The sequence below is a fragment of the Azonexus fungiphilus genome (assembly GCF_003634965.1).
In the GTDB taxonomy this organism is placed as follows: Bacteria; Pseudomonadota; Gammaproteobacteria; order Burkholderiales; family Rhodocyclaceae; genus Azonexus; species Azonexus fungiphilus.
Map to the genome: position 1 here is coordinate 1 of NZ_RBXP01000002.1, position 112,349 is coordinate 112,349.

At 65.4% G+C, this 112,349-nt stretch carries 91 protein-coding genes, 3 tRNA genes and 3 pseudogenes; 38 read left to right on the top strand and 59 right to left on the bottom strand.

The window, feature by feature from the left end; all coding sequences use genetic code 11:
- Positions 1 to 262: 262 nt before the first annotated feature.
- From DFR40_RS00920 to DFR40_RS00930, 3 genes are read left to right on the top strand one after another with little or no spacing between them, the layout of a single operon-like run.
- Positions 263 to 2,320, top strand: a complete 2,058-nt coding sequence (locus DFR40_RS00920; RefSeq protein ID WP_170160122.1) for a site-specific recombinase — start codon at positions 263 to 265, stop codon at positions 2,318 to 2,320.
- The gene (locus DFR40_RS00925; protein WP_121456622.1) at positions 2,320 to 3,990 is read left to right on the top strand and encodes an autotransporter assembly complex protein TamA; all 1,671 of its coding nucleotides are present in this window, start codon (positions 2,320 to 2,322) and stop codon (positions 3,988 to 3,990) included. Before DFR40_RS00920 ends, DFR40_RS00925 begins: the two co-directional genes overlap by 1 nt.
- A gap of 1 nt (position 3,991) precedes the next feature.
- Positions 3,992 to 7,618 carry a translocation/assembly module TamB domain-containing protein gene (locus DFR40_RS00930; protein WP_121456623.1) on the top strand — a complete coding sequence of 1,209 codons (3,627 nt, stop codon included), beginning with the start codon at positions 3,992 to 3,994 and terminating at the stop codon, positions 7,616 to 7,618.
- Here DFR40_RS00930 and DFR40_RS00935 read toward each other — a convergent pair whose 3' ends face one another.
- The 6 genes and pseudogenes from DFR40_RS00935 to DFR40_RS00960 form a co-directional block, all read right to left on the bottom strand.
- A complete protein-coding gene (locus DFR40_RS00935; protein WP_121456624.1) occupies positions 7,619 to 10,687 on the bottom strand; it encodes an efflux RND transporter permease subunit in 3,069 nt (1,022 codons plus the stop codon).
- Entirely contained in the window at positions 10,684 to 11,769 is a 1,086-nt protein-coding gene (locus tag DFR40_RS00940) for an efflux RND transporter periplasmic adaptor subunit (RefSeq protein ID WP_245985562.1), read from the bottom strand. The genes DFR40_RS00935 and DFR40_RS00940 overlap by 4 nt, the downstream gene beginning before the upstream one ends.
- Before the next feature lie 81 nt (positions 11,770 to 11,850).
- Positions 11,851 to 13,452: pseudogene (locus DFR40_RS00945) on the bottom strand (acyl CoA:acetate/3-ketoacid CoA transferase); the annotation flags it as partial.
- Between the two features lie 25 nt (positions 13,453 to 13,477).
- A complete protein-coding gene (locus DFR40_RS00950; protein ID WP_121456627.1) occupies positions 13,478 to 14,875 on the bottom strand; it encodes a GntP family permease in 1,398 nt (465 codons plus the stop codon).
- A gap of 160 nt (positions 14,876 to 15,035) precedes the next feature.
- Positions 15,036 to 16,442, bottom strand: a complete 1,407-nt coding sequence (locus DFR40_RS00955) for a sigma-54 interaction domain-containing protein (protein WP_121456628.1) — start codon at positions 16,440 to 16,442, stop codon at positions 15,036 to 15,038.
- A 12-nt stretch (positions 16,443 to 16,454) separates the two neighbouring features.
- Positions 16,455 to 17,039: a CBS domain-containing protein gene (locus DFR40_RS00960; RefSeq protein ID WP_121456629.1), complete on the bottom strand. Its 585-nt coding sequence runs from the start codon at positions 17,037 to 17,039 to the stop codon at positions 16,455 to 16,457.
- Between the two features lie 213 nt (positions 17,040 to 17,252).
- Between DFR40_RS00960 and DFR40_RS00965 the strand changes: the two genes are divergently transcribed.
- On the top strand, positions 17,253 to 17,813 hold the full coding sequence (locus DFR40_RS00965) for a DUF2062 domain-containing protein (RefSeq protein WP_121456630.1): 561 nt from the start codon (positions 17,253 to 17,255) through the stop codon (positions 17,811 to 17,813).
- Here DFR40_RS00965 and DFR40_RS00970 read toward each other — a convergent pair.
- From DFR40_RS00970 to DFR40_RS01005, 8 genes are all read right to left on the bottom strand, one after another.
- Positions 17,810 to 20,407 carry a hybrid sensor histidine kinase/response regulator gene (locus DFR40_RS00970; protein ID WP_121456631.1) on the bottom strand — a complete coding sequence of 866 codons (2,598 nt, stop codon included), beginning with the start codon at positions 20,405 to 20,407 and terminating at the stop codon, positions 17,810 to 17,812. The genes DFR40_RS00965 and DFR40_RS00970 overlap by 4 nt on opposite strands.
- A 157-nt stretch (positions 20,408 to 20,564) precedes the next feature.
- A tRNA-Ala gene (locus DFR40_RS00975) sits at positions 20,565 to 20,640 on the bottom strand.
- A gap of 70 nt (positions 20,641 to 20,710) precedes the next feature.
- The gene (locus tag DFR40_RS00980; protein WP_121456632.1) at positions 20,711 to 21,706 is read right to left on the bottom strand and encodes an L-threonylcarbamoyladenylate synthase; all 996 of its coding nucleotides are present in this window, start codon (positions 21,704 to 21,706) and stop codon (positions 20,711 to 20,713) included.
- A complete protein-coding gene (locus DFR40_RS00985) occupies positions 21,706 to 22,854 on the bottom strand; it encodes a 5-(carboxyamino)imidazole ribonucleotide synthase (protein WP_121456633.1) in 1,149 nt (382 codons plus the stop codon). Before DFR40_RS00985 ends, DFR40_RS00980 begins: the two co-directional genes overlap by 1 nt.
- Entirely contained in the window at positions 22,851 to 23,348 is a 498-nt protein-coding gene (gene purE, locus DFR40_RS00990) for a 5-(carboxyamino)imidazole ribonucleotide mutase (RefSeq protein ID WP_121456634.1), read from the bottom strand. Before purE ends, DFR40_RS00985 begins: the two co-directional genes overlap by 4 nt.
- Complete coding sequence (gene folD, locus DFR40_RS00995) at positions 23,348 to 24,205, bottom strand: bifunctional methylenetetrahydrofolate dehydrogenase/methenyltetrahydrofolate cyclohydrolase FolD (RefSeq protein ID WP_121456635.1); 858 nt, start codon at positions 24,203 to 24,205, stop codon at positions 23,348 to 23,350. Before folD ends, purE begins: the two co-directional genes overlap by 1 nt.
- 71 nt (positions 24,206 to 24,276) lie before the next feature.
- Positions 24,277 to 24,888, bottom strand: coding sequence for an indolepyruvate oxidoreductase subunit beta (locus tag DFR40_RS01000; protein ID WP_121456636.1), 612 nt, complete (start codon positions 24,886 to 24,888; stop codon positions 24,277 to 24,279).
- Positions 24,885 to 26,774 (bottom strand): thiamine pyrophosphate-dependent enzyme, encoded by a 1,890-nt coding sequence (locus DFR40_RS01005; protein ID WP_121456637.1) that lies wholly within the window; start codon positions 26,772 to 26,774, stop codon positions 24,885 to 24,887. The genes DFR40_RS01000 and DFR40_RS01005 overlap by 4 nt, the downstream gene beginning before the upstream one ends.
- Positions 26,775 to 27,067: 293 nt before the next feature.
- Here DFR40_RS01005 and aceE point away from each other — a divergent pair, with 293 nt between their 5' ends.
- From aceE to DFR40_RS01025, 4 genes are all read left to right on the top strand, one after another.
- On the top strand, positions 27,068 to 29,740 hold the full coding sequence (gene aceE, locus DFR40_RS01010; protein ID WP_121456638.1) for a pyruvate dehydrogenase (acetyl-transferring), homodimeric type: 2,673 nt from the start codon (positions 27,068 to 27,070) through the stop codon (positions 29,738 to 29,740).
- Positions 29,741 to 29,755: 15 nt separating this feature from the next.
- Positions 29,756 to 31,348 carry a dihydrolipoyllysine-residue acetyltransferase gene (gene aceF, locus DFR40_RS01015; RefSeq protein WP_121456639.1) on the top strand — a complete coding sequence of 531 codons (1,593 nt, stop codon included), beginning with the start codon at positions 29,756 to 29,758 and terminating at the stop codon, positions 31,346 to 31,348.
- A 12-nt stretch (positions 31,349 to 31,360) separates the two neighbouring features.
- Complete coding sequence (gene lpdA, locus DFR40_RS01020) at positions 31,361 to 33,136, top strand: dihydrolipoyl dehydrogenase (protein ID WP_121456712.1); 1,776 nt, start codon at positions 31,361 to 31,363, stop codon at positions 33,134 to 33,136.
- Between the two features lie 85 nt (positions 33,137 to 33,221).
- The gene (locus DFR40_RS01025) at positions 33,222 to 33,713 is read left to right on the top strand and encodes a thioesterase family protein (RefSeq protein WP_121456640.1); all 492 of its coding nucleotides are present in this window, start codon (positions 33,222 to 33,224) and stop codon (positions 33,711 to 33,713) included.
- Here the strand turns inward: DFR40_RS01025 and ppk2 are convergent.
- The 16 genes from ppk2 to mltA all read right to left on the bottom strand — a co-directional run bounded on the left by ppk2 (position 33,710) and on the right by mltA (position 50,824).
- Positions 33,710 to 34,822, bottom strand: a complete 1,113-nt coding sequence (gene ppk2, locus DFR40_RS01030) for a polyphosphate kinase 2 (protein WP_121456641.1) — start codon at positions 34,820 to 34,822, stop codon at positions 33,710 to 33,712. The two genes, DFR40_RS01025 and ppk2, sit on opposite strands and share 4 nt — an antisense overlap.
- Positions 34,823 to 34,885: 63 nt before the next feature.
- A complete protein-coding gene (locus DFR40_RS01035; RefSeq protein WP_121456642.1) occupies positions 34,886 to 35,341 on the bottom strand; it encodes a SixA phosphatase family protein in 456 nt (151 codons plus the stop codon).
- A 63-nt stretch (positions 35,342 to 35,404) separates the two neighbouring features.
- Positions 35,405 to 35,605 (bottom strand): KH domain-containing protein, encoded by a 201-nt coding sequence (locus DFR40_RS01040; RefSeq protein ID WP_121456643.1) that lies wholly within the window; start codon positions 35,603 to 35,605, stop codon positions 35,405 to 35,407.
- A gap of 40 nt (positions 35,606 to 35,645) precedes the next feature.
- The gene (locus tag DFR40_RS01045; RefSeq protein ID WP_121456644.1) at positions 35,646 to 36,917 is read right to left on the bottom strand and encodes an HD-GYP domain-containing protein; all 1,272 of its coding nucleotides are present in this window, start codon (positions 36,915 to 36,917) and stop codon (positions 35,646 to 35,648) included.
- 130 nt (positions 36,918 to 37,047) lie between these two features.
- Positions 37,048 to 38,253, bottom strand: a complete 1,206-nt coding sequence (locus DFR40_RS01050; protein WP_121456645.1) for a threonine ammonia-lyase — start codon at positions 38,251 to 38,253, stop codon at positions 37,048 to 37,050.
- 44 nt (positions 38,254 to 38,297) lie between these two features.
- The gene (locus tag DFR40_RS01055) at positions 38,298 to 39,089 is read right to left on the bottom strand and encodes a class I SAM-dependent methyltransferase (RefSeq protein ID WP_245985563.1); all 792 of its coding nucleotides are present in this window, start codon (positions 39,087 to 39,089) and stop codon (positions 38,298 to 38,300) included.
- Between the two features lie 85 nt (positions 39,090 to 39,174).
- Positions 39,175 to 39,250 (bottom strand) — tRNA-Phe (locus DFR40_RS01060).
- A gap of 72 nt (positions 39,251 to 39,322) precedes the next feature.
- Positions 39,323 to 40,795 carry a sensor histidine kinase gene (locus DFR40_RS01065; protein WP_211329705.1) on the bottom strand — a complete coding sequence of 491 codons (1,473 nt, stop codon included), beginning with the start codon at positions 40,793 to 40,795 and terminating at the stop codon, positions 39,323 to 39,325.
- 19 nt (positions 40,796 to 40,814) lie between these two features.
- Positions 40,815 to 41,486 carry a response regulator transcription factor gene (locus DFR40_RS01070; protein ID WP_121456647.1) on the bottom strand — a complete coding sequence of 224 codons (672 nt, stop codon included), beginning with the start codon at positions 41,484 to 41,486 and terminating at the stop codon, positions 40,815 to 40,817.
- Positions 41,487 to 41,722: 236 nt separating this feature from the next.
- Complete coding sequence (locus DFR40_RS01075) at positions 41,723 to 43,402, bottom strand: cation acetate symporter (protein ID WP_121456648.1); 1,680 nt, start codon at positions 43,400 to 43,402, stop codon at positions 41,723 to 41,725.
- Entirely contained in the window at positions 43,399 to 43,716 is a 318-nt protein-coding gene (locus DFR40_RS01080) for a DUF485 domain-containing protein (protein ID WP_211329704.1), read from the bottom strand. Before DFR40_RS01080 ends, DFR40_RS01075 begins: the two co-directional genes overlap by 4 nt.
- A 146-nt stretch (positions 43,717 to 43,862) precedes the next feature.
- Positions 43,863 to 45,515 (bottom strand): chaperonin GroEL, encoded by a 1,653-nt coding sequence (gene groL / locus DFR40_RS01085; RefSeq protein WP_121456650.1) that lies wholly within the window; start codon positions 45,513 to 45,515, stop codon positions 43,863 to 43,865.
- Between the two features lie 47 nt (positions 45,516 to 45,562).
- Positions 45,563 to 45,853, bottom strand: a complete 291-nt coding sequence (locus DFR40_RS01090) for a co-chaperone GroES (RefSeq protein WP_028994852.1) — start codon at positions 45,851 to 45,853, stop codon at positions 45,563 to 45,565.
- Positions 45,854 to 45,987: 134 nt separating this feature from the next.
- Positions 45,988 to 48,078 (bottom strand): EAL domain-containing protein, encoded by a 2,091-nt coding sequence (locus DFR40_RS01095; RefSeq protein WP_121456651.1) that lies wholly within the window; start codon positions 48,076 to 48,078, stop codon positions 45,988 to 45,990.
- A gap of 149 nt (positions 48,079 to 48,227) precedes the next feature.
- Positions 48,228 to 49,430 carry an ammonium transporter gene (locus tag DFR40_RS01100; protein ID WP_121456652.1) on the bottom strand — a complete coding sequence of 401 codons (1,203 nt, stop codon included), beginning with the start codon at positions 49,428 to 49,430 and terminating at the stop codon, positions 48,228 to 48,230.
- Positions 49,431 to 49,588: 158 nt separating this feature from the next.
- Complete coding sequence (gene mltA / locus DFR40_RS01105) at positions 49,589 to 50,824, bottom strand: murein transglycosylase A (RefSeq protein ID WP_121456653.1); 1,236 nt, start codon at positions 50,822 to 50,824, stop codon at positions 49,589 to 49,591.
- Positions 50,825 to 50,871: 47 nt separating this feature from the next.
- Between mltA and DFR40_RS01110 the strand changes: the two genes are divergently transcribed.
- Positions 50,872 to 51,744, top strand: a complete 873-nt coding sequence (locus tag DFR40_RS01110) for an ATP-binding protein (RefSeq protein ID WP_121456654.1) — start codon at positions 50,872 to 50,874, stop codon at positions 51,742 to 51,744.
- Positions 51,741 to 52,688 carry a Nudix family hydrolase gene (locus DFR40_RS01115; RefSeq protein ID WP_121456655.1) on the top strand — a complete coding sequence of 316 codons (948 nt, stop codon included), beginning with the start codon at positions 51,741 to 51,743 and terminating at the stop codon, positions 52,686 to 52,688. Before DFR40_RS01110 ends, DFR40_RS01115 begins: the two co-directional genes overlap by 4 nt.
- Position 52,689: 1 nt before the next feature.
- Here DFR40_RS01115 and DFR40_RS01120 read toward each other — a convergent pair whose 3' ends face one another.
- From DFR40_RS01120 to DFR40_RS01140, 5 genes are read right to left on the bottom strand one after another with little or no spacing between them, the layout of a single operon-like run.
- A complete protein-coding gene (locus DFR40_RS01120; protein WP_121456656.1) occupies positions 52,690 to 52,896 on the bottom strand; it encodes a DNA gyrase inhibitor YacG in 207 nt (68 codons plus the stop codon).
- A gap of 10 nt (positions 52,897 to 52,906) precedes the next feature.
- Positions 52,907 to 53,665: a cell division protein ZapD gene (gene zapD / locus DFR40_RS01125; RefSeq protein WP_121456657.1), complete on the bottom strand. Its 759-nt coding sequence runs from the start codon at positions 53,663 to 53,665 to the stop codon at positions 52,907 to 52,909.
- A gap of 60 nt (positions 53,666 to 53,725) precedes the next feature.
- Positions 53,726 to 54,349: a dephospho-CoA kinase gene (coaE, locus tag DFR40_RS01130; protein ID WP_121456658.1), complete on the bottom strand. Its 624-nt coding sequence runs from the start codon at positions 54,347 to 54,349 to the stop codon at positions 53,726 to 53,728.
- Positions 54,346 to 55,038 (bottom strand): SPOR domain-containing protein, encoded by a 693-nt coding sequence (locus DFR40_RS01135; RefSeq protein ID WP_121456659.1) that lies wholly within the window; start codon positions 55,036 to 55,038, stop codon positions 54,346 to 54,348. The genes coaE and DFR40_RS01135 overlap by 4 nt, the downstream gene beginning before the upstream one ends.
- A 4-nt stretch (positions 55,039 to 55,042) precedes the next feature.
- Positions 55,043 to 56,407, bottom strand: a complete 1,365-nt coding sequence (locus DFR40_RS01140; protein WP_121456660.1) for a TrpB-like pyridoxal phosphate-dependent enzyme — start codon at positions 56,405 to 56,407, stop codon at positions 55,043 to 55,045.
- 125 nt (positions 56,408 to 56,532) lie between these two features.
- Here DFR40_RS01140 and DFR40_RS01145 point away from each other — a divergent pair, with 125 nt between their 5' ends.
- From DFR40_RS01145 to DFR40_RS01155, 3 genes are read left to right on the top strand one after another with little or no spacing between them, the layout of a single operon-like run.
- Positions 56,533 to 57,069 (top strand): DOMON-like domain-containing protein, encoded by a 537-nt coding sequence (locus tag DFR40_RS01145; RefSeq protein ID WP_121456661.1) that lies wholly within the window; start codon positions 56,533 to 56,535, stop codon positions 57,067 to 57,069.
- Positions 57,066 to 58,286, top strand: coding sequence for an exo-beta-N-acetylmuramidase NamZ family protein (locus DFR40_RS01150; RefSeq protein ID WP_121456662.1), 1,221 nt, complete (start codon positions 57,066 to 57,068; stop codon positions 58,284 to 58,286). The genes DFR40_RS01145 and DFR40_RS01150 overlap by 4 nt, the downstream gene beginning before the upstream one ends.
- Positions 58,283 to 59,545: an anion transporter gene (locus tag DFR40_RS01155; RefSeq protein WP_121456663.1), complete on the top strand. Its 1,263-nt coding sequence runs from the start codon at positions 58,283 to 58,285 to the stop codon at positions 59,543 to 59,545. Before DFR40_RS01150 ends, DFR40_RS01155 begins: the two co-directional genes overlap by 4 nt.
- 9 nt (positions 59,546 to 59,554) lie before the next feature.
- On the opposite strand, the gene ftsX is transcribed toward DFR40_RS01155, so the two are convergent.
- The 3 genes from ftsX to ftsY are packed head-to-tail and all read right to left on the bottom strand — an operon-like array spanning position 59,555 to position 62,069.
- Entirely contained in the window at positions 59,555 to 60,454 is a 900-nt protein-coding gene (gene ftsX, locus DFR40_RS01160) for a permease-like cell division protein FtsX (protein WP_121456664.1), read from the bottom strand.
- The gene (locus tag DFR40_RS01165) at positions 60,451 to 61,101 is read right to left on the bottom strand and encodes a cell division ATP-binding protein FtsE (RefSeq protein ID WP_121456665.1); all 651 of its coding nucleotides are present in this window, start codon (positions 61,099 to 61,101) and stop codon (positions 60,451 to 60,453) included. Before DFR40_RS01165 ends, ftsX begins: the two co-directional genes overlap by 4 nt.
- The gene (ftsY, locus tag DFR40_RS01170; RefSeq protein WP_121456666.1) at positions 61,098 to 62,069 is read right to left on the bottom strand and encodes a signal recognition particle-docking protein FtsY; all 972 of its coding nucleotides are present in this window, start codon (positions 62,067 to 62,069) and stop codon (positions 61,098 to 61,100) included. The genes DFR40_RS01165 and ftsY overlap by 4 nt, the downstream gene beginning before the upstream one ends.
- Positions 62,070 to 62,178: 109 nt before the next feature.
- Here ftsY and DFR40_RS01175 point away from each other — a divergent pair, with 109 nt between their 5' ends.
- The 5 genes from DFR40_RS01175 to DFR40_RS01195 are packed head-to-tail and all read left to right on the top strand — an operon-like array spanning position 62,179 to position 66,146.
- The gene (locus tag DFR40_RS01175; protein WP_121456667.1) at positions 62,179 to 63,537 is read left to right on the top strand and encodes a M16 family metallopeptidase; all 1,359 of its coding nucleotides are present in this window, start codon (positions 62,179 to 62,181) and stop codon (positions 63,535 to 63,537) included.
- Between the two features lie 11 nt (positions 63,538 to 63,548).
- A complete protein-coding gene (locus DFR40_RS01180; protein WP_245985565.1) occupies positions 63,549 to 64,838 on the top strand; it encodes a M16 family metallopeptidase in 1,290 nt (429 codons plus the stop codon).
- Positions 64,835 to 65,377 (top strand): 16S rRNA (guanine(966)-N(2))-methyltransferase RsmD, encoded by a 543-nt coding sequence (gene rsmD, locus DFR40_RS01185; protein ID WP_121456669.1) that lies wholly within the window; start codon positions 64,835 to 64,837, stop codon positions 65,375 to 65,377. Before DFR40_RS01180 ends, rsmD begins: the two co-directional genes overlap by 4 nt.
- Before the next feature lie 5 nt (positions 65,378 to 65,382).
- Positions 65,383 to 65,868, top strand: a complete 486-nt coding sequence (gene coaD, locus DFR40_RS01190; protein ID WP_121456714.1) for a pantetheine-phosphate adenylyltransferase — start codon at positions 65,383 to 65,385, stop codon at positions 65,866 to 65,868.
- A gap of 20 nt (positions 65,869 to 65,888) precedes the next feature.
- Positions 65,889 to 66,146 (top strand): YfhL family 4Fe-4S dicluster ferredoxin, encoded by a 258-nt coding sequence (locus DFR40_RS01195; protein ID WP_121456670.1) that lies wholly within the window; start codon positions 65,889 to 65,891, stop codon positions 66,144 to 66,146.
- A 65-nt stretch (positions 66,147 to 66,211) separates the two neighbouring features.
- On the opposite strand, the gene DFR40_RS01200 is transcribed toward DFR40_RS01195, so the two are convergent.
- Both DFR40_RS01200 and mutM read right to left on the bottom strand, forming a co-directional pair.
- Entirely contained in the window at positions 66,212 to 68,161 is a 1,950-nt protein-coding gene (locus DFR40_RS01200; RefSeq protein ID WP_121456671.1) for a dynamin family protein, read from the bottom strand.
- A 62-nt stretch (positions 68,162 to 68,223) separates the two neighbouring features.
- Complete coding sequence (gene mutM / locus DFR40_RS01205) at positions 68,224 to 69,057, bottom strand: bifunctional DNA-formamidopyrimidine glycosylase/DNA-(apurinic or apyrimidinic site) lyase (protein WP_121456672.1); 834 nt, start codon at positions 69,055 to 69,057, stop codon at positions 68,224 to 68,226.
- A gap of 87 nt (positions 69,058 to 69,144) precedes the next feature.
- On the opposite strand from mutM, the gene DFR40_RS01210 reads away from it, so the two are divergent.
- From DFR40_RS01210 to DFR40_RS01280, 15 genes are all read left to right on the top strand, one after another.
- Positions 69,145 to 70,818, top strand: a complete 1,674-nt coding sequence (locus DFR40_RS01210) for a tetratricopeptide repeat protein (protein ID WP_147431271.1) — start codon at positions 69,145 to 69,147, stop codon at positions 70,816 to 70,818.
- Positions 70,815 to 71,390 carry a lipoprotein insertase outer membrane protein LolB gene (gene lolB, locus DFR40_RS01215; RefSeq protein ID WP_170160123.1) on the top strand — a complete coding sequence of 192 codons (576 nt, stop codon included), beginning with the start codon at positions 70,815 to 70,817 and terminating at the stop codon, positions 71,388 to 71,390. Before DFR40_RS01210 ends, lolB begins: the two co-directional genes overlap by 4 nt.
- A gap of 1 nt (position 71,391) precedes the next feature.
- Complete coding sequence (gene ispE / locus DFR40_RS01220) at positions 71,392 to 72,231, top strand: 4-(cytidine 5'-diphospho)-2-C-methyl-D-erythritol kinase (protein WP_121456675.1); 840 nt, start codon at positions 71,392 to 71,394, stop codon at positions 72,229 to 72,231.
- Positions 72,232 to 72,306: 75 nt separating this feature from the next.
- Positions 72,307 to 72,383: transfer RNA gene (locus tag DFR40_RS01225), tRNA-Gln, on the top strand.
- Between the two features lie 90 nt (positions 72,384 to 72,473).
- On the top strand, positions 72,474 to 73,424 hold the full coding sequence (locus tag DFR40_RS01230; protein ID WP_121456676.1) for a ribose-phosphate pyrophosphokinase: 951 nt from the start codon (positions 72,474 to 72,476) through the stop codon (positions 73,422 to 73,424).
- 58 nt (positions 73,425 to 73,482) lie between these two features.
- Positions 73,483 to 74,085 (top strand): 50S ribosomal protein L25/general stress protein Ctc, encoded by a 603-nt coding sequence (locus DFR40_RS01235; RefSeq protein ID WP_121456677.1) that lies wholly within the window; start codon positions 73,483 to 73,485, stop codon positions 74,083 to 74,085.
- A gap of 69 nt (positions 74,086 to 74,154) precedes the next feature.
- Positions 74,155 to 74,733, top strand: a complete 579-nt coding sequence (pth, locus tag DFR40_RS01240) for an aminoacyl-tRNA hydrolase (RefSeq protein WP_121456678.1) — start codon at positions 74,155 to 74,157, stop codon at positions 74,731 to 74,733.
- 22 nt (positions 74,734 to 74,755) lie between these two features.
- Entirely contained in the window at positions 74,756 to 75,847 is a 1,092-nt protein-coding gene (ychF, locus tag DFR40_RS01245) for a redox-regulated ATPase YchF (RefSeq protein ID WP_121456679.1), read from the top strand.
- A 13-nt stretch (positions 75,848 to 75,860) separates the two neighbouring features.
- Positions 75,861 to 77,594, top strand: coding sequence for a putative bifunctional diguanylate cyclase/phosphodiesterase (locus tag DFR40_RS01250; RefSeq protein WP_121456680.1), 1,734 nt, complete (start codon positions 75,861 to 75,863; stop codon positions 77,592 to 77,594).
- 95 nt (positions 77,595 to 77,689) lie between these two features.
- On the top strand, positions 77,690 to 78,805 hold the full coding sequence (ribBA, locus tag DFR40_RS01255; RefSeq protein ID WP_121456681.1) for a bifunctional 3,4-dihydroxy-2-butanone-4-phosphate synthase/GTP cyclohydrolase II: 1,116 nt from the start codon (positions 77,690 to 77,692) through the stop codon (positions 78,803 to 78,805).
- A gap of 3 nt (positions 78,806 to 78,808) precedes the next feature.
- Positions 78,809 to 79,285: a 6,7-dimethyl-8-ribityllumazine synthase gene (gene ribH, locus DFR40_RS01260; RefSeq protein ID WP_121456682.1), complete on the top strand. Its 477-nt coding sequence runs from the start codon at positions 78,809 to 78,811 to the stop codon at positions 79,283 to 79,285.
- Entirely contained in the window at positions 79,278 to 79,748 is a 471-nt protein-coding gene (nusB, locus tag DFR40_RS01265; protein ID WP_121456683.1) for a transcription antitermination factor NusB, read from the top strand. The genes ribH and nusB overlap by 8 nt, the downstream gene beginning before the upstream one ends.
- A 4-nt stretch (positions 79,749 to 79,752) precedes the next feature.
- Entirely contained in the window at positions 79,753 to 80,733 is a 981-nt protein-coding gene (gene thiL / locus DFR40_RS01270; RefSeq protein WP_121456684.1) for a thiamine-phosphate kinase, read from the top strand.
- Positions 80,723 to 81,211 carry a phosphatidylglycerophosphatase A family protein gene (locus DFR40_RS01275; RefSeq protein ID WP_245985566.1) on the top strand — a complete coding sequence of 163 codons (489 nt, stop codon included), beginning with the start codon at positions 80,723 to 80,725 and terminating at the stop codon, positions 81,209 to 81,211. The genes thiL and DFR40_RS01275 overlap by 11 nt, the downstream gene beginning before the upstream one ends.
- A 54-nt stretch (positions 81,212 to 81,265) precedes the next feature.
- Complete coding sequence (locus DFR40_RS01280) at positions 81,266 to 81,544, top strand: type II toxin-antitoxin system HicA family toxin (RefSeq protein ID WP_121456685.1); 279 nt, start codon at positions 81,266 to 81,268, stop codon at positions 81,542 to 81,544.
- Here the strand turns inward: DFR40_RS01280 and DFR40_RS01285 are convergent.
- From DFR40_RS01285 to DFR40_RS01330, 10 genes are all read right to left on the bottom strand, one after another.
- Positions 81,523 to 82,620: a protein-glutamate methylesterase/protein-glutamine glutaminase gene (locus DFR40_RS01285; RefSeq protein WP_121456686.1), complete on the bottom strand. Its 1,098-nt coding sequence runs from the start codon at positions 82,618 to 82,620 to the stop codon at positions 81,523 to 81,525. The genes DFR40_RS01280 and DFR40_RS01285 overlap by 22 nt on opposite strands.
- Before the next feature lie 3 nt (positions 82,621 to 82,623).
- Positions 82,624 to 83,433 (bottom strand): CheR family methyltransferase, encoded by an 810-nt coding sequence (locus DFR40_RS01290; protein WP_121456687.1) that lies wholly within the window; start codon positions 83,431 to 83,433, stop codon positions 82,624 to 82,626.
- A complete protein-coding gene (locus tag DFR40_RS01295; protein ID WP_121456688.1) occupies positions 83,433 to 84,035 on the bottom strand; it encodes a chemotaxis protein CheD in 603 nt (200 codons plus the stop codon). The genes DFR40_RS01290 and DFR40_RS01295 overlap by 1 nt, the downstream gene beginning before the upstream one ends.
- Before the next feature lie 13 nt (positions 84,036 to 84,048).
- On the bottom strand, positions 84,049 to 84,597 hold the full coding sequence (locus tag DFR40_RS01300) for a chemotaxis protein CheW (RefSeq protein ID WP_121456689.1): 549 nt from the start codon (positions 84,595 to 84,597) through the stop codon (positions 84,049 to 84,051).
- Positions 84,598 to 84,611: 14 nt separating this feature from the next.
- Positions 84,612 to 87,047, bottom strand: a complete 2,436-nt coding sequence (locus tag DFR40_RS01305; protein WP_121456690.1) for a methyl-accepting chemotaxis protein — start codon at positions 87,045 to 87,047, stop codon at positions 84,612 to 84,614.
- A 35-nt stretch (positions 87,048 to 87,082) separates the two neighbouring features.
- Complete coding sequence (locus DFR40_RS01310) at positions 87,083 to 89,275, bottom strand: chemotaxis protein CheA (RefSeq protein ID WP_121456716.1); 2,193 nt, start codon at positions 89,273 to 89,275, stop codon at positions 87,083 to 87,085.
- A gap of 8 nt (positions 89,276 to 89,283) precedes the next feature.
- Positions 89,284 to 89,589 carry an STAS domain-containing protein gene (locus DFR40_RS01315; protein WP_121456691.1) on the bottom strand — a complete coding sequence of 102 codons (306 nt, stop codon included), beginning with the start codon at positions 89,587 to 89,589 and terminating at the stop codon, positions 89,284 to 89,286.
- Positions 89,590 to 89,598: 9 nt separating this feature from the next.
- Positions 89,599 to 90,873, bottom strand: coding sequence for a methyl-accepting chemotaxis protein (locus DFR40_RS01320; RefSeq protein ID WP_147431272.1), 1,275 nt, complete (start codon positions 90,871 to 90,873; stop codon positions 89,599 to 89,601).
- A gap of 10 nt (positions 90,874 to 90,883) precedes the next feature.
- On the bottom strand, positions 90,884 to 91,249 hold the full coding sequence (locus tag DFR40_RS01325; RefSeq protein WP_121456692.1) for a response regulator: 366 nt from the start codon (positions 91,247 to 91,249) through the stop codon (positions 90,884 to 90,886).
- 164 nt (positions 91,250 to 91,413) lie between these two features.
- Complete coding sequence (locus DFR40_RS01330) at positions 91,414 to 92,253, bottom strand: HDOD domain-containing protein (RefSeq protein ID WP_121456693.1); 840 nt, start codon at positions 92,251 to 92,253, stop codon at positions 91,414 to 91,416.
- Between the two features lie 366 nt (positions 92,254 to 92,619).
- Between DFR40_RS01330 and DFR40_RS01335 the strand changes: the two genes are divergently transcribed.
- The 3 genes from DFR40_RS01335 to DFR40_RS01345 are packed head-to-tail and all read left to right on the top strand — an operon-like array spanning position 92,620 to position 98,829.
- On the top strand, positions 92,620 to 93,111 hold the full coding sequence (locus DFR40_RS01335; protein WP_121456694.1) for a hypothetical protein: 492 nt from the start codon (positions 92,620 to 92,622) through the stop codon (positions 93,109 to 93,111).
- Positions 93,108 to 95,813, top strand: coding sequence for a hypothetical protein (locus DFR40_RS01340; protein ID WP_121456695.1), 2,706 nt, complete (start codon positions 93,108 to 93,110; stop codon positions 95,811 to 95,813). Before DFR40_RS01335 ends, DFR40_RS01340 begins: the two co-directional genes overlap by 4 nt.
- The gene (locus DFR40_RS01345; RefSeq protein ID WP_121456696.1) at positions 95,806 to 98,829 is read left to right on the top strand and encodes a tyrosine-type recombinase/integrase; all 3,024 of its coding nucleotides are present in this window, start codon (positions 95,806 to 95,808) and stop codon (positions 98,827 to 98,829) included. The genes DFR40_RS01340 and DFR40_RS01345 overlap by 8 nt, the downstream gene beginning before the upstream one ends.
- Before the next feature lie 257 nt (positions 98,830 to 99,086).
- Here the strand turns inward: DFR40_RS01345 and DFR40_RS01350 are convergent, their stop codons facing one another.
- Complete coding sequence (locus DFR40_RS01350; RefSeq protein WP_121456697.1) at positions 99,087 to 101,240, bottom strand: methyl-accepting chemotaxis protein; 2,154 nt, start codon at positions 101,238 to 101,240, stop codon at positions 99,087 to 99,089.
- Between the two features lie 350 nt (positions 101,241 to 101,590).
- Between DFR40_RS01350 and DFR40_RS01355 the strand changes: the two genes are divergently transcribed.
- Positions 101,591 to 102,376: a transglutaminase-like cysteine peptidase gene (locus DFR40_RS01355; RefSeq protein ID WP_121456698.1), complete on the top strand. Its 786-nt coding sequence runs from the start codon at positions 101,591 to 101,593 to the stop codon at positions 102,374 to 102,376.
- 358 nt (positions 102,377 to 102,734) lie between these two features.
- Here DFR40_RS01355 and DFR40_RS01360 read toward each other — a convergent pair whose 3' ends face one another.
- From DFR40_RS01360 to DFR40_RS01380, 5 genes and pseudogenes are all read right to left on the bottom strand, one after another.
- Complete coding sequence (locus tag DFR40_RS01360) at positions 102,735 to 103,943, bottom strand: HD-GYP domain-containing protein (protein WP_121456699.1); 1,209 nt, start codon at positions 103,941 to 103,943, stop codon at positions 102,735 to 102,737.
- 956 nt (positions 103,944 to 104,899) lie between these two features.
- Positions 104,900 to 105,271, bottom strand: a pseudogene (locus DFR40_RS01365) (integrase core domain-containing protein); the annotation flags it as partial.
- Between the two features lie 16 nt (positions 105,272 to 105,287).
- Positions 105,288 to 106,408, bottom strand: a protein-coding gene (locus DFR40_RS01370) for an IS3 family transposase (RefSeq protein ID WP_121456700.1) whose coding sequence is annotated in 2 segments (ribosomal slippage) — positions 105,288 to 106,156 and positions 106,156 to 106,408 — 1,122 coding nt in all. Because the reading frame shifts where the segments join, the coding sequence is not laid out codon by codon here.
- A gap of 134 nt (positions 106,409 to 106,542) precedes the next feature.
- The gene (locus DFR40_RS01375; protein WP_170160124.1) at positions 106,543 to 108,549 is read right to left on the bottom strand and encodes an ATP-binding protein; all 2,007 of its coding nucleotides are present in this window, start codon (positions 108,547 to 108,549) and stop codon (positions 106,543 to 106,545) included.
- A gap of 109 nt (positions 108,550 to 108,658) precedes the next feature.
- Positions 108,659 to 109,741, bottom strand: coding sequence for a sensor histidine kinase (locus DFR40_RS01380; protein ID WP_170160125.1), 1,083 nt, complete (start codon positions 109,739 to 109,741; stop codon positions 108,659 to 108,661).
- Positions 109,742 to 110,043: 302 nt separating this feature from the next.
- Between DFR40_RS01380 and DFR40_RS01385 the strand changes: the two genes are divergently transcribed.
- The gene (locus DFR40_RS01385; protein WP_170160126.1) at positions 110,044 to 110,799 is read left to right on the top strand and encodes a response regulator transcription factor; all 756 of its coding nucleotides are present in this window, start codon (positions 110,044 to 110,046) and stop codon (positions 110,797 to 110,799) included.
- A 17-nt stretch (positions 110,800 to 110,816) separates the two neighbouring features.
- On the opposite strand, the gene DFR40_RS17090 is transcribed toward DFR40_RS01385, so the two are convergent.
- The 3 genes and pseudogenes from DFR40_RS17090 to DFR40_RS17520 all read right to left on the bottom strand — a co-directional run.
- Entirely contained in the window at positions 110,817 to 111,044 is a 228-nt protein-coding gene (locus tag DFR40_RS17090; RefSeq protein ID WP_170160127.1) for a hypothetical protein, read from the bottom strand.
- A 115-nt stretch (positions 111,045 to 111,159) separates the two neighbouring features.
- On the bottom strand, positions 111,160 to 112,203 hold the full coding sequence (locus DFR40_RS01395; protein WP_342767593.1) for an IS3 family transposase: 1,044 nt from the start codon (positions 112,201 to 112,203) through the stop codon (positions 111,160 to 111,162).
- Positions 112,131 to 112,280, bottom strand: a pseudogene (locus DFR40_RS17520) (transposase); the annotation flags it as partial. The pseudogene DFR40_RS17520 and the gene DFR40_RS01395, both read right to left, overlap by 73 nt.
- Between the last annotated feature and the right edge of the window lie 69 nt (positions 112,281 to 112,349).

A 112,349-nucleotide genomic window follows, 5' to 3' on the forward strand; every position in this document is an offset into this window, starting at 1 on the left:
AAACCGCTGGTGGCGACGGCGTCGCGCTGGTCGATCACGTAAACACGCTCCTGGGCGACGGCGGCGAAACCGATACCGGCGAGCAGGGCAACAGCAATGGATTTCTTGACGAGATTCATGATTGGTCCTGTTGAAAGGTTGTTATTAGACGGTGCCGCACATTCTATTACGAATCGTCACCGAGCCGCCAAGCGCAACATGACGGACAGGCAAGGCGATCGCGATATCATGGCATTCCTGCAACTCGACCCGGTGCATGCTTTTGAAAACAGCCCTCGTTCGATGGATCCGCCGTTTCGCCGGCCACCAGGCCAGCGGCGAACAACGCCTGCTTGCCGCCCTGGACGATTTCCGCAATCCCGAAGCCGACGAACTGCAGCTGCTGCGCCAGCTGATCGCGGCGCTGCGCCCGGCCGACGCCGGCGACGAAGCGAGCAACGCGCGCTACGCGCTGATGCTCGAACGCCTCGAAAGCGACGCCGGGCTGCGCGCCGGTTTCCGCCACCACCTGATCCATTTCGTCGGCAGCCGCCGCCTGCTGACCTTCTTCACCGACAGCGGCATCCTTCCCGGCACCGGCTTCTTTTCCGAATGGTGGCGCATCCTCGGCAACCGCATCCTGCCGGAAGCGCCCGACGAGCGCCGGGTCAAGGACTGCCTGCACCTGATCTTCGACCGCCGCGACGACTGGCGCTGGCTGGAGGCGGTGCCGGCCGAGCTGTCGCACCGTTTCTGGGAAATCCTGGCGCCACCGGAAACCTTCCGCGAGATGGACCGGCGCGGCGTCCAGGAGCAGATGCTCGACGCCGTCCTGCTGCTCGCCCACCGGGTCAGCGGCCTCGGCGTCGACGGCGAGCTGATGCGCGCGTCGCCCAACCTCGACGACGACGCGCCGCGCTTCATCGCCCTCTCCGAGGAAGCCCTCGAATTCGTCCGCGCCTTCCGCGCCGGCCTCGATGGCGACGACAGCCGCTTCGACCGCGGCGACCAGCTGCTGGTCATCGTCGACCAGTGCCAGGAAACCCTGAAGCGGATCCGCAAGCGGGCGCTCACCATCGGTACCAGCCTGCACCTGTCCTACCTGCTCACGCGCAGCGAACAGAGCCTGACGCGCATCGCCGAGCTGACCCGGATCCTCACCGCCGGCCTGCGCGCGACGCCGCACGAGCAGGCGATCCGCGACTGGGCCAGCTTCGCCCGCGCCGTCTTCCTCGCCGAAAACCGGCGCCACAGCCTGCGCCACTACATGCAGCAGCTGTCCGGCGTGCTCGCCGTGCGCGTCACCGAGAACGCCGCCCGCTCCGGCGAACACTACATCTGCGAAAGCCGGGCCGACTACGGCCGGATGTGGCGCTCGGCGGCCGGCGCCGGCGTCCTCATCGCGCTGATGGCGCTGCTCAAGATCAAGGCGGCGGCGCTGCACGCCCCCCTCTTCGTCGAGGCCTTCATGTTCAGCATGATCTACGGACTCGGCTTCGTCGCCATCTTCCTGCTCGGCTTCACCGTCGCCACCAAGCAGCCGGCGATGACCGCGCAGACGCTGGCCAGCCTGCTCGGCGAGCTCAAGCCGACGCGCCAGGCCGAACTCGAGCGCATCGCCGACGTCGCCGCCGCGGTCAGCCGCAGCCAGCTGGCAGCGATCGCCGGCAACGTCATGGTCGCGCTGCCGGTGGCCATCGCCGTCGGCTTCGGCCTGTCGCTGCTGGCCGGACAGCCGGCTGTCGACATGGAGAAGGCGGTACACCTGCTGGCCGACATCGACCCGCTGTCCTGGGCGATCCCGCACGCCGCGATCGCCGGCTTCTACCTCTTCCTCTCCGGCCTGATCAGCGGCTACTTCGACAACCGCGCCGCCTACGCCAGCATCGGCCCGCGCATCGGCCGCCTGCGCTGGCTCCAGCGGCTCGCCGGCAAGGCCCGGGCCGAGCGCGTCGGCAGCTACATCGAGGAACGCCTCGGCGGCATCATGGGGAATTTCCTGTTCGGCTGCATGCTCGGCTCGACCGGCATGATCGGCACGCTGCTCGGCCTGCCGCTGGACATCCGCCACATCGCCTTCGCCTCGGCCAACCTCGGCTACGCGGTGACCGGCTTCGACTTCGCGATCGCCTGGCAGGCGGTGCTCTGGGGCGCGCTCGGCGTCGCCCTGATCGGCCTGACCAACCTCGGCGTCAGCTTCGCGCTGGCCTTGCGCACCGCGCTCGGCGCCCGGCGCATCGCCTTCAGCCACTGGGGCACGCTGCTCGGTGCGCTGTGGCGGCGCTTCCGCCAGCAGCCGCGCAGCTTCCTGCTGCCGCCGCCGGAGAACGGGGCCGCCTGATGCGCTGCCGACTGGCGCTGCTGCTCGCCTGCACGGCGCTGCCGGCAAGCGCGCAACTGCAACTCGAGGCACCGCCGGCGATCGCCGGCCTGCTCGCCCCCTTCCTGCCCGAGCAGGCGGGTGAGGCGCGCCTGCGCAGCGAAGCCGGCGAAATCCTGGCGACCGAGGGCTATTTCTCGCCGACGCTGGAATTCTCGCGCGACGACGCCGGCGAATTGCGCCTGCGCATCGACCCCGGCGAACGCACGCTGATCGCCAGCGTCGATCTGACGGTCGACGGCCCAGTAGCGGCAAAAACCCGCGACGCCCTGATCGCCGGCTGGCGCCTGCCGGTTGGCCAGCCGTTCCGCCAGGCCGACTGGAACACCGCCAAGCAGCAGCTGCTCGGCGAACTGCTGGCCGTCGAGCACGCCGACGCCCGCCTCGTCGACAGCCGCGCCGAGATCGACAGCGAAGCCCGCCAGGCGGCGCTGCAGGCCCGCTACGAGGCCGGCCCGCGCTACCGTTTCGGCGCGCTGGCGATCAGCGGCCTGCACCGCTACACGCCGGCGCTGATCGACCGCTACAACCGCAACGTGCGTCCCGGCGAGCCTTACCGGGCCGACGCCCTGCAGGCGCTCACCGGCGTCCTCCAGTCGACACCGTATTTCAGCAGCGTCCAGGCCGAGCTCGATACCGCCGCCGCCGAGATCGACGCCGATGGCAACGCCGTCGCCCCGGTCCGCCTCAGCGTGCGCGAGCGCCCCGGCCACCGCGCCGGCTTCGGCGCCGGCCTCAGTTCGAACACCGGCGCCCGCGTCGAGGCCAACTACAACACCCCCAACCTGTTCAACCAGGCCTGGGAATTCGACAGCGGCCTGCGCCTCGAACAGAAGCGCCAGACCGCCTACGCCGACGTGCTGCTGCCACCGGACGGCGGCCAGCGACGGCACAGCCTCGGCGTCGTTTACGAAACCAGCAATATCGAGAAGCTGGAAACCGAGCGCCACGCGCTCGGCATCCAGAGCGTGCAGCAGCGCGGCAGCGTCGAGCAGCGGCTGTCGCTCAACTGGCAGCGCGAACGGCGCACGCCCGAGGGCGCCGAGCGGGTGACCAGCCGGGCGCTGGTGCCGAACGTGATGTGGACCTGGCGCCAGCTCGACAATCCGCTCGACCCGCGCCGCGGCGTCGTCGTCCAGCTCAATGTCGGCGGCGGCGCCAAGGCGGTGCTGTCCGACCAGAACTTCCTGCGCCTGCACCTGCGCGGCAACCTCTACCTGCCGCTCGGCACGCGCGACACGCTGGCGCTGCGCGGCGAACTCGGGCGCACCTTCGCCGACGCCCGCCTGCGCATCCCGCAGGATTACCTGTTCCGCACCGGCGGTACCGGCTCGGTCCGCGGCTACGCCTACCAGAGCCTCGGCGTGCGCGAGGGCGAAGCCACCGTCGGCGGCCGCTACCTCGCCGTCGCCAGCGCCGAGTACACGCACTGGCTGACGCCGGACTGGGGGATCGCCGCCTTCGTCGATGCCGGCGACGCCGTGGACAGCCTCGCCGACGCCCGCCTCGCCGTCGGCTACGGCCTCGGTGCGCGCTGGCGCAGCCCGGCCGGACCGATCGGCGCCGACCTCGCCTACGGCCAGCGCGAGCGCCAGCTGCACCTGCATTTCTCGCTGGCCATCCCGTTCTGACATGCGCCGCCTCCGCCTGCCCCTGCTCCTTCTCGCCGCCGCGCTCGCCCTCGCCGCCGGCCTGCTCTTCAGCAACGCCGGCCTGCAGGCGCTGGTCCGCCTGGCCGTCGCCGGCAGCGGCGGCGCCCTCGCCGTCAGCGGCATCGACGGCCGCCTGGCCGGCCCGCTGCGCCTCGGCGAAGTGCGCTGGCAGCAGCCGGCGCGCCAGCTCGTGCTGCGCGACCTGGCGCTCGACTGGACGCCGGCGGCGCTGTTCGCCGGCCGCCTCGAGATCGCCCGGCTCGAACTCGGCGAACTGCACATCGACGGCGCCGGCGACGACAGCCCGGCGACGCTCCCCGACGATCTCGAACTGGCGCTGACGGTCGACCTGCAAAAACTGCGGATTTCCACGATCCACTACGGAACCACGCTGATCGCCAGCGAAGCGAGCGCTCGCCTGCGCAGCGATGGCCGGATGCACCGCATCGACGAGCTCGCCCTGCGCGCCGGCGACGTCGTCGTGCACGGCAGCGCCAGCCTCGACGGCCGCGCCCCCTTTGCCGTCGCCGGCGGCCTCGACCTGCGCGGCGACGTCGCCGGCCGGCCGCTGGCGCTCGGCGTCCATGCCGGCGGCCGGCTCGCCGACTTGCGCGTGGACATCCTGCCGCGCGCCGGCCTCAGCGGCGAAGCCCGATTGCAGCTGGCGCCCTTCGCGGCGCAGCCGCTGAGCGCCGCCAGCGTGCGCCTGCGCCAGCTCGACCCGGCCGCCTGGCAGGCCGGCTGGCCGGCCGCGGCGCTGGCGCTCGACGCCGATCTGGTGCCGTCCGCGGCCGAGGTGAGCGCCCGCTTCACCATCACCAACGAGCGCCCCGGCCCGCTCGACCGGCCGGCGCTGCCGTTTGCCGAAATCGCCGGCGAGCTGCGCTGGCAGGACGGCCGCTTCGACCTGCCCGAACTGCGCGCCACCTTCCCCGGCGCCGGCGAGATCGCCGGCAACGGCCGCTGGCAGGGCGATGGCGCACGCGGCGCCGTGCACCTGGCGCTGCGCGCCCGCCAGCTCGACGCCGCCCGCCTGCTCGGCGCGCTGCGGCCGACCCGGCTGGCCGGGCGCATCGATGCCGAGATCGGCGCCGCCGCGCAGCAAGCGACGATCGATCTGGCCGACGCCCGTTTCGCGCTGCGCGGCGAGGTCCGCCACGCGGCGTCCACGGTCGACCTCGAAAACATCGAGATTTCCGCCGATGGCGCCAGCCTGCGTGGGCGCGGCCAGCTGGCCCTGGCCGACCTCGGCTTCGCGCTGCAGGCGACGCTGCAACGCTTCGACCCGAGCCGCTTCGCGGCCTTGCCGCCGGCGCGCATCAACGCCGAGCTGGCGGCCAGCGGCCGGCTGCGCCCGACGCTCCAGGCCGACGCCCGCTTCACGCTGGGCGACAGCGAACTGCGCGGCCGGCCGCTGCGTGGGCACGGCAGCCTGGCGCTGGCCTGGCCGCGGATTTCCGCCGTCGATGTCGACCTCGCCGTCGGCAGCAACCGGCTGCAGGCACGCGGCGGCTTCGGCGCACCGGCGGCACGCCTGCGCATCGACGTCGATGCCCCGCACCTGGCCGAGATCGGCGGCGAAGGCGGGATCGCCGGCCGCATCGAGGTCGGCGGCAGCCTGGCCGCGCCGACCGTGGACGGCGAGCTGCGCGCCGCCAGCCTCGGCCTGCCCGGCAGCTTCCAGCTACGCGGCCTGCACCTGGCGGCGGCGGTCGGCGCCGGTGCCGACGCACCGCTGCGCCTCGCGCTGGCGATCGACCGGCTGCACGCCGGCGGCCAGCAGCTTGACGCGCTGCGCCTCGAGCTCGACGGCCAGCGGCAGCGTCACCGGCTGCAGCTGGCGGCAAGCCTCGACCAAGGCGAACGCCTGCGCCTGGCGCTCGCCGGCGGCTATGGCGACGGCCGCTGGCAAGGCCAGGTGGACGAACTTCGCCTGGATTCGCCGCTGGCCGCGCGCCAGTTCCGCCTGCTCGGCGCGGCGCCGCTGCAGGCCGCCGCCGATGGCTGGCAGCTCGGGCCGCTGACGCTGGCCGGGGCGCCGCTCGACTGGCAGGCGACGCTCACCGCCGGCGCCCGCGGCGAGCGCCTGAACCTCGACCTGAGTGCCGGCGGCAGCCGGGTCGGCCGCGTCGACGGCCGGCTCGAGGCGGCGCTGGCGAGCCCCTGGCAGCTGGCGACGACGCGTCCCTGGCAGGGCAGCCTGACGGCGGCGATCGGCGACCTCGGCTGGCTCGGCGAACTGATCGGCGACGACTGGCACACCGCCGGCCGCCTCGACGCCCGCCTGGCGCTCTCCGGCACGCCGGCGCGGCCGCGCCTCGACGGCAAGCTGGCCGGGCGCGAGCTGGCGCTGCGCAACGCCGAGTCAGGGATGACGCTGAACGACGGCGAACTCGCCGCCGACATCGGCGACAACCTGCTCGCCGTGCGCCGGCTGCGTTTCGCCAATCCGCACACGGCGCTGCCGCGGGCGCTGCGCCTGGCGCTCGGCGACGGCGCCGCGGCCCTGGCGCAGCCGGGGCGTCTGGAAATTTCGGGCGAAATGCGGGTCGACCGTGAACATCCCGACGGCAGCGCCGCCCTCGACATCCGCCTCGAACGCCTCGGCGTCCGCCAGCGCCCGGACCAGTGGCTGGCGCTGTCCGGCAGCGGCCGCCTGGGCTGGACGCAGGCGGCGCTGGCGATCGACGGCAAGCTGGCGATCGACGGCGCCTGGTGGCAGCTGGCACCGGCCGGCGCGCCGCGCCTCTCCGACGACGTCGTCGTCCGCCGTCCGGGCGCCGCCAAGGCCGCGCCGCCGCGGCCGAAGCTGGCGCTCGACCTGGGCATCGACCTCGGCCGCCATTTCCTGTTCGACGGCGCCGGCCTGAGCACCCGGCTCGCCGGCGAAGTCCGCCTGAGCGCGGCCGGCCGCGACCTGCCGCGTGCCAGCGGCAGCATCCGCACCCGCGACGGCCGCTTCGAGGCCTACGGCCAGCAGCTCGAGATCAGCCGCGGCATCCTCACCTTCCAGGGCCTGCCCGACAATCCGGCACTCGACGTGCGCGCGGTGCGCAAGGGGCTGGCCGTCGAACCCGGCGTGCAGCTCTCGGGCACGGCCAGGAAACCGGTCGTCAAGCTGATATCCGACCCGGATCTGCCGGACGCCGAAAAGCTCGCCTGGCTGATTCTCGGCCACGGCCCGGAAAGCGTCGGCGCCGGCGATGCCAGCGTGCTCCTGGCGGCCGCCGGCGGCCTGCTCGGCAACGAGGCCGGCGGCCTCGTCCAGCAGCTGAAACGGACGTTCGCGCTCGACGAATTCGGCGTCCGCCAGGGCAATCTCGACGGCAGCGAGGCGCGCCAGCCGGGCAGCCGGGTGGTTGCCGCCAGCGTCGACACCGGCGCCAGCACCGGCAACCAGATCCTGACGGTGGGCAAGCGCCTGTCGAACAACGCGACGCTCAGCTACGAGCAGTCGCTGGGCACCGCCGAAAGCATCGTCAAGCTGTCGATCGCGCTGACCCGGCGGCTGACGCTGGTCGGCCGGGCCGGCAGCAACAACGCCGTCGACCTGTTCTACACGCTGACCTGGGGCCAGCCGCCACGCCGCGGCGAAACCCCGCCCTGATCAGGCGGGACGGCGGCGGCGCGCGGCCAGCCAGACGAGCAGGTCGTCGACGTAGGTGAACACCACCGGGATCACCAGCAGGCTGAGGAAGGTCGAGGTGATCAGGCCGCCGATGACGACGATCGCCATCGGCGCGCGGAAGCTCGGATCGGCGCCGATGCCCAGCGCGATCGGCAGCATCCCGGCGCCCATCGCGATGGTCGTCATGATGATCGGCCGCGCCCGCTTGCGGCAGGCGTCGAGCAGCGCGTGCCAGCGGTCGAGGCCGGGCTGGCCGTCGACGCCGCGGCGGGCGAGGATGACGTAGTCGATGAGCAGGATCGAGTTCTTGGTGGCGATGCCCATCAGCATGATCAGGCCGATCATCGACGGCATCGACAGCGCCTTGTGGGCGACGAACAGCGCCAGGAAGGCGCCCGGCACCGAGAGCACCAGCGCCGCCAGGATGGTCACCGGCTGGACGAAGTCCTTGAACAGCAGGACCAGCACGATGTAGATGCAAAGCACGCCGGTGGCCATCGCCAGGCCGAAGCTGGCGAACAGTTCGCCCATCGCCTCGGCGTCGCCGACCGTGGTCTGGATCACGCCCGGCGGCAGCTGCTGCAGGCTCGGCTTGGCCAGCGCCTGCTTCTCGATCTCGCCGAGCGCCTGACCGTTCAGCTCGATCTCGAAGTTGATGTTGCGCAACCGGTCGTAGCGGTCGATCTCGGCCGGGCCGCCGGCGATCGTGATCTCGGCGACGTTGGCCAGCAGCACCGGGCCGTTGCGGCCGGGCACGGTCAACTGCCGCAGCAGCGCAAAATCGGTGCGCGCCGCCGGCGGCAGCTTGACCACGATCGGTACCTGGCGCTGCTGCAGGTTGAGCTTGGCCAGGCCCTGGTCGTAGTCGCCGGCGGTGGCGATGCGCAGGGTGTCGGCGATCGCCGCCGAGGTCACGCCGAGGTCGGCCATGCGCGCGAAATCGGGGCGGATGACCAGTTCCGGGCGGACCAGGCTGGCCGTGCTGGTGATGTTGCCGACGCCGGGAATCGAGCGCAGGTCGCGTTCGACCAGGCGCGCATGCTCGGCCAGGCGGGCGCCATCCTCGCTGGCCAGCACGAGCACGTACTTTTCGTTGGCCGAGCCGAGGCCGACCTTGATCTGGGCGCCGGGGATCACGGTCAACGCCTCGCGCAGGGCATTTTCGATGTCCTGCTTGCTGGTCCCGGAACGCTCGCCGCGCGGCGTCAGGTTGATCGTCAGCGTCGCCTTGCGCACCTCGGCGGCGCCGGCCGGGGCGAACGGATCGCTGCCCGAGGCGCCGCCGCCGAGCGCGGTATACACCAGGCGGACATGCGGGTTGGCGGCGACGATGCGGCGCGCCTGCTCGGCCGTCGCCAGCGTCTGCTCGAAGCGGGTGCCGGGCGGCAGCGCCAGGTGCACCTGCGTCTGCGACAGGTCGTCGGGCGGCAGGAAACCGGTCGGCAGCAGCGGCACCAGCGCGAACGAGCCGAAGAAGAAGGCGGCGGCGGCACCCAGCGTGACCAGCCGGTGCTTCAGGCACCACCCGGCCCAGCCCTCGTAGATGCCGAGCCAGCGCGGCTGCGCCTGGTCGGCGACGGGCTTGAGCAGGTAGGCGGCCATCATCGGCGTCAGCATGCGGGCGACGACCAGCGAGAAGAAGACGGCGATCGCCGCGGTCCACCCGAACTGGACGAAGAACTTGCCGGCAACGCCGCTCATGAAGGCGGTCGGCAGGAACACCGCGATCAGCGTGAAGGTCGTCGCGATGACCGCCAGACCGATCTCGTCGGCGGCCTCCATGGCCGCCTGGAAGGGCGTCTTGCCCATGCGCAGGTGACGCATGATGTTCTCGATCTCGACGATCGCGTCGTCGACCAGGATGCCGACCACCAGCGACATCGAGAGCAGGGTGACGACGTTGAGCGTGAAGCCCATCAGGTACATCGCGGCGAAGGTCGGGATCACCGACAGCGGCAGCGCGGTGGCGGCGACGAAGGTGGCGCGGCCGTCGCGCAGGAACAGCCAGACGACGATGACGGCGAGGATGGCGCCCTCGATCAGGAGCCACATCGAGCCTTCGTAGTTCTCGATCACCGGATCGACGAAGTTGAAGGCCTCGGTGATCTCGATGTCCGGATGCTCGGCGCGCAGGCGCTCGAGGACGACGGCGACGGCAGCAGCGACCTCGACCTCGCCGGCACCGCGGCTGCGCGTGATCTCGAAGCCGACCACCGGCTTGCCGTTGAGCAGCGCGGCACTGCGCCGCTCGCCGACGGTGTCGACGACCTCGGCGATCTGGTCGAGACGGACGCGGCGGCCGTCGGAAAGGACGATGTCCATGGCCGCCAGCTCAGCCGCCGAGTGCACGGTGCCGATGGTGCGCACCGACTGCTCGACGCCGCCGATGTCGGCGCGACCGCCCGAGGCTTCCTGCTGGATCCGCCGCAGCTGGCGCGAGATGTCGGCGGCGGTGGCGCCGAGCGCCAGCATGCGGGCCGGGTCGAGCTCGACGCGGACTTCGCGGGCGACCCCGCCGACCCGGGCGACGGCGCCGACGCCGCGGGCGCTGAGAACGGCCTTGGCGATGCTGTTATCGACGAACCACGACAGCGCCTCCTCGTCCATCCGGCTGGAGGCGACGGTGTAGGTGAGGATCGGCGAACCGGCCACCGAGACCTTGCTGACCACCGGGTCGCGCAGGTCGCCGGGCAGGTCGGAGCGGATCCGCGAAACGGCGTCGCGGACGTCGTCGACGGCTTCCTGGGTCGGTTTCTCGAGGCGGAACTCGACGGTCACCGTGACCGTGCCGTCCTGGACCTTGGTGTAGATGTGCTTGATCCCCTGCAGCGTCGCCACCGAGTTCTCGATCTTGCGCGCCACCTCGGTTTCCAGCTGGCCCGGCGCGGCGCCGGGCAGGCTGGCGACGACGGTGACCATCGGCAGGTCGATGTCCATGAACTGCTGCACCTTCATCGCCTTGAAGGCGACCAGGCCGGCCAGCGTCAGCAGGATGAAGAGCAGGATCGCCGGAATCGGGTTGCGGATCGACCAGGCGGAGACGTTCATTGGGCTGCTTCCGGCGTCGTCACGCGGACGCGGTCGCCGTCGGCGAGGAAGCCGGCGCCGCTGACCACGATGCGGGCGTCGGCGGGCAGGCCGGCGGTGATCTCGACCAGCTCGCCCTGGCGGCGGCCGGTGTCGACCTTGAGCTGGACGACGCGGTCGGCGCCGTCGAGGCGGAACAGGTAGGCGAAGCCCTCGCGCAGGACCAGTGCCGACTGCGGCACGGCGAGCGCCGGCGCACGGCCGAGCTCGAATTCGCCGCGGGCGAACATGCCGGCCTTGACGCTGACGGTCGACGCCGGCAAATCGACATAAACCAGGCCGTTGCGCGTCGCCGGGTCGACCGCCGGGGCGACGCTGCGCACCTTGCCCTCGACCGTCTCGCCGGCCGGCCCGACCAGCCGGGCGGTGGCGCCGGGCGCGATGCGGGCGAGGTCGGCCGACGGCACTTCGGCACGCCATTCGAGGCGTCCGCCGCGGATCAGCCGGAACAGTTCCTCGCCGCCCTGGGTCAGCGAACCGACCGTCGCCGTCCGCGCCGAGACGATGCCGTCGTCGGGCGCCAGCACCTGGGTCCGGTCGCTGCGCAGCTGCGCCGACTGCAGGCGGGCGCGTGCCGCCGCCAGACGGGCGCCGGCCGACTGCTCGGCGGTCTGGTACTGGGTGTTCATCTGCTGGCTGTAGAAGCCCTTGGCCTGCAGTTCCTTGGCCCGCGCCGCATTGGCCTGGGCCTCGCTGAGCGCCGCCTCGAGCTCGGCCGCTGCCGCCTTCGCCTCGGCCAGTTCGCTGGCCGCCGTCGCCGCGTCGAGACGGGCCAGGACCTGGCCCTTGCGCACACGGTCGCCGACCTGGGCAGCCACCTCGACGATGCGCAGGTTGGCGAGTTCGGCGCCGATCACCGCTTCCTGCCAGGCGACGACGTTGCCGTTGGCGCTCAGCGCCTGCGGCCAGTCGACCTGCTGCGGCGCTGCCAGCGTCACCGTCAGCGCCGGCCGCACCTCGGCCGCCGCCGGCGGCGGCGCCTCGCCGCAGCCGGCCGGCAGGAAGAAGACTGCCGCCAGAGCGGCGGCAGCGGGCAATGACATTCCGGTTTTCATCGGCGATCCAGGACTAATTCGCAACCCGGAATGATAGCCGTTGTCAGCTGGAAAAACTCAGCCGCCGGCGACAATATCGGGACGCAGGTGCATCGGCACATCGGCGAAGATGCGCGCATCCATCAGCCGCGGCGAGGTCGGCATCAGCGGCGCGAAGTCCATGCGCGCGAGGATGTCCCGCTGCAGGTCCACGCCGGGCGCGATCTCGGTCAGCGCCAGCCCGTCGGCGGTCAGCTCGAAGACGCAGCGCTCGGTGATGTAGAGCACCGGCGTGCCGCGCTTGACCGCCTGCGGTCCGGAGAAGGTGCGGTGCTCGACCTGGTCGACGAACTTGACCGCCGAGCCGTCCTGCAAAATCTTCAGTTTTCCGCCGTCGACCGTGACATTCAGGCTGCCGGCGGTGAAGGTGCCGACGAAGACGACCTTGCGCGCCGATTGCGAGATGTTGATGAAGCCGCCGGCGCCAGCCAGCCGCGGACCGAACTTGGAGACGTTGAGGTTGCCCTCGCGGTCGGCCTGGGCCAGCCCGAGGAAGGCGATGTCGAGGCCGCCGCCGTCGTAGAAGTCGAACTGGCTGGGCTGGTCGATGATCGCCTGGGTGTTGGTGGCGGCGCCGAAGTTGAGGCCGCCGGCCGGGACGCCGCCGATGACGCCGGGTTCGGCGGTGAGCGTCATCAGGTCGACGATGCCTTCCTCGGCGGCGACATCGGCGACGCCTTCGGGCATGCCGATGCCGAGATTGACGATGGCGCCGGGGGTCAGCTCCATTGCCGCGCGGCGGGCGATGATCTTGCGCTCGCTCATCGGCATCGGCTTCAAGGCCGACATCGGCACGCGGATTTCGCCGGCGAAGGCCGGGCTGTACTGCTCGGCGAAGGTCTGCGCGTGGTACTCCGGCTTCTCGGCGACCACCACGCAATCGACCAGGATGCCGGGAATCTTGACCTGGCGCGGGTTGAGCGTGCCGCGCTCGGCAATCCGCTCGACCTGGACGATGACGATGCCGCCGGAATTCTTCGCCGCCATCGCGATCGCCTGCGCTTCCAGCGTCAGCGCTTCCTTTTCCATGGTCACGTTGCCGTCCGGGTCGGCGGTGGTGCCGCGGATGATGCCGACGTCGATCGGGAAGGCCTTGTAGAACAGATACTCCTCGCCGTCGATCTCCATCAGCCGGACCAGGTCGATGACCGTCCGCTCGTTCAGCTTGCCGCCGCCGAAGCGCGGATCGACGAAGGTGCCGAGGCCGATGCGCGAGATCGTTCCCGGCTTGCCGGCGGCAATGTCGCGGAACAGGTGGGTGATCACGCCCTGCGGCAGGTTGTAGGCCTCGATCCGGTTCGACACGGCCAGTTCCTGCAGGCGCGGCACCAGCCCCCAGTGGCCGCCGACGACGCGCGAAACCAGGCCGTCGTGGCCGAAATGGTTGAGCCCGCGCTCCTTGCCGTCGCCCTGGCCGGCGGCGTAGACCAGCGTCAGGTCGCGTGGCGAGCCGAGGCCGTGCGGGTCCTGGGCGCGCTGGTCGAGGAAGTGCTGCTCGAGCGCGACGGCGATGTTCTCGGGAAAGCCGATGCCGACGAAGCCGCCGGTGGCGACGGTGCTGCCCGGGCGCACCCGGGCGACCGCCTGGCGCGCCGACACGACCTTGCCGGCGCCCTGTTGTGCTGCATTCATGGAAGTCTCCTCGTTATTGTCGTGGTCAAACGATACCGGTGGCGTAGTAGACCGCAATCACCACGAACACCGCCAGCGTCTTGATGCAGGTGATCGCGAAGATGTCCTTGTACGACTGCCGGTGGGTCAGCCCGGTCACCGCCAGCAGCGTGATCACGGCGCCGTTGTGGGGCAGCGTGTCCATGCCGCCGGAGGCCATCGAGGCGACGCGGTGCAGCACTTCGAGCGGAATGCCGGCAGCCTGCGCGTTGGCGATGAAGGTATCGGCCATTGCCGCCAGTGCGATGCCCATGCCGCCGGACGCCGAGCCGGTGATGCCGGCGAGCGCGGTGACGGTGATCGCCTCGTTGACCAGCGGATTGGGGATCGCCGAGAGTGCGTTGGCAACGACCAGGAAGCCCGGCAGGGCGGCGATGACGGCGCCGAAGCCGTACTCGGAGGCGGTGTTCATGGTCGCCAGCAGGGCGCCGCCGACGGCATTCTTGCTGCCCTCGGCGAACTTGGCGACGACGGTGCGCCAGGCAAAGACGAAGACCGTCGCGATACCGATCAGCAGCGCCCCCTCGACCGCCCAGATGGCGGCGACGGCCTTGGTCTGCTGGACCACCGGCGCGGCGTTGCCGATCACCGCCGGGACGAAGGACACCTTGTCGCCGTAGAAGGCCGGGATCATCACCGTGAACACCTTGTTCATGACGCCGACCATGACCAGCGGCAGGATGGCGATCAGCGGATGGGCCAGCTTCTCGTTGGCGAACGGCTCCGGTTCGTTGCTGTGGCCTTCGCCGTAGCCTTCGCCGGCGGCAGCGGCGCGACGACGGCACCATTCGAGGTAGGAGAGGCCGCAGACCAGGATGAACAGGCCGCCGATGATGCCGAGCCAGGGCGCGGCGTAGATGTCGGTCTTGAAGAAGGTGGTCGGGATGATGTTCTGGATCTGCGGCGTACCCGGCAGCGAATCCATCGTGAAGGTGAACGCGCCGAGGGCAATGGTGCCCGGGATCAGCCGCTTGGGAATGCCGCCCTGGCGGAACATCTCGGCGGCGAACGGATAGACGGCGAAGACCACGACGAAGAGCGAGACGCCGCCGTAGGTGAGCAGCGCGCAGACGACGACGATCGCCAGCATCGCCCGCTCGCGGCCGATCAGCTTGATCACCGCGGCGACGATCGCCTTGGAGAAGCCGGACAGTTCGATCACCTTGCCGAAGATGGCGCCGAGCAGGAAGACCGGGAAGAAGTTCTTGACGAAGCCGACCATCTTGTCCATGAACAAGCCGGTGAACATCGGGGCGACCAGGGCCGGGTCGATCAGCAGCACGGCGCCGAGGGCGGCGATCGGGGCGAAGAGGATGACGCTGTAGCCGCGATAGGCCACGAACATCAGGAATGCCAGCGAGGCCAGCACGATCAGAAAGTCCACGTTTGTCTCCTTGGAAGGCTATTCGAACCGCAAGCCTTTCGCACGCACCGTGCCAGGACGACAAACGCCTGAATTTAATGAAAAACCGCAGTCGACCGTGAACGTCGGCAAGCGCTGACTGTCCGGCTTTCCGGACAGTGCTGTCCGACCATCCGGACAGTCAGCAGACGGCGGTCTCGATGCCCAGCCCGGAAATCTTCTCGTACAGCGCCGCCCGCGAGATGCCCAGGCGCCGCGCCGCTTCCGCCTTGTTGCCGCGGCACTGGTGCAGCGCCGAACGGATCGCCTCGCGCTCGGCGCGGGCCACCACCTCGGCGATGGCGAGCGGGGCGCCGGCGGCCGGCTCGGCGGCAGCGCTGCTGGCCGGCTGGATCACGGCGGCGATGTCGTCGGCTTCCAGTGTCTCGCTGTCCGACATCAGCAGCGCCCGTTCGAGCACGTTGCGCAGTTCGCGCACGTTGCCCGGCCAGTCGTGGCGACACAGCCGGTTGACCGCGCTGGTGCTGATCCCGCGCGGCGGCATGCTGCGCAGCCGGCAGATCTGGTCGACCAGGTAGTCGGCGAGCAGCGCGAAATCCTCGAGCCGCTCGCGCAGCGGCGGCGTGCGCAGGGTGATGACGTTGAGCCGGTAATAGAGGTCGGCGCGGAAGCTGCCCTCGGCGACCATCCGTTCGAGATCGCGGCTGGTCGCGGCAATCACCCGCAGGTCCACGGTCGCCAGCCGGTTCGAGCCGACCGGTTCGTACTCGCCCTCCTGCAGCGTGCGCAGCAGCTTGGCCTGGAGCGCCGGCGACATGTCGCCGATCTCGTCGAGGAACAAGGTGCCGCCGTCGGCCAGCTTGAACTTGCCGTCGCGCCCGCCGCGCTCGGCGCCGGTATAGGCACCCGGCGCGACGCCGAAGAACTCCGCTTCGAGCAGGGTTTCCGGCACCGCGGCGATGTTGACCGCGACGAAGGGCGCCTCGCTGCGCGCCCCGGCGGCGTGGATGGCCTGCGCCAGCAGTTCCTTGCCGGTCCCGGTTTCGCCGAGGATCAGCACCGGCGCGGTGGTCCGCGCCGCGCGCCGGGCGGCCTGCTTGAGCGCGCTGCTGGCGGCGCCGGCGCCGACGAAATCGGCAAAGGTGTACTTGGTCCGGCGGGCTTCGGCGAGCTTGCGCCGGGCTTCCGCCAGATCGGAGCGCAGCCGCTGGTAGCGCGCCATCAGCGGCGCCAGCCGGCTCGGATCGTCGTAGAGCATGAAACCGACCGCGCCGACCACCTCGCCACCGGCGTCGCGCAGCGGCAGGCGGGTGACGACGAAGGCGCGGTCGCCGTATTCCATGATGTCGAGCATGATCGCCTGGCCGCTGTGCACGACCTGGCGCATCATGCTGTTGGGAATCACCTGCTCGATCGGCTGGCCGATCACGCAGGACGACAGCGCGATCCCGAGACGCTCGGGATAGCTGTCGTTCATCCAGACGATGCGGGCGTCACGATCGACGATCACCGCGCCTTCGCAGTAATCGGCGAAATGCGAAAGCAGCGTGTCCGACGCCAGCCGCCGCAAATCCTCGCTCAAGGTCACGCCCGCCCTCCCTTAGTTGACCAGGGCCGCCTCGATCTCGGCGAAGGTCCGCGGCAGGTCGAAGCCGAGCACCGGCACGCCGAGCGCGCGACCGATCTGGGTCGCCGAGAAGAGGCCGCGCACGCGCGGCTGGCCGCTGAGCGGGTCGCTGTCCTCGACCAGGATGTGCTGGCGGCCGAGTTGCTTGAGCGCATCGAGGATGTCGGAAACGCGGGCCCGCAGCACGTCGTCGAGGGCCAGGGTATCGATCCCGCCGATCGGCGTCATCAGGTCGGCGACGCTCAGTTCGCCGCGCTTGCCGCCGCGCGCCTGGGCCACCTGCAGCGGCTTCTCGCCGAGGATGTCGCGGGCGGTGATCAGGCCGACGACCTCGTCGTCCTTGCCGACCACCATGAGCAGCCGGACGCCGCGCGAGATCATGCGGGCATTGGCTTCGTCGACCGTCGCCGTCGGGCCGATGCTGACCACGTTGACGCGGAAAAAGTCGGTCATCGCCTCGATCGCCGGCGAATCGGGAGCGATCAGGTTGAAACCGGAAACGCACAGCGCGGCATTGGCAGAGAGCTTGTGCGCGCGCAGGGGAACGGGCTGGGTCATGGTGTCTTCCTCCAGAATTATTATTGGCCCGGCTGTCGCCGGCCGGCGGGGAAGACCGTTCGACGACAGCTTCCCTGCGCACAGTATTCCGGGAAGCCGGAGCCGATGCAAGCGCCGGCGGGACGGCGGCAGCGGCGCCCCACGAAGCCGGGCCGAAACGGTATGATGCTGCGGTTTGTCCGCCCCCTTCAACGCTTTTCCACGACCCGCCCGATGAACCGACTCGCCAGCCGCCTGCGCGCCCTCATCCCGACCCGCGAGCAGATCATGGCCAACCGCTGGCTGCGCTGGCTCAGCCCCTTCCTCGCCCACCCCCGGCTGTGGCACTGGTCGCGCCGCGGCGTCGCGCTCGGGGTCGCCATCGGCGTCTTCTTCGGACTGCTCATCCCGATTGCCCAGATTCCGGTATCGGCCGCCGCCGCCGTGCTGCTGCGCGCCAACGTGCCGGCAGCGGCAGCGAGCACGCTGGTCACCAATCCGATCACCTTCGGCCCGGTCTATTACGCCGCCTACCGCCTCGGCGCCTGGATTCACGGCGACACCGCGGCACCGCCGACCGATGCCGCCGCCGCATCCGACGACAGCGGCATCTGGGAGCGCATCGCCGGCCTCGGCCTGCCACTGGTCACCGGGCTGGCGATCATGGCGGTGATCTTCGGCCTGGCCAGCTACCTGATCATCAGCGCCGTCTGGTACTGGCGGGTCAAGCTCAGACGGCGCCGCCAGCTGCAGTTCTACCAGACGCGCAGCGGCGGCATCAAGGGACCGGGCTAGCCGCGCCGGCAGTGGCGGGCGATCAACGCGAACAGTTCCGGCGGATCGAAAGGCTTGCTGACGTAGTCGGTCATGCCGGCGGCCAGGCATTTCTCGCGGTCGCTGGTCAGCGCATGCGCGGTCATCGCGACCACCGGCAGGTCGACGGAAATTTCCGCACGAATGCGGCGGGTCGCCTCGTAGCCGTCCATCACCGGCATCTGGCAATCCATCAGGACCAGGTCGTAGGTCCCGTCGCGCAGCCGCGCCAGCGCTTCGGCACCATCGGCGACGGCGTCGACATCGGCACCGGCGACGCCGGCGAGCAGGTCGCAGGCGACCAGGCGGTTGATCTCGTTGTCCTCGGCCAGGAGGATGCGCAGGCCGCGCAGCGAACCGGCCCCGGGACTGCCGCTGGCGCCCGCCGGCGGTGGCGTCGGGCGGCGAGCGAAGACCGTGGCGAAGGTATCGAGCAGCGACGAGGCACTGACCGGCTTGGTCAGGCAGGCATCGAGCGCTTCCTGGCGCATCCGGGCAAGGGCTTCGTCGTTACCGTAGGCGGTGACCATGACGATGCGCGGCTGGACCGTCAGTCCTGACATCGCGCGAATCCGCGCGGCCGCCTCGAAGCCGTCAACACCGGGCATCTTCCAGTCCATCAGCACCACATCGTAGGGAGTCGTTGCCGCTGCCAGCGCCTGCAGGCCGGCTTCGGCGGAATCGACCAGGGTCGGCCGGTAGCCCAGGCTGTTCAACAGGGTCGAGAATATCTCGCGGGCATTGGCGCTGTCATCGACGACCAGGATGCGCAGGTTGCGGATGTCCGGCGCCGGCAGCGGCGTCGCGACACTGCCGGTACCGGCACCGAAGACCGCGGTGAAACTGAACTCGCTGCCCTTGCCCGGCTCGCTGCTGACCTCCATCTCGCCGCCCATCATCTGCACCAGCTGCCGGCTGATCGCCAGCCCGAGGCCAGTGCCGCCGTATTTGCGGGTGACCGAGGCGTCGGCCTGGGAGAAGGGCCGGAACAGGTTGGCCAGTTGCGCCGCATCCATGCCGATGCCGGTATCGCGAACCGCGAAACGCAGACAGACCCGCCCCTCGGCGCAATGCAGCTGATGCACGGTGACGACGACGATTTCGCCACGCTCGGTGAACTTGACCGCGTTGCCGCACAGGTTGACCAGCACCTGCCCGAGGCGCAGCGGGTCGCCGACCAGCGAAGGGTTGATGCCAGGGGCGGTGTCGATCAGGAATTCCAGCCCCTTTTCCTGAGCCCGCGGCGCGATCAGCGTGGTCACCTGCTCGAGCACGTCGTCGAGGGAGAACTCGAGCGTTTCCATGCTCAGCTTGCCGGCCTCGATCTTCGAGAAGTCGAGGATGTCGTTGATGATCGTCAGCAGCGCCGTCGCCGCCGTCCTCGCCTTGCTCAGGTAATTGCGCTGCTGCGGGCTGAGCTCGGTGCGCAAGGCCAGTTCGGTCATGCCGATGATGCCGTTCATCGGCGTCCGGATTTCGTGGCTCATGTTGGCCAGGAATTCGCTCTTCGCCCGTGTCGCCGACTCGGCCTGCAGGCGCGCCGCCTGCAACTCGGCGGTGCGGGCATCGACCAGCTGCTCGAGGTGGGCCTGGTAGTCGAGCAATTCGGCCTCGGCCCGCAGCTGACGGCCAAGCGCCAGACGTGCGACCAGCACCAGGAACAGCGAGACCAGGGAAATCACCACCGCGGCGCCGCCATACCAATAGACATGCTGCCACCACTCGGCCAGATAATCCTTTTCGGCGATCGCGGCCAGCACGTAGAGTGGGCGCTCGCCCACCTGCCGGTAACTGTAGATGCGCCGGATGCCGTCGGCCGGACTGATCTCGCTGTAGGTACCGTAACGCTTGCCTTCGGCGATCAAGCGCGCCACGGGATGCCCGGGCATCGGCTGCCCCATGTTGTCCGGCAAGGGCGGCTGGCGCACCATCAGGCGCATCCCGCCATCGCGCATCAGCACCGCGCCGTTCGGGCCCATGTCGATCCCGGCGTAAAAGCGCTGCAGTTGGTCGAGTTGCACGGCGACGCTAACGATTCCGGCAAAACTGCCGTCCGCCGCGCGCACCGCACGGCTCAGCGCGATCGCCCAGGTGCCGAGGCCGCGCGACAGCAGGGGCGGCGAAATATGGAGACCGACGTCTTCCGCCCCCCGATGCACCCGGAAATACTCACGGTCGGCCACCGAGAAGGCGACGACATCGGCCGGCGAACTGTGCACCATCGCCCCCTCGCGGTCGAAGATGCGCACTGCAACCGCCTCGGGCAGGCTCAGCCGCTTGCCGGTCAGCAAGGCATTCATGTCGCCGCCACCGGCAACCTGGATGCGGCCGCCGGCATCGACCGCCAGATGACCGAGCATGTCGCGCAGCAGCAGATCGAGCTTGTCCACCATCGACTGCGCATGCTGCTCGAGCACGAGCGCGGTGTTTTCGGTTTCGCGGACGGCCTGCGCCTCGCGCCCCAGACGTTCCTGATGCAGGCTGAGGCTGATCAGGATCGTGAAGCCGAGCGCACTGACCAGCCCGGCCAGGATGACCAGGCGGAATACGGACGATTTGGTCGCGGGGTGAACCATCTTCGTTTGTACCCGCTCGCCGCTCTCGCGGTGCGGGCGTCTCCTCTGTCGTTATGCCCGAAGAATATCAGGTCCGAACGAGTATAGAAGTGCGCTCCGCAAATGGCAAAAGGCCAACCCGAAGGTTGGCCTTTGCACGGGCTTGCGCCCTGATTCCTGGTGGACCGAATGAGGATCGAACTCACGACCTCCGCATTGCGAACGCGGCGCTCTCCCAGCTGAGCTATCGGCCCGTAAGGCGCGCATTATAGCCCAGCGCCCGGCGGTTTTTGCAAGTTTCCTGCGGTTGACCGTCAGATCCCCTCAAGCCTGCCCGGCACCCGCCGCGGCGCGGCGCAGGCGGTCGGCGACGGCGGTCCACTCGGTGCCAGACGGCAGGGCTTCGACGACGATCAGGTCGACGCCGGCGTGGTCCATGTCGCGCAGCGCGGCGTAGAGGTCGTGGGCGTAGCCGACCGGGTCGGCCGGCAGCAGCCGCCAGGCGTGCGGCATGCCGGCCTGCGGCGGCTGGTTGGGGCTGATCACGCCGCAGGTGCCGCCGCGATGGCGCTGGGCGTTGAGGAAGTCGAGCAGGCGCTCGCCGGTGACCACGCGCAGCGGCGTGGTCGGCGCATAGTGCGCCTCCAGCGAACCGGAGACGCGCGGCGCGCCGTGGCTGGTTTCGATGGCCGGGACGCGGCCGAGCACCGCTTCGAGATGCAGCGGCGAGATGTGGCCGGGGCGCAGCACCACCGGTTCGCCGCGCGAGCAGTCGATGATCGTCGATTCGATGCCGACGGCGCAGGGACCGCCGTCGAGGATCAGCGGCACGGCCTCGCCCAGTTCCTCGGCGACGTGGGCGGCGGTGGTCGGGCTGATGCGGCCGAAGCGGTTGGCCGACGGCGCGGCAATGCCGGCGTGCGCACCTTTGGCGGCGGCAAAACGGCGCAGCAGTTCGAGCGCCACCGGATGGCCGGGAACGCGCAGGCCGACGGTGTCCTGGCCGCCGGTGACGGCGTCGGGCACCCAGGCCTGCTTCTTCAGGATCAGCGTCAGCGGGCCGGGCCAGAAGGTTTCCATCAGTTCCCAGGCAATGGCCTGCACTTGCTCGGCCCAGGCTTCGACGGCGTCGTGGCCGGCCAGGTGGACGATCAGCGGATGGTCGGCTGGGCGGCCCTTGGCAGCGAAAATTTTCGCCACCGCCGCCGGGTTGGCAGCGTCGGCGCCGAGGCCGTAGACGGTCTCGGTCGGCAGCGCGACCAGTTCGCCGGCCAGCAGCAGGTCGACAGCGCGCTGGTAATCCGCTTCGGAAGGTGTCATCAGTCCTTGATGCCGATGGCGGCGCGGGCGGCCAGGGCGGCCTGCTGCACGGCTTCGGCGTTGTCGCCGATCACCGTGAAGTGGCCCATCTTGCGGCCCGGCCGGGCGTGGTGCTTGCCGTAGAGGTGCAGCTTCAGGTTGGGGATGGCGTGCAGCTTGGCCCAGTCCGGCTCGCGGTAGGTGTCGCCGTCGTACCAGAGGTCGCCGAGCAGGTTGACCATCACCGACGCCGAATGCGCGCGCGGCTCGCCCAGCGGCAGGCCGCACAGCGCGCGCACCTGCTGTTCGAACTGGTCGGTGACGCAGGCATCGATGGTGTAGTGACCGCTGTTGTGCGGGCGCGGCGCCATTTCGTTGACCAGCAACTGGCCGCGGCTGACGAAGAATTCGACGCCCATGGTGCCGATGTAGCCGAGCTTCTCGGCGATGCGCGCGGCGATGTCCTCGGCGTCGCTCTGCATGCAGCCGGAAGTGCGCGCCGGCACGATGGAGACATCGAGGATGCCGCGCGTATGCTGGTTCTCACCGGTCGGGAAGCAGGCGACCTTGCCCTGCTCGTCGCGCGCCAGCACGACCGAGACTTCGTAGTCGAGCGGCAGGCGCTGTTCGAGCACGCATTGCTCGCCCTTGAACTGGGCGAAGGCGAGCAGCGCCTCCGCGACGTTGCTGACCGTCGCCTGGCCCTTGCCGTCGTAGCCGAAGCGGGCGACCTTGAGGATGGCCGGGAAGAGGCTGGCCGGCGCAGTTTTCAGGTCATTTTCGCAGTTGACCGTGATGAACGGGCCGTGCGGGAAACCGTTGTCGCGCAGGAAGGACTTTTCGCTGACGCGGTGCTGGCAGATCGCCACCGCCGCCGCGTGCGGGCGCACCGGCACGAACTTGGCGAGATAGTCGAGCGTCGCGGCCGGCACGTTCTCGAATTCGGTGGTGATCGCGGCGCAGCCGGCGGCGAATTCGTCGAGCGCGGCGTAGTCGTCGTAGGCGACGCAGAAGTGGCGTTCGGCGATCTGCGCCGCCGGGCTGTTCCTGTCCGGATCGAGCACCCAGACCTGGTAGCCCAGTTCGTGGGCGGCGGCAACGAAGAAGCGGCCGAGTTGGCCGCCACCGAGCATGCCCAGCGTGGCGGGCGGCAGGATCGTCGTCTTCATACTTCGGGCAGCTTCATCGCCAGGACCTTTTCCGTCTGCATCGTGCGGAAGGCTTGCAGACGACCGGCCAGCGCCGGATCCTGGTTGGCCAGCATGGCCACCGCGAAGAGCGCGGCGTTGGCGGCACCAGCCTCGCCGATGGCGAAGGTGGCAACCGGGATGCCCTTGGGCATCTGCACGATGCTGTGCAGCGAATCGACGCCGGACAGCGCGCGCGACTGCACCGGCACGCCGAGCACCGGCACCGTCGTCTTGGCGGCGAGCATGCCCGGCAGGTGGGCGGCACCGCCAGCACCGGCGATGATCGCCTGCAGGCCGCGCGGACCGGCGGTCTCGGCGTATTCGAAGAGCAGGTCGGGCGTGCGGTGGGCGGAAACGACGCGGGCTTCGAAGGCGACGCCGAAGTCCTTGAGGATGACGGCGGCGGCCTGCATGGTCGGCCAGTCGGAGTCGGACCCCATGACGATGCCGACGGAAATCTTCTTTTCAGACATTAGCGAATCCCCGCTTTGCGTTCGGCGGCCTCGATGGTATTGGCCAGCAGCATGGTGATGGTCATCGGCCCGACGCCGCCCGGCACCGGGGTGATCTGGCCGGCGACGGCGAGGCAGTCATCGAAGTCGACGTCGCCGCACAGCTTGCCGTCCGGGAGGCGGTTGATGCCGACGTCGATGACGACGGCGCCCGGCTTGATCATGTCGCCGGTGACGAACTTCGGCTTGCCGACGGCGGCGACGACGATGTCGGCGCGGCGGGTGTGGAACTTCAGGTCGCGCGTCTTCGAGTGGCAGACGGTGACGGTGGCGCCGGCGTTGATCAGCAGCATTGCCATCGGCTTGCCGACGATGTTGGAGCGGCCGATGACGACGGCTTCCTGGCCGCTCAGATCGACATTGCCCTTCTCGAACATCTTCATCACACCATACGGGGTGCAGGGAATGAAGCGCGGCGAGCCCTGCGACAGCGCGCCGACGTTCTCGGCGTGGAAACCGTCGACGTCCTTCTCGGCGGAGATGGCTTCGAGCACCTTCTCTTCGTCGAAGTGCCTGGGCAGCGGCAGTTGCACCAGGATGCCGTGGATGGACGGATCGGCGTTCAGTTCGGCGATCTTGTCGAGGACTACCTGCTGATCGACGTCCTTGTCGTAGACGATCTTCTCGGAATGCATGCCGATGGCCAGGCAGCCATTGACCTTGTTCTTCACGTAGACCTGGGAAGCCGGGTCTTCGCCGACCAGAATGACCACCAGGCCAGGCTGGTGCCCCTTGGCCGTCAGGGTTTCCACACGCGCCTTGAAGCTCTGGCGGAGCTCTTCGGCCAGGGCCTTGCCGTCAATGATTTGTGCCGTCATCGTCCATCCGTCAAAAAGAAAAGGGGAAAGGCGGCGGCCTTTCCCTTTGATTCGGCGCGGATTTTACCAGATTACGCGAGCGCTGCTTCAGCCGCGCCAACCGCCGCCCTGCCGGCTGCGAAAGCGCGCCGGTTGAGCTCGAGCAGTTTCTCGCCCTTGCGCGCAAAGCGCTTGAGCACACAGTCGAGCAGGATTTCCGCGCCGAACGGCAGGTGATCGGCGATGGCGCCGAGCATCACGGTGTTGCCGAGACGGATGTCGCCGAGTTCCTCGGCGATCGTCGTCGCGTCGAAGGCGACCACCTTGTTGCCGGTCTTGCGGATTTCGCCGAGCGGATCGGCGGGATATTCGAAGAGGCCGAGCTCGACCACCGGCGGCACCAGCCGCGCGGTGTTCATCAGCGTAATGCCGCCTTTTCTCAGCATGTGCTGCCAGCGCATCGCCTCGGCCGATTCGAAGCCGAGCAGCACGTCGGCGCTGCCCGGCGTGATCTGCGGCGAGAGCACGCGGTCGCCGAAGCGCAGGTGCGAGGAGACGACGCCGCCGCGCTGCGCCATGCCGGCGACTTCGGTTTTCTTGGCGTCGTGCCCGAGGGCGATCGCGGCTTCGGCGAGGATCTCGGTGGCGGTCATGACGCCTTGCCCACCGATGCCGACGACGAGGATGTTGGTCGTAGCGCTCATGCCTGGCAGCCTCCACGGGAAGCGAACTGGATCGGGGCGCTCGGCACGTAGTGCTCGATCGCCTTCGGCGCGCAGGGCTGCAGGCAGAGGCCGCAACCGGTGCACACCGAGGAGTCGATGCGGACAAAGGCGAGGTCGACTTCGCGGCCGCTGGCCTTGACCTCCTTGCCGCGCCGCGTGACATGGATGGCCGGGCAGCCGACATCGACGCAGTTGCCGCAACCGGTGCACTTGTCGTCGCTGACGGCATAGGGCTTGAGCTTGTGGTAATCCTTGATCAGCACGCAGGGCTGGTCGGTGATGATCACCGAAACCTCCGGCACCTTGACCTCCTCACGGATGGTCTTGAAGAGCACCGGCAACTCGTACGGATTGACCACGTGGATGCGCTCGTCCCTGACCCCCAGCGCCGAAACCAGCTTGGCGAAATCGATGCGCGGCGCGTCGTCGCCATGGATGTCGCGGCCGTTGCCCGGGTTGTCCTGGCCGCCGGTCATGCCGACGGCGCGGTTGTCGAGCAGCAGGACGGTGACGTTGCCCTTGTTGTACACCATGTCGAGCAGGCCCTGCATGCCCATGTGCAGGAAGGTCGAATCGCCGATCACGGCGACCACGCGCTTGTCCTTGTCGGCCTCGCCGCGCCCCTTGTCCATGCCCAGCGCGATGCCCATCGACGCGCCCATCGAGACGCAGGTATCGAGGGCATTCCACGGATGGCCGGCGCCCAGCGTGTAGCAGCCGATATCGCCGGAGATGTTGAGGTTGCGCACCTGCGACAGCGTGTAATAGACGCCGAGGTGCGGACAGGCGACGCACATCGTCGGCGGTCGCGGGAAAACCGGCAATGCCACGGTCGACGCCCCGGAAACGGCATTTTCCGGCAGCGTCTCGCCGAGCAGCCGGGCGATCGCCGGGCGCAGCACCGCCGGCGACAACTCGCCCTGCAGCGGCAGGATTTCCTTGCCGACGACCGCCAGGCCCTGGGCCTTCAGTTCGGTCTCGAGCAGCGGCTCGACTTCCTCGACGACGACGACCTGGTCGACCAGCGCCGCCAGTTCGCGGCACCTGGCAAACGGCGCCGGATGCGAGAAGCCGAGCTTGAGCACCGGCGCCTCGGGGAAGGCCTCCTTGACGTGCATGTAGGCCGGGCCGGAGGTGATGAAGCCGACGCGGCGGTCGCGCCCCGGCTCGATGACATTGAGCGGCGAGGTCTCGGCCAGCGCGCGCAGGTCGCGGTCGCGCTGGAACATCAGCGGAATGCGCTTGCCGGCATTGCCCGGGACCATGACGAAGCGCGCCGGATCCTTCCTGAAGCCGGGGCCGGCATGGGCCACGCGCTCGCCGACGGTGACCAGCGACTTGACGTGGTTGATGCGCGTCGTCATGCGCAGAATCACCGGCACCTGGAAACGCTCGGACAGTTCGTAGGCGGCCAGCGTCATCGCGTAGGCCTCCTGCGAGTCGGCCGGCTCGAGCACCGGCACATGGGCGAAGCGCCCCCAGTAGCGCGAATCCTGCTCGTTCTGCGACGACGACAGGCCGACGTCGTCGGCAACGGCGATCACCAGGCCGCCGCAGACGCCGGTCAGGGTCAGCGTCATCAGCGCGTCGGCGGCGACATTCATGCCGACATGCTTCATGCAACAGAAAGCCCGCGAACCGGCATAGGCGGCACCGATCGCGACCTCGAGCGAGACCTTCTCGTTGACCGACCACTCGGCATAGAGATCGGGATAGGTCGCGACGACTTCGAGCATCTCGGTCGCCGGCGTCCCCGGATAGGCCGCGGCAACCTTGACGCCGGCCTCCCAGACGGCGCGGGCGACCGCCTCGTTGCCGGACAAAAGCAGCCGGCTGGCGGCCGGTGCGGGCATGACTGCTGCCATGGAAGCTCCTGATAGCAAATGCGGAAGCGTCGATTATAGGAATGCGCCAACAGGCCAATTTGATACAACTCAACAGAGCATCTTTTAATTTTCTGTTTCATATCGACGACAGGGACAAGGCCAGGGCACGAGTCCGTCGATATGACGCGAGATATTGCACAATGCGAATTTTGTTTTTACAATGCGGAACAGAAACTAGGTGTAAACACGGGGTGTGATCGCCCCGTGCAAAGCGTTAAAGTTGTCCTGCTCTAGCGGCAAGACAGAATGAAAACCCACGTAGGAGACAAACCATGGCCGATCAGCCGAACCTGCCCGCGGACATCGATCCGCAGGAAACCAAGGAATGGATCGACGCCCTCGAAGGCGTCATCAGCAACGAAGGCGCCAGCCGCGCCCATTACCTGATCGAGAAGCTGATCGGGCAGGCCCGCGAGGACGGCATCGACATCCCGTACTCGGCCAACACCGAATACATCAACACCATCCCCGCCGACCAGCAGCCCAAGTACCCGGGCAACCCGGACCTGGAGATCAAGATCCACTCCTACATCCGCTGGAACGCCATGGCCATGGTCGTGCGCGCCAACAAGGACACCAACGTCGGCGGCCACATCGCCTCCTTCGCCTCGGCCGCCGCGCTCTACGACGTCGGCTTCTCGCATTTCTGGAAGAGCCTCGACCACGACACCGGCGGCGACCTGATCTTCTTTCAGGGCCACTCGGTCCCCGGCGTCTATTCGCGCGCCTTCATGCTCGGTCGCCTGAGCGAGGAACAGATGGACAACTTCCGTCAGGAAACCGACGGCAAGGGCATCTCCTCCTACCCGCACCCGTGGCTGATGCCCGACTTCTGGCAGTTCCCGACGGTGTCGATGGGCCTCGGCCCGATCCAGGCCATCTACCAGGCCCGCTTCATGAAGTACCTCGCCTCGCGCGGCCTGATCGACGCCGCCAAGGCCGAGCAGCGCAAGGTCTGGGCTTTCCTCGGCGATGGTGAGACCGACGAGGTCGAATCGCTCGGCGCGATCGGCATGGCCGGCCGCGAAAAGCTGGACAACCTGATCTTCGTCATCAACTGCAACCTGCAGCGCCTCGACGGCCCGGTGCGCGGCAACGGCAAGATCATCCAGGAACTCGAAGCCGAATTCCGCGGCGCCGGCTGGAACGTCATCAAGCTGATCTGGGGCACCCACTGGGACGCCCTGTTCAACCGCGACAAGAAGGGCATCCTGAAGAAGCGGATGATGGAACTGTGCGACGGCGAGTACCAGACCTTCAAGGCCAAGAACGGCGCCTACGTGCGCGAGCACTTCTTCAACACGCCGGAACTCAAGGAGCTGGTCGCCGACTGGACCGATGACGACGTCTGGAACCTGAACCGCGGCGGCCACGACATCTTCAAGATATTCGCCGCCTACAACGCAGCCGTCACCCACAAGGGCGCGCCGACGCTGATCCTGGCCAAGACCATCAAGGGCTTCGGCATGGGCCAGGCCGGCGAGGCGATGAACATCTCGCACCAGCAGAAGAAGATGGACAAGGAGCAGATCGCCCGCTTCCGCGACCGCTTCGGCCTGCCGGTGCCGGACGACAAGCTCGAGGAACTGCCCTACCTGAAGTTCGCCGAGGACTCGCCCGAATACCAGTACATGCGCGAACGGCGCATGGCGCTCGGCGGCTTCCTGCCGTCGCGCCGGCGCAAGGCCGAACCGCTGGCGATCCCGGCGCTGGACAAGTTCGAGGCACTGCTCAAGGCCTCCGGCGAAGGCCGCGAACTGTCCACGACGATGGCCATCGTGCGCATCATGAACATGCTGCTCAAGGACAAGCAGGTCGGCCGCAACGTCGTCCCCATCGTGCCCGACGAATCGCGCACCTTCGGCATGGAAGGCATGTTCCGCGCCGTCGGCATCTGGAACCAGCAAGGCCAGAACTACGTCCCGGAAGACCATGACCAGCTGATGTTCTACAAGGAATCGAAGGACGGTCAGGTGCTCCAGGAAGGCATCAACGAGGCCGGCGCGATGAGCGACTGGATCGCCGCCGCCACCGCCTACTCGGTGCATGGCGTGCAGACCATCCCGTTCTACATCTGCTACTCGATGTTCGGCATGCAGCGCGTGCTCGACCTCGTCTGGGCGGCCGGCGACCAGCGCGCCCGCGGCTTCCTGGTCGGCGGCACCGCCGGCCGCACGACGCTGAACGGCGAAGGCCTGCAGCACGAGGACGGCCACAGCCTGATCCTGGCCAACCTGATCCCGAACTGCGTCTCCTACGATCCGACCTTCCAGTACGAAGTCGCCGTCGTCGTCCAGGACGGCCTGCGCCGGATGAACCAGGAGCAGGAAGACGTCTTCTACTACATCACGGTGATGAACGAGAACTACGAGCACCCGGAAATGCCCGCCGGTGCCGAGGCCGACATCATCAAGGGGATGTATTCGTTCAAGAAGGGCGGCGCCGGCGACCTGCGCGTGCAGTTGCTCGGCTCCGGCACCATCTTCCGCGAAGTCATCGCCGCTGCCGACCTGCTCAGGAACGACTGGGGCGTCGAAGCCGACATCTGGGGTTGCCCGAGCTTCAACGAACTGGCCCGCGACGGCCAGGATGTGGCCCGCTGGAACCTGCTGCATCCGCTGGAAGAGCCGAAGCTGTCGCACGTCGAGCAGAAGCTCGCCGGCAGCACCGGCCCGGTGGTTGCCGCGACCGACTACATCAAGCTCTTCGCCGAGCAGATCCGTCCCTTCGTCAAGGGCAGCTACATCACGCTGGGCACCGACGGCTTCGGTCGCTCCGACACCCGCGAGAAGCTGCGCCACCATTTCGAGGTCGATCGCCACTGGGTGACGCTGGCGGCGCTCAAGGCGCTCGCCGACGAAGGCAAGATCGGCCGCGAGAAGGTCGCTGCCGCGCTGGTCAAGTACAACCTGGATCCGGCCAAGCCGAATCCGATGTCGGTTTAAGGGAAGGAGACCACCATGAGCCAACTCATCGAAGTCAAGGTCCCGGACATCGGCGATTTCGACAGCGTTCCGGTGATCGACCTGTTCGTCAAGGTCGGTGACACGATCAAGGTCGACGACGCGATCGCCACCCTCGAATCCGACAAGGCCACCATGGACGTGCCGAGCACGGTCGCCGGCGTGGTCAGGGAAGTGCTGGTCCAGGTCGGTTCCAAGGTCAGCGAAGGTTCGCTGCTGATCAAGGTCGAAGCCGCCGCCGCTGGTGCGGCCGCACCGGCCGCCGCGCCGGCAGCCGGCGGGGCGCTGGTCGACGTCAAGGTCCCGGACATCGGCGATTTCGACAGCGTCCCGGTGATCGATCTGTTCGTCAAGGTCGGCGACACGATCAAGGTCGACGACGCGATCGCCACCCTCGAATCCGACAAGGCCACGATGGACGTGCCGAGCACGGTCGCCGGCGTGGTCAGGGAAGTGCTGGTCCAGGTCGGTTCCAAGGTCAGCGAAGGTTCGCTGCTGATCAAGGTCGAAAGCGGCGCCGCTGCTGCTGCCGCCCCGGCTGCCCCGGCCGCCGCGCCGGCACCGGCGGCGACGGTCAACCCGGAAAACAGCCCGAAAACCGCGTCGACCGTCAGCGTCGCCCCGGCCTCGCTGCCGGCAGCCGTGGCGCAGCCGCTCGCCCTCGGCGCCAAGGTGCATGCCTCGCCGTCGGTGCGCGCCTACGCCCGCGAGCTCGGCGTCGATCTGTCCAAGGTCCCGGCGACCGGCCCCAAGGGGCGCATCGTCAAGGAAGACCTGACCAGGTACGTCAAGGGCGTGATGTCCGGCGCCACCGCCGCACCGGTCGCCGCTGCCGGCGCCAGCCTGGGCGGCGGACTCGACCTGCTGCCCTGGCCGAAGGTCGATTTCAGCAAGTTCGGTGAAATCGAGGTCAAGCCGCTGTCGCGCATCAAGAAGATTTCCGGCCAGAACCTGTCGCGCAACTGGGTGATGATCCCGGCCGTGACCTACCACGAAGACGCCGACATCACCGACCTCGAAGCCTTCCGCGTGCTGCTCAACAAGGAAAACGAAAAGGGTGGCGGCGCCAAGCTGACCATGCTGGCTTTCCTGGTCAAGGCCTGCGTCAAGGCGCTGGAGAAGTTCCCCGAGTTCAACGCCTCGCTCGACGGCGACAATCTGGTGCTGAAGAAGTACTTCAACATCGGCTTCGCTGCCGACACGCCGAACGGTCTGGTCGTGCCGGTGATCAAGAACGCCGACAAGAAATCGGTGTTCGAGATTGCCCAGGAATCCGGCGACCTCGCCAAGCAGGCGCGTGACGGCAAGCTCAAGCCGGCCGACATGCAGGGCGCCTGCTTCACCATTTCCTCGCTCGGCGGCATCGGCGGTACCTACTTCGCGCCGATCGTCAATGCGCCGGAAGTGGCCATCCTCGGCGTCAACAAGTCGACGATGAAGCCGGTCTGGGACGGCAAGCAATTCGTGCCGCGCCTGACCCTGCCGCTTTCGCTGACCGCCGACCACCGCGTCATCGACGGCGCGCTGGCGACCCGCTTCAACGTCTATGTCGCGCAGCTGCTCGCCGACTTCCGTCGCGTCGCGCTGTAAGGGGGAATGACCATGAGCAATCTGGTTGAAGTGAAAGTCCCGGACATCGGCGATTTCGACAGCGTGCCGGTGATCGAGCTGTTCGTGAAGGTCGGCGACACGATCAAGGTCGACGAAGCGATCGTCACCCTGGAATCGGACAAGGCGACCATGGACGTGCCGTCGCCGGTCGCCGGCACGGTCAGGGAAGTGCTGGTCCAGGTCGGCAGCAAGGTTGGCGAAGGCGCCCTGCTGATCAAGGTCGAAGCCGGCAATGCGACGGTCAACCCGGAAAATCCGGCAAAAACCGCCGCCCCGGCCAGCGCTCCGGCCCCGGTCGCGGCACCGACGGCTGCCAGCCACGGCGGCAGCGCCGACATCGAGTGCGAAATGCTCGTCCTCGGCGCCGGCCCGGGCGGCTATTCGGCCGCCTTCCGCGCCGCCGACCTCGGCCTGAAGACGGTCATCGTCGAGCGTTACGCGACGCTCGGCGGCGTCTGCCTGAACGTCGGCTGCATCCCGTCGAAGGCCCTGCTCCATGTCGCCGAGATCATCGACGAGGCGCAGCACGCCAGCGACCTCGGCGTCAGCTTCGCCGCGCCGCAGGTCGATATCGACAAGCTGCGCGCCCACAAGGACAAGGTCGTCGGCAAGCTGACCGGCGGTCTGGCCGGCATGGCCAAGGGCCGCAAGGTCGAGGTCGTGCGCGGCTACGGCCACTTCCTCGACCCGCACCATCTGGAAGTCGAGGAAACCACCGGCAGCAGCCAGGACAAGACCGGCACCAAGAAGGTCATCAAGTTCCAGCAGTGCATCATCGCCGCCGGTTCGGCGGCGGTGCATCTGCCCTTCATCCCGCGCGACCCGCGCATCGTCGACTCGACCGGCGCGCTCGAACTGCGCTTCGTGCCGGAGAAGATGCTGGTCATCGGCGGCGGCATCATCGGCCTGGAAATGGCCACGGTGTACTCGACGCTGGGCGCCAAGGTCGATGTCGTCGAAATGGCCGACGCGCTGATGCAGGGCCCCGACCGCGACGCGGTCAAGGTCTGGGAAAAGCAGAACCTGCACCGCTTCGACAAGATCATGCTGAAGACCAAGACAGTCGCCGTGGACGCCAGGGACGACGGTCTCTACGTCAAGTTCGAAGGCGAAGGCGCGCCGAGCGAAGCGGTCAAGTACGACATGATCCTGCAGGCCGCCGGCCGCGCACCGAACGGCAAGAAGTTCGCCGCCGAGAAGGCCGGCGTGATCGTCGACGAACGCGGCTTCATCCCGGTCGACAAGCAGATGCGCACCAACGTGCCGCACATCTTCGCCATCGGCGACCTGGTCGGCCAGCCGATGCTCGCCCACAAGGCAGTGCATGAAGCCCACGTCGCGGCGGAAGTTGCCGCCGGCCACAAGGCCGCCTTCGACGCCCAGGTCATCCCCGGCGTCGCCTACACCCATCCGGAAGTGGCCTGGGTCGGCTACACCGAAGAGCAGGCGAAGAAGGAAGGGCGCAAGGTCGAGGTCGCCAAGTTCCCGTGGGCGGCCAGCGGTCGCGCCATCGCCAACGGTGCCGACTACGGCTTCACCAAGCTGGTCTTCGATGCCGAGACGCACCGCGTCATCGGTGGCGCCATCGTCGGCCCGTCGGCCGGCGACATGATCGGCGAAGTCTGCCTGGCGATCGAGATGGGCTGCGACGCAGTCGACATCGGCAAGACCATCCACCCGCACCCGACGCTCGGCGAAACGGTCGGCATGGCTGCCGAAGTCGCCCACGGCTCGTGTACCGACGTGCCGCCGCCGCGCAAGAAGTAAGGTCCTCTGCGTTACGCTAGGTTCTTAGCGTTCGTATTTGGCGACGGGCTTAGCCCGTCGCCTTTTTTATGCTAAAACCCGGCGCATGACACACGCCCCCCAACTCCCCCGCCGCTCGCCGCAGGAACAGGCCCGCCTCGAGGCCATGCTGCGCGAGATGTTCGAACACCGGATCAGCTTCAACGAAGTGATCGGGCTCAAGGTCGCCTCCTTCGACCCGGCCGCCGCCCAGCTCAGCTTCGCGATGCGTCCGGAACTGGTCGGCCACTACCTCTACGGCCGCCTGCACGGCGGCGTGATCGCGGCGACCCTCGACACCGTCGGCGGCTTCGCGGCGGTCGTCGGCATCGCCGAGAAATACGCCGGCGAAACCGCCGAGCAGGTGGCGCACCGCTTCGGCCGCATCGGCACCATCGACCTGCGCACCGATTTCCTGCACCAGGGCATCGGCAAGACGTTCACCGCCACCGGCCGGATCACCCGGCTCGGCGGCCGCATCGCCTCGATCCAGATGACGCTGGAGAACGAAGCCGGCCTGCTCATCGCCACCGGCTGCGCCGCCTACGTCGTCAGCTAGAGCAGCGCCACCGACTGTTCGCCGCGTTCGTACACGACGTTGGCGCGACCGACGATCAGCGGATCGAGATTGCCGATGCGGCCGGTATCCTTGTTCGTGTAGGGCAGCTTGTGCAGGACGTAGCGCATGGCGTTGAGCCGCGCGCGCTTCTTGCAGTTCGACTTGATCACCGTCCACGGCGCGTCGGCGGTGTCGGTGTGGAAGAACATCGCTTCCTTGGCCTTGGTGTAGTCGCTCCACTTGTCGAGCGAAGCCATGTCGATCGGCGACAGCTTCCACTGCTTGAGCGGGTGCACCTTGCGCTCGCGGAAGCGGCGCCGCTGCTCTTCCTGGCTGACCGAGAACCAGAACTTGATCAGGTGGATGCCGTTGCGCACCAGCATGCGCTCGAATTCCGGCGCCTGGCGGACGAACTCGCCGTACTCGTGGTCCGAGCAGAAACCCATGACCCGCTCGACACCGGCGCGGTTGTACCAGGAGCGGTCGAAGAGCACGATCTCGCCGTTGGTCGGCAGATGCTGCACGTAGCGCTGGAAGTACCACTGGCCGCGCTCGATCTCCGAGGGCTTTTCCAGCGCGACGACGCGGGCGCCCCGCGGGTTCAGGTGTTCCATGAAGCGCTTGATGGTGCCGCCCTTGCCGGCCGCGTCGCGACCCTCGAACAGGATCACCACCTTCTGCCCGGTTTCCTTGACCCAGGCCTGGAGCTTGAGCAACTCGACCTGCAGCCGGTACTTCTGGCGCTCGTAGTTGCCCCGCTGCATCAGGTTCTTGTACGGATAGCCGCCGTCGCGCCAGTCCTTGGCCAGTTCTTCGTCGGGGTTGGCAATGCCGTCGTTGACCGCGATCCGCTGCTGCTTGAGCAGGCTCTTGAGCAGGACCAGGCCTTCCTCGTTCGGCGAGTTGGCGAGGATGTCGCGCATCGCCGCCATTTTTGCCTCCTGGGCGGCGTCGACCGCTGCATGCACGGTGAATCCTTCGATCCCGGCCGGCGTCTGCACCGGCGGTACATCGCCGCCGGCGGCCGGGCGCGGCCGCGCGACGCGCGGGCGGCGAGCCGGCTTGGTGACGGTCGTCGGCGTATCCGGTTTGTTCTTGGTAGTCGCCATGAAATCCCCTTCCCTTGTCTGCGTTGGCAAAAGGGCTATTTCACGCCGATGACGCGCGCTTGTCTAGTCCAGCAGTTCGACCGGAAGCATCGCCCGCAGCACGGTCTGCGTGTCGCCGCGGCGCAGGCGGTTGCTCAACCACCAGACGGCGCCCTTCTTGATGCTCCAGTCGGCCTCCTGGCCGGCCAGCAGCAGCGAGGCAAGACGGCCGAGCGAAGGCTGGTGGCCGACGATCAGCACCGAGCCGCTGGCATCCGGCCAGCCGCAGGCGGCGATCAGCTCGGAGACACAGGCATCGGGACCGATCTTGCGCTGGGTTTCGAAGGGCAACTTGAGCGCCTCGGCGGTCTGCTGGGTGCGGATCGCCGGACTGACGACAATGCGCGTCTCGCGCGGCATGTGCTCGTGCAACCACAGCGCCATGCGCCGGGCCTGCTTCTCGCCGCGCTCGGTGAGCCGGCGCTTCAGGTCGTCCTCGCCGTCTTCGGCCTCGGCGTGACGCCACAACAACAGATCCATCGTGACCTCCGGAAAAGCCGGCATTATGTCGCTGCGATGTTACGCCCGGATTGCAGCCGGCGCTCAGGCGAAAAGATCGGGCTGCGGCTGGCGCAGGCTGTCACGGCAGACGGTCAGGCGGACGTTGATGCCCTTGCGCCCGATCGCGTCGACGACCATCCGTCCCGCCCGGGCCTCGGCGACGACGATGACGTTGCGCGTCTGCGCCCGCGTGCGACCGACATAGAGGGCGAGATCGCCGGGTTGCGGCATCCATTTGTGCATGCCCCGGATGATAGCGGGGGCATTGGCGGCTGTCAGCCCCTTACTCGGCGCCCTCCGGCGCCGCGTCGAGCAGGTCGATGATGGCACCGACCTGGGCGAGCACCGTCTCGTCCTTGAGCGCATCGACGGCGAGGTAGATGTTGCGGGCCAGGTTGCGCGCCCGCCAGGTCACCTCGCTGACGATCTGGCGCATTTCCTCGAGCAGCCCTTGGTCGGCGATGTCCTCGCCGGACAGCACGGCGGCGTCGAGGATGCCGGTGGCGCGCAGCGACTTGGCAAAGCCCTCGAGCAGATGCGCCGCCTTGTGGCAGACCTCGACGACAAGGCCGACCGGGCTGCCGGCGACCAGCGCGTTGAGCCCGTCGCCGGCGCTCTCGAGCCGCTCGAGCAGGCGCTGGGCCTGCTCGACGCTGGCACTGCCGGTCGCCACCGGCACCGCCTTGCCGCGGGCGCGCAGGCTGCGGATGAGGACGTCGGCGGGCGCCCGTTCGAATTCCTCGGGCACGATGCGCAAGGCCAGCGAGATGCGGTCGCCGCAGGTTTCGCCCCGGGCGATCAGGGCCGCCGCCGCGTCGGCGACGGCGATCCAGCCGGCGAGGAAATGCTGCTCCTCGCGCGCCAGCTGGGCCGGGTAACCGCTGCCGTCGTGGCGTTCGTGATGCTGGCCGACGCAGGCGGCGACGCCGTGCGGCAGCGAGGTCAGGCTGCGGATCAGCAGTTGGCCGACATGCGGATGCGTGGCCACGTGCTTCCATTCGCGCGGCGTCAGTCGGCCCTGGCGTTGCAGGAACTCCGGGTTGATGTAGATCTCGCCGAGGTCGTGCAGCGCCGACGCGACCAGCAGCATCTGCGTTTCACCGGGGCTCGCCTCGAGTTGCGCGGCGATTCCGGCGCAGAGCGCGGTGACGATCTGGGTCCGCCGGTAGCTGGCGGGATCGGCATGCCGGGCGCAGGTCAGCAGCAGCATCAGCGGCGGCGGAATGTGCAGGCTGCGTCCGTCGCGCAGGATTTCACGGGCGGCGCGGGCGCCGGCGACGGCTTCGAGTTCGGGAATCTGGCCGATCAGGTCGAGGGCGCCGCCGACGACATCGGCGACACTGAGGCCGCCTTCGACCGTCAGCGAGGATTCAAGCGGCGCCCGCAGCTTGCGCAGCAGCAGGCGATCCTGCATCTCGCGCGAGATCGCGGCGCCCTTGGCCAGCAGCTTGAAGCCCTGATCGTCGTAGATGTCCTCCGTGGCAACGATGGTATGGCTGTCGGCCAGGCCGAGCAGCTTTTCAACGCAGTGCCGGTTGGAACTGTAGGCAGTCATCGGTTCGGGTCGCCCGTCGCCCGGCCAGTGCCGGCAAGGGTCGGCAGCCGCTGGCGGGAGAAGAAAGACACAATATTACAACAAGGAATGCATCGCATCCGCAGCCGGCACCGCAAATCGCCATCGGCGCTCAGCCGGTCAGCTCGGCCCGATAGCCCATCGCGGCGGCAGCCGCGAGGATTTCGTCGATATGCGCCAGACCGCGCGTATGGGCCACCACCTCGATATGCGCCCGCTCTACCGAGAGCGACGAAAATGCCCGCTGGTGCTGGACCTCGGCGATATTCGCACCGAGCTTGCCGAGCATTGCGGCAACATCGGCCAGGGCGCCGGGCACGTCGCGGACGTCGAAGCGCAGCCGGGCCAGACGCCCGGAGCGGACCATGCCGCGGCGGATGATCTCGGCCAGCAGCAGCGGCTCGATGTTGCCACCAGACAGGATCAGGCCGACCCGGCGCCCGGCGAAACGCTCGCGATGCCGCAACAATGCCGCAAGACCCGCAGCACCGGCGCCCTCGACGACGGTCTTTTCAATTTCGAGCAGCATCACGATCGCCCGCTCGAGATCGTCCTCGCCCACCAGCAGGAGGTCATGCACCCGCTCGCGGATCAGCGGCACGGTCAGCGCGCCCGGCTGGCGGACGCCGATGCCGTCGGCGATGGTCGCCTGCGCGCAGGGCGCGTGCTCGCCGTGGAATGCGTTCCAGGCGGCGGGGAAGCGCTCGGTCTGGACCCCGAAGACCTGCACCGCCGGCGCCAGCGCGCGCGCCGCCGTCGCCACGCCGCTGATCAGGCCGCCGCCGCCGACCGGGACCACCAGCGTGTCGAGGTCGGGGCACTCGGCCAGCATCTCGAGGCCGATCGTCCCCTGGCCGGCCGCCACCGCCAGGTCGTCGTAGGGATGCACCACGGTCAACTCCTGTTTTTCGGCAAAATCCAGGCCGAAGGTCCGCGCATCATCGAAAGTGTCGCCCTCGAGCATCACCGTCGCGCCGAAGCGGCGGGTGTTGTCGACCTTGACCGCCGGTGCGAAGCGCGGCATCACGATGGTCGCCGGGATGCCCAGCCGCTGCGCATGGTAGGCAACCCCCTGGGCATGGTTGCCGGCCGAGACCGCGAGCACGCCACGGGCACGCTCGACCGCCGACAGCTGGGCGAGCTTGTTGAGCGCACCGCGCTCCTTGAAGGACGCAGTGAACTGCAGGTTCTCGAACTTCAGGAAGATTTCGCAGCCGCAGATTTCGGACAATGTCCGCGACGGCACGCAAGGCGTGCGCAGGACGTGATCCGCCAGACGGGCGGCGGCAGCGTGGATGGCTTCGGCAGTCAGTGACATCGGGAGACCGGGACGGATTGGCGAAGCGCCAGTCTAGCACCCGATCAGGCCGGCTTCAGCGAGCGCAGCGGGTAGATGTCGAAGCGGCTGGACTTGCCCTCGAGCGCGTAGCCGGGCGGCCGCCCGGCGACCACCGGTGCCTTGCGCGGCCGCTTGACGACCACCCGGTGGCTCGCCAGCGCCAGGGCGGCAGCGAGCAGCGCGGGCGCATCGTCGTCGTCGCCGACCAGCGGCCGCAGCATGCTCATTTCCTTCTTGACCAGCGAGCTCTTCTCGCGGTGGGGGAACATCGGATCGAGATAGATCACCTGCGGCGGCGCTTCCGTCCACCCCGTGATCTGGGCGATGGCGTCACCCTGGCGCAGTTGCATGCGCGCGACGATCGGCGCCACCTCGGGATCGTCGGCAGCCCGTGCGAGACCGTCGCGCAGCAGCGCGGCGACCAGCGGCTGGCGCTCGATCAGCGTCACCGGACAGCCGAGCTGGGCCAGCACGAAGGCGTCGCGGCCAAGCCCGGCGGTCGCATCGAGGATCACCGGGCGAACGCCGGACTGGATGCCGACCGCCTTGGCGATCATTTGCCCGGAACCGCCGCCCTGCAGGCGGCGATGCGCCTGTGCCCCATGCAGGAAATCGACCAGCAGCGGCCCCGGCGCCTGCGGCCCGAGCTCCTGCAGCGCCAGCCCGGCCGGCCCCAGGCGCAGGACGTAGTCGGCCTCGCCGGTCAGCGCCAGTCCCAGGCTCGCCGCCAGCGCTGCCGCTGCCTCGGCAAAAGCCGGCCCGGCCGCCTCGACCCGGCCGACCGGAAGCGATGCGGGCGCCATAGCTGGATTCATCACGCGACCTCCCCGGGGTTGGCGACTGCCGCCGCACAAACGAAAACGCCAACCGGCGAGGGTTGGCGTTTTGCATTGCGAATTCTGGTGGCCAAGGGCGGAATCGAACCACCGACACGCGGATTTTCAATCCGCTGCTCTACCAACTGAGCTACTTGGCCGTAAAGAGCGCGCATTATAGCGGGGCGAAAGGCGCTTCGCAAGGGCCTTCTCGCATTTTCCGGGATTCCCGCTCAGGGACCGAGCGGCGGCGACTGCCGGTAGAGCTCGGCATAGTCGTCCGGCGGCGGCGGTGGCGGCAGCGGCGGATGCCAGGCAACGAAGACGACCTGGGCGAGTGCGCCCTTGCCGCGCGGATTCGGGCGCAGCCGGGCACGCGCCCCGTGCTGGCTGGCGATCTCCTGGACGATGGCCAGGCCGAGGCCGCTGCCTTCGGTGGTGGCGTCGTCGACACGGTAGAAACGCTCGAAAACCAGCTCGGCCTGTTCTTCGGTGATGCCGATGCCGTCATCCTCGACCTCGAGCAGGATGCTGCTGCCGTCGTCGAGGATGCGGCAGGTGACGTGGCCACCGGCCGGCGTGTAGCGGATCGCGTTGTCGATCAGGTTCTTGAGCAGCTCGCGCAGCAGGAAGGCATTGCCGGAAATCATCGCGGCCCCCTCGGCCTCGTACCCGAGGTCGATGCGCTTCTCGAGCGCGATGATCACCCAGTCCTCGACGACCTCGCGGGCAAGCTGGGCGAGGTCGGTCGGCTCGTGCTTCTGCTGGGCGATTTCGCTGCCCTCGGTACGTGCCAGCGTCAGCAGCTGGTTGACCAGGCGGCCGGCCCGGTCGACGCCGGTGGCGATCTGGCGCAGCGCATGGCGCAAGGCGGCCGGATCGGTTTCACGGACGGCGAACTGCGCCTGCGTCTTCAAACCGGTCAAGGGCGTGCGCATCTGATGGGCAGCGTCGGCGACGAAGCGCTGCTGCGCCTCGACGTTGCGCTTCATGCGTTCGAGCATCTCGTTGAACGCCTCGACCAGCGGCTCGAGCTCTTCCGGCACGCGCCGGGTGGCGATCGGCGAAAGGTCACCCGGGTCGCGATCCTCGATCGTGTTGCGCAGCCGGGTCAGCGGCCGCAGCCCGCGTGACAGGCCGAACCAGACCAGCATCACGGCGAGCGGGATGATGATGAACTGCGGCAGGATGACGCTGGCGACGATGCGGTTGGCGAGCTGGGTACGTTTCTCGGTGGTCTCGGCGACCTCGACCAGCACCCACTGCTCGACCGGCGCCTGCGGCTCGGCGATGTAGGAATAGGCGACGCGGATGTCCTGGCCCTTGTATTCCATGTCGCGGAAATAGACCTCGCCGGGCAGCACCCCGGCGACGCCGGCCAGCGCGGGAATCGGCAGGTCCTGGTCGCCGGCCAGCAGCTTGCGGTCCTGCGTCAGGACATGGAAGTAGACGCTGTCGAGCTCGTCGGCGCGCAGCATTGCCCGGGTCGAGGCGTGCAGCGAGACGACCGGCTTGCCGTCGACCAGCTGGACCTGCCGGCTGAGCGTGCCGACCAGCTCGCGCAACGACTGGTCGTAGGGAAAATTGGCGACGTTGTTGGCGAAATAGTGCGTGAAGGCGATGCTCAGCGGCCAGACGAAGAGCAGCGGCGCCAGCATCCAGTCGAGGATCTCGCCGAACAGCGAGCGCTCGGTTTCCGGCGACATCGGACCGGCATTGCCGGCACTACTCGCTTTGCGGTCGCTCAAGGCAGTAACCCAGGCCGCGCACGGTGGCGATCTTGACGCCGCCCGGCTCGAGCTTCTTGCGCAGGCGATGCACATAGACCTCGATCGCGTTGTGGCTGACCTCCTCGCCCCAGCCGCACAGGTGATCGACCAGCTGGTCCTTGCTCACCAGGCGCCCCATCCGTGCCAGCAGCACTTCGAGCAGGCCGACCTCGCGCGCCGACAGGTCGAGCGGCGCACCGTCGATCTGGGCGACCCGACCGACCTGATCGAAGCTCAGCGCACCGCACTGGATCGTCGGCGCGGTCCCGGCCGAACGCCGGGTCAGCGCCCTTACCCGCGCCTCCAGCTCGGCCAGTTCGAAAGGCTTGACCATGTAGTCGTCGGCACCGAGGTCGAGCCCCTTGACCCGGTCGTGGGTACCGTCGAGCGCGGTCAGGATCAGCACCGGCAGCTGCGAATTGCGCGCCCGCAGGCGCTTGAGCACCTCGAGGCCGGACAGCTTGGGCAGGCCGAGATCGAGGATCAGCAGATCATAGGAAACGGTAAGCAGCGCCGTATCGGCATCGAGACCGTTGGCCGCCCAATCGACGGCATAACCGGCCTGGCGCAACGAGCGGGAGAGACCATCGGCGATGATGGCATCGTCCTCGGCAATCAGAATTCGCATCTTCGAACCACCCTTTGCTGGCGTAAGCGTTTTGTAAGCCTGCCGCAGTAATCTGAGCGGGCTGTTCTCCTTTTATGGTCTAGGAGTTCGAGGCGCAAGCCCCGACTCAGGGGGCCGCCCGATCCTGCACTGGGTTGCCCCCTACCGTTTTTTTTCCCCGTGGCCGACAAGTCTAGCAAATAAAAGCACCGGCCGTTTTCCGGCCTGCCACGGGGTTGACCGTCACATTGCACGACTCAGCGCGAATGCGCGCTCGCCGCACCGATACCGGTTTCCGAACGGATCAGCTGATCCTGGAACAGGGCCCGCTCCTGCGCCGCCCGCGGCGAACGATCGAAGCGGGAGACCAGCCAGATCGCAAGGAAGGCCAGCGGCATCGAGACGATCGCCGGCGAGGCATAAGGGAAGGGCGCGCTGCCGCGCGGGTGAGCAAGCACGCTTTCCCAGACCACCGGCGACAACACCGTCAGCAGCAGCGCCGAGAACAGCCCGAGGTAACCGCCCAGCGTCGCCCCGCGCGTCGTGCAGCCACGCCAGAGGACGGCCATGAAAAGCACCGGGAAGTTGGCCGAACAGGCCACCGAGAAGGCGAGCATGACCATGAAGGCGACGTTCTGGCGCTCGAAGACGATGCCGAGGAGGACGGCGATGACGCCGAGCGCGAAGGTGGTCAGCTTGGACACCCGGCGCTCCTCTTCCGAGGTTGCCTTGCCGCGCCGCAGCACGGTTGCGTAGAGATCGTGGGAAACCGCCGAGGCGCCGGACAGCGTCAGCCCGGCAACGACCGCCAGGATGGTGGTGAAGGCAACGGCGGCAACGAAGCCGAGGAAGAGATCGCCGCCAAGCGCGCTGGCCAGATGGACGGCGGCCATGTTGGCTCCGCCGAGCAGGCCGCCGGCGACCCGGCCGCCGTTGAAGTAAGGCGCCGGATTGCCGATCAGGGCGACGATGGCACCGAAACCGATGATGAAGGTGAGGACGTAGAAGTAGCCGATCCAGAGCGTCGCCCAGGCCACCGACTTGCGCGCCTCGCGGGCATTGGCAACGGTGAAGAAGCGCATCAGGATGTGCGGCAGCCCGGCCGTGCCGAACATCAGCGCGAGCCCGACCGAAATCGCCGAAAGCGGGTCCTTGATCAATCCCCCCGGTGCCATCAGCGCGTCCTTGAGCCGGTGCAGCTCGCTCGCCCGGGCGAACAGCGCGTCCGGATCGAAGCCGACGCGCCAGAGCACGGCCACCGCCAGCAAGGTCGTGCCGGCGAGCAGCAGCACCGCCTTGTTGATCATCACCCAGGTGGTCGAGGTCATGCCGCCGAGCAGCACGTAAAGCATCATCACGATGCCGACCATGATCACCGCCGAGGCATATTCGAGGCCGAAGAGGATCTTGACCAGCTGGCCGGCGCCAACCATCTGGGCGATCAGGTAGAAGAGCACGACGACCAGCGAGCCGATCGCCGCCAGGCTGCGCACCGGCTTCTGCGCGAAGCGGTAGGCGGCGACGTCGGCGAAGGTGAACTTGCCGAGATTGCGCAGACGCTCGGCCATCAGGAAGGTGATCACCGGCCAGCCGACCAGCCAGCCGACCGAGAAGATCAGGCCGTCGAAGCCGCTGACGAAGACCAGTCCCGAGATGCCGAGGAAGGACGCGGCCGACATGTAGTCGCCGGCGATCGCCAAGCCATTCTGGAAACCGGAGATGCCGCCGCCGGGCGCGTAGAAATCGGCCGAGGAACGGCTGCGCGCGGTGGCCAGACGGGTCATCCACAGCGTCGCGCCGACACACGCGAGGAAGGTGACGATCGCCGGCCAGTTGGTCGGCTTGCGCGGCCCCAGGCCGATCGACGGCATCGCCCAGGCCATCCCGGCGAGGAGCAGCAGCGCCAGCCCCGGCAGCCAGCGGCCGAGGGCCTTCATTTGAGCACCTGGCGGCGGATTTCGGCCGCCTCCGGATCGAACTCGCGGTTGGCCCGGCGCACGTAAAGGGCGGTGAGCAGCACGGTGAGCACGATGATGCCGAGGCCGAAGGGAATGCCGAGGTTGATGGTCATGCCGGCAGCCAGCGGCCGGGCCATCCAGTCGGGACGGAAGGCGATCAGCAGGATGTAGGAAAAATAGGCGCAGACGATCAGCGCCGACAGCGCAAAGGCGTAGCGGTTGCGTTTCCCGACCAGCGCCTGAAAGCGCGGGTTCTCCCGGATCTGGGCGTAACTTGCGGCATGCTTCTGCACGTGAACCTCCCCTTGGACCCCCCGGTCCGCCGATGCAAGGGGCGCAAGAATAGCGCATTCCGGCAAATGCTGCGATGCCGCAAAAGCGCCCATGAAAAAGCCCCGCCGGAGCGGGGCTTTCGGTACAGCTAGGATGCCGGGCTGGCTTACATGCCCATGCCGCCCATACCGCCCATACCGCCCATGCCACCCATGTCGGGCATGCCGCCGGCCGGCTTGTCTTCAGCCAGTTCGGCAACCATGCACTCGGTGGTGAGCATCAGGCCAGCCACGGAGGCGGCGTTCTGCAGCGCGGTGCGGGTGACCTTGGTCGGATCCAGCACGCCCATTTCGACCATGTCGCCGTACTCGCCGGAAGCGGCGTTGTAACCGTAGTTACCCTTGCCGCGAACGACCTTGTCGACCACCACGGACGGCTCGTCGCCGGCGTTGGAAACGATTTCGCGCAGCGGGGCTTCGATCGCCTTGAGGATCAGCTTGATGCCGGCGTCCTGGTCGTGGTTCTCGCCCTTCAGGGTCTTGACCGCGGCACGGGCGCGCAGCAGGGCAACACCGCCGCCAGGAACGATGCCTTCTTCAACGGCGGCACGGGTGGCGTGCAGCGCGTCTTCGACACGGGCCTTCTTTTCCTTCATTTCGACTTCGGTGGCGGCACCGACCTTGATCACGGCAACGCCGCCGGCCAGCTTGGCCACGCGTTCCTGCAGTTTCTCGCGGTCGTAATCGGAGGTCGCTTCCTCGATCTGGACGCGGATCTGCTTGACGCGAGCCTGGATGGTGGCTTCGTCGCCGGCACCGTCGATGATCGTGGTGTTTTCCTTGGCGATTTCAACGCGCTTGGCTTGACCCAAATCCTTCAGGGTAGCCTTTTCCAGGGACAGACCGGTCTCTTCGGAGATGACGGTGCCGCCGGTCAGGATGGCGATGTCTTCGAGCATGGCCTTGCGACGGTCACCGAAGCCCGGGGCCTTGACGGCAACGGTCTTGAGGATGCCGCGGATGTTGTTGACGACCAGGGTGGCCAGCGCTTCGCCATCGACGTCTTCGGCGATGATCAGCAGCGGACGCGAGGCCTTGGCGACTTGTTCCAGGACCGGCAGCAGGTCGCGGATGTTCGAGATCTTCTTGTCGAAGAGCAGGACGAACGGGTTGTCGAGCAGGGCGATCTGCTTGTCCGGGTTGTTGATGAAGTACGGCGACAGGTAGCCGCGGTCGAACTGCATGCCTTCGACGACGTCGAGTTCGTTGGCCAGGGACTTGCCGTCTTCAACGGTGATGACGCCTTCCTTGCCGACCTTTTCCATGGCTTCGGCAATGATGTCGCCGATCGAGGAATCGGAGTTGGCGGAGATCGAACCGACCTGGGCGATTTCCTTGGTCGTCGTGCACGGCTTGGAGATCTGCTTCAGCTCTTCGATGGTGGCGGCGACGGCCTTGTCGATGCCGCGCTTGAGGTCCATCGGGTTCATGCCGGCGGCAACGTACTTCATGCCTTCGCGGACGATGGCCTGGGCCAGCACGGTGGCGGTGGTGGTGCCGTCACCGGCGATGTCGGAGGTCTTGGAAGCAACTTCCTTGACCATCTGGGCGCCCATGTTGGCGAACTTGTCCTTCAGTTCGATTTCCTTGGCGACGGAAACGCCGTCCTTGGTCACCGTCGGGCCGCCGAACGAGCGCTCGAGGACGACGTTGCGGCCCTTCGGGCCGAGGGTCACCTTGACCGCGTCGGCCAGGATGTTGATGCCTTCGACCATGCGGGCGCGGGCGGAATCACCGAATTTGACTTCTTTGGCTGCCATTTGAATAGCTCCTGAAATTTATGCTTTGAGAGAGGTCGACCGCAAAATTACTTCTGCAGGACACCCATGATGTCTTCTTCGCGCATGACCAGGACTTCCTGGCCATCGACCTTGACGGCCTGGCCGGCGTACTTGCCGAACAGGACGCGATCGCCGACCTTGACGTCGAGGGCGATCTGCTTGCCGTTGTCGTCGCGCTTGCCCGGACCGACCGCCAGGATTTCGCCCTGGTCCGGCTTCTCGCCGGCGGAATCCGGGATGACGATGCCGGAGGCGGTGGTGCGCTCGGCTTCGACGCGCTTGACGATCACGCGGTCATGCAAAGGACGAATGTTCATTGTGTTCACTCCTCAAATTGTGTTCATAACACGGAAAATTGGCCGGCCGCGTCGAACGCGGCGCCGGGACCGACAGGGGCTTGTTAGCACTCGCCGTCGGTGAGTGCTAATAATAGGGACGCCCCCGACGCATTTCAAGGGCCGTCGGTGATTTTTTTGTCGTCGGCCGGCGCCGCCAGGTAGCGGCCGAAGTAGGCGACACATTCGCTTTCGGCCAGCGGCGGGCTGAACAGATAACCCTGGAAGACATCGCAGCCCATTGCCGCCAGCGCCTCCATTTGCCCGCGCGTCTCGACGAACTCGGCAACGATCTCGACCTGCCGCGCCTTGCCCAGCGCGCAGATCGCCCGGATGATGTCGGCGTTGGCCGGGTTGCCCTGCAGGTCGCGGGTCAGCGAGCCGTCGATCTTGATCGTGTGGATGCCGAAGCGACGCAAGTGCAGCAGCGACGAATAGCCCATGCCGAAATCGTCCATCGACAGGCGCATGCCTTTTTCCGAGAGCGCCTGCAGCGTCGCGTTGGTCGCCAACTCGTCGGGAATCGCCTGCGACTCGGTGATTTCGATCTCGATTTCATGGCTTGCCAGGCCGTGCCGGCGGAGCGCCGCCGCCAGCTGGCGGGCGAAGCCCGGGTCGGCCAGCTGCGACGGCGAGACGTTGACAGCGACGCCGAGCCGGGCGAAACCGAGCGCGTTCCAGCGCGCCTTAGCCGCGCAGGCGGTCTCGATCACCCAGTAGCCGAGTTCGCGGATGCAGCCGCCGTCCTCGGCCAGATTGACCGCCACCTGCGCCGGCACCGGGCCGAACTTGCCGCTGTGCCAGCGCACCAGCGCCTCGACGCCGACCAGGCGGCCATCGCGGTCGTGCTTGGGCTGGTAATGGAGCGCCAGCGCCCCGTGGCGGATATCATCGCGCAACGCCGCCAGCAGGATCCGGCCCATGATCCCGAGTTCGTCGCTGCGCCTGATCACCATCGCCCTGACCGGCGCCTCGTTGCGCACCGCCTCGATCACCTTGCCGAGCAGGCGGGTATGACGCGCCGCGCGCAAGGCTTCGGCGCGGCGCACGAAAGGCAGGTAACACAGGGTCGCCAGGGCGATCTCGAAGACCTGCCACAAGGCGCCCCGCCAGGAATCGCTGAGCAGCCAGCCGGAAACCAGCGGCGGCGTCGTCCAGGGAATACTCACCGCGTGCAGCGCGAACAGCCCGCCATCGACGGCGAGCAGCGTCAGCAAGCCGAGCAGCAGCGGCACCGCGATGAAGGGCAGGAGATAGACCGGCGACAGCACCACCGGCAGGCCGAAGAGGATCACCTCGTTGATGTTGAACAGCGACGGCAGCAAACCCAGCCGGGCAATCCGCCACTGCGCGCCGTCGCCGGCCGCCAGCCGGATCGCGATGACCAGGCCGAGGGTGGCGCCGCTGCCGCCGAGCAGGACGAAGGAATCGATCAGGGGACGCCAGGCCAGCTGACCGTCGGGCGAGGCGCCGGCGGCGACGAAGAAGTCCCCCGCATAGAGATCGAGCAAATGCCCGCCATGCACGCCGACCGCCCAGAAGGCCTGGTTGACCAGGATCGCGACCGCCGTTGCCAGGTAGTCGCCAAGCGGCGACACCGCCAGCCAGGAAGCCAGCCGGGCGAACCAGGCGGCCAGCGGCGAGGCGCCGGAGACGGCGCCAGCCAGCAACAGGACAAGGACGCCACAGAAGATCACCGGCGTGCAGAAACGCAGCGCATGCATCAACGACTTGTCGGCATCGACCGGCACGACGACGAACATCAACCACGACCGCCCGGCCGCCCAGCGCAGCAATTCGGCCGAAGCGACACCGACGACGATGCCGAGCAGCATCGCCTCGTAACCCATCGTGCCGCCGCCAAGCGACAGCCCGAGTGAGCACAGCATGAAATTGACCAGCGCCGCCAGGCCAATCATCATCGGCGGCGGATTGTCATCGGCCTCGGGCAGCGCCGGCAGGCGGGGCAGCAGATGCAGGGCCACGACGACCGCCAGGGCCAGCCCGAAAACCCCATGACTGGCAGCGACGACGCGCTCGAGATAGCCCTCCCAGGCCAGGGCGAAGGCGGCATTCGGATAAAGCCAGCCGAGACCGCCGGGAAAATGCCGGAGCAGCGTTGCGGCAACGCCGAACAGGGTCAACGGCAGGAGCGAGACAAATGCGTCCCTGACCGCCAGCATCCACAGCCCCAGCCGGATTTTCATCGCCCCACCCCTGTCGTCGGGCGGATCATCCGCCCGCTCCCCGAAGGCGACGATTATCAGCCGGCGACGACGCACCGAACAAGTGCCAGGCGAGGCACGGGCAAGAAAAAAGGGCCGACCGGCCCTTTTCCCTCGCTTGCATCCTCAATTCACCAGCTCGGTTCGCGCTCCGGCGTCGCGGTGATCTTGTGGATGCTCAGGTCGGCACCTTCGTACTCCTCTTCCTGATCAAGGCGCAGGCCGAAAATCCGCTTCAGCGAGCCGTAGACCGCAAAACCGCCGGCGACAGCGATGGCCACGGCGAGCAAGGTCATCAGCAATTGCGGCATGAAGGCGACGCCACCGGCACCGCCGAGCGCCTTGCTGCCGAAGATGCCGGCAGCGATCCCGCCCCAGGCACCGCACAGCCCGTGCAGCGGCCAGACGCCGAGGACGTCGTCGATCTTCCAGCGGTTCTGCGTCAGCGTGAACATGACCACGAACAGCGCGCCGGCGATGGCGCCGACCACCAATGCACCCATCGGATGCATCAGGTCGGAGCCGGCACAGACGGCGACCAGGCCGGCAAGCGGACCGTTATGGACGAAGCCGGGGTCATTCTTGCCCAGCACCAGCGCCGCCAGGATGCCGCCGACCATGGCCATCAGCGAGTTGATCGCGACCAGCCCGGAAATGTTCTCGATCGTCTGCGCGCTCATCACGTTGAAGCCGAACCAGCCGACGGTCAGGATCCAGGCGCCGAGGGCGAGGAAGGGAATCGACGAGGGCGGGTGCGCCGACATCCGGCCATCCTTGGTATAGCGACCATGCCGGGCGCCGAGCAGGAGCACCGCCGGCAGCGCGATCCAGCCGCCCATCGCATGCACCACGACGGAGCCGGCAAAATCATGGAAAGGCGCACCAAAAGTGGTCGTCAGCCAGTCCTGGATGCCGAACATCTTGTTCCAGGCAATGCCTTCGAAGAACGGATAGACGAAGCCGACCAGCAGGAAGGTCGCCGCCAGCTGCGGATAGAAGCGGGCCCGCTCGGCGATGCCGCCGGAGATGATGGCCGGGATCGCTGCGGCAAAGGTGAGCAGGAAGAAGAACTTGGTCAGCTCGTAGCCGTTCTTTGCCATCAGCGTATCGACGCCGGAAAAGAAATGGATGCCGTAGGCAATGCCGTAGCCGACGAAGAAATAGGCAATCGTCGACATGCCGAAATCGGTCAGGATCTTGACCAGCGCGTTGACCTGGTTCTTTTTGCGGACCGTGCCGACCTCGAGGAAGGCGAAGCCGGCGTGCATGGCCAGGACCATGATGCCGCCGAGCAGGATGAAGAGCACGTTGGTGCCCGAGTGCAAGTTTTCCATGAAACCCCCAGAACGAAATTCTGGGGGCAGGGAAAGCAAGCACCATTCCAGTGCATCAAACCCTTTTCAAATCAGTGCGTTGAAAAATGCACCAAACCGGAATCCGCACCGCGAGCGTGCATCATCGCCGACGCACGCCCCGGATTCGTGCATTCCCGTCAGTCGAGCGGATAGCCGGGCGGCAGCAGCACCCACATCCGGCCGTTCTGCTTCATCCGGCCGGCCTGGGCACCGGCCTCGCGGCCGAAGCCCCAGAAGAAGTCGGCACGCACCGCACCGCGGATCGCGCCGCCGGTATCCTGGGCCAGCACCAGGCGGTTCATCGGCTGCGCCGAGTTCGGCCGGGTGGTGGCGAGGAAGACCGGCGCACCGAGCGGAATCGAGCGCGGATCGATGGCGATGCTGCGCTCGGCGGTCAGCGGCACGCCGAGGGCGCCGATCGGGCCGTCGTCGCTGGCCGGCATCTCGCGGAAGAAGACGTAGCTCGGATTGCTGTCGAGCAGTTCGTTGAGCCGCGCCGGATTGGCCCGGGCCCAGGCCTGGATGCCCTGCATCGAGGCCTCCTCGAGCTTGAGGTCGCCGCGATCGACAAGAATGCGCCCGATCGAGCGGTAGGGATGGCCGTTCTGGTCGGCGTAATTGACCCGCAGCATGCTGCCGTCGGGCAGGCGGATGCGCCCGGACCCCTGGATCTGCAGGAAGAAGAGCTCGATCGCGTCGTCCACCCAGGCCAGCGTCTTCGCCGGCAAACGGCTCTCCTGGGCGAGGATTTCGCCGCGCGACCAGTAGGGCACGACCTTGTTGCCCTCGACCCGGCCGCGCACGCGCTTGCCCTTGAGTTCGGGAAAGAGGTCGCCGAGCTCGATGGTCAGCAGGTTGTCGGGCACCCCGTGCACCGGGAAGGCATTGCGCCGGTCGGGCTTGCGGCTGCCGTTGAGCAGCGGCTCGTAGTAGCCGGTGACCATGCCGTCGACGGCGGTGGTATCGGCGGTCGACACCGCGTAGGGGCGCAAATTGGCCTCGAAGAACTGGCGGACGGCGACATCGGACTTGCCGTCGACCTGCTCGGCCTGGGCGCAGACGGCACGCCAGGCCTCGCCGCCGGCGCGGCTGCGCAGGCCGCGGCAGCTCTGGCGGAAGGCCGGCCAGGCAGCCGCGTGGGCATCGTCGCTCCAGCCCGGAAGATCGCTCCAGGCAACCGCCGTGAATACACGCGAAAAAGCCGGCGGCTGCGGCTTGTCGGCCGGCTTTTCCGGCGCCGGGCAAGTCGGGCAGGCGGCGCAGGGCGGACAACTGGCGGGTTTCTCCGGGGTCGGCGCCAGCGGGCCGGGGAGGTTGGCGCAGCCGGCAAGGAAGAGCGCGGCGGCGAGGAAGACGGCTTGGCGTTTTGACATGGCTTTCGTTAGAGTGGGCAACTTTGCCGCGCAGTATACCCGCCACGATGATCGACTCCGCCCAACTCGAACGCCTGCTGACCCGCGCCGAACATGTTCTCGGCCGCCTCGAGGCGGCGCTGCCGCCCGCCCCGCCGCTGCCCGACTGGCACGCCGCCGTCGCCTTCCGCTGGCGCAAGAGCGCCGGCCGCGGCTGGCTGCAGGGCGTCGCCAAGCCGCACCCGATCCGCCTCGCCGACATCGAAACGGTCGACGACCAGAAGGCGCGCATCGTCGCCAACACCCGCCAGTTCGTCGCCGGCCACGGCGCCAACAACGTGCTGCTGACCGGCGCCCGCGGCTGCGGCAAATCCTCGCTGGTGAAGGCGGTGCTCAATGAATTTTCCGCCGACGGCCTGCGCCTGATCGAAGTCGACAAGAACGACCTGGTCGATCTGCCGGACATCGTCGACCTGGTTGACGGTCGACCCGAGAAATTCATCATTTTCTGCGACGACCTCTCGTTCGAGGCTGGCGAGACCGCCTACAAGGCGCTCAAGTCGGTGCTCGACGGCTCGGTCGCGGCGCCGCCGGCGAACGTGCTGATCTACGCGACCTCGAACCGCCGCCACCTGATGCCCGAGTACATGTCGGAAAACCTCGAGACCCAGCGCATCGGCGACGAGATCCACCCGGGCGAAGCGGTCGAGGAAAAGGTGTCGCTGTCGGAGCGCTTCGGCTTGTGGATTTCCTTCTACCCGTTCTCGCAGGACGACTACCTCGCCGTCTTCGCGCACTGGGCGCGCCAGCTCGGCGTCGGCGAGGCGGCGATCGCCGCCAGCCAGCGCGAGGCGCTCAACTGGGCCTTGTCGCGCGGCTCGCGCTCGGGCCGCGTGGCCTGGCAATTCGCCCGCGACCTCGCCGGTCGCCAGCCGGCATGAGCAAGATCGTCGAAGTCGCGGCCGCGGTGATGCTGCGCGCCGACGGCCGCGAGTTCCTGCTCGCGCAACGCCCCGAGGGCAAGGTTTACGCCGGCTACTGGGAATTCCCCGGCGGCAAGGTCGAGCCCGGCGAAACGGTCCGCGCGGCGCTGGTCCGCGAACTCCACGAGGAACTGGGGATCGTCGTCAGCGAATGCAGCCCCTGGCTGACCCGCGAATTCACCTATCCGCACGCGACGGTGCGCCTGCATTTCTGGCGGGTCACCGCGTGGACCGGCGAGATCGGCATCAGCGGGCCGCTCGAGCATGCCGCGGTCGACTGGCTGGAACGCGGCAAAACGCCGACGCTGGCACCGATCCTGCCAGCCAACGGGCCGATCCTGAAAGGCCTGGCGCTGCCCGAGACGATGCTCATCTCGATGGCCGAGAACATCGGAGCGGCGGCCTGGCTGGCGCGCCTCGAAGCGCACCTGGCGGCCGGCCACCGGCCGCTCGTCCAGGTCCGCGACAAGACGCTGGCCGCCGGCCAGCGCGCCGACTTCGCCGCCGCCGTGGTCGCCCTTGCCCACCGTCACGGCAGCCGCGTCGTCATCAACGACGATCCCGCCCTGGCCCGCGATTGCGGTGCCGACGGCGTGCATCTCTCGGCCGCAGCGCTGGCCGACTGCGCACAACGCCCGGATTTCGAGTGGGTTGGTGCTTCCTGCCACGCAGCCGGCGAGATCGCCCGGGCCGGCCAGCTCGAGCTCGACTATGCCCTGCTCGGCCCGGTGCTGCCGACGCCGACCCACCCCGAGGCCGCCGGCCTCGGCTGGCCCGGCTTCGCCGCCGGCTGCGCCGGCAACACGCTGCCGGTATTCGCGCTCGGCGGCCTGCGCGAGACAGCGCGCGCCGACGCCATGGCGCATGGCGCCCACGGCATAGCGCTGATGCGCGGCTGGTAGATCAGCGGTTGTGTTCGCGGAAATCGACGCCGTCGGCGGCGGTTTCCTCGTCGCTCGGCTGGCCGGCGATGGTGTAGCTGCCAGCGGCCCAGGCGCCCAGATCGATCTGCTTGCAGCGTTCGGAGCAGAACGGACGCCAGCGGTTTTCCGGCGCCCACAGGGCTTCCTTGCCGCATTGCGGGCAGCGGACGGTACGCGGTTTGGTCACGGGTGGAAAATCAGAGATTGCAGAAGGTCAGGTCGAACTCGACATCGCGCTCGCAGCCGCGCGCCTTCAGTTCGTTCAGCGGCGGCTTGGTGAAGCGGATGTTGAGGAAGTACTTGTTGGCACTGACTTCGGGCACCGCCGCCTCGTCGGCGCCGAGGGCGACGCGCACCATCTGTGCCGAGGTGCCGCCGAGATTCAGCTGAAACTGACCGTTGACCGCGACATGCCGCTTCGGCCGGCCGCTCGAACGGAGCAGGCGGAGCACGATCGCCGAGGCGTCGCGCAGCGCGAACAGCGGTTTGCTCCAGCCGTCGAGCGCGGCACGCCGGGTGTCGACGTCGCGATGCAGCCACCAGTGATAGGACGGCAGGTCGAATTCGCAGACGCCGCCGGGAATCGCCGCCCGGCTCTTGATGCTCATCAGCCAGTCGTTGTCGCGCAGGTACTGGCCGATCTTGCCGTTCATGCCGAGCAGCGCCGCCGACGACTGCTCGATTTCGTAGAGCGCCCCGGAGAGCGCCTCTTCGGAAATGTCGGGGTTGTTGCGGAAGGCAAGCAGCGTCTGGCGCTGCCGCTCGAGTTCCTGGATCAGGTCCATCTTCAGGTCGGCGCGACCCGCCGCCTCGAGGATCTCGAACAGGGTCACCAGCGCCGCATGGTGCTCGTGCTGGCCGTCCGCCCGCGCGAAGTAGGCCGTCTTCTCGAAGAGGTCTTCGAGACGCAGCAGCGTACGGATGCGCTCGTTGAACGGATATTCGTAGGTGATCACTCGGCCGGGTTCCGGAAATCGGAAAAAGTTGCTGAATTCTGAGCCATTTGCAAGCAAATCTCAACAGCCAGCTTTAAGTTTTTGCATGGCCAGCGACTGATACTTTCGATGTAGTTCCTCGAGCCTGCCGGCCAGCGCCGCCAGTTCGCCGTCATTGACCACGACATCGTCGGCGATCGCCAGGCGGGCAGCGCGGCTTGCCTGCGCCGCCAGGATCGCCTGCACCTCGTCGGCGCCCAGGCCGCTGCGCGCCATCACCCGCGCCACCTGCAGCGACTCGGGGCAGTCGACGACCAGGATGCGGTCGCAACGCGCCCGGTAGGCACCGGATTCGACCAGCAGGGGTACGGCGAGCACGACGTAGGGCGACGGCGCGGCCCGGCAGCGGGCGTCGGCCAGTTCGCGGATGCGCGGATGCAGGATCGCTTCCAGCCGCCCACGCGCCGCCGCATCGGCGAAAGCCAGGCGGCGCATCGCGGCACGGTCGAGGGCGCCGTGCGCATCGGCAACCGCCGGACCGAAGGCGGCGACCAGCGCCGGCATCGCGGCGCCGCCCGGGGCAGTCAGTTCGTGGGCGATGGCATCGGTATCGACCAGCGTCGCCCCGAGCGCGACCAGGCGGTCGGCCACCGTCGTCTTGCCGCTGCCGATGCCTCCGGTCAGGCCGACGACGTAAGCGCTCACGGGCAGTCTTGCGGCGGCGTCTTCGGCAGCGCCTCGGCCAGCGCTGCCAGCAGCGCCGCCCGCCGGTCGGCCGGGCCGCGCAGTTCGATCTGCTGGTTGCCGTCCTTGTCCGGGCGGGGCACCAGCTTCGCCGAACGGACGCCCTGCGCCTGCAGTTCGGCCAGGCGCTCCCGGCCGCCCTTCTCGCTGCTGAAGATGCCGAGCGAGATGGCATTGCGGGTGGCGCCTTCCTGGACGACGAAGTAGTCGCTGACGCCGAGCGCCTTCAGTTCCTGCGCCTTCTTGTCGGCTGCCGCCTTGTTCGCCAGCGGCGGGATGTGCACCCACCAGCCGGTGCTTTCGCCGGCCGGCCGCCGTTCCAGCTTGAAATCGGCGAAGCCGCCGCTGACGACGCGGGCGACGCGCTCGGCCGCGACCGGCGCAAGCGCCGCCCAGGCCAGGCAGACCGGGGCCGCCTCCGGGCTCGCCGGCAGCGCTTCCGCCGGCTTCTCGAGCTCCGGTTCCGGCGTCGCCGGGGTCGCGGCGGCCGGCGGCGGCGCTTCGCCGCGGGCGACGATGCGGATGCTCTCGGGGTTGATCTGCTGGCCGACACGGACTTCCTCGCCGCCGCCGGAAGTGCCGATCAGACCGGTCGAGAAGGCATAGAAGAGCAGGTTGCCGAGGACCAGGAGGAAGACGAGGAGTTTCACGATGTCAGCCGACCTTGGGCAGGTGCTTCAGCGATTCGACGATGGCTTCGGCCGGATAGTCGTAATCCTCGAGCTTGCCGGCGAAGTACTTGTCGTAGGACGCCATGTCGAAGTGACCGTGGCCGGTCAGGCAGAAAAGCAGCGTCTTGGCTTCGCCGGTCGCCTTGCAGCGCAGCGCCTCGTCGATGGTGGCGCGGATCGCGTGGCAGGATTCCGGCGCCGGGATGATGCCTTCGGCGCGGGCGAACTGGACGCCAGCCTCGAAGGTGCCGACCTGCGGCACGGCCACGGCTTCCAGCAACTTTTCGTGGAACAGTTGCGAGAGCAGCGGCGAGGCGCCGTGGTAGCGCAGGCCGCCGGCGTGGATGCCGGGCGGCATGAAGTCGTGGCCGAGCGTGTACATCTTCATGATCGGCGTGTAGCCGGAAGCGTCGCCGTAGTCGTAGGTGTAGGCGCCCTTGGTCAGCGTCGGGCAGGAGGTTGGCTCGACCGCGACGCAGCGCAGGTTCCTGGCGCGCGGGTCGCCGGCCGCCTTGTCGGCGAGGAAGGGAAAGGCGATGCCACCGAAGCTGGAACCGCCGCCGCAGGGCCCGAAGACCACATCCGGGTAGAGGCCGATCTTGTCGAACTGCTTCTTGGCTTCCAGGCCGATCACCGTCTGGTGCAGCAGCACGTGGTTGAGCACCGAGCCGAGCGTGTAGCAGGTGTTGGGGTCGGCGGCGGCCTCCTCGACCGCTTCCGAGATCGCCAGGCCGAGCGAGCCCTGGCAATCGGGATCGGCGGCCAGCGCGGCGCGGCCGGCGTTGGTCAGCTTGGTCGGCGAGGCGAAGACCTCGGCGCCCCAGGTCTGCATCATCGAGCGGCGGAAGGGCTTCTGCTGGTAGCTGACATTGACCATGAAGACGCGCACCGGCAGGCCGAACATCTGGCCCGCGTAGGCGATCGACGAGCCCCACTGGCCGGCGCCGGTCTCGGTGGTCAGCTTCTTGGTGCCGGCCAGCTTGTTGTAGTAGGCCTGCGGCACGGCGGAGTTCGGCTTGTGCGAACCGGCCGGCGAGACGCCTTCGTACTTGAAGAAGATCTTCGCCGGCGTGCCCAGCATCTGCTCCAGGCGCAAGGCGCGAACCAGCGGCGCCGGGCGCCATTGGGCGTAGATCTGGCGCACTTCCTCGGGAATCGGGATCCAGCGCTCGGCGGTCATTTCCTGCTCGAGGATGGGATCGGGGAAGATCGCCCCCATCGCTTCCGGCGGCACCGGCTTGCCGTCGGGCCCGAGCGGCGGCGCCGGCGGGTTGGGCATGTCGGCGACGACGTTGTACCAGTGGGTGGGGATTTCTTCTTGTTCGAGGTTGATGCGCAACGGTGTCATGTTTTTTTCTCTCTCCCTGCGGCCTGCACCGCAAAGCCGGTAAATTACTCCAAAACCCCGCCCGGACCAAGGGCGCGGCCGTCCGATCCGGGGTAAAGTAGCGCCTGATTTTTGCCTGAAAATCCGTGTCGACCGCAAACTTCCACCCCCTGTACTGCCATGCCGCCGGCAAGCCGCCGCCGACGCTGGCGATCGCCGTCGCACCCCGTCGCGGCGATGCCGGCGAACTGCAACTCGACTACCGGGTGCACGGCCTTGCCGCCCTCGCGCTGCCGCCGCCGGCCGCCCCCGGTCCGGCCGACGGGCTGTGGCAGCAGACCTGTTGCGAAGCCTTCGTCGCCACGGTCGACGGCCCGGCCTACCGTGAATTCAATTTCGCGCCATCCGGCCAGTGGGCGATCTACGACTTCGCCGGCTACCGCCAGCGCAACGCCGACTGGCAAGCGCCGGCGGCACCGCGGATCGCCTGCCGCATCGACGCCGACACGCTGCACCTGCGCGCGACCATTCCCGCCGCGCTGCTGCCGACCGGTGCCGCCCGCCTCGGCCTGAGCGTCGTCGCCGCCACCCCGGGCGGCGACAAGAGCTACTGGGCGCTGACCCACGCCGCCGCCCAGCCCGACTTCCACCTTGCCGCCAGCTTCACGCTGCCCTTGCCATGACGCCATCCATTCAATTCGGCATCGACCGCCTGATTAAAGACCCCGAACTGCGCCGCCCGCTCGCCGGCCGCCGCCTTGCCCTGCTCGCCCATCCGGCCTCGGTCACCGCCGACCTGACGCACAGCCTCGACGCGCTCGCCGCGCTGCCCGACCTGCAACTGACCGCCGCCTTCGGCCCGCAGCACGGGATCAAGGGCGACAAGCAGGACAACATGGTCGAATCGCCGGATTTCGTCGATCCGCAGCACGGCATCCCGATCTTCAGCCTGTACGGCGAAGTGCGCCGGCCGACGGCGGCGATGCTGGACACTTTCGACGTGCTGCTGGTCGACCTGCAGGACCTCGGCTGCCGCATCTACACCTTCATCACCACGCTGCGCTACGTGCTCGAAGCCGCCGCCGAACACGGCAAGTCGGTCTGGGTGCTCGACCGCCCCAACCCGGCCGGCCGCCCGGTCGAAGGCTTCACGCTGCGCGCCGGCTGGGAAAGCTTCGTCGGCGCCGGCCCGCTGCCGATGCGCCACGGCCTGACGATGGGCGAACTCGGCGCCTGGTTCATCGCCCAGTTGCAGCTCGACGTCGATTACCGCGTCGTCGAAATGACCGGCTGGCAGCCCGACGCCGCGCCCGGTTACGGCTGGCCGCTCGGCGAGCGGACCTGGATCAACCCCAGCCCGAACGCGCCCAACCTGTCGATGGCGCGCGCCTACGCCGGCACGGTGATGCTCGAAGGGACGACCTTGAGCGAAGGCCGCGGCACGACGCGGCCGCTCGAATTCCTGTTCGGCGCGCCGGACATCGACGCCGCCGCCGTGCTCGCCGAGATGCAGGCGCTCGCCCCCGACTGGCTCGTCGGCTACAAATTGCGCGTCTGCTGGTTCGAGCCGACCTTCCACAAGTTTCACGGTCAACTGTGCCAGGCGCTGCAAATCCACAGCGAAGGCCCGTATTACGACCACGCCGCGTTCCGGCCCTGGCGCCTGCAGGCGCTGGCCTTCAAGGCGATCCGCCGGCTTTACCCGGATTACCCGATCTGGCGTGACTTCGGCTACGAGTACGAATTCGAGCGGCTGGCCATCGATCTGATCAACGGCTCGCCGCTGCTGCGCGAGTGGGTCGACGATCCGGCAGCGACGCCGGCCGAGCTCGACGCCGCGGTGCGCGGCGACGAAGCGGCCTGGCTGGCCGAACGCGAGGCTTTCCTGATCTACCGATGAGCCCCGAACTCGCCGCGCCGCTGCTCGTCATCGAGGCGCACCCGCTGCAGACGACGATTGTCGCCATCTTCGCCGTCGTCTACCTCGGCATGTTCCTTGGCGGCCTGCCCAAACTCAAGCTCGACCGCAGCGGCGTCGCGCTGCTCGGCGGCATCGCCGTCGTCGGCATCGGCGCGATGACGACCGAGGAAGCGGCGCGCGCCGTGCATCTGCCGACCATCCTGCTGCTCTTCGCCTTCATGGTGGTCTCGGCGCAGATGCGCCTGGGCGGCTTCTACACCGAAGTCACCCGCCGCGTCGCGGCGCTGCCGCTCGCCGAACCGTGGCTGCTCGGCGCCCTGATCTTCGTTGCCGGCGCGCTGTCGGCGGTGTTTTCCAACGACATCGTCTGCCTAGCGATGACGCCGGTGGTCGCCCGCCTGTGCATCGAGCGCCGGCTCGACCCGGTGGTCTTCCTGGTCGGCCTGGCCTGCGCCGCCAACATCGGCTCGGCGGCAACGCTGATCGGCAACCCGCAGAACATGCTGATCGGCTCGGTGCTGCAGCTGCATTTCGCCGACTACCTGTGGCAGGCGCTGCCGCCGGTCGGGCTCGGCCTGCTGGCGCTGTGGGCCTGGCTGGTTTTTGCCCGGCGCCGGCCGTCGACCGTCAACGTCGAGGCGCTGACGGTCGACCGCGAAAATCCGCCAATTTTCGACCGCCTGCAGACGGCCAAGGGTCTCGCCGTCGCCGCTGCGTTGCTCGTCGTCTTCCTGTTCACCGACTGGCCGCGCGAAGTCGCCGCCCTGGTCGGCGCCGGCGTGCTGCTGCTCTCGCGGCGCTTCCATTCGTCGCATGTGATGGGCTTCGTGGACTGGGAGCTGCTGGTCCTCTTCGTCGGCCTGTTCGTCGTCAACCACGCCTTCGAAAGCACCGGCCTGGCCGCCGCCGCGGTCGCCTGGCTGGCCGCCCACGGCATCCACCTCGGCGACAGCGGGCCGCTGTTCGCGATCGGCGTCGGCCTGTCCAACCTGGTCTCGAACGTGCCGGCGACGATGCTGCTGCTGCCGCACCTGAAAACCCCGGAGGCCGGCGTCGCCCTGGCGCTGGTCAGCACGCTGGCCGGCAACCTGCTGCTGGTCGGCTCGATCGCCAACCTGATCGTCGTCGACCTCGCCCGCAAGCAGGGCATCGCCATCGACTGGCGCCAGCACCTGCGCATCGGCCTGCCGGTGACGGCGCTGACGCTGGCGATCACCGCCCTCTGGCTGGCGCGCTGAGCGCCGCCGTCAGTCGAAGGCGCGCAGCGACAGGCTGACCGAGAGCTGGGCGCCGATCCAGCCGAGCAGCGCGCCGACCGCGGCCAGCGCGGCGACGTCGGTAGCGGCCGGCGCATGCAGCGCGAAACTGCCGCCGTACAGCGCGGCGAGCTCGCCGACCGGGCCGGCGAGCAGGCGCAGCGCGCCATAGACCAGGGCCGCCGCGAGCAGGCCGCCGAGGCCGCCCTGGAGGGCGCCGAAATAGGAGAAGGGCCGGCGGATGAAGCCGTCGGTGGCACCGATCATCCGCGCCACCTCGATCTCCGCCGCCTGGGCCATGACCTGCAGGCGGATGGTGTTGAAGGTGACGGCGACCAGGCCGGCGCCGAAGAGGCCGGCGAGCAGCAGCACGGCCAGCTTGCCGAGCCGGAGGAAGGCGTCGAAACGCTTGACCCAGGCCGAATCGAGCTGGACGTGGGCGACCTTGGGCCAGCTGGCGAGCTCCGCGCGCAGCGCCTCGAGGGCCTCCGGCGCGGTGTCGGCCGGCTCGACGACGAAGGCATCGGGCAGCGGGTTGCGCGGCAGGCTGGCGACGATCTCGGCCATCTCGTCGCTCTTCTGCAGGCGCTTGAGCGCCTCGTCGCGGGGCACGAAGCTGAATCTGACGGTCGACAGCCCGCGCAGCCGGTTTTCGATCTCGACGACGTCCTTGCGGGCCGCGCCGACTTCGACGAAAACGCTGATCTGCTGGGCGCCCGAGGCGTTGCGGCCAAGCTCGCGCAGGTTGTCGAGCGCGAGATAGCCGAAGGCCGGCAGCGTCAGCGCGATGCCGATCACCAGCAGCGACAGCAGCGTATTGAACGGTGCCGCGGCGAGGCGGCGCACGGCCAGCCCGAACGCGGCGCGATGTTGCGACAGCCAGCGCCTCATGCCACCCTCCCGTGGGCGAGGCGCAGCATGTTGCCCCCGCAGTGATCGATCCAGGCCTGGTCGTGCGTGGCGACGACGACGGTGACACCGACCCGGTGAAAATCGGCGAACAGGCGGCGGATGTCGGCAGCCGAATCGGCATCGAGGTTGGCCGTCGGTTCGTCGGCCAGGAGCACGGTCGGCCGGTTGACGACGGCGCGGGCGATCGCCAGCCGCTGCTGCTCGCCGCCGGACAGCGCAATCGGGTTGGCCTTCTCGCGCTTGAGCAGGCCGACCTTGTCGAGCGCCGCCTGCGCCCGGCGCACCGCCTCGCGATGCGGCAGGCCGGCGATCTGCAGCGGCAGCAGCACGTTGTCGAGGGCGCTGCGGTCGAAGAGCAGCTTCTGGTCCTGGAAGATCAGGCCGAAATGCCGGCGCACGTAAGGAATCGCGCTGCGGCGCAGGGCTGAGAGGTTCTGCCCGTTGACCACCAGGCTGCCCGAGGTCGGCCGCTCGATCGAGGCGATCAGCTTGACCAGCGTCGTCTTGCCGGCGCCCGAGTGGCCGGTGATCAGCACCAGTTCGCCGGCGCGGATCTCGAAGCTGACGCCGGCGAGCGCCTCGAAGCCGCCGGGATAGCGCTTGGTCAGGCTGTTGGCGACGATCATTGGTCGAACAGCGCGTCCACGAAGTCGCGCGCCGAGAAGGGACGGAGGTCGTCGATCTGCTCGCCGACGCCGATGAAGCGGATCGGCTTCGGGCACTGGCGGGCGATCGCCGCGACGACACCCCCCTTGGCGGTGCCGTCGAGCTTGGTCACGACCAGGCCGGTGACATTGATCGCCTTGTCGAAGGCCTTGACCTGCTGCAGCGCGTTCTGGCCGATGTTGGCGTCGAGCACGAGCAGGGTTTCGTGCGGGCCGTCCGGCTCGATTTTCTGGATGACGCGACGGACCTTGGCGATTTCGTCCATCAGGTGCAGCTGGGTGGGCAGGCGGCCAGCGGTATCGGCGAGCACGACATCGATGCCGCGCGCCTTGGCGGCGGAGATGGCATCGAAGATGACGGCGGCCGGGTCACCCGATTCCTGGGCGATGACGGTGACGTTGTTGCGTTCGCCCCAGGTCTGCAGCTGCTCGCGGGCGGCGGCGCGGAAGGTGTCGCCGGCGGCGAGCAGCACGCTCTTGCCCTGGCTCTGGAAATACTTGGCCAGCTTGCCGATCGAGGTCGTCTTGCCGGCACCGTTCACCCCCGCGATCATGATCACGTAGGGTTTGTGGGTACTCACATCGAGCGCCTGCTCGAGCGGCGCGAGGATCGCGTAGAGCGCATCGGACAGCGCCTGCTGGATCGCCTCCGGCGTTTCCAGCCGGTCGCGCTTGGCCGCCTTCTTCAGCTCGTCGAGCAGGTGGGTGGTCGCCTCGATGCCGACGTCGGACGTCAGCAGCAGGGTTTCGAGTTCTTCGAGCAGTTCGTCGTCGACCTTGCCGCGCGAGAAGATCGACTTGAGCTTGCCGCCCCACTGCGCGCGGGTCCGGGCCAGCCCCTGGAAGAGCCGCTCGCGCCAGGACGGCGCAGCCGCCGCCGCGGCCTCGGGTTGCGCGTCGGGCGCAGATTTTTTCAGGAAACTGAACATGGGTGTTAAGGTCTCAGGCCTTGCTGACAGGCGGACGGTCAGCCGTTAAGATGCCGTCCGGATCGATGCGAAAACAGCGTTGAATTCTAGCAGAAAGCCCCCACCTCCCATGCCCATGCGACACCTGCTTCCCGTTTTGCTGGCCCCGTGGCTGTTGACCGCAGCCCTCGCCAATCCCTACGAAACCACACTCGACAACGGCCTCAAGGTCATCGTCAAGGAAGACAAACGCGCGCCCACCGCCGTGCACATGGTCTGGTACCGGATCGGCAGCATGGACGAGGTCGACGGCACCTCCGGCGTCGCCCACGTGCTCGAGCACATGATGTTCAAGGGCACGCCCGAGGTCGGCCCAGGCGAGTTCAACAAGCGCGTTGCCGCCGCCGGTGGCCGCGACAACGCCTTCACCAGCCGCGACTACACCGCCTACTTCCAGCAGATCCCGAAGGAAAAGCTGGCCGAGATGATGGCGCTGGAAGCCGACCGCATGCGCCACCTGACCGTCGATCCCAAGGAATTCGCCCAGGAGATCAAGGTGGTCATGGAAGAGCGCCGCATGCGCACCGACGACAACCCGCAGTCCAAGCTGTTCGAGCAGATGAACGCGACCGCCTTCCAGGCGCATCCGTACCGCCGGCCGATCATCGGCTGGATGAGCGACCTCGAGAACATGACCGCGGCCGATGCCAAGGCCTGGTACGACACCTGGTACGTGCCCAACAACGCCTACGTGGTGGTCTCCGGCGACGTCGACCACGAACAGGTCTTCGCCCTCGCCCGCGAGCACTACGGCAAGCTCGAGGGGCGGGCGCTGCCGCCGCGCAAGAGCCAGGTCGAACCGCGCCAGGAAGGGCCGCGCCGGATCACCGTCAAGGCCCCGGCCGAGCTGCCGGTGCTGGTACTGGGCTACAAGGCGCCGATCCTGCGCAACCCGAAGACCGACCGCGATCCCTACGCGCTGGAAATCCTCGCCGCCATCCTCGACGGCCACGATGCCGCCCGCTTCAACAAGAAACTGGTGCGCGAGGATCGCATCGCGCTGTCGGCCGGCGTCGATTACGGCAACACCGCCCGCGGCCCGGGCATGTTCTACCTCTACGGCAGCCCTTCCGAAGGACGCAGCGTCGCCGATCTCGAAGCCGCGCTGCGCGCCGAGATCGCACGCATCCAGAAGGACGGGGTGAGCGAGGCCGAACTGAAGCGGACCAAGGCGCAACTGGTCGCCGGCCAGGTGTACAAGCTCGACTCGATGTTCGGCCAGGCCATGGAAATCGGCCAGATGGAAGCGGTCGGGCATTCCTGGAAGGACGTCGACACGATGCTCGAACGCCTGCAGCAGGTCACCGCCGCCGACGTCCAGGCGGTGGCGAAGAAGTACTTCGACGACGACGCGCTGACCATCGGCGTCCTCGACCCGCAACCGCTCGACGGCCAGCCGCGCCGTCCGCGCATCGCCGTCCGCCACTGATGAAAATCGCCATGAAACGACTGTTGACCGCAATCATCGTCCTCGCCGCCGCGCCGCTGGCACTGGCCGGCGTGACCATCGAACAATGGACCACCGCCAACGGCGCCCGCGTCAATTTCGTCGCCGCGCCGGCCTTGCCGATGCTCGACGTGCAGATCGACTTCGCCGCCGGTTCGATGTTCGACCCCGAGGGCAAGGCTGGCCTCGCCGCACTGACCCGCGGCGTGCTCGACCTCGGCGCCGGCGAGCGCGACGAGACGGCGATCGCCGAGCAGCTTGCCGACCTCGGCGCCGCCCTCGGCGGCAGCGCCGACACCGACCGCGCCAGCGTCACGCTGCGCACGCTGACCGCGCGCGACAAGCTCGAGCCGGCCCTGGCCGTGCTGCGCGACGTGCTGCACCGGCCGCATTTCGCCGCCGCCGTCCTCGAACGCGAGCAGGCGCGCACCGTCACCGGCCTCAAGGAAGCGATGACCCGGCCCGACAGCATCGCCGGCAAGGCCTTCTGGGAAGCGCTCTACCCCGGCCACCCCTACGGCCGCCAGGCAACGCCGGAAAGCGTCGCGGCGCTGACCCGCGCCGATCTCGTCGACTTCCATCAACGCCTGTACACCGCCGGCAACGCCAGCATCTCGCTGGTCGGCCAGCTGACCCGGGTGCAGGCCGAGCGCATCGCCGAACAGCTGAGCAGCGCGCTGCCCGCCGGCACGCCGCCGGCGCTGCCGGCCGCCCCGGCCCCGGCGCGCGCGGCAACGCAGGCGATCGCCCACCCGGCCAGCCAGGCGCACATCTACCTCGGCCTGCCGGCGATCGAGCGCGGCCATCCCGATTTCTACCCGCTGCTGGTCGGCAACTACACGCTCGGCGGCGGCGGCTTCGTCTCCCGCCTGGTCCAGGAAGTCCGCGACAAGCGCGGCTTCGCCTACAGCGTGTACAGCTACTTCGCGCCGATGCGCCAGGCCGGCCCCTTCCAGATCGGCCTGCAGACCCAGCGCAAGCAGGCCCGCGAGGCGATCAAGGTGGTCCGCCAGGTGCTCGGCGATTTCGTTGCCCGGGGACCGAGCGCGGAAGAGCTCGCCGCGGCCAAGGCCAACCTCTCCGGCAGCTTCCCGCTGCGCCTGGACAGCAACGCCAAGCTGCTCGCCAACGTCGCCGTGATCGGCTTCTACGGGCTGCCCGCCGATTACCTCGACCACTACCGGGCAAACATCGAGGCAGTCACGGTCGACGACGTCAAGGCGGCATTTTCGCGCCACGTCCGCCCGGCCGACCTGGTCACCGTGACGGTGGCGGCGGATTGAACTCGGTCCGCATCGTCGGCGGCGAGTTCCGCCGCCGCGTCCTGCGCTTTCCCGACAGCGAAGGCCTGCGGCCGACCCCGGATCGCGTGCGCGAGACGCTGTTCAACTGGCTCGGCCAGGATCTCGACGGCTGGCACTGCCTCGACCTCTTCGCCGGCAGCGGCGCGCTCGGCTTCGAAGCCGCCTCGCGCGGCGCCGCCCGCGTGGTGATGCTGGAAAAGTCGCCGCGCGTGCTCGCGGCGTTGCATGAAAACCACGAATTGCTCCATAAACCCGCCGCCGTGGAGATCAGGAGCGGCGATGCGCTACAATATTTGTCCTCCGCGAAGTCGAAATTCGACCTGATCTTCCTCGATCCGCCGTACCGCAAGGGCTGGCTCAACCGCCTCGAACCCCTGCTGGCCGGCGTTCTCGACGAAGACGGCGCACTCTACGTCGAGGCGGAAAACGAAATCGAATCGCTCGACGCATGGCGGACCGTCCGCCACGGCCGGGCGGGCGAAGTCCACTACCACTTGTTGCGGCGACCGACAGCTTGAACAAACTGAACCATCGCGTAGCGCTCTACCCCGGCACGTTCGACCCGATCACCCGCGGTCACGAGGATCTCGTGCGCCGGGCGGCGACCCTGTTCGACAAGCTGATCCTGGCGATCGCCGAAAGCCCGTCGAAGCAGCCGCGGTTCACGCTGGCCGACCGCGTCGAGATGGCGCGCGAGGTCGTCGGCGACATCCCCAACCTCGAAATCGTCGGCTTCAACACGCTGCTGATGAGCTTCGTGCACGAGAAGGGCGCCAAGGTGATCGTCCGCGGCCTGCGCGCCGTGTCCGATTTCGAATACGAATTCCAGATGGCCGGAATGAACCGCAGCCTCTATCCCGAGGTCGAAACGGTATTCCTGACGCCCGGCGAGCAATACATGTTCATTTCCGCAACGATGGTGCGGGAAATTGCGCGGCTGGGCGGTGATGTAGGAAAATTCGTCCATCCTTCAGTAGAAAAGCGCCTGCGGGCAACCACCACTGCTTAAACGAGAGAGGAACAACAGTCATGTCCCTGATGATTACGGACGAGTGCATCAACTGCGACGTGTGCGAACCGGAATGCCCGAACGAGGCGATTTCGCAGGGCGAGGAGATCTACGTGATCGACCCGGCGAAGTGCACCGAGTGCGTCGGCCACTACGACGAACCGCAATGCGTCCAGGTCTGCCCGGTCGATTGCATCCCCAAGGACCCCGGTCACGAGGAATCGGAAGACCAACTGTGGTCGAAGTACGAGAAGCTGACCGGCAACGCCCGTCCCTGAACCGGCTTCACCCATGAAAAAGCCCGCGACCGAAATCGCGGGCTTTTTCACGTCGACCGTCAGCGTCAGGCGGCGCGCAGTTCGGCCATCTGCTCGGGCGAGAGCAGGTCGCGCACGCGCAGTTCGATCGCGTCGAGCGCCGCCAGCTGCCGGTCGAGCACCTGGCCGACGCTTTCCAGTTCGGCGATGCGGTCTTCCAGCGTGTCGGTCGCCTGGTGGATGCGTTTGATGCTCTCGAGCCGGCGCTTCAACTGGATCTGGTGCTCGCGGACCTGGGTTTCCATCGGCGCCATGATCGCCCGCAGCCAGATCTCGGCATCCCGGTTGGCACGTTCGAAGGCGCGCCGCACCTGGATTGCGACCTCCTCGAAGAACTTCTGGGTGATGTTCTTCTTGTCGTGCGTCAGCAGCGAGACCATCGTGTTCAGGTGGCTGTCGCACCAGGCCTCGAGGCGATCCAGCTCCTTCTCGTAGCGGAGCAGCGAGAAGCTGGTCGGGGCGCCGAGCTTGAGCCCGTGCTCGACCGAGAACTTCTTGTACACCGCTTCCATCATCGCCAGGATCTCGCCGATCTCGCGGCCGGAATTGCCGAGCGCGGCCCGCGACTGGACGAAGAAATCGTGCATCGCCACCGACAGGCTCTTCGAGAACGCGGCCTCGAGCATCGCCTCGCGCGTCTCGCCGGTAAGCTGGCGCAGACGGTCGAGGCCGAGGTGGCCGAACAGGTTGTTGGTCAGCGTCGAGAACACGCTGCGCACCGCGTAATAGCGCTGCAGGCCTTGCTCGAATTCTTCCTTCTCGGCACGTACCTTGCCCATCATGTACTCGACGACACCGCGGTTCTTGCCGCGCAGCTCGGTCAGCTCCGACAGCTGCTCGCGCAGGCCGCCGTGGCGCGAATCGAGCAGCGCGCGGACGCGGCGGACGACATCGCCGAACTCGCTCTCGGTGCTTTCGCAGACGATCTCGCGCTTGGCCGGGATCAGTTCGCCGGACAGCGCCGCCTCGAGTGCCGGCAGGCGGCTGCGGGCGAGCAGGTCGGCGTCGGCGTTGATCTTGGCGACCAGCCCCTTCTGCGCCGAAACCGGGAAGACCTGGCTCGCCGGCAAGTCGAGGATGCTGGCGCAGCTGTCGGCCTGGCGGGCGATCTCGGCGGCGATCTCGGCGTCGCTCTTGAGTTCGTCCCACTGGCCGTCGATCTTGTTGAGCACGACCAGGCGGCCGCGGCGGGTCGAGGCACCGGTACAGATGTGCTCCTTCCAGATCGTCAGGTCGGACTGGGTGACACCGGTGTCGGCGGCCAGGATGAACAGCACCGCGTGGGCGTTCGGCAACTGCGACAGCGTCAGCTCGGGCTCGGCGCCGATCGCGTTGAGCCCCGGCGTATCGAGGATGACCAGTCCCTGCTTGAGCAGGGGGTGCGGGAAATTGATCAGCGCGTGGCGCCAGCGCGGGATCTCGACCAGGCCGTCGTCACCGACCCGATACAGGTCGATCTCGCCGCTACCGACGGCGAAACCGAGGCGGCCGGCCTCCTCGGGCGTCACCCGGGTCGTCTCGCTGACATGGCGCAGGGCTTCCTGCAGGCTTTCCGGCGAATCGACGTCGATCGGCAGCACCGTCCACTCTTCGGGGAAGCGCTTGTATTCACTGACCCCGGTATGCGCGGCACGCGTCTGGATGGGCAACAGCTCGACCCCGGGCAGCTTGTTACCGTCGAACAGCAGTTCGGTCGGGCACATCGTCGTCCGCCCGGCCGACGAAGGCAGCATGCGGTCGCCGTAGTCGGCGAAGAAGATGGCGTTGATCAGCTCCGACTTGCCGCGCGAGAACTCGGCGACGAAAGCGACGTTGAGGCGGTCCTCGCGCAGGCGCTCCTGCAACTGGCCGAGGCGCAGGTCGATCTGGCCGTCGGACAGCTCGTTGTCGGACAGCCAGGCCTGGAACTCGGCGACATCGTTGGAGAGCAGCGTGCGCCAGGCGGTATAGGCGGCGAATTGGTTGGCGAGCGACATGGATACGACCCCGGCGACAAACTGGACTTCAATTTAGCATAAATACGCCATCCTGCCGCCGCTCAGCGCTGGCAGGACGGACAGTAATAGGTGCTGCGACCGGCCTGGCGGATCTGGCGGACGACATCGCCGCAGCGCACGCAGGGCTGGCCGGCGCGGTCGTAGACGCCGGCCTGGATCTGGAACCAGCCGCTGCTGCCGTCGCTCTGGACATAGTCGCGAATGCTGCTGCCACCGGCGGCGATCGCCGCCGACAGGGTCTCGCGCACGGCATCGACCAGGACCGCGCAGCGCAGCCGGCTGATCCGGCTGGCCGCGCGCAGCGGCGAGATGCCGGCGCGAAACAGGCTTTCCGAGGCATAGATGTTGCCGATGCCGACCACCAGATGACTATCCATCAGCACCGGCTTGACCGGCGCGTTGCGCCGGGAAAATGCCGCGTGCAGCCAGTCGACAGTGAACGCGTCGGAAAGCGGCTCGATACCCTGCACCGCCAGCAGTGGATGCTGCTCGGCGGCGACCGGCGGCCCGGCCTGCCAGAGGATCACGCCGAAACGGCGCGGATCGGTGAAGCGCAGGATCTGGCGGGCGAGCCGCAGGTCGAAGTGATCGTGCCGGGCCGGCGCCAGATCGAGCGGCGCAAAGCGCAGCTTGCCCGACATCCCGAGATGGACGATCAGCGTGCCTTCGACACCGTCGCGCCGGCAGTCGATCAGCAGATACTTGCCGCGCCGGCGCACGGCTACGATCAGGCAGCCCGGCAGCAGTTCGCCGAGCGCCGGCGGGATCTCGTGGCGCAGCTTCGGCGCCCGGATCGTCACGCCCAGGATGCGCTCGCCCTCGAGTTCGGGCGCGATGCCCAGACGACAGACCTCGACCTCCGGCAATTCCGGCATTGCTTGTTCCTCCGCAGTTTCCCAAATACCATCGCAAACTTGTTCGATATTATGCGTTCAAACACGCATGCCATCCGGAAAGCCATCATGTCCCCGAAGCAACTCCTCGCCGCCCCGACCCTGGCCCTCTGCCTGGTCCTGAGCCAGCCTGCCCGGGCCGCCGCGCCGCCCGAGGAGGACCTGCTCGGGCGCACCGTCTTCCAGGTGCTGCTCGGCGAGCTGGCGCTGCGCCAGGGCGCCGTCGACCTGAGCATGCAGGCCTGGGCCGACCTCGCCGAACGCACCCGCGACCCGAAGGTGCTCGCCCGCGCCGTCGAGATCGCCGGTTACGCCGGCGACAACGAACGGGCATTGCGCCTGGTTGGCCTCTGGCTGGAAATCGAACCCGATTCGCAGGCCGCCCGCCAGGCCCAGGTCGCACTGCTCGTCCAGTCGCGCCAGCTCGACCGGCTGGCACCGGAACTCGGCCCGCTGCTCGAGTCGGACAAGGAAAACCTGGCCAGCAACCTGCTCCACCTGAACCGCATGCTCGCCCGGATCACCGACAAAGGTGCCGTCCTCAGCCTGCTCGACCGCGTCCTCAAGCCCTATCTCGGCCTGCCCGAGGCGCACTTCGCACTGGCCCAGGCGGCGCTCGCCGCCGGTGACGAGCCGCGCGCGCTGGCCGAAACCGAAGCCGCGCTGAAACTGCGCCCGTCCTGGGAAATCGCCGCGATCGCCCAGGCCAAGCTGCTTGGCCGCCAGGATGCCGGGCGCGGCGTCGATCTGCTGGCGCGCTTCGTCGAGCGCCACCCGGACGCCCGCGACGCCCGTCTGGCGCTGGCCCAGATGCTGATCGGCGAGAAGCGCCTCGACGCCGCCCGGCAGCATTACCAGCGCCTGCTCAAGGATTTTCCGGACGAACCCAACGTGCTCTACCCGGCGGCCATCCTGGCGCTTCAGGACGGCGACCGCGAGACCGGCAAGCGCCAGCTCGAACGCCTGCTCGAGACGCCCTACCCGGATCGCAGCGGCGTCCACTATCTGCTCGGCCAGATCGCCCAGGAAGCCGGCCAGCCGGAACAGGCCCTCGGCCATTTCCGCCAGGTCACCGCCGGCGAGCGCTACGTCGCAGCACGCGCGCGCAGCGCCGTCATCCTGCTCGGCCTCAACCGCAACGACGAGGCCCTGGCCCTGCTCCACGACACGCGCGGCGCGACGCCGGCCGAACGCAGCCAGCTGGCGCTGGCCGAAGCCCAGATGCAGCGCGACGGCGGTCGCGAGGACGCCGCTTACGCAGCGCTCGAGAAGGCCCTGGCGAGCAGCCCGGACGACCCCGACCTGCTCTACGACGCCGCCCTGACCGCCGAGCGCCTCGGCCGCCACCAGCCGATGGAGAACCACCTGCGCCGCCTGCTGCGCAACCAGCCCGACCATCCGCACGCGCTCAACGCGCTCGGCTACTCCTTCGCCGAACGCGGCATCCGCCTCGACGAAGCCGAGCAGTTGCTGACCCGGGCCATCGCGCTGGCCCCGGACGACGCCTTCATCATGGACAGCGTCGGCTGGCTGCAGTACCGCCAGGGCAAGCTGGCGCAGGCGCTGCAGACGCTGCAGGCGGCCTATCGGCTGAAGGCCGACCCGGAAATCGCCGCCCACCTCGGCGAGGTGCTGTGGCAGGCCGGGCGGCGCGACGAAGCCCGCCGGCTGTGGCAGGAAGCGGCCAGCCGCCATCCCGACAACAAGGTCCTGCAGGCGGCAATGCAGAAGTTCCAGCCTTGAAAAACCGCCTCGCCGGCGGGTTGACCGCAATCCTGCTGCTCGCCGGCTGCGCCCAGCTGCCGGCGCCACCGCCGACGACGGCCCGCGATGCGATCGGCGATTTCACGGTCGACGGCCGTTTTGCCCTGAAAATCACCGCCATCGACGGCCGCGCCGAAAACTCCGGCGGACGCCTCAGCTGGACCCACGCCAACGGCGGCGACCGCGTCCTGCTCGCCAATCCGCTCGGCATCGGCATTGCCGAGATCGACGCCGGACCGGGTCGGGCCAGCCTGCGCACCAGCGACGGCAAGACCTGGGTCGGCGACGACGCCGACCGCCTGCTCGCCGAGGTCACCGGCCAGCCGCTGCCAGTCAGCCGCCTGCCGGCCTGGCTGCTCGGCCGCCCGGCGGCCGGCGGCCAGCTAGGCCGCGATGCGCAAGGACGGCCGGCGCACCTCAGCGAAGCCGGCTGGCAGATCGACTACGCCTACGCCGACGACAACCCGGACGCCCTGCCGACGCGCCTGACCGCCCAAGGCGAGCGGATCGAACTGCGGCTGCGCCTGGAAACCTGGAAAACCCTGCCCTGACATGAACTGGCACGATGCCTGGCCAGCCCCGGCCAAACTCAACCTCTTCCTGCACGTCACCGGCCGCCGCGCCGACGGCTACCACCTGCTGCAAACGGTGTTCCGTTTCATCGACCGCTGCGACACGCTGCGCTTCGCGCCGCGTGTCGATGGCGCCATCGAGCTGGCGACGCCGCTCCCCGGCGTGCCGCCGGAAAGCGACCTGACGGTACGCGCCGCCCGCCTGCTGCAAGCCCATAGCGGCTGCCGGCAGGGCGCCACGATCCACCTCGACAAGCGCCTGCCGATGGGCGGTGGCCTCGGTGGGGGCTCATCGGACGCAGCCACCGTGCTGCTCGCACTCAACCACCTGTGGGGCACCGGGCTGACCCGCGCCGAACTCGAGCACCTCGGCCTGAACCTCGGCGCCGATGTCCCGGTCTTCGTGCATGGCCGCAACACCTTCGCCGAAGGTGTCGGCGAACGCTTCACCGACGTCGCCCTGCCGGCGGCCACCTATCTCGTGCTGGAGCCACCGGTCCACGTCCCGACCGCGGCCATTTTCGGCGCCCCCGAGCTGCCCCGCGAGAGCACGCCGATCGCTGCCGCGCAATGGCGCCCCGGCATCGGCCGCAACGACCTGGAAGGCGTCGCCTGCGCCCGTTTCCCGGCCATCGCCGAACATCTTGCCTGGCTGCGCGAGCAGGCGGCGACGGCGATGATGACCGGCTCCGGCGCCTGCGTCTTCGCTGCCTTCAGCGACCCGGCCGCCGCCGCCGCGGCCCTTGCCGCGCTGCCTGCCGGCTTTTCCGGCTGGCTTGCCGAGGGCCTTGAACAACACCCTTTGGCAGAAATTCGCTAAAAGGGCTGGATTTCCAAAAAAGCCTCCTGTATCATTCGCGCCTCGTTCGAACGACACCCCGTCCGAACGAACCGCAGGGGAGTCGCCAAGTTGGTCAAGGCACCGGATTTTGATTCCGGCATTCGAAGGTTCGAATCCTTCCTCCTCTGCCAGTTTCCCTTCGGGCAGGTCTTCGGCCTGCCCGATTTTCATTGTATCGGGCGAATTCGCAGCGCGCGCGAGTCCCCCTGAGGAATGCGGAAATGGCCTACAACAGCCTGATGGTCTTCACCGGCAACGCCAACCCCAAGCTGGCCGCCAACGTCGCCAAGCAACTCAACGTCGATCTCGGGCGAGCCAATGTCGGCCGCTTTTCCGACGGCGAGGTCTCGGTCGAACTGCAGGAACATGTCCGCGGTCGCGACATCTTCGTGCTCCAGTCGACCTGCGCCCCGACCAACGACAACCTGATGGAACTGCTGGTCGTCGTCGACGCGCTCAAGCGCGCCTCGGCCGGCCGCATCACCGCCGCCATTCCCTACTTCGGCTACGCCCGCCAGGATCGCCGCTCGCGTTCGTCGCGCGTGCCGATCGCCGCCAAGCTGGTGGCCAACATGCTGGTCGCCTCCGGCGTCGACCGCGTGCTGACGATGGACCTGCACGCCGAACAGATTCAGGGTTTCTTCGACATCCCGGTGGACAACATCTACGCGCTGCCGATCCTGCTCGACGACATCCGCAAGCAGAACTACGAAAACCCGCTGGTCGTCTCGCCCGACCACGGCGGCGTCGTCCGCGCCCGCTCGCTGGCCAAGCGCCTCGAATGCGACCTGGCGATCATCGACAAGCGCCGCCCGAAGGCCAACGTTTCCGAGGTGATGAACATCATCGGTGAAGTCGACGGCCGTACCTGCATCATCATGGACGACATGGTCGACACCGCCGGCACGCTGTGCAAGGCTGCCACTGCGCTCAAGCAGCACGGCGCCAAGAAGGTCGTCGCTTACTGCACGCACCCGGTGCTTTCCGGCCCGGCCGTCGAGCGGGTCAACAGCTCCGACCTCGACGCCCTGGTCGTCACCGACACCATTCCGCTGCGCGACGATGCCGCCGCCTCGCCGCGCATCCGCCAGCTGTCGGTCGCCGACATCATGGCCGAAACGATCCGCCGGATCAGCAACGACGACTCCGTATCGTCGCTGTTCATCGATTGAGTTTTTTCAACCCTCCCGGTCTGGTCGCGGATCGGGAACCCATCGTGGAGTAGTAACCATGCAATTTGAAGTCATCGCCAGCAAGCGCGAACTGCAGGGATCGAGTGCGAGCCGCCGCCTGCGTCGCGCCGGCACCGTTCCGGGCATCGTCTATGGCGGCAACGCCGCCCCGACGGTCATCGAAACCAACCACAACGACCTGCTGCTGAAGCTGAAGAAGGAAGCCTTCCATTCTTCGATCATCAACCTGGTCATCGACGGCAAGAAGGAACAAGTCCTGCTGCGCGACTACCAGACGCACGCCTACAAGCCGCTGGTCCTGCACATCGACTTCCAGCGCGTCGACGCGACGCACGAGCTGCACATCAAGGTGCCGCTGCACTTCGTCAATGAAGAAGCCGGCCCGGGCGTCAAGCTCAACGGCGGCCTCGTCAACCACGTCATCACCGAACTGGAAATCCACTGCCTGGCCAAGGACCTGCCGGAGTTCGTCGAAGTCGACCTCGGCGCCCTCAACGTCGGCGACAACATCCATGCTTCCCAGGTCAAGCTGCCGAAGGGCGTCAAGCTGGTCCAGCACGGTTCGGAAGACCCGATCGTCGTCAGCATCGTCGGCAAGGGCGGCGCCCAGGCTGCCGAAGGCGCAGCTGCCGCCGAGTAAGCCCAGGCTTCACGCCATCATGGCCGCCGCTGGCATCTTGCCGCCGGCGGCCTTTTCGCACTTATCGCCATGACCCTTCCGCGCCTCATCGTCGGCCTCGGCAATCCGGGGCAGGAATACGAAACCACCCGGCACAACGTCGGCTTCTGGTTCGTGGACCGGCTCGCCGACCAACTCAAGGTCAACCTCGCACCGCAGGCCAAGTTCTTCGGCAAGGCGGCGCGGTCCGGCGAACTGTGGCTGCTGCAGCCGGGCACCTACATGAACCGCTCCGGCCAGTCGGTGGCGGCGCTGGCCAATTTCTACAAGATTTCCCCGGCCGAGATCCTCGTTGTCCACGACGAACTCGACCTGCCGCCGGGCGGCATCCGCCTCAAGCAGGGCGGCGGCAACGGCGGTCACAACGGCCTCAAGGACATCCAGGCCAAACTCGGGACCCCCGATTTCTGGCGCCTGCGCCTGGGCATCGGTCACCCGCGCACCCTCAACCTGGCCCAGCAGGTGGCCGATTTCGTCCTCCACCCGCCGCGTCGGGAAGAGGCCCCGGACATCGAACAGGCGCTGGCGCGCAGCCTGCTCGCCTGGCCCCGCATCGCAGCCGGCGATTTCGCCGGCGCCCAGCAACAATTGCACGGCAAAGCCGTCTGACCCCGAAAGCCAAGGAAAAACCATGTCTCTGAAATGCGGTATCGTCGGCCTGCCCAACGTCGGCAAATCCACCCTCTTCAACGCCCTGACCAAGGCCGGCATCGAAGCGGCCAACTATCCGTTCTGCACCATCGAGCCGAACGTCGGCATCGTCGAGGTGCCGGATCCGCGTCTCAAGGCACTGTCCGAGATCGTCAAGCCACAGAAGATCCAGCCGGCGATCGTCGAGTTCGTCGACATCGCCGGCCTCGTCGCCGGTGCCTCCAAGGGCGAAGGCCTGGGCAACCAGTTCCTGGCCAACATCCGCGAAACCGACGCCATCGTGCACGTGGTCCGCTGCTTCGACGACCCGAACGTGGTGCACGTCTCCGGCAGCGTGGACCCGATCCGCGACATCGAAGTCATCGATACGGAATTGGCGCTCGCCGACATGTCGACCGTCGAAAAGGCGCTCAACCGCTACAAGCGCCCGGCCAGCGCCGGCGACAAGGAAGCCAAGATCCTGGTCGCGGTGCTCGAGAAATGCTTCGCCCAGCTCGACCAGGGCAAGGCGGTGCGCGCGCTCGACCTGTCCAAGGAAGAATGGGCCAGCCTCAAGCCCTTCTGCCTGATCACCGCCAAGCCGGTGCTCTATGCCGCCAACGTCGCCGAAGACGGCTTCACCGACAACGCGCTGCTGGCCAAGGTCGAGGCTCATGCTGCCGCCGAAGGCTCGCAGGTGGTCGCCCTGTGCGCCTCGATCGAGGCCGAGATCGCCGACCTCGACGATGGCGACAAGGCCGAATTCCTCGAATCGATGGGCCTGCACGAACCCGGCCTCGACCGCCTGATCCGTGCCGGCTACAAGCTGCTCGGCCTGCAGACCTACTTCACCGCCGGGGTCAAGGAAGTGCGCGCGTGGACCATCCACGCCGGCGACACCGCGCCGCAGGCGGCCGGCGTCATCCACACCGACTTCGAGCGCGGCTTCATCCGCGCCCAGACCATCGCCTTCGACGACTTCATCCAGTTCAAGGGCGAAGCCGGCGCCAAGGAAGCCGGCAAGATGCGCGCCGAAGGCAAGGACTACGTGGTCAAGGACGGCGACGTCCTCAACTTCCTGTTCAACGTCTGAGCGCAGCCGCGCCATGACCGGGGACGAGGCCCAGGCCGTCGCCAGATCGCTGGCCGGGCTCAGCCCGGCGGTGCTGCAGCGGATCGTGCTGCAGTCGGGCGAGGCCGTCCTGGTCACCGACGCCGCCAACCGCATCGTCGCCGCCAACGCGGCTTTCCTGCACCTGAGCGGCTATCCGCTCGAGGAACTGCTCGGTGCCGGACCACAACTGCTCGCCTCCGGGCGCAACCCGCCCGAATTCTACGCGGCGATGTGGCAAAGCCTGCGCGAGAGCGGGCTGTGGAGCGGCGAAATCTGGGACCGGCGCAAGGACGGCAACGTCTATCCCGCCTGGCTGACGATTTCCGAGGTCCGTGACGGCGAGGGCCGGCTGACCCATCACGTCGCCAGCTTTGCCGACATCGGCGAGCGCGTCGAGGCGACGCAGAAGCTGCTCCACCTGGCCTACCACGATCCGCTGACCGGGCTGCCCAACCGGCTCGCCTTCGAATCGCAGATCGACCTGGCAATCCGCAGCTGCGAACGCGACCACAAGCAGGTCGCGCTGATGCTGATCGACCTCGATCATTTCAAGGCGGTGAACGACACGCTCGGCCACGCCATCGGCGACGAACTGCTCAAGCGCGTCGCCGTCAGCCTGCGCGAATGCGTGCGCGCCAGCGACATCGTCGTCCGCCTCGGCGGCGACGAGTTCGTCGTCGTCCTCCCCGACATCGACAACGCGATGACCGTCGCCACGCTGGCCGGCAAGGTCCAGCGCCGGCTGGCCGGCGACTGCCACCTGATCGGCCCGCACACGCTGTACGCGACGCCGAGCATCGGCATCAGCCTCTATCCGGGCGACGGCACCGACCGCGAAAGCCTGCTGCGCAACGCCGATGTCGCGATGTATCACGCCAAGGATGCCGGCCGCAACAACTACCAGTTCTACGCCCGGCGGATGAACGAGGCGGCCGGCGAGCGCCTGCAGCTGGAGAATGCGCTGCGCCAGGCGCTGGCCTCGATCACACCGGAAGACTCGCCGTTCTCGCTGCATTTCCAGCCGCAGATCGACGCCCTGAGCGGCGCCGTGATCGGCCTCGAGGCACTGGCCCGCTGGCACGACCCGGTGCTCGGCGAGATCCCGCCGACGCGCTTCATCCGCATCGCCGAGGACAGCGGCCTGATCCAGCCGCTCGGCGACTGGATCCTCTGGGAAACCTGCCGCAACATCCGGCATTTCCGCGATGCCGGGCTGCACGGCCTGCGCGTCGCGGTGAACATCTCGGCCCAGCAACTGCGCCATGAGAACCTGCCGCGCCTGGTCCGCGGCATCCTCGACTGTTACGACCTGACGCCGCTCGACCTCGAGCTCGAAATCACCGAGAGCACGGCGATGCAGAACCCCGAGCTGACGCTGTCGGTGCTGCGCCAGTTCGCCGACATGGGGATCATGCTGGCGATCGACGACTTCGGCACCGGCTATTCCTCGCTCGCCTACCTCAAGCACCTGCCGATCCACCGCCTCAAGCTCGACCGCTCCTTCGTCAAGGACATCGAGAGCGACCCCAACGACGCGGCGATCTGTTCGGCGACCGTCGCCCTCGGCCACAACCTCGGCCTGGAGCTGGTCGCCGAGGGCGTCGAGACCGAGGCCCAGCGCCACTTCCTCGCCGAACTCGGCTGCGACGCGCTGCAGGGTTTCTACTACAGCAAGCCGCTGCCGGCCTGGCAGGTCGCCGCCTTCGTTGCCGCGCACCGCCCCTGAACGCAGCGCAAGTCCCTGCCGCGACTAGCAAACTTTCCCTGCGCCCGCCGCTTTCTGCGAAAATAGCAGCCCTTTTTGGACACCCCGGATTCCCCATGCCACCGCATCCCGCCATTGCCTCCACCGAAGAAATCGTCGCCGAACTGAAGGCCGGCCGCATGGTCGTGCTGGTCGACGAGGAAGATCGCGAGAACGAAGGCGACCTGGTCATGGCCGCCGAGCACGTGACGCCGGAAGCGATCAACTTCATGGCCAAGTACGGGCGCGGCCTGATCTGCCTGACGCTGACCGGGGAACGCTGCAAGAAGCTCGGCCTGACCCAGATGGCACGCAGCAACGGCACCCAGTTCGGGACCGCATTCACCGTCTCGATCGAAGCCGCCGAGGGCGTCACCACCGGCATTTCCGCCGCCGACCGGGCGCACACCATCCGCACCGCGGTGGCCCGCGGCGCCGTCGCCGACGACATCGTCCAGCCCGGCCACGTCTTTCCGATCACCGCCCGCGAAGGCGGCGTGCTCGTCCGCGCCGGCCACACCGAAGCCGGCTGCGACCTGGCCGGCATGGCCGGCCTGGAACCGGCGTCGGTGATCTGCGAGATCATGAACGACGACGGCACCATGGCCCGCCTGCCGGAACTGATCGAATTCTCGAAACAGCACGGCCTGAAGATCGGCACCATCGCCGACCTGATCCACTACCGCGCCGCCTCGGAAACGCTGGTCGAGCGCGTCACCAGCAAGACCATCGCCACCGCCCACGGCGAATTTTGGCTGCACGCCTACGTCGACCGTGCCAGTGCCGCCACGCACCTGGCGCTGGTCAAGGGCACGATCCCGGCCGACGGCGAAACCCTGGTCCGCGTCCATGAACCGCTGTCGGTGCTCGACTTCCTCGACCCGGCGAGCAAGCGCCAGTCGTTCTCGATCGACGAGGCACAGGCGGCGCTGGCCCGCAACGGCCACGGCGTCATCGTCCTGATGCACCGCCCGGAAGACGGCGAGGCCCTGCTCGCCCGCCTGACCGGCCCGGCCGAGGCGCCGCGCCCGCAACAGAAATGGGACCCGCGCACCTACGGCATCGGTGCGCAGATCCTGCGCGATCTCGGCGTCAGCCGCATGCGCCTGCTTTCCAGCCCGCGCAAGATGCCCTCCATGACCGGTTTCGGCCTCGAAGTCGCCGGTTTCGTCACCTCTCCCGCGGAGCTTTGATTCATGTCCCGTTTTGAAAACGTCTTCGAATACGACAGCAACCTCGACGGCAACGGCATCACTGTCGGCATCGTCATGAGCCGCTTCAACCAGCCGGTCTGCGAAGGCCTGCTTTCGGCCTGCGTCGCCGAACTCAAGCGCCTCGGCGTCAGCGACGAGGACATGGCGATCGCCACCTGCCCCGGCGCCCTGGAAATCCCGCTGATCCTGCAGACGATGGCGCAAAGCGGTCAGTTCGACGCGCTGATCGCCCTCGGCGCGGTGATCCGCGGCGACACCTACCACTTCGAGGTGGTCTCCAACGACGCCTGCCGCGCGATCATGGAACTGCAACTGCACACCGGCGTGCCGATCGCCAACGGCATCCTCACCTGCGACACCGACGAACAGGCCGAAGTCCGCATGCAGCCGAAGGGCACCGACTGTGCCCAGGCCGCCATCGAAATGGCCAACCTGCAAAGGGCCCTCATCAATGAGTGATCAAGAACAAACCCCCAAGGCGCCGCCCAAGTCGGCCCGTCGCCGCGCCCGCGAATTCGTCCTGCAAGGCCTCTACCAGTGGCGCGTCGGCGGCGCCGACGAAGCCGCGATCGAAGCCTACGCCCCCGAGATGGAAGGCTTCGCCAAGGCTGACCGCGAATTCTTCGTTGGCACCCTGCGCGGCGTCATCGGCCAGCAGGCAGCGCTCAGCGAACGCATCGGCGCCCATATCGACCGCCCCTTCTCCGACCTCTCGCCGGTCGAGGCGAGCGTTCTGCTGATGGGCACCTTCGAGATGATCAATCACCCGGAGACTCCGTACCGCGTGATCATCAACGAAGCGATCGAACTGACCAAGGCCTTTGGCGGCACCGACGGCCACAAGTACGTCAACGGCGTGCTCGACAAGATCGCCGGCGGCGTCCGCGCCGACGAGGTTGCCGCCCGGCGCAAGGGGCGCTGAGCCGATGCCCGGCGAGTTCGGCCTGATCGCGAAGTACTTCGCGCGGCCGACCCCGTCCGCCGTCCTCGGCCCCGGTGACGACTGCGCGCTGCTGCAGCCCTCGCCCGGCTGCCAGCTGGCGGTGACCACCGACATGCTGGTCGCCGGCGTCCATTTCCTGCCCGATACCGATCCCGGCCGCCTCGGCTGGAAGACGCTGGCGGTGAATCTCTCCGACCTCGCCGCGATGGGCGCCAGGGCGCGCTGGGTCACGCTGGCCGGCGCCTTGCCGACGGTCGACGAGGCCTGGCTGGCAAAATTCGCCGACGGCCTGTTCGCCTGCGCCCGCGAGTTCGGCGTCGATGTCGTCGGCGGCGACACCACGCGCGGACCGCTCAACCTGTGCCTGACCGCGATCGGCGAAGTCGAACCGGGCCGCGCCCTGCGCCGCGACGGCGCCCGACCCGGCGACGAGATCTGGGTTTCCGGCCGCCCCGGCCTGGCCGCCCTCGGCCTCGCCCATCTCCAGGGCCGGGTCAGCCTGCCCGAACCCTGGCCGCGCCTGTGCGTCGCTGCGCTCGAGAAACCGCGCCCGCGGCTCGCCCTCGGCCAGGCCCTGGTCGGCGTCGCCAGTGCCGCCATCGACATCTCCGACGGCCTGCTCGGCGATCTCGGCCACCTGTGCCGGCGCTCCGGCGTCGGTGCCGCGCTGCGCCTGGTCCAGCTGCCGCAGCTGCGCGACCTGGCAGGCAGCGGAGACAGCTACGACGCCGACCTGCGACGCCTGGCACTCGAGTGCCAGCTGGCCGGCGGCGACGACTACGAGCTGTTGTTCACCGTGCCGGCGGCGCAGCACACCCGGCTGGGCGCCATCGCCGCCGAACTCGAGCTGCCGCTGTGGTGCATCGGCGAGATCGTCGCCGGCGAACCGACGGTCACCGTCTTCGACCCGGACGGCCAGGCGGTCGAATTCGCACGCAAGGGGTACGATCACTTTGGCCAGTAAGCCACCCAGCCTGCGCTTCCTGCTCGCGCATCCGGCCCACTTCTTCGCCTGCGGCTGCGGCAGCGGCCTCGCCCGCTGGGCGCCGGGCACCTTCGGCACGCTCTTCGCATGGGCCAGCTTCGCGCTGTTCCGCCCGTATTTCGACGACGGCCAGCTGCTCTTCCTGTTCGCCGTCGCCTACCTCGCCGGCATCTGGTTCATCGACGTCGCCGGGCGCGCCCTCGGCGACCCCGACCACGGCAGCATCGTCTGGGACGAGATCGTCCCCTTCTGGCTGGTCCTGCTGATGACGCCGGCCGGCTGGCTGTGGCAGCTGACCGCCTTCGCGCTGTTCCGCTTCTTCGACATCACCAAGCCGCAGCCGGCGCGCTGGTTCGACGAATACGTCAAGAACGGCTTCGGCGTCATGGCCGACGACCTGATCGCCGCCGGCTACACGCTGCTGATGCTGGCGCTGCTGAAAATCGTCGTTTCCTGACCGTCGACCGTAAAAGGCATAGAATGGCCGCATCCTGACCCCCAGGAGACCGCCATGAGCCACAAGCACGCCCACCTGATGCGCAGCATCTTCCAGGACCCGCCGCCGGCCAACATTCACTGGCGCGAGATCGAGTCGCTGCTCGGCCACCTCGGTGCCGAAATCCAGCCGGCGCACGGCGCCCGCTTCCGCATCCTGCTCAACGGCCGCGAGGCCTTCCTGCACCATCCGCACAACAGCAACACCTGCAGTCGCCAGGAAATCAAGGCGGTGCGCGAGGCCCTGGCGCAGGCCGGCGTGACGCTGGCTGCCTACGAGGCCGAACGGGTATAGGCCATCATCGCCTCGGGAATCCGCTCGAGGCCCATCACCTCGTCGGCGGCACCGAGCTTGATCGCTTCGCGCGGCATGCCGAAGACGACGCAGCTGGCTTCGTCCTGGGCGATGGTGCGGGCGCCGGCGGCGTGCATTTCCTGCAGGCCGCGGGCACCGTCGTCGCCCATCCCGGTCATGATGATGCCGAGGGCGTTGCTGCCGGCGAATTTGGCAACCGAGCGGAAGAGGACATCGACCGAGGGCTTGTGGCGATTGACCAGCGGCCCGTCGACGACTTCGACCAGGTACTGGGCGCCGCTGCGCTTGAGCATCATGTGCCGGCCGCCCGGGGCGATCAGCGCCCGCCCGGGCATCACCCGGTCGCCGTCGCGGGCCTCGCGGACCTCAATGTCGCAGAGGCCGTTGAGGCGTTCGGCGAACATCGCGGTGAATTTTTCCGGCATGTGCTGGACGATGACGATGCCCAGGCAGGTCGCCGGCAGGCGGGTGAGCACCGCTTCCAGCGCCTGGGTGCCGCCGGTCGAGGTACCGATCGCGATCAGCTGCTCGGTCGTCTTCGCCATCGCGGTCGGCGCCCCCGGGGCGATCACCGCGTCGGCGCTCAATTTTGGCCGGTGGAAGGGGTTGACCGTCAGATTGCCGGTACCCGGCCGCGGCAGCGCCCGCAGGTTGGCGCGAGCGGCAGTGCGCACGGCCTGGACGATGTCGTTGGAGGCGTCCTCGAGAAAGGATTTGAGCGCCGCCTTCGGCTTGGTGATGATCGTCACTGCCCCCGCCGCCATCGCGTCGAAAGTCGCCTGGGCACCGTTCTCGGCCAGCGAGGAGCAGATGATCACCGGTGTCGGCCGCTCGGTCATCACCTTGCGCAGGAAGGAGATGCCGTCCATCCGCGGCATCTCGATATCGACGATGAAGACGTCCGGCCAGGCCTGGCGCAGCTTGTCGATGGCGAACACCGGATCGGACGCGGTGGCGATCACCTCGATGCCGGGATCGCGCGACAGCGCCTGGGAGACGACCTGGCGCACCAGTGCCGAGTCGTCGATGATCATCACCTTGATCTTGCCTGCCATGCCTCAATCCTTGCGGTAAATGGTCGGACGCACCTGACGCAGGCCGCTGTCGATGCCGTTCAGGGTTTCCGAATGACCGATGATGAAATACCCGCCGGGCAGCAACTGCGGCAGCAGGTGGCCGACCACCTGACGCTTGGTTTCCGGATTGAAGTAGATCATCACGTTGCGCAGGAAGATAACATCGAAACGCCCGATCTCGGGATCGATCGGCCGGGTCAGGTTGATCTGGCGGAAGCTGACCCGCTCGCGCAGTTCGCTGGCGATCAGGAAGGTTCCGGCCTGGCTGCGCACGCCCTTGCGGCAGTACTTGACGAGCAGGTGACGGGGAATGCCCTCGTTGCGCTCGATCGGATAATGGCCGCGCCGGGCCTTCTCGAGGACCTGGGTGCTGATGTCGGAGCCGACGATCTCCCACGGCTGGCCGGGCAGGCACTCGGCGAGCAGCATGGCCAGCGTGTAGGCCTCCTCGCCGGTCGAGCTGGCCGCGCTCCAGACGCGGAACGGCGCCCCCGGGCGACGGCCGGGCAGGACCTCGTCACGGAGGAAATCGAAATGCTTGGGCTCGCGGAAGAAATAGGTTTCGTTGGTGGTCAGCAGATCGACCATCGTCTGCAGCTCTTCCGGGTGCTCGCCGTCGGCGAGCAGGCGGTAGTAACGGCCGAAGCTGTCGAGTCCGTAGTGGCGCAGGCGTTTCTGCAGGCGGCCGACGAGCAGCACCTTCTTGCTGTCGGCCAGGTTGATCCCGGCGATCCGGTGGATCAGCCGCTGGAAGAGGGCGAATTCCTGGTCGCTGATTGCGGTTTCGGCCATCAGAACAACTCGATCTTCTTGATGCCGGGCTGGGCCGGCCGGTTGAGCAGCGAGTCGGCGTAGGCCTGCTCTTCGCGGCGCAGCGACTCGCGGCTGATCAGGTTCGAAGTCACCCGCTTGCAGTAGGCGTCGCCGGTCCGGGGCACGCAGAGGACCTTGCGCGACCATGGCCCGAGGAAGTCGGAAGCGATGATCGGGATCCCCTCGCGCTCCAGCCACTGGTGCGCGAAATCGGCATTGCGCTTGCCGACGTTGAGGCTGCCGGGCACCGCCGTGTCGATCACGGCACCGCCACCGAAGGCCTTGGCGCGCATCCGGTGCTTGGCCGCGCCACGCTGCAGCATGGCGTTGAGCAGGGCTTCCATGCAGGCGTCGCCGGCGAGCAGCACGTCCTCGTCGGCGTGCGCGCCCTGCTTCATCTGCGGCAGCATGAAATGGTTCATCCCGGCCAGGCCGAGGGCCAGGTCGTAGAGGCAGACGGCGACGCAGGAGCCGAGCAGCGTCGAGATCGGCCGCTCGGCTTCGACCGCCCATTCGCCGGGGCGGATGTTGCGCGACAGGCGCTCGATGTCGCGCGTCGGCAACGTCGCATAGTCGATCATCCGCGAACGGACATCAGGCGACCTCGGTACCGCCGGCATCGGCGGCCTGGGTGAGCATGGCGATCTCCTCGATCGAGAGCACGCGGGCGACGTCGAGGATGATCACGAAACGCCCGCCGACCTTGCCCATGCCGGAGATGAAGTCGGTCCGGATCTTGGCGCCGAAGGACGGCGGCGGCTCGATCTCGCTGCGCGCGATCTCGAGCACTTCCGACACGGCATCGACCATGACGCCGATGTCGTGCTTGTGCTCATCCTGCTCGAGCTCGATGATGATGATGCAGGTCCGCCGCGCGACCTCGGTCGGCTTGCCGCCGAAGCGGCAGGAGAGGTCGATCACCGGCACCACGGCACCGCGCAGGTTGATCACTCCGCGGATGAACGACGGCATCATCGGGATCTCGGTGACCGTGCCGAACTCGATGATTTCCTTGACGTTGAGGATGGCGACGGCAAACATCTCGCCGCCCAGCGTGAAGGTCAAATATTGCTGCGGCGCGCTGTCGACCGTGACCGCCGTCGCCCCCCGGGGGCTGCCCGGGGATTGCACAATCTGGCTCATCGTCGGCTCTCCGCTCAGAACTTCTCGAAATCGGATTCGTCGATCAGCGCCGCCACCGAGCGTGCCGCCGGCCGGGCCGGCCGCGCACTGACCCGCGCCGCCGGCGCGCTGAAGCCGCGCACTGCACCGCGCCCGCCCTCGACCGAGAAGAACTCCATCAGCTGCTGCAACTGGCCGGCCTGGCCGCCGAGTTCCTCGGCGGTCGCCGCCAGTTCCTCGGAAGCCGAGGCATTCTGCTGCGTCGCCTTGTTCAGCTGGCCCATCGCGTTGTTGATCTGGGCGACGCCGGTCGATTGTTCCTGGCTGGCCGAGGCGATTTCCTGGACCAGGTCGGAGGTCTTCTGGATGCTCGGCACCATCTCGTCGAGCAGGTGGCCGGCGCGTTCGGCGGCCTTGACGCTGGAACCGGCCAGTTCGCCGATTTCCTGCGCCGCCACCTGGCTGCGTTCGGCCAGCTTGCGCACCTCGGCGGCAACGACCGCGAAGCCCTTGCCGTGCTCGCCGGCGCGCGCTGCCTCGATCGCCGCGTTGAGCGCGAGCAGGTTGGTCTGGTAGGCGATGTCGTCGATGATGCCGATCTTGTCGGCGATCGACTTCATCGCCTCGACCGTCCGGCCGACGGCCTCGCCGCCTTCGCCGGCTTCCTTGGCCGACTTCGTCGCCATGTTGTCGGTGACCTTGGCGTTCTCGGTGTTCTGGGTCACCGAGGCCGTCATCTGCTCCAGGCTGGCGGTCGTTTCCTCGACGCTGGCGGCCTGCTCCGACGACGCCTGGCTGAGCGACTGGGCCGTCGCCGAGACCTGGCCGGCGGCATTCGACAGTGCGTCGGCGGCGGTGATGATCTGGGCGATCGTTTCCGAGAGCTTGGCGATGGTGTTGTTGATCGCTTCCTTGAGCACCGCGAAATCGCCCTGGTAAGCCTGGGTGATCGTCTGCGTCATGTCGCCCTGGGCCATTGCCCCCATCACGCGCTGGACGTCCTGGATCGGCGAGACGACGGCATCGAGCGTGTCGTTGACGCCTTCGACGATGCGCCGGAAGTCGCCGTGATGCTGGGTCGCGTCGGCCCGCGTCTCGAGCTTGCCGGCAACGGCCGCCGCGCTCAGCAGGTTGGCATCGGCAACCAGCTTGTTGACCGCCTCGATGCAGGTGTTGAGGTTGTCCTTGATGGTATTGAAATCACCGCTGTAGCTGTCGGTGATCCTGGCCGGGATGTCGCCCTTGGAAATCCGGTCGACATAGTTGGCGGCCACGTTCAACGGCCCGATCACCGCGTCCAGCGTCGCATTGACGCCCTCGACGATCTTCCGGAAATCGCCCTGGTGCTGGCCGGCATCGGCACGCGTCGACAGGCGGCCGGCAACCGCCGCCGCGCTCAGCATGTTGGCGTCGGCAACCAGGCGGCCGACGGCGTCGATGCAGGTGTTGAGGTTGTTCTTGATGGTGTTGAAATCGCCGTTGTAGCTGTCGGTGATCCGGGCCGGGATGTCGCCCTTGGAAATCCGGTCGACGTAGCTGGCAGCCACGTTCAGCGGTCCGATCACCGCGTCGAGCGTGCCATTGACGCCCTCGACGATCTTCCGGTAATCGCCCTGATGTTTGCCGGCATCGGCGCGCGTCGCCAGACGGCCGGCGACGGCGGCCTCGCTCAGCGCGTTGGCGTCGGCGATCAGCGCGACCACCGAGGACTGCACGGCGGCGACCGAACGCACGACCTCGCCGACTTCGTCCTTGGCATCGCTGGTCAGCGTGAAGTTCATGTCACCGGCAGCCATCTTGCGCGCGGCATCGACGACCTGGCCGACCGGGCGGGTGATGCTGCGGGTGATCACGAAGGCGGCGAGGACGGTCAGGATGAAGGCCAGCACGGCCAGCCCGATCATCAGCGTGCGCGCCGCCGCCGCCGCCTCGAGTGCGTTCTTGCCCTCGTTGGCGGTGATGTCGTTGACCAGCTTGATCAGGGAACGCACCTCGCCGAAGTAGGCATTCTGCTGCTTGCGGAAATCGCCCAGCATGTAGGCGACGGCCTGCTCCTGCTGGCCGGCCTTCACCAGTTCGAGAAAATGCTCGAGCATCGGTATGTAGGCCTCGCGGGCCTCCAGCGTCCCCTTCAGCGCCGCCTTGCCGCGCTCGGTGTTGAAGGTCGCCTGCATCTTCTCGTAGCGGTCAGCAATGACCTTGCGCTCGGCGGTGATCCGTTCGATTTCCTTGTCGATCTCGGCCGACGACTTGAGCAACAGGGTATTGCGCATCGCCCGCGCGATCACGTTCAGCGACTCGATGACGTCGTTGGCCCAGACCGCCTTCGGGTTGCGGTCATTGACGATCAGTTCGAGATCGTTGCTCAACGACTGCAGGCGTATCGTGCCGACGGTGGCGATGGCGACCAGCAGGACCAGGGTGATGGCGAAGCCGACCCCGAGTTTGGTTCCGATTTTCAGGTTATTCAACACTTAAGCCTCCTCTGCTTCCGCTTGGAAAATTGTCAATTCTGGGATGTCGACCGCAACATTGCGGGGGTATTCATGTCGCGCTCCTCGCGCCGCGCATTGCGCTGGACCAGCGTCTGAACGTCGAGGATCAGGGCCACCTCGCCGGAGCCGAGAATCGTCGAACCGCCGATCCCGCGCAGGTGGCGGAAGATGCTCGAGAGCGGCTTGATCACCGTCTGGAACTCGCCGAGCAGCTGGTCCACGACGATCCCGGCCTTCTGCCCGGCGTACTGGACAACGACGACGTTCTCGCGCGCCGGCCGTTCGCCGTCGACTTCGAACATCTCGCGCAACCTGACGAAAGGCAGCACCTCACCGCGCAGGTTGAGGAAATCGCGCTCGGCCGAGTTGCCCTTGAGCTCGATGCACTCGATGACCATGTCGAGCGGGATGACATAGGCGGCGCGCCCGACACCGACCAGGAATCCGTCGATGATGGCCAGCGTCAGCGGCAGGCGGATGGTGAAGGTGGTACCGCTGCCCTCGACCGACGCCACTTCGCAGCTGCCGCGCAGGCCCTGGATGTTGCGGCGGACGACGTCCATGCCGACGCCGCGCCCGGACAGGTTGGTCACCTGTTCGGCAGTGGAGAAGCCGGGCTCCCAGATCAGGTTGATGATTTCCTGGTCGCTCAGCGTCTGGTTCGGCTGCACCAGTCCCTTGTCGATCGCCTTGCGCAGGATCTTCTCGCGCGGCAGGCCGGCGCCGTCATCAACCACTTCGATGACGATGCTGCCGGAGTCATGGTAGGCGTTGAGCTCGACCCGCCCCCGGCGCGGCTTGCCGCGGGCTTCGCGCACATCGCCCGGCTCGATGCCGTGGTCCATGCTGTTGCGCACCAGGTGCATCAGCGGATCGCCGATCTTCTCGACCACCGACTTGTCGAGTTCGGTTTCGGCACCGCTGATCACCAGATCGATTTCCTTGCCCAGTTCCTTGGCGACGTCGCGGACGACGCGGTTGAAGCGGGTGAAGGTCTCGCCGATCTGGACCATGCGCAACTGCAGTGCCGAATCGCGGATGTTCTCGACGAGCCGGGACAGGATCGAGGTCGACTCAACCAGTTCCCCCTGACCGCTGCGCTGCGCCAGCAGGTTGGCCGAAGCACCGGCGATCACCAGTTCGCCGACCAGGTCGATCAACTGGTCGAGCTTGTCGGCCTGCACCCGGATCAGCCGGGCCTCGACCGCCTTCTTCTCGTGCACCTGCGCCTGCCGGCTGACCGCCGCATCAACGACTTCCTTCTGCACCACCTTGTGCTCGACCAGGATTTCACCGAGCGGCTGTGGCGGCGCCACAGCGTCCGCGGGCAGCCGGACCTGTTGCTGCGAGAGCAGGCCCTCGTCGAGTTCGCTCTGGGTCAGCGCACCGCAGCGCACCAGCATCTCGCCCAGGCGCATGTCGTCTTCCGGCAGCTCGCGGATCAGCTTGACGTACTCGGCCAGCTTGCTGTTCGGCGGCAGGATGCGCAGTTCGCAATCGTCGCGGCAGAAATCGAAGACACGCTCGATGTCGGCCTTCGACGAGCGCGTCTGCAGGCGGATCTCGAAACCGAGATAGCAGGACTCGGGATCCATCTCGGCGGCCGCGGGCATCGCGTCGGGAATCGTCTCCATCGCCAGGACCTCGCCGAGCGAGGCGAGGAAACGCAGGAAGGAGAGCGGGTCCATGCCGCCGCGCAGCATGTGCGGACCGAAGCGGACCGAGATATGCCAGCTGTCGGTATTGACGACACCGCCGCCGGACGCCTCGACATCGGCTTCGGCCTCGACGACGCTGCCGCCGGCGGTAGCCGTCGCGTCGCTGGTATGCGCTGCCAGTTCGCCCTGCAATGCGTCGCCGGCCAGGCTCACTTCGGCAGCCGGCTCGGCAATGCCGGCTGCCAGCACGTCCATCAGGATGCCAAGGTGATCGCAACAGCGCAGCAAGAGGCCGGCCAGCTCGCCGGAGACCTGGATCTCGCCGTTGCGCAGGCGGTCGAGTACGTTCTCGACCTTGTGCATGAAGCTTTCGATGAAATGGCACTCGATGACGCCGGAAGCGCCCTTGATCGTGTGCGCGGCACGGAAGATGCCGTTGATGTTGTCGTGGTCGTCGGGGCGCTGCTCGAGCTCGAGCAGGCCGGCCTCCATCGCCTGCAGCTGCTCCCGACCTTCCTGGATGAAGACGCTGGTCAACTCGTCCATGGCCATCCTCAACGCTGCTCGTGAGCAGTGATCACTACCGGATCACCGAAGAAGGCCGCCAGATTGCAGAAATCGAGCGTCTGGCGCACCGCCGGGCTGTGGGCGACGATGGCCAGCGCCTTGTCGCGCCGGGCCGCCTCGCGCTTGGCCAGGATCAGCAACTGCAGCCCGGCGGTATCGATTTCCCCGACCTGCGACAGGTCGAGCTCGAGACCGTCGCCGGCGTCGAGCGCGGCGATCAGGCGTTCCTTGTGTTCGAGCGCGTGATAGATGGTCAGGTCTTCACTGATGCTCAGGCGGTTTTGCGTCCCCATCGTTCCTCCTCAGAACAGCTCGATCTTCGGCGACGCCGCCACGCCGGCACTTGCCGAGGGCTGGTGCAGGGCCTGCTGGTGGCTGAGCCGCTGGGCGTCCATGACGTATTTGCCGTAGAGCTCGTCGAGATGCTCGGCCAGCGGCGTGTAGCGGAAATCGGGGTTTTCGGCCTCCTTGATCCGCTGCGCCAGGTTGGCGGCGTGCTCGTCGAGCTTGGTCAGCGCGTTGGCGACGATCTCGATCTGCTGGCGGGTGATGTCCTGGAACTGCACCGTCGCCAGCACGTCCATGAACATCTTGGCCAGATCCGAACTGGCCTCGCGCACCGTGCGCAGCACGTTGAGATCGTGGTCGAGCAGCTGCTGGTAGCCGGCGCCCAGGCTGCCCAGCTGGCTCGAGAATTCGGTCAGCGCCGCCCGCTCGGCCTCGACGTTGCTGCTCTGCAGCTTGTCCTCGAACTGCTGGCGGATCGAATCGGCGACATTGTTGATGCCGGCGTTGATCTTGCTGACCGCGGTATCGGTTTCGGTGGACAGCTTGCGCACCTCGTCGGCAACCACTGCGAAGCCACGCCCGGCCTCGCCGGCGCGGGCCGCCTCGATGGCCGCATTGAGCGCCAGCAGGTTGGTCTGCCCGGAAATGTCCTTGACCAGCTTGACCAGCGCCCCCAGCCCGCGGGCTTCGTCGACGATCTGCTCGATCCGCTTCTGATCGCGCACCGCTTCCTCGATGCGGTTGCGGATGTAGGAATCCATGCGCGCAATCAGCGCCTGGTTGTCCTGGATGTCATGCTCCGAACTGGCGGCCAGCTCGCTCGAGGCGCGCGTCGTCTCGGCGACGAAGGCATCCAGTCGCGCGACGACGGTATCGATCGCCTGCAAGCGCTCGGTGATGTCGTAGGCAGCCCGCTCGGTAGCGGCGACGATGCCGTCCAGCTGCTTGCGCAGGACCTCGTTGTAACGGCTGACGTTCTCGAGTTCACGGGCAACCTCCTCGCTGACCGACTCGACGTCGCTGAACTTGCTGGCCACCTGCGCCTGCTCGCTCGACAGGCCGAACATGACGTCGCGGTAGAAAGCCAGCGAAACCATGCGTTGACCGAGATAGGAGACCATCACGATGAGCGCCACCCCGATCGCGTCACCCAGCGGCTGGGCCAAACCGAGCTCGGGCAGAAATTCGCCGTGAAACCAGTCATTGAACAGATAGATGATGACAAAACTCGTCGCGGCGACGACCAGTGCAACGATCAATCCCCGCCAGTGCAGACTGTTGATCGGCATCGAGGCCTCCTCAGCGCAGGACCAGCTTGATGGTGTTGAGCAGTTCGTCGGCAGTCGCCGGCTTGACGATCCAGCCGGAAGCCCCGGCCGCCTTGGCCTCGAGCTTGCGCGACTGCTGCGACTCGGTGGTCAGGAAAAGAATGGGCATGAACTTGTAGGCTGGCAGCTTGCGCACCTGCTTGATCAGTTCGATGCCGTTCATGCCCGGCATGTTCAGATCGGTGATCAGCAGGTCGGCCTTGACCCCGGCCTGGAACTTGCGCATCGCCTCCTCGCCGCTGGCCGCCTTTTCGGTGGCGTAACCGGCCTTGGCCAGGATGTTCGAGATGCTCAGCAGAATGGTTGCAGAATCATCCACCAGAAATATTGTTTTCATTTTGTACTCGCTGTTTGATGCCTGCCTTCGCCGTCGCCGCATGCCATTGCGCGACTACGGGTCGGCCGGACTTTCCCCGGATGCGCAGTGACCCGCGCAGGAAGGCACTATACCTAAAAATGTGTAGCCCAAATGCTATCTGTTTCCAAGGCCGGCGGCCATCGCTAAAAAGCCAGGGCGGCGCACAGGGAATCGACCTCTCCGGCGGACTCGGCGAGGATTTCGCTCAACAGTGCTTCGCCGATCAGCAGTTCGATTTCGCCGTCGCGTGCCGATTCCGGCCTCGCCAGCGAACTCCGGCGCAGCGGCGAAGCCACCGGCGAGAGGGCTTCGGCGAGCAGCAGGGTATCGCCGAGGCCGACCGGCGGCAGCCCGAGATAGCCCTCCCACTGATACTCGATCGCCACCCGGATGCCTTCCGGCACACCCAGGGCCAGCAGCAGCGGACGCCCGAGCAGCGCCTCGCCGCTGATCATCCAGTCGTCGAAGTCGCCTTCGAGCAAACCCGGATGGCGGTCGCTGCGGGCAATCAGGAAAAACCCGGCAACTTCGTGCATCAGACCGGCAAACAGCGCGGCCTCGGGGTCGACGGCGCTGATCCGACGGGCCAGGACACGGGCCAGCGCAGCCACATGGGCGGTGTGGCGCCACAACTGGTCGACCAGCGGGCGCAGCGCCGGCGCCAGTTCGCCGCTGGCCAGCTGGCGGGCGACCAGCGCCATCGACAGGCTGCGCAGGCTGGCAAAACCGATCCGCGAGATCGCCGTATGCAGATCGCTGACCTCGCGTCCGTAGGGGTTGTAGGCCAACGAATTGGCCAGGGCGACGACGCGCGCGGCAAGCAGGGGTTCGGCAGCAACCAGGCGGGCCGCCAGGTCGACATGGCAATCCGGTGCGGCGAGGGCGTCGCGCAGGCGCAGCGCCAGCCGGGTATCGGTCGAGAACTCGATCCGGCCGGCTTCGATCTCCCGCGCGATCGACTGAAAGGCTGGCAGCTTTTCCATGCTCGGCACTCCTGACAACGACGATGTCGCCGGATCATACCAGCCGCCGCCCGCGCCATGCCAAAAGCAAACGGGCCAGGCTGAAAGCCTGGCCCGCTGGTGTTCTGGCCCGCCCGGCGCGATTCGAACGCACGACCCCTCCTTCGGAGGATAGACATGTCTACCGATAAAAATCTTCGCTAATCGTCAAATCCAAGCATTAATCGGCTTTATCGGCGAATCACTCGGCTACGATAACGCAATTTACACGCCAAAAAATAACCTTTGATTCAAAATAACAACAAATTTTCTGGACTTTTCATCCACGGTTTTTAGACAAACCATCATGGTATTCTGACGACTACCCTCCCATCACGAAATACGCCGATGGAATACACACTCGATTTCGAATACACACACGTTCTCCGGTCCGAAATTATCGGAATGGACAGTGATGTCGAAGCGCTGGAAAAAAGCATTCGCCACCTCGCCTTGAGCAAAACAGAGCTCAATCGTGAGCAATTCCGGGCGGGCATATTGGAAATCGCTTATGCCCGCGCACCCGCGCTGCTCATCAAGCGTTCCAACGGCTACTTTTGTGTCGGCAATCCGCTGAACTTGGACTTGGCAAAAACACTCTTCCAAGGCGACGAAAAGGTTCCTGCGCTAGTTTTCAGCAAAAAACGCATGGAAAAGCGAGAGAAACTGCTCGTTTTTACGGCCGATTTGCTCATTCCTCACGTTCTTTACCGATCAAGGCATGGGCTTCCCAAAGCGCTTTTTGATCTCTGCCAGGAGTTGGACAGGGAGGACGCCAGCCCACTGCGTGAAATCTCAGCAAAAACCTTCAGAAAAGCCACCGGTTTCGCGATCAAATGAGTCGAAAACCACTCATATTTGACGCACCCGAAAAGAGTGCCGCACATCAAACCCTGATCGACTCGGCTCATTCCGCAGGACTGGATACCGAGGCAATCCGCGACTTGCTGTGGTTGATCAACGCCCACCCTGCGCTGATCGCTCACGATTATGTGTTCCGGCACATTGGGCAAATCCTGAATAGTGACCTTTGCTCCGATGAAAACCTCACCTGGGCCGATGACTGGAAAGACAGCATTCCGGCCTGGCAAGCTTTCTGCGACTGGATCGATTTCAATGCGCATGCTCTCGCAAAAAGGCATTCCGCGCTTGCTGAACTGACCAAAACAGGCACTGATCACAGAAAAAACCCGCTGATTCGCCAAGGATCAACCCGGCACGGCATCGTAACCGCCTTGCGTACAGTTCACGAGAACGCAATCGATGGAACCCAGACCGAGGATCAAAAACAATATCTCCATTTGCAAGGGCACTGCATGCTGGCATTCATCGAGGCGCGCTTTCAGGAAAGCACTCGAGACCAGTATGAAGCGTATGACGGCGCAGAAGAATTCCCGAAAAATGCGCCCACACCTTCCGATCCAGTTGGGCTAGCGATCCGCACCCTGTCCTACAAAAAATGGAAGGATTTGCTTGAAAGGCTTCCGAACGAGGCGAATACGGAAGTTTTTTCAATAAAAATCGCCCAGCAATTCGACAAAAACAAGATAAAGACACTGGATGCTGAAGCGCGACAGATTTGCGCCAGGCTGCGGCTGTGCTTCGAGCGCCTGAATGAAATATGTTCTACCGGCCATTCGTCATTCGCAGCTCGTAAAGGGCACGATCAGAGTACTGGCAGCGGCGAAATTCAGCATGGATTTATCGACCGTAATTGGGCCGCAGGGGAGATTCTCATTCAACCGGGCCTGTCGCCCTGTGAAGATCCGGATATCGTCGTTCAGACGCTGCCCACGGCCAGCTTTATCGCACTGAACAAAGATGAATCCATCAGGGATTTAGAGGCGAGCGGCATTCACTCCCGTGAGCATCATGAAGAAATCTTCCAGTTGTACGATCCGAAAGCCGAGGCCAGTACGCTGCAAAGGCTACGTTTCCAGCAGTGTGCGCTGGATATGGCCGCGCAACATTTCCCTTGGGACTATTCGCAACTCACGGCCGGCGAGCTTCCTCGTCTTTACCGAGCAATCGAACACCGCATTGAATATTTTCAGTGCGGAAACGGCCCAAAACAGAGAGTCGAGCAGCAGGCAGTGTTCGCCGCGATGTTGCTGACATCATTGTTTCTCGGCCAACCGCTCACGCAAATCAGAACGATCAAGCGAATTGACGTTTCTTCCCTGGGCGAACTGCCTTCTCTAGCGAGAGACAGCAAGGGGGCCGATACCTGCGCGATTTTTCAGCTTTCTGCAGACGTGGATACAGAGGATCGACTAATCGCCTTCCTAGTACCAGCCAAAACACCCGTGCTGAAAGTGGATGCTGCCCAGGAGGAAAAACCCAACCAGCCGCGCCAAGCCTACCTCCTATTACCCGCCCCAGAAATTCTGACGACACCCCTCGAAACACTCTGCCGTCTGCGCAACAGAGGCAACACCGAACGCATCTTTGGTCTGGAAGAGAAAACCGTATCGACTTTGAAATCCGAGTTTTTCGGGGCTTTCTCAGAGAAATATCCCAACCACCGAATCACCACGGAGAAAATCCGGCGCCAACTCGGTGAAATTCTTGTTCATCAAACCAATGAACTCACCGTGAAGTGGCTGATCACCTCGGATGATAAAGGGAGTACCGAACCGCGAATGCACTACACCCGTCACGATCATGACAGCCTGGTGGCGCATTACATGCGGGCAGCCCAGAGTTTGGCTAAAAAGGCCCACCAACTCTGGAAATTCTGTGACCTTTTCCCTCTAGCGCCGGAAATACGAAAACTCATTGCTGAATGCACCGTCGGATGCCAGTTCCGTGTCGAAACCTCGACGCTGCAAGACTTGATCGCTGCCTTGCAAGAAGAGTTGGTGATCAGGCAATCCGAGCTGCGGTCACTTGATGACATCCATCGCTATCACAACGCTTATACGCTGTATGTCTGGCTATTCCAGTCCCTGACAACGACGATGCGGGCGATTTGCTCACCGGATCGCATGCTCAACGTGAAGAAAGACTGGCGCGTGCAGCACAGCCATCTGCCAGCCGGCCTGTCGGACAAAGACAGCGACTATGAAGAGCGCGCTCGCTACGTTGTGATCCCTAAATCGCTCAGCATTCAGCTGCGCCACTACCAAAAGCACCTGGCCAAATACTTGGCCCATTGCCTCCGCCAAAGTGAGGCGCCCGAGGGTTTTGTCATCTGGGAAAAGCACAAAAAAAGCTACCGCGTCCGGCCATTAAGCCCCAAATGGCTGGGCGAAGCCCTAAAGGCCTGGGGGTGCAATATCCCAGTGAACTTTCATCGGGCTTATCTGCGCAGTGAGCTGATCGCCTGCGGCTGCCCCGGGGAAATCATTGACGCCTTCATGGGCCATGCCAACCGGGGCGAGTTACCGTTTCTGCGTTACTCGACCTTTGACTATGAGAAGTACCGCCAGCAGATACTCGGCTATCTGGAATCGATACAAACATCGCTGGGACTCAAGGCCATTGCCAGCCACCTGCTGCCTCATATGTCACGATCAACGGTAGCGGACATTCATGTCTGATCAACTATGGCAATCAGTGGGCAGCCATTGCCTCCCGGTACTGGCAAGCCGGATTGAAGATTTGCGTAGGTGGCTCGACAGGATTTCGTCAAAAAATCCGCATGCGGCGGTTCTCTCAGACAAGACGGACGTTGAAACCTCACTAGCCGACGCAAGAAGCGCCGAAGCCCTGGAGATCGAAGTGATTCGCCAGGTCGGATTAAAACAATTGAGCAAGCGTGAGGCCGCTGACTGGTTACGCTTACTGTATCTCGCGGAAGAGAGCTGGAACGCTACCAACGCAATCCCGATTGCGCACACACGATTGGCCAGACTTCCCGCGGCACAGCCTAGCCCGTTCAAGAAGGACAACATCAGTCATCTGCCTCGGGTTGAGGCGTGGCGCCAAGCGTTACAGATAGCATTACGTACTGACGCAATCACCTCATCGGCGCAGTTGCTCAAAGCAGCCACCCTCTTGTCGGCACTACTCTTTGGCGCACTGATCGACAGCAAAAAACTCTGCATCCTCGGGAAGTTCGCAGGTCAGCCGACATCGCAAGCAGGCGGTTATCGCTACCTTGAGTTCAACCTGCCTTATGCCGGCATGGGAAACCACCATACCCAACGCTGGTATCCCGACCCCATGACCAGCCTATTACTCTGGCACCCGGCCGCACGATCGGCGGAGAAAATAGCACGGTTGCCCATGGCTGACATCAAATCTGTCCTGCTTGCCGGCAGACTGAACAAATCCGCCTTGCCTCAGGGAACGAAAGATCTGCTCGATGCGGCGACGGCATGGTGGCAACTCAAGATGGCGCCGATCGACATTCACGGGCTTCAACGAAGTTTTCTTGTTCATTCCATCCATCGCCGAACCTGGCGACGTCTTCACGCACCAGGAAATAATCAGACTGATATTTCCGCCGCACCTGCCGCTGAGCCACCCGATGAAGGCTCAGCGGAGAAAGACGACCTGTTCGTGATCTATCCCTGGCTGCAGGCGCTCGACGCACTTTTCCAGTCCAAGAGCAAAACTGCAGCCCTCGGAAAATTACCAGCCTCCGCTACCGAAGGGACGACAAGTCACCTGCTTCAAGCTTGGCTCCACTTCGTAATTTCTGGGAACAGCTCGACCAAGCAGGCCCGTAGCCTGAAGACCTTGGCGAAAGAATGCATTCCAGCTTGCACCCAGTTACTGGCTTCGCTCGGTGACACCTCCCCGCTTCAGGCAACGTCCCCAGACGCCACGACGCTGGCTGTGCTGATGGACGCGTATCAGGAGATTCTCGGGGAAATTCCCCAGAGCAGTCAGCGCAAATCGCTCGCAATCGGACTGCGGGAGTTTCATCACTTTCTCGTCAAAAAACATGGGGTCGAGCCACTACCTTCGTTGGAGACTGCACTCGGGGAAGATGCTGGACTCCTGCCGGTAGACGCCAATCTCATTACTTTCGATGATTACGAAGCCGCACAGACTTGGCTCGAAACACCGCGCGTCAATAGCAAGCCCCCAGGCATCATCGAGATCGCCCAACTGGTACTCATGTTCGCTTTCCGGCTGGGCATGAGACGTCAGGAAATCTGGGGGCTGCAACTCGATGATGTTGATATCGAGGGCGAAGGTGAAATCTCGATCATCGTTCGCCCGAATACCGTCCGGCGCCTGAAAACCCCCAGCTCGAAACGTGTCATCCCTGCTGACGCTTTTTTGTCGGCAGCGGAATTAGTGAAGCTCAGGGCCTGGGTGGCAGCGCGCACGGAGCCGTTCCAAAACAAGATGAAGTACAAGGCCCGCAGCGAGGCGCCTTTGTTTCCGGCGCAGATCAACGATCACCCGATCTCGGCTGAGAACATCGCAAAATTGATTTTTGAGGCGCTACGCACTGTCACTGGCGACCGGCATCTGTACTTGCATCACTTGCGGCACGCCTTCGGCACCTGGAGCTATCTGCGGCTACGTGCACCAGACTACCCCAGGGTTTGCGATTTTTTTAGCGACACTCCGCTGACGTTGGCAGCGATTCGGCAGGGGAGTGAACTACGCCGGCGGCTGATCGGTACCGATGTCAGTCCCTCCCGTAAGTACGCCTATGCGGTCGCCCGGCTTCTGGGACATTCGAGTCCAGCGGTCTCGATGGCGCACTACCTTCACGGCGACGATCTCATCTGGGCGAGCATCGTCCAGGAAGAGGCCTTATCGCTGAAGCTTGCGACATTTCTGGCCGTTTCTAGCATCCCGCGATCGACGGCGTTTTCTTGGCCGAAAAATAGCAGCAGCAGAAAGCATGCATTTCTGCAGGAACTTGTGGAACAAGCCTATAACGAGGCATGCCCTACCCAAGTGGCACCAGCAAAACAAGGGCGCCCAAGGAAAGAGGCAAATTCACCCAACGTGCAGTCTGTCTCATTCGAGCAGCTATTAATCGCCTATCAGCAAGTTGCCCAGAGGGAATTGCCGCTTGAACGCATCGCCGAGCAAGTAAAGCTCGACATCGGCGTACTGCAACGGATTGAGGCCGGGCTGGAGGCCATTCCCGGCAGGAAGAAAGACGGTGCGCCAAGCGTTTACCGGTTACGCCCACGAAAACTCGTCATGCCGCCAGAGGCCTTGTTCAACGCCTTGCTCAGACTGCACGTGAAAGATGCCGACTTATTCGACCGTGGCACCCGCATATTCCTAGAGAACTACAACCCGCAGCATTGCGATGTGGTTTTTCGGGGAGAGAAGGCAGCGCAGGATCTGCGTACCTATCTGACCTTCCTGAAGACGATTGGCCTCACGGGGAAGTCCGTCCGGTTCATTCACCGGGTTACGCCTCCATTGGCTGCAGAGACGAACTGGGCGGCCAAGCTCGTGACAAAGTTCAACCCAGCCGCTTCAATCAAGACGGTCGCCTCGCCGAATAAAGCCAAAGCCCAGAGCTACGCCAAATGGCTGGGCGCGCAATTGATCGACGAGGCAAGCAAAGCAATCGGGCTGGATTACTGGATGGTGATTTGGCTAGCCAGAAGCGTACTCTTCGTCAGATGATCGGCCAAAGTTGCGATCTGGTGAAAGAGCCGCCGATGCCCCCCTTTTTTCCGAACCACCCATCGAAAAAAGAGGGAGATATTACCAACTATTGCCAATAGATGCCATACGGCAGGTACCGCACAACCAAGGCACAGGCACACAATTTCCCACCTAGGCCAATTGTACGTAGCAAGAGAGCCAATAAGAAAAAGCGTGAGAAGCTACTCAAAAGCTAGCTCAGACTTGAGGATCAGGCCGGCAGCGGGCACATTCTGTCAGGTATCAAGCCCTTTGCCCACCGAAAACTGGGCAACCAAACGTTCGAGTTTGTACACTGCGGAAGCGGTTTCTACCAAACTCTGATCCGAACCAAGAAGTGCCTCTTTCATGGCATCCGTCATGGCGGTAACCGAACCGATGTGCTCCTTGTGGGTGTTGGCGGTACTTGCGATGTTATTGATTGTCGCCAACACGTCATGAACAATCCCTTCCATGTCGTTACCGCTGGATACACTCTCAACAGCAATATTTATGCCCGTTTCGAGGTCAGCCATTCCTTTCTGCATAGCAAAAACCGTTCTCTCTGACTGTCCTTGAACAAGCGCAATCATTTCACCGATCTTGATCGTCGCCTGTCGTGTCCGGTCAGCTAACTTGCGCACCTCGTCAGCAACTACCGCAAAACCACGCCCTGCCCCCCCTGCCCTAGCGGCCTCGATAGTCGCATTCAAAGCCAGCAGATTAGTCTGATCAGCGATTTCCTTGATGACCAACACGATGCTATCGATCTCCAAAGTGCTCTGCTGCAACTCGCTGATCGTTGTTGTCGAGTCCGTAATCTTCTGTTTGATGTCGGCAGAAAGAGATTGCAACTCGCAAAACCTGTTTTGCGTGTTCGCGAGACTGCGCTCGATCTCGTTACGCATTGCGCGAGCCTGCTCCGAAGCGGTATTCGCCACCATGATCTGTTCATTGATCGAGTCCAGAACCAAAGCCATAACTGACAGCATTGCCTGTGAGCGCTCTTTGGTGACAAGGCTGGTCGACATCAGCACCTGGTTGGCGTCGCTGACCTCGGAATTGATCTTGATCACCCGAGACAGTAAACGCTCGAAGCTGTCCACCAGACTGTTAATCCACAGGGAGGTGCTGGCAATTTCATCGCGATGCGCACCGGGACGCCGCAAACGAAGCGACAAATTGCCTCCCCCTTCGGCAATACTTTGCAACATGAAATTTGTTTGATTGACGCGTGTGGACAACTGCCTCAGATGAGTCACATGAAAAATCAGCAACCCGATCAAAGAAAAAAAAAGCAAGGGTAGAAACAACTGCAAGCCGACCAATTGCAGCCACTCAGAAAATCCAACCAGGGCTCCGGCAACAAAGATAAAAATCGACGAAATCAGCGCAACCGCGCGATAGCTCGACGGCCGGCTTCGATACACCTCCTCGAGATCCGCCTCGCACATCAGGCCCCAGGTATCCGGCGAGCCTGGCATCTTAAACAATGTCCCCTTGCCGATCACCGGGATGTGCCGATAGTCGGAATAACCAGGGTAAGTCACGAACAGGTTCTCACCCTTGCGAATCGTTTCCCGCACTCCCGGGTGCAACGTACCGGACTGCGGATTATTGAAAACCAGTTCCAGTTCCGTATGCCGCTCCACGCGCACCTCCCCGTAGCGGGTTTTGATACCGTCCTTGAGATTGCCCCCCAAAGAAAAAGTACGATCCTCAAAACGCGAACGTGATAGCGCCGTTCCCGACACAACTGAAGGATCGGCAACGGCCTTGGCCATGAACAAATAATTGTCGCCAGACTCATGGAAAACATGACCTTCTTCGCGCTGGATCAGGTCACCAAGCACATCGTTGGGCACACGTGCACATAAAAAGACCTGGCCCACCCCATCCAGATACAAAGGCAAGAAAAACAGTAAGGTCACCGCGTCATGAAAACGCGACGAACTTGGCCCAATCCGTTCAGTCACTGGGTCGACAAAGGGACCCACCAACACTCCCTGCCCAACCTCATGGCGTAGCAACTCCGTTGACACCGACACCCGTTCACCGATCTGCGCTTGATAACTCGAAGCAAGCACCACCGCCTGCGCATCCATCACGAACAGTTCGCTCCAATCCTCCGAAATGCGCATGCGCATCGCCAACCAGTTGTTGGAAGGAAGCATGCTTCCCATAAGAGAACGCGACAGCCCCTTGAGATGATCCCATTGCTGTTCGCCCCAATCTTGCAAAATGCGCACGCGTGTCTGCGCAACTCCCTCGAAAACCGTTTCGTAAAAACGATACTGGCTGTGATTCAGGAAAGTTGACCAGCGCATCGCCAATTTCCCGGTTTTACCAAACCAGGGCAACCAGCGTTTCTCTGCGGAAGACAAACCCATTGAAAGACTTTTCAGCAGCATGATTCCGTTTTTCAAGAGAGTGAAAAGGCCCGAAGCCAGATTGGAATAGGCGGCACTGATAATCCCTTATCGCTAGACTCACGCCAATGTGCACAACTTCACACGACTAATTGCAGCCCCCTTCCCGATTTGCAGCGCTTAGATCCCTACGAAACGCATCGGCGCCAGCGCGCGAGGAGCAAATGGTGCACTAATACACAATTCACATACTCCGGGCACTAGCAACGGCACTCGCAGCAGCTCTCGACATCTGACACCCGGCAGGGGCATTTCACTCCAACAATGCATCTAGCTTCTAGCGTTTTCGACAACCAGAATTCGGAAATCCAAACAGGATTGACGAATTCGACATGGCAAGACTACGAAGCAAGAAAAGTACGCCGGCTAGCGGCACGCAAACAGCCAGCCTTTCCTCTCCTTCAAGGTTTATCCTGAGCGCCTGCCTGCCTCTATTTTGCTTTTGCCATTTGGCTTTCGCTGAAAATCGTCCCCCTACCGCCACTCAAATCCCCAGTGAAACTTACGCAAAGCAACGGCTTGACGCTTGGCAAGACTTGGCAAACAGAGCAAAGCATCTGGCGGAAGATGCCAAGATTCATCTAGTCAACGCCTTCTTCAACGAGCGCATTAGCTATGACGAAGATATCAACATTTGGGCGCAAGAAGATTACTGGGCAACCCCTTCAGAAACACTCGCCTTGGGGCGCGGAGACTGTGAAGACTACGCCTTGTCCAAGTACTTCACGCTCGTACACCTTGGGGTCGCGTCGGCAAAACTGCGACTGGTCTACGTCAAGGCGAATCAAACCAGCCCTACGGGTACGAGCTATCGTTCCCACATGGTTCTCGCCTACTACCCGAGCAATCGCAAGGCCCCCTGGATACTCGACAATCTCACCAGCGATATCCTCCCGTCCGATGCTCGGCAGGACCTGCAGCCGATTTTCAGTTTCAACATTCAAAAGCTATGGGTGGGCATTGGCAAACAGACATCCTCCGCCAACTATGCCCGCTGGCAAGACATCATCAGACGGGCAGCCTACGACTCAGCCATTGCCCAGAGTGTGGCCAGAAATACCTCGCCGCAACACGAGAAACCTCTGGTAGCCAACGCTGCCGGACAATATTACAAATAGTTGCGGAGAGCAGCGACTTGCACGCCAAGCTAGCAGGGCGAATTCGCAAGGCGAGGGCCTCGCGGGGAGGCGGCGCAAGGCGCTCGTCATGCCGAGCAGTAATCTTCACCAGCAAACGGCAACGCCGCTATGCAAACGACGTTTCTCCGTTAGCGTTCGAAAACCAGCATTTCAACCGGCGACAGAGTGTCTAGGAAAGCCGGGGCGATTCACTGGACCCGGAAATTTCCAGTTAAGACAGTACGAATACCGGTGCAGCCTCAATCGCGGACAAGATTGGGGCAGGTCAAAAGTTGCAGGATGATATGGAAAACGGATTCTCAGCCGCCCTCCAATCCGATGGCGGCCATGCATACGTTCAAGCCGGAATCTGCGCCGGATCCAAGCCCCACTTATCATAAGACTCGTAATCGACAATGGCCGGGCCATCTCTCATCCGGGCCAAGTTCAGCGAATAAGGCAAGAGGCGGCTGTTACTGCGCGCGTCGAACACCACCTGCAACTCCGGCTTGAGCAAATTATCGCGGCTCACCGCCACCACCACGGCCAAATGGTCGTTCTCCAGGCGAACCAGCGAACCCACCGGATAAATGCCCACCGTGCGCGTAAACGCCTTGAGCAAATCCTCCCGGAAATGCTGATTCACCTCGCCGAACATGATGCGCAGCGCCTCAGTCGGCTCCTTGCGCCGCTGATAGCAACGACCGGAGGTCATTGCATCATAAGCATCGGCAATCGCCACCAGTTGCGCATGCAGCGGTAGATCGGCACCGGTAAGACCAAACGGGTAGCCGCTGCCATCCACACGCTCGTGATGCAGTGCAGCGCTCTCCAGCGTAATCTGGGAGATTCCCGGCATGGTTGAAAGAATGCGGTGGCTATCCACCACATGCTCGCGCATCCGACTCATTTCCCCATCGCTCAAGCGGCCCGGCTTGTGCAAAATGCCGTCTGGCGTATACGCCTTACCAATGTCGTGCAACAAAGCGCCCAGCGCCATCTGGCGCAAAATAGCCCACTCCAGACCGAGTGTCTTGCCCAGCGCCAGCGACAAGGCCGCCACACTCACCGAATGCTGGAAGCTGTACTGGCTATGCACCTTCAACCGCAACAGCGGGATCAACACATCATCGTGCCGCATCACCGAGAACATCATTTTCTCGATCACCGGATTGAGGCGCTGGATATCCAATTGCCGGCCGACCCGCACATCCTCCAGCAAATCGCGCACAACCGTGCACGCCTCGTTGCGCAAAAAAAGTACCCGCCGCCGCTCCTCGTCGAGCGAAACCGGCTTGATTGCCCAGGCAGCTTCCGGCGACGCCACGGCACTCGCACGCTCGTGCCGGACCGCCATGGCATCGGCAGCGTCGACATCCCGCCCCTGTGAAAGATCAATGACCACCTCACGAATACCGTCCGCGCGCATCTTCTCGATCGTTTCGTCATCGTCGATCAAAAAACGCTCGCGCCAGAACGAATGTTCAAACCACTGACACTTCAAGTCATGAACAAACATCCCCGGCCGCAACTGCGCAATCGGAACAAGCTTCAACGCTGTAGACATTGATCCACCTCTTAGCTGAAAAACAGCGCAATCAAGACAGCACGTCACCGGTAGCAAACCGGGCTGCTCCTCACTGCCGTTCTGCCATTCGTCGGAGGATGTTGCACGAGCTGCCCCTCCATGCACCAGATGCAAACAGACATGTGCCGTGTATATTTCAAGGCTCAAAAGCGTGGACAATTGCCATGCCTTTTTGCGTCGGCCGAGGGATTTTCATGAAGTCGTCAGGCCAACGGATATAGAACGCTTCCGGGCCGACAAAAGAAAAATGGCCCCTGTCGGCAGCAATTGCCGACAGGGGCGCAAAAAGGCAATACAACAAGCAGGAGGCTAAAGCATCAGATCACCCCCCCGTTTGCGTGATGGTCTGGTCGACCAGCATAGCAGCCAATAGAAGGCAGCTTTGGGATACGCAGCGCCACCGCGCAGATTAGGGCGTCTCTATCAATCGATCACGGAAGCCGTTCAGGGAAATGACCCGCACGTTAGCCACCAGGCAAGCATCGCCACATTTCAATCCTAGTCGTTTGTTCATCGTTCGCGTCGGCATCAAATGCAGCTTACCTAAAGTAGGCATGTACGAAGCGACCAAGCCGACCTTCCCAGCTCCGCAAACATTCCCCGACTTGAAATAAACCAGAAAGACTTGGGTAAGCAACCATGAACGGGAGCAACCACCAACTCCATTCCACGAACGGTGAAACGCCCAGCCCCTTAAGAAACACGAACCACATAGCGACGCCGTACCAAACACCGAAGTTCATCTCGACACCCCATGTTCAACAAATGGAGGTAGCCAGAAGTCGCCAGCCACCTGAATCTCGGTGTTAAATTTAAAGAACACACAAGGAATTCATAAGATGCCATAGGACACAATTGACTAGTGCCTTAAGAAAGTCCGACATCGACACTCATACTGAATCGCCCCGGGAATCGCGGAGGCCATTTGGTTTGAGTCAGGCGGTAACGGCCTGCTCGGTTTGACAGCGGTAGAAGTTTGCCTCGGCTTCGGCCGGAGGAATATATCCGATGGGCTCAAGCAATCGATGATGATTAAACCAAGAGACCCATTCGAGCGTTGCCAGCTCGACGGCCTCCTTGGACTTCCAGGGGCCGCGTCGGTGAATGATTTCCGCCTTGTAGAGGCCGTTGATTGTCTCAGCGAGGGCGTTGTCGTAGCTATCACCCTTGCTGCCGACGGAGGGCTCGATGCCGGCTTTCCCGAGACGTTCCGAATAGCGAATCGAAACATACTGGGCACCCCGGTCGCTATGGTAGATCAGCGTGTTGCGATCCGGCTGGCGGGCGTACAGGGCCTGCTCCAGGGCCGACGTCCCCCCATTTTCAGTAGCAGAGAGCTTTAGAGTCCGGGGGTAATTTACCTGATTTCTGGGTAAGTGATTTTGCATAGGCTGCGGGCGTCAAACCGCCCAAGGATTTTTTCGGTCGCTCCTCGTTGTACTCGCGGCGCCAGCCTTCGATGATGACCTGGGCGTGGCGTAGGCTGGTGAACCAGTGTTCATTCAGGCATTCATCCCGGAAACGCCCATTGAACGATTCGATATAGGCGTTCTGATTCGGTTTGCCCGGCTCGATGAGAAAGAGCTGGACGCCACGGGCATGCGCCCAGGTCAGCATGGCCCGACTGCAGAACTCCTTGCCGTTATCTGTTCGGATCGCCTTGGGCAAGCCTCGCGTCTTGGCCAACTGATCGAGCGCTCGGGTGAGTTGCATGCCACCGATCGCACGCTCCGGAACAATCGCAACCGCCTCGTGCGTCGCATCATCCACAACGGTCAGGCTTTTGATGACACGCCCTTCCGCCGTCCGGTCGAACACGAAATCCATTGACCAGACCTGATTAGCGGCCGAAGGGCGCTCTAGCGGGTGACGATCCGACACTGGGATCTTCTTCCGCTTTCGCCTTCTCACTTGCAGACCGGCCTCGGCGTAGAGCCGATCCACCCGCTTGTGATTCACCACCATGCCGGCCTGCCGCAGCTTCAAGTAGATCATCCCGGCCCCGTAGCGCCGATGGCGTTGGGCGAGCGTGACGATCTTCTCCTTCAAAGCCGCATTGCGATCCGTTGCCGGCCGGTAACGGAATGAACTCGGACTCATGCCAACGAAGCCAAGCGACCTCCGCTCGCTGAGCCCTTTGTCGATTAGGTAGCGCACCAGATCACGCCGTGACGGTGCGCTCACCACTTTTTTCGCAGGGCTTCCTTAGCGATCTCGTTTTCCAGCATCGTTTCGGCCAGCAGCTTCTTGAAGCGCGTGTTTTCCGTTTCGAGCTCCTTGAGCCGCTTGGCGTCCGACACACTCATGCCGCCGAACTTGCTGCGCCAGAGGTAGTAACTCGCTTCCGAGAAAGCGTGCTTGCGGCACAGTTCCGCAACCGGCATCCCTGCCTCTGCCTCCCGCAGGAAACCAATGATCTGTTCTTCGGTGAATCGCTTCTTCATGTCCAATCTCCTTATCGTGAAAGATTGGACTCTAAAGTCAGGCGCTACTCAATTCCGGGGGGACGTCGCTCAGTTCGCCAGTGTTTGAGTGGGGGCAAAGGCAAACAACCGGTGACAAAAGGAAGTGAACCACCCTAGAAACCACTGAGATATCCAGATGATTGCGCGCGGCTGTCTGCAATAGCTTGCTGTATGGTGCCCAAAAGCTGTTGTCGGGTAACAGGCTTCATAATAATTTCATTCATTCCTGCCGCTAAGGCTGCCTCCCTAACGCTGCTCTGAATGTCCGCAGTAAGCCCGATAATCGGGATCGATTGCCAACTTGGTCTCATAACCCAGGAGCGTCTCAGTTCGCGCATTCGAATAGCCTCTGTTGCAGCAATGCCATCCATGACCGGCATCTGGATATCCATGATGATCGCGTCGAATCCGCCACCTTCGAAGAGCTCCAAAGCGGTTTTTCCATTGTCCGCCTGTTTGACGATAAATCCACAGCGTTCCAAGGTGGTCGCGGCTACCTGCAGATTAACGGGGTCGTCATCGACAAGAAGTACCTGTAACTTGGGGGCAGTAGACAATGCCTGATCGACAAGGGCGTGATCAATTTCTACAGAAGCAAGTACAGATTCCCGTTTTTGGTCCCGGCTAGCTTCTCCTGTGTGCCTGATAGCTACCTGGATAGATGTCTCGAGTTCGCGATCGATAACGGGTTTGCAGAGCCGAGCAACAATACCGTGTTCATCAAAAATTGTAGATTCCGAACTAAACCGCAGTATGTTGCTGATTACAATGCAGCGCGAGGGGGCTTTAATAATCGTCTTCCAGCGTTCCAAGACCGGCGATAACTCGCCAAGGGGCGGTATGTCGGTGTCCAGCAAGAGAAGATCGAAAGGCTCCAGCCTGACTGACGCAGCCTTCAGTTCAAATTCGGTATCTTTCTCGTTCCGGGAAATTGTAACGGTATGCCCCTTGGCCAACAGATACTCTTCGAGAACACGTGCTGTCGCGGAATAAGGCGTAGAAATAAGAACTCGATAGGACGGCGTGGAGACGGCTACTGCCGGAAAATTGGATGCACAGGTCTCATGTAGAGTTTCAAGATTTAGAGAGATAAAAAACCAGCTGCCTTTTCCTATTTCACTTTGTACTTTGATACCCCCCCCCATCGCGTCAATCAGCGTTCTGGTGATAGCAAGTCCGAGACCGGAGCCTCCATATTGGCGGGTGGTCGAGCTATCGGCTTGCTCAAAAGGATCGAAGATTCGCGCTAGTTGCTCCGGCTTGATGCCAATACCCGTGTCGCGAACAATAACGCTTAAGGCGATGGATTGATCCGCTATCGACCTGAGTTCGACCCGCAATTCGACCTCACCCCGAGGAGTGAACTTGATCGCATTGCCAATGAGATTCAGCAGAACTTGGCGAATTCGTCCAGGGTCCCCAACCAAGTCATCAGGCAATCCCGGGTCGATGAAACACGTGAGGTCAATATTCTTTCGGCAGGCATCAACCGAGAATAGCCGGAGTACGTCGCAAATGATCATGCGGAGATTAAAAGGTACTAACTCAAGAACCAACTTGCCATCGCTTGCCTTCGAGAAATCAAGAATATCGTTTAGCACACTCAGTAGCGCAATGGACGAAGAGCGAATAGTGTGGAGGTATTGTTGCTGCTCTTGATTGAGATTGGTATCCAAGGCGAGTTCAACCATACCTATGATGCCATTCATTGGCGTCCGGATTTCGTGGCTCATATTGGCCAGGAAGCGGGTTCGAGGATCTAGCGAGGAGAGCGTCTGGGCTGTTCTTTTCTCCTTGGCGACGGGGACGATTACCCCGATGATAATCCAGGGCTTGCCTTCATCATTGCGCTGGGCGACCAGCCCTCGACAGATAGCATCAATCGGATGGGGGCGATTGGCGCCAAGCTGGCAATCAAATGAAAACCTGTTAGTTCCCGACCTCACAGATTCGCGGTAGGCAGCGAGAAAATGATCTCGCCCACATTTTCCGAATAAATCATTCCACGACTTAACATCCTTCGACTGCAGGTTGTCACTGGACGAGACAATCGAAAACTTGTTGGTTTCAGTATTGGAGTGCCAAAGGACAACAGGAATGTCATCAGCAAGCAGCCCCAAGAACGTAGACGCCTCAGCAAAGAAGACGCTGTCTTTTGTCAGTCTTATAGATGGCATTACAATCTGTCTCTATCAAGCAAATAGTCGAAACGTGGACGTACAGGCAGACCTAGCAGCTGTCATGCGGTGACGAAGCACGGATGCGCAATGCATTACTCAATGCGGAACGCAGGCGACTTGGAGTCAGGGGAGGATGCAAAACGTGGAGTCCAGGTATCAGGGGATCCGAAACGACATCAGGAGCCGCTATCTGTCGCCTTTCAGCCATAACGAATATTTCCAACGAAGGCTTAGATCCGGAATTCTTGGCTAGCTTGAAGGAGGGGATGTACTTGAACGAAGAATTCTCACTTAAGAAAAGAACATCGTAGCTGCCTCCCTCCTGAGCGACTCTAGCAAGTGAGGGGCTCCACTCATGAACGAGGTCGGGCTGGCACTTCCACGAAGCTAGAAGTTGCAGTAGCGCGCGGCTCCGCTGCTCATCGCTATCGACAACAAGAATACGGGCTCCGGCAAGCGGATCAGCCTCGTCTTTGGAATCGGCAGGGAGGGATGGCGTATCAGCCAAAGGAAGCGTGATTGAGAAGCGGCAACCCACGCCAGGAGTGCTTGAGACATCCAGAGCTGCATGAAGCAGTTCTGCATTTCTGGTAGCAATATAAATTCCCAGACCCAAGCCGCGATGTGTGCTCGCAGCACGGGATTGAAGTCGAATGAAGGGCATGCCAAGCAACTCGACGACCCCAGTTGCCAAGCCGCTCCCGTCGTCTACTATCTCAATACAGACCCCTTCTCTGGTTGCCTGTGCGGCCAAACATACGGCAGTTTTCGCATGGGCCGCCGCGTTTTCGGCAAGACAGGAAAGCAGTTCTAGTAGCCGATTTTGATCGGCCATCACCCAGCAGTTTTCGAAGCCATGGATATTCAAAAGCACCCTGGAAAAGTTGGCCTCGTGTTGACCTTTGATCTGCCTGGCGATGGCGCCTAAATCTACTGCGCGAATATTGAGGGCCGCCAGTTGCGAGGGGAGATTAAAGTAATGTCGCAGTTTGCTGAGCAAGCGCTCCTGAGTCTGAATGGCATTGCCCATCGCCTCCCAGCTTAGAGCGGCCGAAAGATCACCGGCTAACGTGGGTTGAATAGCATCCCTGACATGCTCGCAGGCGAGGCCGTATGCGTTCAGCGACTGCATGAGGTCATGCAACAGCCATTTAGGCAACGAGTGCGGGATACAGTCAGGATTGGCTTGCGTGTGGAGGCGGTGTGTCGAAGTAGAGGATGTCATACGAGTTCATATTACCGCCTCTTCAGGCGCGGAAAAGATGTATGACGGCATGCCTCACAGGTGATCGTGGCGCCTGCGGGAGAGGCTATCACACGAGACACTGGGCATGTGCATATCGACATATGGCGCAATTGGCTCGTATGCCTCACTCTGAAAGGGTAAAAACAGTCGAAACTACTCGAAATACTCGAAAGGCATCGGGGGGCTTCATGAGCAATGGTTCAATCACTGGATACGAAGTGACATACGTAGATGAATTTTGGCAGGAGAGTAGCCGTCTCGTACTGATCGTCGAGGATCATCATATTGTCCGGGGTGGCCTGCGCAAAGTCATTAGTGATGTGCTAGCCGGTGTCCGTGTCGAGTTCCTGGAAGCGTCCACGCTCGCCGAGGCACGCCAGATCATTAGTGAGCGCAAAGGTGACCTTGACTTGGTCTTGTTAGACATTACTCTGCCGGATGCCGGCGGGGCCGATGAAGTCGACTGCCTCAAGACGGACTGGATGGCGCTGCCGGTTGTTGTGGTGTCAGCCTGCGAGGACTGGAGTTTGGCGGCGGAATTTCTGAAAGCAGGTGCCCTGGGCTTCATCCCGAAGAGTAGCGACGTCAGTGTGATGATCAACGCGTTGCGACTGATTCTTGCTGGCGATCGATATTTTCCTGCGCATGTTTTCTATCAGCTAACTGATGATCATGCCGGCGGAGGCGATGAGGGGGGCAGCGCACAGCCCAAGAGTTCAGCAGAGGCAGCCGACCTTTCGCCTCGTCAGAAGGAGGTTCTTAGGCTGATACTAAAAGGCAAATCAAACAAGGAAATTGCCCGTGAACTGAATGTTTCCATTGGAACAGCCAAGAACTATGTAGCTGCTGTACTCCGTGCTTACAACGCGAGCAGTCGCGCCAAGGCAATATCGGCCGCGTTAACCGGCGACGCCGCTGGCATCACCCCCAGTACAAGCGGATAGATTCGAAAGCCAATATTTCAACCGGCTACAGAGTGTCTAGCAAAGCGGGGCGATTCAGTTCTGTTCCAAATTTCATGAAATATAAACAGGCATAGGCGAAAAATTTTTCTATTAACCAAATCAACAACAAGCTCACGAATAGCTTCCATAGGGACAGGTTTGCGATAGACAGCCTCAACCGATGGATAATTGACCATGCCAAAAGCATTCGAGTGGGGCACAACGACAACTGGGATATTTGCCATAAAATTCTCGTGATACAAAGTATGTATCAGCTGATAGCCATTTATATATGGCATATCCAAGTCGACAATTATCAAGTCGGGCCGCTTTTCGAATATCCGCGACGTCCCCCCGTTTTCAGTAGCAGAGGGCTTTAGAGTCCGAGGGTAATTTACCCGATTTCTGGGTGAGTGATTTGGCATAAGCCGCAGGCGTCAAACCGCCCAGGGATTTTTTCGGTCGCTCCTCGTTGTACTCGCGGCGCCAGCCTTCGATGATGACCTGGGCGTGGCGTAGGCTGGTGAACCAGTGTTCATTCAGGCATTCATCCCGGAAACGCCCATTGAACGATTCGATATAGGCGTTCTGATTCGGTTTGCCCGGCTCGATGAGAAAGAGCTGGACGCCACGGGCATGCGCCCAGGTCAGCATGGCCCGACTGCAGAACTCCTTGCCGTTATCTGTTCGGATCGCCTTGGGCAAGCCTCGCGTCTTGGCCAACTGATCGAGCGCTCGGGTGAGTTGCATGCCACCCATCGCGCGTTCCGGAACAATCGCGACCGCCTCGTGCGTCGCATCATCCACAACGGTCAGGCTTTTGATGACTCGTCCTTCCGCCGTCCGGTCGAACACGAAATCCATTGACCAGACCTGATTAGCGGCCGAAGGGCGCTCTAGCGGGTGACGATCCGACACTGGGATCTTCTTCCGCTTTCGCCTTCTCACTTGCAGACCGGCCTCGGCGTAGAGCCGATCCACCCGCTTGTGATTCACCACCATGCCGGCCTGCCGCAGCTTCAAGTAGATCATCCCGGCCCCGTAGCGCCGATGGCGTTGGGCGAGCGTGACGATCTTCTCCTTCAAAGCCGCATTGCGATCCGTTGCCGGCCGGTAACGGAATGAACTCGGACTCATGCCAACGAAGCCAAGCGACCTCCGCTCGCTGAGCCCTTTGTCGATTAGGTAGCGCACCAGATCACGCCGTGACGGTGCGCTCACCACTTTTTTCGCAGGGCTTCCTTGGCGATCTCGTTTTCCAGCATCGTTTCGGCCAGCAGCTTCTTCAAGCGCGTGTTTTCCGTTTCGAGCTCCTTGAGCCGCTTGGCGTCCGACACACTCATGCCGCCGAACTTGCTGCGCCAGAGGTAGTAACTCGCTTCCGAGAAAGCGTGCTTGCGGCACAGTTCCGCAACCGGCATCCCTGCCTCTGCCTCCCGCAGGAAACCAATGATCTGTTCTTCGGTGAATCGCTTCTTCATGTCCAATCTCCTTATCGTGAAAGATTGGACTCTAAAGTCAGGCGCTACTCAATTCCGGGGGGACGTCGC

Excerpts from the sequence above, each read along its gene's own strand:
- DFR40_RS00925 (WP_121456622.1), top strand. The coding sequence starts at position 2,320 with ATGCGCTGCCGACTGGCGCTGCTGCTCGCCTGCACGGCGCTGCCGGCA.
- DFR40_RS00930 (WP_121456623.1), top strand. The coding sequence starts at position 3,992 with ATGCGCCGCCTCCGCCTGCCCCTGCTCCTTCTCGCCGCCGCGCTCGCC.
- DFR40_RS00935 (WP_121456624.1), bottom strand. The coding sequence starts at position 10,687 with ATGAACGTCTCCGCCTGGTCGATCCGCAACCCGATTCCGGCGATCCTG.
- DFR40_RS00940 (WP_245985562.1), bottom strand. The coding sequence starts at position 11,769 with ATGTCATTGCCCGCTGCCGCCGCTCTGGCGGCAGTCTTCTTCCTGCCG.
- DFR40_RS00960 (WP_121456629.1), bottom strand. The coding sequence starts at position 17,039 with ATGACCCAGCCCGTTCCCCTGCGCGCGCACAAGCTCTCTGCCAATGCC.
- DFR40_RS00965 (WP_121456630.1), top strand. The coding sequence starts at position 17,253 with ATGAACCGACTCGCCAGCCGCCTGCGCGCCCTCATCCCGACCCGCGAG.
- DFR40_RS00970 (WP_121456631.1), bottom strand. The coding sequence starts at position 20,407 with ATGGTTCACCCCGCGACCAAATCGTCCGTATTCCGCCTGGTCATCCTG.
- DFR40_RS00980 (WP_121456632.1), bottom strand. The coding sequence starts at position 21,706 with ATGACACCTTCCGAAGCGGATTACCAGCGCGCTGTCGACCTGCTGCTG.
- DFR40_RS00985 (WP_121456633.1), bottom strand. The coding sequence starts at position 22,854 with ATGAAGACGACGATCCTGCCGCCCGCCACGCTGGGCATGCTCGGTGGC.
- purE (WP_121456634.1), bottom strand. The coding sequence starts at position 23,348 with ATGTCTGAAAAGAAGATTTCCGTCGGCATCGTCATGGGGTCCGACTCC.
- folD (WP_121456635.1), bottom strand. The coding sequence starts at position 24,205 with ATGACGGCACAAATCATTGACGGCAAGGCCCTGGCCGAAGAGCTCCGC.
- DFR40_RS01000 (WP_121456636.1), bottom strand. The coding sequence starts at position 24,888 with ATGAGCGCTACGACCAACATCCTCGTCGTCGGCATCGGTGGGCAAGGC.
- DFR40_RS01005 (WP_121456637.1), bottom strand. The coding sequence starts at position 26,774 with ATGGCAGCAGTCATGCCCGCACCGGCCGCCAGCCGGCTGCTTTTGTCC.
- aceE (WP_121456638.1), top strand. The coding sequence starts at position 27,068 with ATGGCCGATCAGCCGAACCTGCCCGCGGACATCGATCCGCAGGAAACC.
- aceF (WP_121456639.1), top strand. The coding sequence starts at position 29,756 with ATGAGCCAACTCATCGAAGTCAAGGTCCCGGACATCGGCGATTTCGAC.
- lpdA (WP_121456712.1), top strand. The coding sequence starts at position 31,361 with ATGAGCAATCTGGTTGAAGTGAAAGTCCCGGACATCGGCGATTTCGAC.
- DFR40_RS01025 (WP_121456640.1), top strand. The coding sequence starts at position 33,222 with ATGACACACGCCCCCCAACTCCCCCGCCGCTCGCCGCAGGAACAGGCC.
- ppk2 (WP_121456641.1), bottom strand. The coding sequence starts at position 34,822 with ATGGCGACTACCAAGAACAAACCGGATACGCCGACGACCGTCACCAAG.
- DFR40_RS01035 (WP_121456642.1), bottom strand. The coding sequence starts at position 35,341 with ATGGATCTGTTGTTGTGGCGTCACGCCGAGGCCGAAGACGGCGAGGAC.
- DFR40_RS01040 (WP_121456643.1), bottom strand. The coding sequence starts at position 35,605 with ATGCACAAATGGATGCCGCAACCCGGCGATCTCGCCCTCTATGTCGGT.
- DFR40_RS01045 (WP_121456644.1), bottom strand. The coding sequence starts at position 36,917 with ATGACTGCCTACAGTTCCAACCGGCACTGCGTTGAAAAGCTGCTCGGC.
- DFR40_RS01050 (WP_121456645.1), bottom strand. The coding sequence starts at position 38,253 with ATGTCACTGACTGCCGAAGCCATCCACGCTGCCGCCGCCCGTCTGGCG.
- DFR40_RS01055 (WP_245985563.1), bottom strand. The coding sequence starts at position 39,089 with ATGAATCCAGCTATGGCGCCCGCATCGCTTCCGGTCGGCCGGGTCGAG.
- DFR40_RS01065 (WP_211329705.1), bottom strand. The coding sequence starts at position 40,795 with ATGTCGCCGGAAACCGAGCGCTCGCTGTTCGGCGAGATCCTCGACTGG.
- DFR40_RS01070 (WP_121456647.1), bottom strand. The coding sequence starts at position 41,486 with ATGCGAATTCTGATTGCCGAGGACGATGCCATCATCGCCGATGGTCTC.
- DFR40_RS01075 (WP_121456648.1), bottom strand. The coding sequence starts at position 43,402 with ATGAAGGCCCTCGGCCGCTGGCTGCCGGGGCTGGCGCTGCTGCTCCTC.
- groL (WP_121456650.1), bottom strand. The coding sequence starts at position 45,515 with ATGGCAGCCAAAGAAGTCAAATTCGGTGATTCCGCCCGCGCCCGCATG.
- DFR40_RS01090 (WP_028994852.1), bottom strand. The coding sequence starts at position 45,853 with ATGAACATTCGTCCTTTGCATGACCGCGTGATCGTCAAGCGCGTCGAA.
- DFR40_RS01095 (WP_121456651.1), bottom strand. The coding sequence starts at position 48,078 with ATGAAAATCCGGCTGGGGCTGTGGATGCTGGCGGTCAGGGACGCATTT.
- DFR40_RS01100 (WP_121456652.1), bottom strand. The coding sequence starts at position 49,430 with ATGGAAAACTTGCACTCGGGCACCAACGTGCTCTTCATCCTGCTCGGC.
- mltA (WP_121456653.1), bottom strand. The coding sequence starts at position 50,824 with ATGTCAAAACGCCAAGCCGTCTTCCTCGCCGCCGCGCTCTTCCTTGCC.
- DFR40_RS01110 (WP_121456654.1), top strand. The coding sequence starts at position 50,872 with ATGATCGACTCCGCCCAACTCGAACGCCTGCTGACCCGCGCCGAACAT.
- DFR40_RS01115 (WP_121456655.1), top strand. The coding sequence starts at position 51,741 with ATGAGCAAGATCGTCGAAGTCGCGGCCGCGGTGATGCTGCGCGCCGAC.
- DFR40_RS01140 (WP_121456660.1), bottom strand. The coding sequence starts at position 56,407 with ATGACACCGTTGCGCATCAACCTCGAACAAGAAGAAATCCCCACCCAC.
- DFR40_RS01150 (WP_121456662.1), top strand. The coding sequence starts at position 57,066 with ATGACGCCATCCATTCAATTCGGCATCGACCGCCTGATTAAAGACCCC.
- DFR40_RS01155 (WP_121456663.1), top strand. The coding sequence starts at position 58,283 with ATGAGCCCCGAACTCGCCGCGCCGCTGCTCGTCATCGAGGCGCACCCG.
- ftsX (WP_121456664.1), bottom strand. The coding sequence starts at position 60,454 with ATGAGGCGCTGGCTGTCGCAACATCGCGCCGCGTTCGGGCTGGCCGTG.
- DFR40_RS01165 (WP_121456665.1), bottom strand. The coding sequence starts at position 61,101 with ATGATCGTCGCCAACAGCCTGACCAAGCGCTATCCCGGCGGCTTCGAG.
- ftsY (WP_121456666.1), bottom strand. The coding sequence starts at position 62,069 with ATGTTCAGTTTCCTGAAAAAATCTGCGCCCGACGCGCAACCCGAGGCC.
- DFR40_RS01175 (WP_121456667.1), top strand. The coding sequence starts at position 62,179 with ATGCCCATGCGACACCTGCTTCCCGTTTTGCTGGCCCCGTGGCTGTTG.
- DFR40_RS01180 (WP_245985565.1), top strand. The coding sequence starts at position 63,549 with ATGAAACGACTGTTGACCGCAATCATCGTCCTCGCCGCCGCGCCGCTG.
- DFR40_RS01195 (WP_121456670.1), top strand. The coding sequence starts at position 65,889 with ATGTCCCTGATGATTACGGACGAGTGCATCAACTGCGACGTGTGCGAA.
- DFR40_RS01200 (WP_121456671.1), bottom strand. The coding sequence starts at position 68,161 with ATGTCGCTCGCCAACCAATTCGCCGCCTATACCGCCTGGCGCACGCTG.
- mutM (WP_121456672.1), bottom strand. The coding sequence starts at position 69,057 with ATGCCGGAATTGCCGGAGGTCGAGGTCTGTCGTCTGGGCATCGCGCCC.
- DFR40_RS01210 (WP_147431271.1), top strand. The coding sequence starts at position 69,145 with ATGTCCCCGAAGCAACTCCTCGCCGCCCCGACCCTGGCCCTCTGCCTG.
- ispE (WP_121456675.1), top strand. The coding sequence starts at position 71,392 with ATGAACTGGCACGATGCCTGGCCAGCCCCGGCCAAACTCAACCTCTTC.
- DFR40_RS01230 (WP_121456676.1), top strand. The coding sequence starts at position 72,474 with ATGGCCTACAACAGCCTGATGGTCTTCACCGGCAACGCCAACCCCAAG.
- DFR40_RS01235 (WP_121456677.1), top strand. The coding sequence starts at position 73,483 with ATGCAATTTGAAGTCATCGCCAGCAAGCGCGAACTGCAGGGATCGAGT.
- pth (WP_121456678.1), top strand. The coding sequence starts at position 74,155 with ATGACCCTTCCGCGCCTCATCGTCGGCCTCGGCAATCCGGGGCAGGAA.
- ychF (WP_121456679.1), top strand. The coding sequence starts at position 74,756 with ATGTCTCTGAAATGCGGTATCGTCGGCCTGCCCAACGTCGGCAAATCC.
- DFR40_RS01250 (WP_121456680.1), top strand. The coding sequence starts at position 75,861 with ATGACCGGGGACGAGGCCCAGGCCGTCGCCAGATCGCTGGCCGGGCTC.
- ribBA (WP_121456681.1), top strand. The coding sequence starts at position 77,690 with ATGCCACCGCATCCCGCCATTGCCTCCACCGAAGAAATCGTCGCCGAA.
- ribH (WP_121456682.1), top strand. The coding sequence starts at position 78,809 with ATGTCCCGTTTTGAAAACGTCTTCGAATACGACAGCAACCTCGACGGC.
- nusB (WP_121456683.1), top strand. The coding sequence starts at position 79,278 with ATGAGTGATCAAGAACAAACCCCCAAGGCGCCGCCCAAGTCGGCCCGT.
- thiL (WP_121456684.1), top strand. The coding sequence starts at position 79,753 with ATGCCCGGCGAGTTCGGCCTGATCGCGAAGTACTTCGCGCGGCCGACC.
- DFR40_RS01280 (WP_121456685.1), top strand. The coding sequence starts at position 81,266 with ATGAGCCACAAGCACGCCCACCTGATGCGCAGCATCTTCCAGGACCCG.
- DFR40_RS01285 (WP_121456686.1), bottom strand. The coding sequence starts at position 82,620 with ATGGCAGGCAAGATCAAGGTGATGATCATCGACGACTCGGCACTGGTG.
- DFR40_RS01290 (WP_121456687.1), bottom strand. The coding sequence starts at position 83,433 with ATGGCCGAAACCGCAATCAGCGACCAGGAATTCGCCCTCTTCCAGCGG.
- DFR40_RS01295 (WP_121456688.1), bottom strand. The coding sequence starts at position 84,035 with ATGATCGACTATGCGACGTTGCCGACGCGCGACATCGAGCGCCTGTCG.
- DFR40_RS01300 (WP_121456689.1), bottom strand. The coding sequence starts at position 84,597 with ATGAGCCAGATTGTGCAATCCCCGGGCAGCCCCCGGGGGGCGACGGCG.
- DFR40_RS01310 (WP_121456716.1), bottom strand. The coding sequence starts at position 89,275 with ATGGACGAGTTGACCAGCGTCTTCATCCAGGAAGGTCGGGAGCAGCTG.
- DFR40_RS01315 (WP_121456691.1), bottom strand. The coding sequence starts at position 89,589 with ATGGGGACGCAAAACCGCCTGAGCATCAGTGAAGACCTGACCATCTAT.
- DFR40_RS01320 (WP_147431272.1), bottom strand. The coding sequence starts at position 90,873 with ATGCCGATCAACAGTCTGCACTGGCGGGGATTGATCGTTGCACTGGTC.
- DFR40_RS01325 (WP_121456692.1), bottom strand. The coding sequence starts at position 91,249 with ATGAAAACAATATTTCTGGTGGATGATTCTGCAACCATTCTGCTGAGC.
- DFR40_RS01330 (WP_121456693.1), bottom strand. The coding sequence starts at position 92,253 with ATGGAAAAGCTGCCAGCCTTTCAGTCGATCGCGCGGGAGATCGAAGCC.
- DFR40_RS01335 (WP_121456694.1), top strand. The coding sequence starts at position 92,620 with ATGGAATACACACTCGATTTCGAATACACACACGTTCTCCGGTCCGAA.
- DFR40_RS01340 (WP_121456695.1), top strand. The coding sequence starts at position 93,108 with ATGAGTCGAAAACCACTCATATTTGACGCACCCGAAAAGAGTGCCGCA.
- DFR40_RS01345 (WP_121456696.1), top strand. The coding sequence starts at position 95,806 with ATGTCTGATCAACTATGGCAATCAGTGGGCAGCCATTGCCTCCCGGTA.
- DFR40_RS01350 (WP_121456697.1), bottom strand. The coding sequence starts at position 101,240 with ATGCTGCTGAAAAGTCTTTCAATGGGTTTGTCTTCCGCAGAGAAACGC.
- DFR40_RS01355 (WP_121456698.1), top strand. The coding sequence starts at position 101,591 with ATGGCAAGACTACGAAGCAAGAAAAGTACGCCGGCTAGCGGCACGCAA.
- DFR40_RS01360 (WP_121456699.1), bottom strand. The coding sequence starts at position 103,943 with ATGTCTACAGCGTTGAAGCTTGTTCCGATTGCGCAGTTGCGGCCGGGG.
- DFR40_RS01380 (WP_170160125.1), bottom strand. The coding sequence starts at position 109,741 with ATGCAGTCGCTGAACGCATACGGCCTCGCCTGCGAGCATGTCAGGGAT.
- DFR40_RS01385 (WP_170160126.1), top strand. The coding sequence starts at position 110,044 with ATGAGCAATGGTTCAATCACTGGATACGAAGTGACATACGTAGATGAA.
- DFR40_RS17090 (WP_170160127.1), bottom strand. The coding sequence starts at position 111,044 with ATGGCAAATATCCCAGTTGTCGTTGTGCCCCACTCGAATGCTTTTGGC.